The 115,343-nt window shown below is 63.2% G+C and carries 94 protein-coding genes, 3 pseudogenes and 1 riboswitch (2 of these 98 cut by a window edge); of the genes and pseudogenes, 40 read left to right on the top strand and 57 right to left on the bottom strand.

Going from position 1 to position 115,343, the window contains the following annotated elements; all coding sequences use genetic code 11:
- The 10 genes from X735_RS163945 to X735_RS163990 form a co-directional block, all read left to right on the top strand.
- On the top strand, window positions 1-922 hold the 3' portion of the coding sequence (locus X735_RS163945) for a PfkB family carbohydrate kinase (RefSeq protein WP_023808793.1). 29 nt of this gene lie to the left of the window's left edge; 922 of the gene's 951 nt are visible here — the last part of the coding sequence; its start codon lies off the left edge, out of view; its stop codon occupies window positions 920-922.
- Window positions 923-1,010: 88 nt separating this feature from the next.
- Complete coding sequence (locus X735_RS163950; protein ID WP_023808792.1) at window positions 1,011-2,156, top strand: ABC transporter ATP-binding protein; 1,146 nt, start codon at window positions 1,011-1,013, stop codon at window positions 2,154-2,156.
- Between the two features lie 1,462 nt (window positions 2,157-3,618).
- Window positions 3,619-4,515: a sugar ABC transporter permease gene (locus X735_RS163955; protein ID WP_023808791.1), complete on the top strand. Its 897-nt coding sequence runs from the start codon at window positions 3,619-3,621 to the stop codon at window positions 4,513-4,515.
- A gap of 5 nt (window positions 4,516-4,520) precedes the next feature.
- A complete protein-coding gene (locus X735_RS163960) occupies window positions 4,521-5,363 on the top strand; it encodes a carbohydrate ABC transporter permease (protein ID WP_023808790.1) in 843 nt (280 codons plus the stop codon).
- 63 nt (window positions 5,364-5,426) lie between these two features.
- Window positions 5,427-6,248 carry a sugar phosphate isomerase/epimerase gene (locus tag X735_RS163965; RefSeq protein ID WP_023808789.1) on the top strand — a complete coding sequence of 274 codons (822 nt, stop codon included), beginning with the start codon at window positions 5,427-5,429 and terminating at the stop codon, window positions 6,246-6,248.
- An 11-nt stretch (window positions 6,249-6,259) separates the two neighbouring features.
- Window positions 6,260-7,336 (top strand): Gfo/Idh/MocA family oxidoreductase, encoded by a 1,077-nt coding sequence (locus X735_RS163970; protein ID WP_023808788.1) that lies wholly within the window; start codon window positions 6,260-6,262, stop codon window positions 7,334-7,336.
- Window positions 7,336-8,154 carry a sugar phosphate isomerase/epimerase gene (locus tag X735_RS163975; protein WP_023808787.1) on the top strand — a complete coding sequence of 273 codons (819 nt, stop codon included), beginning with the start codon at window positions 7,336-7,338 and terminating at the stop codon, window positions 8,152-8,154. The genes X735_RS163970 and X735_RS163975 overlap by 1 nt, the downstream gene beginning before the upstream one ends.
- Window positions 8,154-8,987 (top strand): alpha/beta hydrolase, encoded by an 834-nt coding sequence (locus X735_RS163980; RefSeq protein ID WP_023808786.1) that lies wholly within the window; start codon window positions 8,154-8,156, stop codon window positions 8,985-8,987. The genes X735_RS163975 and X735_RS163980 overlap by 1 nt, the downstream gene beginning before the upstream one ends.
- Window positions 8,984-9,706: a ribulose-phosphate 3-epimerase gene (locus X735_RS163985; RefSeq protein ID WP_023808785.1), complete on the top strand. Its 723-nt coding sequence runs from the start codon at window positions 8,984-8,986 to the stop codon at window positions 9,704-9,706. Before X735_RS163980 ends, X735_RS163985 begins: the two co-directional genes overlap by 4 nt.
- Window positions 9,703-10,746 (top strand): ROK family protein, encoded by a 1,044-nt coding sequence (locus X735_RS163990; RefSeq protein WP_023808784.1) that lies wholly within the window; start codon window positions 9,703-9,705, stop codon window positions 10,744-10,746. The genes X735_RS163985 and X735_RS163990 overlap by 4 nt, the downstream gene beginning before the upstream one ends.
- A gap of 52 nt (window positions 10,747-10,798) precedes the next feature.
- Here X735_RS163990 and X735_RS163995 read toward each other — a convergent pair whose 3' ends face one another.
- Window positions 10,799-12,127 carry a dicarboxylate/amino acid:cation symporter gene (locus X735_RS163995; RefSeq protein ID WP_023808783.1) on the bottom strand — a complete coding sequence of 443 codons (1,329 nt, stop codon included), beginning with the start codon at window positions 12,125-12,127 and terminating at the stop codon, window positions 10,799-10,801.
- A 304-nt stretch (window positions 12,128-12,431) separates the two neighbouring features.
- Between X735_RS163995 and X735_RS164000 the strand changes: the two genes are divergently transcribed.
- The 3 genes from X735_RS164000 to X735_RS164010 are packed head-to-tail and all read left to right on the top strand — an operon-like array spanning window position 12,432 to window position 16,065.
- Window positions 12,432-14,252, top strand: coding sequence for a sensor histidine kinase (locus tag X735_RS164000; protein ID WP_031212271.1), 1,821 nt, complete (start codon window positions 12,432-12,434; stop codon window positions 14,250-14,252).
- Complete coding sequence (locus tag X735_RS164005; RefSeq protein ID WP_023808781.1) at window positions 14,249-15,640, top strand: sigma-54 dependent transcriptional regulator; 1,392 nt, start codon at window positions 14,249-14,251, stop codon at window positions 15,638-15,640. The genes X735_RS164000 and X735_RS164005 overlap by 4 nt, the downstream gene beginning before the upstream one ends.
- Entirely contained in the window at window positions 15,637-16,065 is a 429-nt protein-coding gene (locus X735_RS164010) for a GNAT family N-acetyltransferase (protein ID WP_023808780.1), read from the top strand. The genes X735_RS164005 and X735_RS164010 overlap by 4 nt, the downstream gene beginning before the upstream one ends.
- Window positions 16,066-16,123: 58 nt before the next feature.
- On the opposite strand, the gene X735_RS164015 is transcribed toward X735_RS164010, so the two are convergent.
- Window positions 16,124-17,239 carry an anhydro-N-acetylmuramic acid kinase gene (locus X735_RS164015; RefSeq protein ID WP_023808779.1) on the bottom strand — a complete coding sequence of 372 codons (1,116 nt, stop codon included), beginning with the start codon at window positions 17,237-17,239 and terminating at the stop codon, window positions 16,124-16,126.
- 371 nt (window positions 17,240-17,610) lie between these two features.
- On the opposite strand from X735_RS164015, the gene X735_RS164020 reads away from it, so the two are divergent.
- From X735_RS164020 to X735_RS164030, 5 genes and pseudogenes are all read left to right on the top strand, one after another.
- Window positions 17,611-18,303, top strand: coding sequence for an SDR family NAD(P)-dependent oxidoreductase (locus X735_RS164020; RefSeq protein ID WP_023808778.1), 693 nt, complete (start codon window positions 17,611-17,613; stop codon window positions 18,301-18,303).
- Window positions 18,304-18,489: 186 nt separating this feature from the next.
- On the top strand, window positions 18,490-19,329 hold the full coding sequence (locus X735_RS164025) for a transporter substrate-binding domain-containing protein (protein ID WP_031212267.1): 840 nt from the start codon (window positions 18,490-18,492) through the stop codon (window positions 19,327-19,329).
- Window position 19,330: 1 nt separating this feature from the next.
- Window positions 19,331-20,062, top strand: a pseudogene (locus X735_RS1000000169565) (cation:dicarboxylase symporter family transporter); the annotation flags it as partial.
- A gap of 82 nt (window positions 20,063-20,144) precedes the next feature.
- Window positions 20,145-20,768 carry a cation:dicarboxylase symporter family transporter gene (locus X735_RS1000000169560; protein WP_245273047.1) on the top strand — a complete coding sequence of 208 codons (624 nt, stop codon included), beginning with the start codon at window positions 20,145-20,147 and terminating at the stop codon, window positions 20,766-20,768.
- Window positions 20,765-21,562, top strand: a complete 798-nt coding sequence (locus X735_RS164030; protein WP_023808776.1) for an amino acid racemase — start codon at window positions 20,765-20,767, stop codon at window positions 21,560-21,562. Before X735_RS1000000169560 ends, X735_RS164030 begins: the two co-directional genes overlap by 4 nt.
- Before the next feature lie 36 nt (window positions 21,563-21,598).
- On the opposite strand, the gene fhuB is transcribed toward X735_RS164030, so the two are convergent.
- The 6 genes from fhuB to X735_RS164060 all read right to left on the bottom strand — a co-directional run bounded on the left by fhuB (window position 21,599) and on the right by X735_RS164060 (window position 30,123).
- On the bottom strand, window positions 21,599-23,605 hold the full coding sequence (gene fhuB / locus X735_RS164035) for a Fe(3+)-hydroxamate ABC transporter permease FhuB (protein WP_023808775.1): 2,007 nt from the start codon (window positions 23,603-23,605) through the stop codon (window positions 21,599-21,601).
- Window positions 23,598-24,473, bottom strand: a complete 876-nt coding sequence (locus X735_RS164040) for an ABC transporter substrate-binding protein (RefSeq protein ID WP_023808774.1) — start codon at window positions 24,471-24,473, stop codon at window positions 23,598-23,600. Before X735_RS164040 ends, fhuB begins: the two co-directional genes overlap by 8 nt.
- A 22-nt stretch (window positions 24,474-24,495) precedes the next feature.
- Entirely contained in the window at window positions 24,496-26,673 is a 2,178-nt protein-coding gene (locus X735_RS164045; RefSeq protein ID WP_023808773.1) for a TonB-dependent siderophore receptor, read from the bottom strand.
- A 135-nt stretch (window positions 26,674-26,808) separates the two neighbouring features.
- Window positions 26,809-27,693 carry an AraC family transcriptional regulator gene (locus X735_RS164050; RefSeq protein ID WP_023808772.1) on the bottom strand — a complete coding sequence of 295 codons (885 nt, stop codon included), beginning with the start codon at window positions 27,691-27,693 and terminating at the stop codon, window positions 26,809-26,811.
- A 128-nt stretch (window positions 27,694-27,821) separates the two neighbouring features.
- Window positions 27,822-29,177 carry a glutamine synthetase family protein gene (locus X735_RS164055; protein WP_023808771.1) on the bottom strand — a complete coding sequence of 452 codons (1,356 nt, stop codon included), beginning with the start codon at window positions 29,175-29,177 and terminating at the stop codon, window positions 27,822-27,824.
- Window positions 29,178-29,424: 247 nt separating this feature from the next.
- Window positions 29,425-30,123 (bottom strand): GntR family transcriptional regulator, encoded by a 699-nt coding sequence (locus X735_RS164060; RefSeq protein WP_023808770.1) that lies wholly within the window; start codon window positions 30,121-30,123, stop codon window positions 29,425-29,427.
- Window positions 30,124-30,509: 386 nt separating this feature from the next.
- Here X735_RS164060 and ftsZ point away from each other — a divergent pair, with 386 nt between their 5' ends.
- The 6 genes from ftsZ to X735_RS164090 all read left to right on the top strand — a co-directional run bounded on the left by ftsZ (window position 30,510) and on the right by X735_RS164090 (window position 39,232).
- The gene (ftsZ, locus tag X735_RS164065) at window positions 30,510-31,544 is read left to right on the top strand and encodes a cell division protein FtsZ (protein ID WP_023808769.1); all 1,035 of its coding nucleotides are present in this window, start codon (window positions 30,510-30,512) and stop codon (window positions 31,542-31,544) included.
- A 219-nt stretch (window positions 31,545-31,763) separates the two neighbouring features.
- On the top strand, window positions 31,764-33,149 hold the full coding sequence (locus X735_RS164070; RefSeq protein WP_245273044.1) for an SWIM zinc finger family protein: 1,386 nt from the start codon (window positions 31,764-31,766) through the stop codon (window positions 33,147-33,149).
- Window positions 33,146-34,573, top strand: coding sequence for a DUF5691 domain-containing protein (locus X735_RS164075; RefSeq protein WP_023808767.1), 1,428 nt, complete (start codon window positions 33,146-33,148; stop codon window positions 34,571-34,573). Before X735_RS164070 ends, X735_RS164075 begins: the two co-directional genes overlap by 4 nt.
- 106 nt (window positions 34,574-34,679) lie before the next feature.
- Complete coding sequence (locus tag X735_RS164080; RefSeq protein ID WP_023808766.1) at window positions 34,680-35,759, top strand: AAA family ATPase; 1,080 nt, start codon at window positions 34,680-34,682, stop codon at window positions 35,757-35,759.
- 4 nt (window positions 35,760-35,763) lie between these two features.
- The gene (locus X735_RS164085) at window positions 35,764-38,013 is read left to right on the top strand and encodes a DUF5682 family protein (protein ID WP_023808765.1); all 2,250 of its coding nucleotides are present in this window, start codon (window positions 35,764-35,766) and stop codon (window positions 38,011-38,013) included.
- On the top strand, window positions 38,006-39,232 hold the full coding sequence (locus X735_RS164090; protein WP_023808764.1) for a VWA domain-containing protein: 1,227 nt from the start codon (window positions 38,006-38,008) through the stop codon (window positions 39,230-39,232). Before X735_RS164085 ends, X735_RS164090 begins: the two co-directional genes overlap by 8 nt.
- 60 nt (window positions 39,233-39,292) lie before the next feature.
- Here the strand turns inward: X735_RS164090 and fba are convergent, their stop codons facing one another.
- From fba to X735_RS164105, 3 genes are all read right to left on the bottom strand, one after another.
- The gene (fba, locus tag X735_RS164095; RefSeq protein ID WP_023808763.1) at window positions 39,293-40,357 is read right to left on the bottom strand and encodes a class II fructose-bisphosphate aldolase; all 1,065 of its coding nucleotides are present in this window, start codon (window positions 40,355-40,357) and stop codon (window positions 39,293-39,295) included.
- A gap of 162 nt (window positions 40,358-40,519) precedes the next feature.
- On the bottom strand, window positions 40,520-40,993 hold the full coding sequence (locus X735_RS164100; protein WP_023808762.1) for a 6,7-dimethyl-8-ribityllumazine synthase: 474 nt from the start codon (window positions 40,991-40,993) through the stop codon (window positions 40,520-40,522).
- Between the two features lie 77 nt (window positions 40,994-41,070).
- Window positions 41,071-41,215, bottom strand: a riboswitch (FMN riboswitch).
- Window positions 41,216-41,280: 65 nt separating this feature from the next.
- Complete coding sequence (locus tag X735_RS164105; protein WP_023808761.1) at window positions 41,281-42,450, bottom strand: MFS transporter; 1,170 nt, start codon at window positions 42,448-42,450, stop codon at window positions 41,281-41,283.
- A gap of 49 nt (window positions 42,451-42,499) precedes the next feature.
- Between X735_RS164105 and X735_RS164110 the strand changes: the two genes are divergently transcribed.
- Window positions 42,500-43,039 (top strand): Lrp/AsnC family transcriptional regulator, encoded by a 540-nt coding sequence (locus X735_RS164110; RefSeq protein ID WP_023808760.1) that lies wholly within the window; start codon window positions 42,500-42,502, stop codon window positions 43,037-43,039.
- 8 nt (window positions 43,040-43,047) lie between these two features.
- Here X735_RS164110 and mtnA read toward each other — a convergent pair whose 3' ends face one another.
- A complete protein-coding gene (gene mtnA, locus X735_RS164115; protein WP_023808759.1) occupies window positions 43,048-44,142 on the bottom strand; it encodes an S-methyl-5-thioribose-1-phosphate isomerase in 1,095 nt (364 codons plus the stop codon).
- Complete coding sequence (mtnK, locus tag X735_RS164120) at window positions 44,139-45,413, bottom strand: S-methyl-5-thioribose kinase (protein ID WP_023808758.1); 1,275 nt, start codon at window positions 45,411-45,413, stop codon at window positions 44,139-44,141. Before mtnK ends, mtnA begins: the two co-directional genes overlap by 4 nt.
- A 135-nt stretch (window positions 45,414-45,548) precedes the next feature.
- On the opposite strand from mtnK, the gene X735_RS164125 reads away from it, so the two are divergent.
- The 3 genes from X735_RS164125 (at window position 45,549) to X735_RS164135 (ending at window position 49,239) form a co-directional block, all read left to right on the top strand.
- Complete coding sequence (locus tag X735_RS164125; protein WP_023808757.1) at window positions 45,549-47,060, top strand: sugar ABC transporter ATP-binding protein; 1,512 nt, start codon at window positions 45,549-45,551, stop codon at window positions 47,058-47,060.
- A gap of 79 nt (window positions 47,061-47,139) precedes the next feature.
- Window positions 47,140-48,135: an ABC transporter permease gene (locus X735_RS164130; RefSeq protein WP_023808756.1), complete on the top strand. Its 996-nt coding sequence runs from the start codon at window positions 47,140-47,142 to the stop codon at window positions 48,133-48,135.
- A gap of 51 nt (window positions 48,136-48,186) precedes the next feature.
- Window positions 48,187-49,239 (top strand): substrate-binding domain-containing protein, encoded by a 1,053-nt coding sequence (locus X735_RS164135; RefSeq protein WP_023808755.1) that lies wholly within the window; start codon window positions 48,187-48,189, stop codon window positions 49,237-49,239.
- A 70-nt stretch (window positions 49,240-49,309) separates the two neighbouring features.
- On the opposite strand, the pseudogene X735_RS164140 reads toward X735_RS164135, so the two are convergent.
- The 4 genes and pseudogenes from X735_RS164140 to X735_RS164155 form a co-directional block, all read right to left on the bottom strand.
- Window positions 49,310-49,576: pseudogene (locus X735_RS164140) on the bottom strand (type II toxin-antitoxin system RelE/ParE family toxin); the annotation flags it as partial.
- 13 nt (window positions 49,577-49,589) lie between these two features.
- Complete coding sequence (locus tag X735_RS164145; RefSeq protein ID WP_023808753.1) at window positions 49,590-49,850, bottom strand: type II toxin-antitoxin system ParD family antitoxin; 261 nt, start codon at window positions 49,848-49,850, stop codon at window positions 49,590-49,592.
- A 121-nt stretch (window positions 49,851-49,971) separates the two neighbouring features.
- The gene (locus X735_RS164150) at window positions 49,972-52,026 is read right to left on the bottom strand and encodes a bifunctional aldolase/short-chain dehydrogenase (RefSeq protein ID WP_023808752.1); all 2,055 of its coding nucleotides are present in this window, start codon (window positions 52,024-52,026) and stop codon (window positions 49,972-49,974) included.
- Between the two features lie 90 nt (window positions 52,027-52,116).
- Window positions 52,117-53,082, bottom strand: a complete 966-nt coding sequence (locus X735_RS164155; RefSeq protein ID WP_023808751.1) for a sugar-binding transcriptional regulator — start codon at window positions 53,080-53,082, stop codon at window positions 52,117-52,119.
- Window positions 53,083-53,273: 191 nt separating this feature from the next.
- On the opposite strand from X735_RS164155, the gene X735_RS164160 reads away from it, so the two are divergent.
- The 4 genes from X735_RS164160 (at window position 53,274) to X735_RS164175 (ending at window position 60,461) form a co-directional block, all read left to right on the top strand.
- Window positions 53,274-54,926 carry an acyl-CoA synthetase gene (locus X735_RS164160; protein WP_023808750.1) on the top strand — a complete coding sequence of 551 codons (1,653 nt, stop codon included), beginning with the start codon at window positions 53,274-53,276 and terminating at the stop codon, window positions 54,924-54,926.
- A gap of 375 nt (window positions 54,927-55,301) precedes the next feature.
- The gene (locus X735_RS164165) at window positions 55,302-55,907 is read left to right on the top strand and encodes a TetR family transcriptional regulator (protein ID WP_023808749.1); all 606 of its coding nucleotides are present in this window, start codon (window positions 55,302-55,304) and stop codon (window positions 55,905-55,907) included.
- Between the two features lie 55 nt (window positions 55,908-55,962).
- Window positions 55,963-57,114, top strand: a complete 1,152-nt coding sequence (locus X735_RS164170; protein ID WP_023808748.1) for an efflux RND transporter periplasmic adaptor subunit — start codon at window positions 55,963-55,965, stop codon at window positions 57,112-57,114.
- 200 nt (window positions 57,115-57,314) lie between these two features.
- Window positions 57,315-60,461, top strand: coding sequence for an efflux RND transporter permease subunit (locus X735_RS164175; RefSeq protein ID WP_023808747.1), 3,147 nt, complete (start codon window positions 57,315-57,317; stop codon window positions 60,459-60,461).
- A 68-nt stretch (window positions 60,462-60,529) separates the two neighbouring features.
- Here X735_RS164175 and X735_RS164180 read toward each other — a convergent pair whose 3' ends face one another.
- The 16 genes and pseudogenes from X735_RS164180 to X735_RS164250 all read right to left on the bottom strand — a co-directional run bounded on the left by X735_RS164180 (window position 60,530) and on the right by X735_RS164250 (window position 78,194).
- Complete coding sequence (locus X735_RS164180) at window positions 60,530-62,239, bottom strand: APC family permease (RefSeq protein ID WP_023808746.1); 1,710 nt, start codon at window positions 62,237-62,239, stop codon at window positions 60,530-60,532.
- A gap of 388 nt (window positions 62,240-62,627) precedes the next feature.
- A complete protein-coding gene (locus X735_RS164185) occupies window positions 62,628-64,997 on the bottom strand; it encodes an aminomethyltransferase family protein (protein WP_023808745.1) in 2,370 nt (789 codons plus the stop codon).
- Window positions 64,998-65,139: 142 nt separating this feature from the next.
- Window positions 65,140-65,769, bottom strand: a complete 630-nt coding sequence (locus X735_RS164190) for a sarcosine oxidase subunit gamma family protein (protein WP_023808744.1) — start codon at window positions 65,767-65,769, stop codon at window positions 65,140-65,142.
- Window positions 65,762-68,828, bottom strand: a pseudogene (locus X735_RS01000000165465) (sarcosine oxidase subunit alpha). Before X735_RS01000000165465 ends, X735_RS164190 begins: the two are co-directional and overlap by 8 nt.
- Window positions 68,828-69,103 carry a sarcosine oxidase subunit delta gene (locus X735_RS164195; protein ID WP_023808743.1) on the bottom strand — a complete coding sequence of 92 codons (276 nt, stop codon included), beginning with the start codon at window positions 69,101-69,103 and terminating at the stop codon, window positions 68,828-68,830. The pseudogene X735_RS01000000165465 and the gene X735_RS164195 overlap by 1 nt, the downstream one beginning before the upstream one ends.
- Before the next feature lie 17 nt (window positions 69,104-69,120).
- The gene (locus X735_RS164200) at window positions 69,121-70,374 is read right to left on the bottom strand and encodes a sarcosine oxidase subunit beta family protein (protein WP_023808742.1); all 1,254 of its coding nucleotides are present in this window, start codon (window positions 70,372-70,374) and stop codon (window positions 69,121-69,123) included.
- Window positions 70,375-70,410: 36 nt separating this feature from the next.
- Complete coding sequence (glnT, locus tag X735_RS164205; RefSeq protein ID WP_023808741.1) at window positions 70,411-71,718, bottom strand: type III glutamate--ammonia ligase; 1,308 nt, start codon at window positions 71,716-71,718, stop codon at window positions 70,411-70,413.
- Between the two features lie 63 nt (window positions 71,719-71,781).
- A complete protein-coding gene (locus tag X735_RS164210; protein WP_023808740.1) occupies window positions 71,782-73,110 on the bottom strand; it encodes an FMN-binding glutamate synthase family protein in 1,329 nt (442 codons plus the stop codon).
- A 6-nt stretch (window positions 73,111-73,116) separates the two neighbouring features.
- A complete protein-coding gene (locus tag X735_RS164215; RefSeq protein WP_023808739.1) occupies window positions 73,117-73,842 on the bottom strand; it encodes a GXGXG domain-containing protein in 726 nt (241 codons plus the stop codon).
- Window positions 73,843-73,846: 4 nt separating this feature from the next.
- A complete protein-coding gene (locus X735_RS164220) occupies window positions 73,847-74,743 on the bottom strand; it encodes a glutamine amidotransferase family protein (RefSeq protein WP_023808738.1) in 897 nt (298 codons plus the stop codon).
- Window positions 74,744-74,845: 102 nt separating this feature from the next.
- Window positions 74,846-75,169: a hypothetical protein gene (locus X735_RS164225; protein ID WP_023808737.1), complete on the bottom strand. Its 324-nt coding sequence runs from the start codon at window positions 75,167-75,169 to the stop codon at window positions 74,846-74,848.
- Window positions 75,166-75,855, bottom strand: a complete 690-nt coding sequence (locus X735_RS164230) for a hypothetical protein (RefSeq protein WP_023808736.1) — start codon at window positions 75,853-75,855, stop codon at window positions 75,166-75,168. Before X735_RS164230 ends, X735_RS164225 begins: the two co-directional genes overlap by 4 nt.
- Window positions 75,856-75,900: 45 nt before the next feature.
- Window positions 75,901-77,304, bottom strand: a complete 1,404-nt coding sequence (locus X735_RS164235; RefSeq protein WP_023808735.1) for an amino acid permease — start codon at window positions 77,302-77,304, stop codon at window positions 75,901-75,903.
- 14 nt (window positions 77,305-77,318) lie between these two features.
- The gene (locus tag X735_RS1000000167070; RefSeq protein WP_013532900.1) at window positions 77,319-77,480 is read right to left on the bottom strand and encodes a hypothetical protein; all 162 of its coding nucleotides are present in this window, start codon (window positions 77,478-77,480) and stop codon (window positions 77,319-77,321) included.
- Window positions 77,481-77,516: 36 nt separating this feature from the next.
- The gene (locus tag X735_RS164245; RefSeq protein ID WP_023808734.1) at window positions 77,517-77,894 is read right to left on the bottom strand and encodes a hypothetical protein; all 378 of its coding nucleotides are present in this window, start codon (window positions 77,892-77,894) and stop codon (window positions 77,517-77,519) included.
- A 12-nt stretch (window positions 77,895-77,906) separates the two neighbouring features.
- Window positions 77,907-78,194, bottom strand: coding sequence for a hypothetical protein (locus tag X735_RS164250; RefSeq protein WP_023808733.1), 288 nt, complete (start codon window positions 78,192-78,194; stop codon window positions 77,907-77,909).
- A 286-nt stretch (window positions 78,195-78,480) separates the two neighbouring features.
- Here X735_RS164250 and X735_RS164255 point away from each other — a divergent pair, with 286 nt between their 5' ends.
- From X735_RS164255 to X735_RS164270, 4 genes are read left to right on the top strand one after another with little or no spacing between them, the layout of a single operon-like run.
- On the top strand, window positions 78,481-79,614 hold the full coding sequence (locus X735_RS164255; RefSeq protein ID WP_023808732.1) for an aminomethyltransferase family protein: 1,134 nt from the start codon (window positions 78,481-78,483) through the stop codon (window positions 79,612-79,614).
- Between the two features lie 41 nt (window positions 79,615-79,655).
- The gene (locus X735_RS164260; protein WP_023808731.1) at window positions 79,656-80,252 is read left to right on the top strand and encodes a dimethylamine monooxygenase subunit DmmA family protein; all 597 of its coding nucleotides are present in this window, start codon (window positions 79,656-79,658) and stop codon (window positions 80,250-80,252) included.
- Window positions 80,249-81,214: a PDR/VanB family oxidoreductase gene (locus X735_RS164265; protein WP_023808730.1), complete on the top strand. Its 966-nt coding sequence runs from the start codon at window positions 80,249-80,251 to the stop codon at window positions 81,212-81,214. The genes X735_RS164260 and X735_RS164265 overlap by 4 nt, the downstream gene beginning before the upstream one ends.
- Before the next feature lie 9 nt (window positions 81,215-81,223).
- Window positions 81,224-82,264: a DUF3445 domain-containing protein gene (locus X735_RS164270; protein ID WP_023808729.1), complete on the top strand. Its 1,041-nt coding sequence runs from the start codon at window positions 81,224-81,226 to the stop codon at window positions 82,262-82,264.
- A gap of 313 nt (window positions 82,265-82,577) precedes the next feature.
- Here X735_RS164270 and X735_RS164275 read toward each other — a convergent pair whose 3' ends face one another.
- Window positions 82,578-83,294 (bottom strand): XRE family transcriptional regulator, encoded by a 717-nt coding sequence (locus X735_RS164275; protein WP_023808728.1) that lies wholly within the window; start codon window positions 83,292-83,294, stop codon window positions 82,578-82,580.
- A gap of 317 nt (window positions 83,295-83,611) precedes the next feature.
- Between X735_RS164275 and X735_RS164280 the strand changes: the two genes are divergently transcribed.
- On the top strand, window positions 83,612-84,970 hold the full coding sequence (locus X735_RS164280; protein WP_023808727.1) for an NAD(P)/FAD-dependent oxidoreductase: 1,359 nt from the start codon (window positions 83,612-83,614) through the stop codon (window positions 84,968-84,970).
- Window positions 84,971-84,981: 11 nt separating this feature from the next.
- Here the strand turns inward: X735_RS164280 and X735_RS164285 are convergent, their stop codons facing one another.
- The 6 genes from X735_RS164285 to X735_RS164305 all read right to left on the bottom strand — a co-directional run bounded on the left by X735_RS164285 (window position 84,982) and on the right by X735_RS164305 (window position 92,904).
- Window positions 84,982-86,964: an ABC transporter permease subunit gene (locus tag X735_RS164285; protein ID WP_023808726.1), complete on the bottom strand. Its 1,983-nt coding sequence runs from the start codon at window positions 86,962-86,964 to the stop codon at window positions 84,982-84,984.
- Window positions 86,961-88,046, bottom strand: coding sequence for a glycine betaine/L-proline ABC transporter ATP-binding protein (locus tag X735_RS164290; RefSeq protein ID WP_023808725.1), 1,086 nt, complete (start codon window positions 88,044-88,046; stop codon window positions 86,961-86,963). The genes X735_RS164285 and X735_RS164290 overlap by 4 nt, the downstream gene beginning before the upstream one ends.
- Before the next feature lie 76 nt (window positions 88,047-88,122).
- Complete coding sequence (locus tag X735_RS164295) at window positions 88,123-89,097, bottom strand: ABC transporter substrate-binding protein (RefSeq protein ID WP_023808724.1); 975 nt, start codon at window positions 89,095-89,097, stop codon at window positions 88,123-88,125.
- A gap of 420 nt (window positions 89,098-89,517) precedes the next feature.
- Complete coding sequence (locus tag X735_RS164300) at window positions 89,518-90,282, bottom strand: SDR family oxidoreductase (RefSeq protein WP_023808723.1); 765 nt, start codon at window positions 90,280-90,282, stop codon at window positions 89,518-89,520.
- Between the two features lie 79 nt (window positions 90,283-90,361).
- Complete coding sequence (locus tag X735_RS0133420) at window positions 90,362-91,252, bottom strand: DUF427 domain-containing protein (protein WP_164892819.1); 891 nt, start codon at window positions 91,250-91,252, stop codon at window positions 90,362-90,364.
- Window positions 91,249-92,904 (bottom strand): ABC transporter substrate-binding protein, encoded by a 1,656-nt coding sequence (locus X735_RS164305; RefSeq protein WP_023808721.1) that lies wholly within the window; start codon window positions 92,902-92,904, stop codon window positions 91,249-91,251. Before X735_RS164305 ends, X735_RS0133420 begins: the two co-directional genes overlap by 4 nt.
- A 113-nt stretch (window positions 92,905-93,017) precedes the next feature.
- On the opposite strand from X735_RS164305, the gene X735_RS164310 reads away from it, so the two are divergent.
- The gene (locus X735_RS164310) at window positions 93,018-93,920 is read left to right on the top strand and encodes a LysR family transcriptional regulator (protein WP_023808720.1); all 903 of its coding nucleotides are present in this window, start codon (window positions 93,018-93,020) and stop codon (window positions 93,918-93,920) included.
- 26 nt (window positions 93,921-93,946) lie between these two features.
- Here the strand turns inward: X735_RS164310 and X735_RS164315 are convergent, their stop codons facing one another.
- The 8 genes from X735_RS164315 to X735_RS164350 form a co-directional block, all read right to left on the bottom strand.
- The gene (locus X735_RS164315; RefSeq protein ID WP_023808719.1) at window positions 93,947-95,977 is read right to left on the bottom strand and encodes an ABC transporter ATP-binding protein; all 2,031 of its coding nucleotides are present in this window, start codon (window positions 95,975-95,977) and stop codon (window positions 93,947-93,949) included.
- Entirely contained in the window at window positions 95,970-96,848 is an 879-nt protein-coding gene (locus X735_RS164320; protein ID WP_023808718.1) for an ABC transporter permease, read from the bottom strand. Before X735_RS164320 ends, X735_RS164315 begins: the two co-directional genes overlap by 8 nt.
- Window positions 96,845-97,798 carry an ABC transporter permease gene (locus X735_RS164325; RefSeq protein WP_023808717.1) on the bottom strand — a complete coding sequence of 318 codons (954 nt, stop codon included), beginning with the start codon at window positions 97,796-97,798 and terminating at the stop codon, window positions 96,845-96,847. The genes X735_RS164320 and X735_RS164325 overlap by 4 nt, the downstream gene beginning before the upstream one ends.
- 71 nt (window positions 97,799-97,869) lie before the next feature.
- Window positions 97,870-99,534, bottom strand: a complete 1,665-nt coding sequence (locus X735_RS164330) for an ABC transporter substrate-binding protein (protein WP_023808716.1) — start codon at window positions 99,532-99,534, stop codon at window positions 97,870-97,872.
- A gap of 237 nt (window positions 99,535-99,771) precedes the next feature.
- The gene (locus X735_RS164335; RefSeq protein ID WP_023808715.1) at window positions 99,772-100,956 is read right to left on the bottom strand and encodes a mandelate racemase/muconate lactonizing enzyme family protein; all 1,185 of its coding nucleotides are present in this window, start codon (window positions 100,954-100,956) and stop codon (window positions 99,772-99,774) included.
- A gap of 1 nt (window position 100,957) precedes the next feature.
- Window positions 100,958-102,064, bottom strand: coding sequence for a mandelate racemase/muconate lactonizing enzyme family protein (locus X735_RS164340; RefSeq protein ID WP_023808714.1), 1,107 nt, complete (start codon window positions 102,062-102,064; stop codon window positions 100,958-100,960).
- A 35-nt stretch (window positions 102,065-102,099) separates the two neighbouring features.
- Window positions 102,100-102,792, bottom strand: a complete 693-nt coding sequence (locus X735_RS164345) for a GntR family transcriptional regulator (protein ID WP_023808713.1) — start codon at window positions 102,790-102,792, stop codon at window positions 102,100-102,102.
- 106 nt (window positions 102,793-102,898) lie between these two features.
- On the bottom strand, window positions 102,899-103,687 hold the full coding sequence (locus X735_RS164350; RefSeq protein WP_023808712.1) for a 2OG-Fe(II) oxygenase: 789 nt from the start codon (window positions 103,685-103,687) through the stop codon (window positions 102,899-102,901).
- A gap of 102 nt (window positions 103,688-103,789) precedes the next feature.
- Here X735_RS164350 and X735_RS1000000167065 point away from each other — a divergent pair, with 102 nt between their 5' ends.
- Window positions 103,790-104,932 (top strand): LysR substrate-binding domain-containing protein, encoded by a 1,143-nt coding sequence (locus X735_RS1000000167065; RefSeq protein ID WP_245273040.1) that lies wholly within the window; start codon window positions 103,790-103,792, stop codon window positions 104,930-104,932.
- Here the strand turns inward: X735_RS1000000167065 and X735_RS164355 are convergent.
- Genes X735_RS164355 through X735_RS164365 form a run of 3 tightly spaced genes read right to left on the bottom strand, consistent with a single transcriptional unit; the run spans window position 104,818 to window position 109,409 of the window.
- Window positions 104,818-105,969, bottom strand: a complete 1,152-nt coding sequence (locus tag X735_RS164355) for an efflux RND transporter periplasmic adaptor subunit (protein WP_023808710.1) — start codon at window positions 105,967-105,969, stop codon at window positions 104,818-104,820. The genes X735_RS1000000167065 and X735_RS164355 overlap by 115 nt on opposite strands.
- Before the next feature lie 15 nt (window positions 105,970-105,984).
- Window positions 105,985-109,161, bottom strand: coding sequence for a multidrug efflux RND transporter permease subunit (locus X735_RS164360; protein WP_023808709.1), 3,177 nt, complete (start codon window positions 109,159-109,161; stop codon window positions 105,985-105,987).
- Window positions 109,155-109,409 (bottom strand): hypothetical protein, encoded by a 255-nt coding sequence (locus X735_RS164365; RefSeq protein ID WP_023808708.1) that lies wholly within the window; start codon window positions 109,407-109,409, stop codon window positions 109,155-109,157. Before X735_RS164365 ends, X735_RS164360 begins: the two co-directional genes overlap by 7 nt.
- 242 nt (window positions 109,410-109,651) lie before the next feature.
- On the opposite strand from X735_RS164365, the gene X735_RS164370 reads away from it, so the two are divergent.
- Window positions 109,652-110,242: a TetR/AcrR family transcriptional regulator gene (locus tag X735_RS164370; RefSeq protein ID WP_023808707.1), complete on the top strand. Its 591-nt coding sequence runs from the start codon at window positions 109,652-109,654 to the stop codon at window positions 110,240-110,242.
- A 329-nt stretch (window positions 110,243-110,571) separates the two neighbouring features.
- On the opposite strand, the gene X735_RS164375 is transcribed toward X735_RS164370, so the two are convergent.
- The 6 genes from X735_RS164375 to X735_RS164395 form a co-directional block, all read right to left on the bottom strand.
- Window positions 110,572-111,594, bottom strand: a complete 1,023-nt coding sequence (locus X735_RS164375) for a LacI family DNA-binding transcriptional regulator (RefSeq protein WP_023808706.1) — start codon at window positions 111,592-111,594, stop codon at window positions 110,572-110,574.
- A gap of 151 nt (window positions 111,595-111,745) precedes the next feature.
- On the bottom strand, window positions 111,746-112,537 hold the full coding sequence (locus X735_RS164380; RefSeq protein ID WP_023808705.1) for an ATP-binding cassette domain-containing protein: 792 nt from the start codon (window positions 112,535-112,537) through the stop codon (window positions 111,746-111,748).
- A gap of 3 nt (window positions 112,538-112,540) precedes the next feature.
- Window positions 112,541-113,527: an ABC transporter permease gene (locus X735_RS164385; protein WP_023808704.1), complete on the bottom strand. Its 987-nt coding sequence runs from the start codon at window positions 113,525-113,527 to the stop codon at window positions 112,541-112,543.
- Between the two features lie 114 nt (window positions 113,528-113,641).
- The gene (locus X735_RS164390; RefSeq protein ID WP_023808703.1) at window positions 113,642-114,577 is read right to left on the bottom strand and encodes a substrate-binding domain-containing protein; all 936 of its coding nucleotides are present in this window, start codon (window positions 114,575-114,577) and stop codon (window positions 113,642-113,644) included.
- Complete coding sequence (locus tag X735_RS1000000168535) at window positions 114,571-114,837, bottom strand: hypothetical protein (protein WP_155930534.1); 267 nt, start codon at window positions 114,835-114,837, stop codon at window positions 114,571-114,573. Before X735_RS1000000168535 ends, X735_RS164390 begins: the two co-directional genes overlap by 7 nt.
- A 70-nt stretch (window positions 114,838-114,907) precedes the next feature.
- Window positions 114,908-115,343, bottom strand: the final stretch of a protein-coding gene (locus X735_RS164395; RefSeq protein ID WP_023808702.1) for a fumarylacetoacetate hydrolase family protein. Its footprint extends 722 nt past the window's final position; only the last 436 of its 1,158 coding nucleotides appear in the window; its start codon lies beyond the right edge, outside the window; the stop codon is at window positions 114,908-114,910.

The following is a 115,343-nucleotide window of genomic DNA, read 5'->3' as shown; positions in this document are numbered from 1 at the left end:
CGGAGCTATTGCGATCGACGACATCGTCTATGTCGATCAGCCGTTGTCGGCGGGCAAGGGGAAGGTTCTGCAAAGTGCCCGAGCTTTCGGAGGAAATGTCGCGACGGCACTTGCCGCCGTCGCGCGGCTCGGCGGAAGCGCCGGGTTCGTCGGATGGCTGGGCAATGCCGCCGACGACGCCGTGTTGTGCGATCTCGTTGCGAGCGGCGTTGAAACCGCGTTCGCGCCGCGCCACCCGCACGCGCGCCCGGTGCGCTCGCGGATCACCGTCGGTTCGGATGGCGAGCGATTCATCGCGTATGACGACGAAGCGATGCTGGGCACCGCGCCGGACTTTCCGGACGAGGTTCTCAGCCGCGCGACAGTCCTGATCGTCGACAGTTACGGGATCGGGTCGCTGGATGTCGTGGCCCGGGCTCGCGATCTCGGCCTTGCGATCCTCGGTGATGTCGAATGGAGCCACGGCCCGGCCACCGAGAGACTGATCGGGCTCTGCGACCATCTCATTCTTCCGCTCGGCTTTGCGCGGACCGCCACCGGCCGCCGGTCGCCGGCCGAGATACTCGACGCATTGTGGTTGCCGTCGCGGTCCGCCGTGGTTCTGACGGATGGCGGCAGGGGCGTCTTCTATCGCGGACGCGACCAGACAGGGCTCTGGCACCTGCCTCCGCACCGGGTTGCCGTCGTCGACTCGACCGGCGCCGGTGACTGCTTTCATGGCGCCTATGCCTTTGCATTAACGCGCGGGGCCGACACCGCAGGCCGGGTCGCATTCGCGGCTGCGGCGGCGGCCCTTTCGATAACGGGGCGGGGCGGACGCGAGGCGCTTCCGACCAACGACCAGGTCATGGAACTTCTGGCATCGACGAAAGCGCCGTCGGCAGTCGAACTGAAATATGCGCGGCTCGATACCGGAACTTAGTCCGAACTATCCGAGGAATATTTCGCAGGTGAACATAAGCCGAGGACAATCATAAAAATCAGTGGCTTAGACTTGTGGAGGGAGGAATATGGCAGAAGTCGTTCTTGAGAATATCTGCAAGACATACGGGAACAATTTTCACGCAATCGACCAATTGAACCTGTCGGTCAAGGACGGCGAGTTTTTGATTCTCGTCGGGCCGTCCGGCTGTGGCAAATCCACCGCGCTGCGGATGATCGCGGGATTGGAGGACGTCACCAGCGGCAGCCTTCGGATCGGCGGAGTCGACGTTGTCGACATGCCGCCCAAGGACCGCGACATCGCGATGGTCTTCCAGAGCTACGCCCTCTACCCGCATATGACGGTGTTCGAAAACATCGGCTTTTCGATGCGGCTGGCGGGCAAGCCGAAGGCCGAGCGCAAAAAGCGCGTGGACGAGATCGCCAAAACCCTTCAACTGACGTCTCTGCTGGACAGCAAGCCCGCGAACCTTTCAGGCGGACAGCGTCAAAGGGTTGCCATGGGCCGCGCCATGGTGCGCGAGCCGGCAGCCTTTCTCATGGACGAACCCCTTTCCAATCTGGACGCGAAACTGCGCGTTCAAATGCGCGCCGAAATCACCAGTTTGCAAAAGCAGCTCGGCGTAACGACCATATATGTGACCCACGACCAAACCGAAGCCATGACGATGGGCGACCGGGTCGCGGTGTTGAAAGGCGGCGTGCTGCAGCAGGTCGACACACCCAAGAGGCTCTATGAATCGCCGGTGAACGCCTTCGTTGCCGGCTTCATCGGGTCTCCTTCAATGAACCTTTTCGAGGCGACCCTGACGGGCGACGAACTGATGTCCGGCGCCTTAGCCATCCGGCTGCAGGATGCAGCCTTCGTCCGCAGGCCGGACTTGAGGTCGTATGCGGGGCGCAAGGTCGTGTTCGGGATACGACCGGAGGATCTCTATGACAGCAGCCTCGAATCCGGCCGCAAGTATCAGACGATACCGGCAAAGGTGACCTCGATCGAAGAACTTGGATCCGAACAAATCGTCCATCTCGACATCGACGCGGTCCGGGTGGACTCCGGCGACCCCGACGCGGTGCAGGATTTCGGCCTGGCGTCGAATGCGGTGGCGAAATTCGAACCGGTCAGCACAGTCCGCTCCGGCTCGGAAATCAGGTTGGCCCTGGATGATACCAAGCTCCATTTCTTCGATCCCGAGACGCATCTGGCAATCTGAATATCAGCGATAAGACCCGCGGGTGAGGGTGAGGCACCTGCATAAGAAGACTTGTGAATAACCAGACGATCGGCCGCATTGTGCGGTCGAATATAAAGAAGGAGGAGAAGATGACGTTTCGTATAAAACCCGCGATGCTGAAAATAGCCGCAGCCGCATGGTTGCTTGGCGCAACCGGCGCCATGGCGGATACGACGCTGGAATTCACCCAATGGTGGGAGCCCGAATTGCCGGCGGGATCGCTCAGGGCAATCATAGATCGGAAGAGCGTCGTGTAGGGAANGACCACGCGCGACCAGATCTCGGTTGGTGCTGCAACCGGAACGCTCAGCGACGTCGTCGGTCTCGACGGTGCCTGGGTGAACAATCTGAATGCGCAGAGCGCACTCGCCGACATGAATCCGATGATGGATGCGAGCGGTTTCGACAAGAGCCAGGTCGCGGACATCGTCAAGGTGGACGGCAAGGCGGTGATGTTTCCCGTGGCTTCTTTCGTCTATCCGGTCTTCGTGAATTTGGACCTCGCCGCCCAGGCAGGCGTGACCAAGCTGCCGTCGACCCGTGCGGAGTTTCTCGAAGCCGCCAAGAAGATGACGATCGCCGACAAGAACCAGTATGGCTGGGTGCTGCCCCTCTCGCTGCAAACGCCATCCGGCGTCCAGAACGACATGATGTCGTGGGTTTGGGCTTCGGGTCAGTCGATGATGGCGGACGGCAAGCCGGACCTTGAGGGCAAACCGGTGGTGGATATGCTCACCTTCGTCAAATCTCTCAACGACGCCGGAACCATCTCGCCCGGCATCGCCACCAAGACCGAGCAGGAAAAGGTCGAGGAGTTCGTCAACAACCGCGTCGGGATGATGATCGACTCGCTCGCGCATGTGAACCTCATCCGTAAGCGCAATCCCAAGCTGAACTTCGACCTCATCCCGGTCCCGGTCGTGGAAAACTATACCGGCAAGCGCGGCCTTCCCTATGCCTCCTGGGGCATCGGCATCTCTGCTGCCTCGAAACATCAGGAAGAGGCCTGGAAACTCGTCCAATATGTGATGAGTGAAAAGGTGAACGCCAAGCTCGTATCGCTTGCAAACGCCTTCCCGGGCAACGTCAACGCCCAGCCCGATTTCGTGACCTCGGACAAGGCTTTCGGCAAGGCTTTTGAAATCTTCAAGACCGGTTATCTCGCCAATGAGTTCACGGGCCTGCCGGTGGCAGAAGACCTGATGACCCAGTTCGACGTGCAAGCTCAAAAGATGCTCGCCGGCGAGCAATCTCCGGAACAAGCCGCAGCCGCCGCTCAGAAGGGCTGGATGGCGAAATTCTGATCGGCCTGTTCCCGTTTGCTATCTTTGACCGGGTGGCCTGACTTCGGGCAGGCCACCCGGCAACAACGGATCGGCAATTTGAGTGGACCTGTTTTTGAAGCTTACCTTCTCTTGAAGGCGTATCCCAAGGTTGGCACATGACCCGGCAAAAGCGCTCCCACCATAAGCTTAAACGAGCGGTCGCACCCTACCTCTATCTGTCGCCCTCGCTGCTCATAATCGGGCTTCTGATGCTGCTGCCGATGGTGACGGTGATTGGCTACTCGTTCCAGAACAGCGCGGTGCTGCGTCGTGACCCATCCTTTGCCGGACTGAAACACTACCAGGCGATCTTCGACGACCCCGTGTTCTGGGCTTCGCTGTGGCACACGCTCTACTTCACATGCATGAGTGTCATTTTCCACATGACCATTGGCATGGCCTTCGCGCTCATGCTGAACAGCGACCGCATCAATCCGACGCTGCGCAATATTCTGCGCGTGCTCTACATATTGCCCTGGCTGTTCACCGCGGTGATTATCGCCGTGATCTGGCGCCTGCTGCTTGAGCCGAACGGTGTCGTGAACAGCATACTCATGCAAATCGGCATCATCGGTTCCAAGGTCGAATGGTTTTCCTCGCCTGAGACCGCGCTGCACGCCGTCACCTTCGCCAATATCTGGGCGGGCTATCCGCTCTTCATGGTCAGCCTGCTCGCGGGTTTGCAGGGCATTCCCAAGGATTTCTACGAGGCCGCCGATATCGACGGGGCGAAAGCCTACCAGAAGCTGATCTTCATCACCATTCCGCAGCTGATGCCGATCATCATCAGCATCTCGCTGCTTGACTTCATCTGGACCATGCAGGTCTTCCCATTAATCTGGATAACGACGGGCGGTGGCCCGATCTACTCGACCGAGGTCCTCAGCACCTACACGTACAAGCTGGCGTTTTCGAGCTACAACCTGTCGCAGGCTTCGGCGAGCGCTGTGGTCATCTTGTTGATCTCTCTCGGCCTGACGCTGTTCTATATTCGCTATCAAAAGGCTCGGTAGTCATCATGAGGAAAAGGCATACGCCGAAAGACAGGCTGATCACCGTCGCGCTCCATGTAGCGCTTGCAGCGGGGCTCTTTTTCGCGGCATTTCCGATCTACTGGATGCTGAGCAGCTCGTTCAAATCGAATACCGAAATCTTTGCCCTGCCACCAACCATCCTGCCAAAGGCGTTTACGCTGGAAGCGTATGCAGCCATCCTTGGCGACCCGGTAAAGCTGCGCTTCTTCTTCAACAGCTATTTCGTGGCGGGAGCGGTGACTGTGCTGACGGTGCTGATCGCCCTGCTGGCGGCCTACGGGTTCAGCCGCTTCAACTTCCGCGGCAAGGGCAGCCTCAACACAATCATCATCAGCACGCAGACGATTCCGCCGATCACACTTTTGATCCCCTTCTTCGGGCTCGTCGTCTCATACGGCATCTTCGACACCTATGTCGCACTGATCCTGACTTATCTGGTGTTTACGCTGCCCTACGCGATCCTGCTAATGACGGGGTATCTGAACACCTTGCCCCGCGATCTCGATGAAGCTGTAGCCGTCGATGGCGGCACCAGTTGGACAGCGCTTTGGCGGGTGATAGTCCCGATTTCACTGCCTGGCATCGTGGCGACGTCAGTCTACACCTTCCTGTTGTGCTGGAACGAATTTCTCTTTGCGCTGACACTGACGAAGTCAACGTCCATGCGCACCGTCCCGATCGGCATCCAGCTGTTGATGGGGCAGCACGCCTTCGAATGGAACCAGATGATGGCAATGAGTGTGCTCGGCTCGCTACCGCTCTTGCTCATCTACCTCGTTGCCCAGAGGTACTTCCTCGCCGGCATGACCGCGGGCTCGGTCAAGTAGGACGTCCATCCGACGGCGACGCAGGGTGGCATCAAGCAATAGGCGATACCAAGGAATGAAAGGATGAACGTGAAAGACCTCAAAGTCGGCTGCCAGACCTTCACCTGGGAAATGCTGGGAGACCGGTTCACCGGCGGCCCCGACGATCTGCTGAAGGCGATCTCTGACGGTGGCTATGCCGGCATCGAGATCACCGACACCATGATCGGACATTATGGCGACAAGCCGGAGGAGTTCGCCGCCGCGCTGAAGGCGTCGGGGCTGACGCTGGTTTCCTTCGCCTTTGGCTCGAACAGTGGTTTTACGCTGAAGGAGGAGATCGGCGCCGATCTCGAGACCGCCAAACGCTGGATCGACTTCGCCGCCGCCTTCCCTGGCGCGCTCGTGTCGATGGGCTCTGCGACGGTGGTCTCCGACGGTCCGCGCGACGACAAATTCGCCATCGCCGCAGAGGTCTACAACGAGGCTGGCGAGCTTGGCCGCAAGACCGGCGTCCAGGTCGCGGTGCATCCAAGCTCGCACCACAACACGCTGCTGTTCGACCGGGCCGACTACGACACGATCTTTGCCTTGCTCGATCCCGATCTGGTCGGTTGGGTGCCGGATACCGGCCATATCCTGCGCGGCCACAAGGACATGGCCGACACGCTGCGCACCCACCGCGACCGCATCCGCTACATCCACCTCAAGGACGTCGATGCCAACGGTACCTGGGCCATGCTTGGCAAGGGCGTCTGCGACACGCCTGCGGTCATCGAGATCGCCGGCACCGCACCGCGCTTCAATGGCTGGCTGGTGCTGGAGGAAGAATCCGAAACGGCCGCCGCCGATCCCGCCGGCGCGGTCAAGACCAACCGCCAGACGATGCGCTCCTACGGCGCCTGAAGAACGAGACGATGATCAAGAAACAGGACAGACGCCTCAGGGTCGGCGTGCTCGGCTGCGGCCCCATCGCGCAGTTCGCGCATCTGGAATCCTGCGCCAAGGCCGGCAATGCCGACCTCTACGCCATCTGCGACGCGGCACCCGATCTGCTTGCGCGCATGGGCGCGACCTACGAGCCGCAGAAGATGTATTCCGACTATGAGGCAATGCTCGCCGATCCTGAGCTGGAAGCGGTGATCGTCGCCACATCGGACGCCTATCACGTGCCGATGTCGATCAGGGCGCTCAACGCCGGCAAGCATGTTCTCTGTGAAAAGCCGATCGGCACCTCGGTTGAGGAAGGCGAGGCGCTGGCCGAAGCGGTCAGGCGCTCGGGCAAGATCCTGCAGGTCGGGCACATGAAGCGCTTCGATCCGGCACTGGAGGCGGCGCGCGACTTCGTTCGAGACGAGATCGGCGAAGTGCTGGCGCTGAAGGCCTGGTACTGCGATTCCACCCATCGCTACACCAACACCGATGCCGTGCAGCCGCTGCCCGTCACCAGCAGGCTAGCCAGGAAGCCAGCGGGAAATCCCAAGGCTGATCTCAGGCAATATTTCATGCTGGCGCATGGCTCGCATCTCGTCGACACGGCGCGTTTCCTGTGTGGCGAAATCCTTGCGGTCCGCGCGCGCCTCAACGAGCGTTTCGGCGCCTATTGCTGGTTCGTCGAGACCGAGTTCGCCAGCGGCGCGCTCGGCCATCTCGACCTGACGGTTGCCGTGCGCATGGACTGGCACGAAGGTTTTCAGCTCTATGGCGAGAACGGCTCCGTTATCGCCAGGACATTCAACCCTTGGTATTTCCGCGCCAGCGAGGTCGACATTTTTCATGAGAAGGACGCGACATCGCGCCGGCCGCTCGGCGCCGATGGCCATTTCTTCCGCCGCCAGCTGGAAGGTCTTGCCGACACGGTGCTGAACGGCGCGCCGATGCGCGGCGCCAATGTCGAGGACGGCATCGGCTCGATCCGCGCCATGGTCGCCATCGCGCGTTCGGTGGTATCAGGCGAGCGAGTCGAACTCGCCTCGGTTTCGGGGGCGGTGTGATGCGTCTCGGCATTTTCGCCAAGACCTTTGCCGGCACCGACCCGGCCGCCGTGCTGGCTGCGGTGAAGCAGTCGGGATACGAGACGACGCAGCTCAATCTGGCCTGTGCCGGCCTGCCGTCGATGCCGGATGCTGTGCCGGCGGACGCCATCGCCTCCATCCGCACCGCAGCGCAATCGAGCGGTGTCTCACTTGCAGCACTTTCGGGCACCTACAACATGGCGCATCCCGACAAAGCCGTGCGCGACGATGGCCTTCGGCGTCTCGCCGTCGTCATCGAGGCTGCTGCTGCCCTCGACATCCCGCTGCTCACGCTCTGCACCGGCTCGCGCAACGCCGCCGATCAGTGGGCCTATCATCCCGACAATGCCGATCCGGCCGCCTGGTCCGACATGGCCGCCGAGATGGCGAAGGCGCTGGCGTTGGCCGAAGGTGCCAATGTCGATCTCGGCATCGAGCCTGAGCAGGCCAACATCGTCACCTCGGCCAGGGATGCGACCCGGCTGATCGCCGAGATGGGATCGAAGCATCTGAAGATCGTGCTCGATCCGGCAAACCTGTTCGAACACGCCACGCCCGGCGAGGCGCGCGCCATCGTTGCCGCCGCGATCGACGAGGCCGCCGGCCACATCGCCATGGCGCACGCCAAGGACCGCTATAGTGACGGCCGCTTTGCCCCATCAGGGCAAGGCATCGTCGATTTCCCGGATTTCGGCGCGCGGCTGAAGGCAGTCGGCTTCGAGGGATCGCTCGTCACCCACGGGCTGTCCGCCGACGAAGCCCCCGATGTCGCCGCCTTTCTACGAAGGCTCCTCTGATGGGCGCCGCCCCGACGATCCTGCTCCGCGACGATGCAGCGCTTCGTGTCTTCGACACGGGGCAGGGCAGACTTCCCGTCGTCTTCCAGCATGGCCTCGGCGGTGACGCAGCGCAGGTCGCGCAGAACTATCCCGACAGCCCGTCATACCGCCGGCTGACCGTCGAATGCCGCGCGCAGGGCGGTTCCGGCGCCGGTAGCAAGCGCCCGTTTTCGATCGCGATGTTCGCCGATGATGTGCTGGCCGCCGCAGATGCGGCCGGCCTCGACCGTTTCGTCGCCGGCGGCATTTCGATGGGTGCGGCCATTGCCTTGCAGCTTGCCGCCCGCCACCCGGACCGCGTCCTGGGTTTGGTGCTTGTTCGCCCTGCCTGGGCTTTCGACGCGGCACCGCAAAACATGCGCCCTTACGTGGAAGTGGCGGAGCTCATCCTCAGCCGTCCTTTATCGGAGGCGCGAGATATCTTCGCGGCGTCCGCGACGGCCGCCCGCTTTCGCACCGAAGCGCCGGACAATCTTGCTTCCCTGCTCGGCTTCTTCGCGCGCGAAAACGCACCCGTCTTCGCCGAGGTGATGCAGCCGATCGCAGAGGATGGACCTGGCGTGACGCGGGCAGCGGCCGCTAGCCTTGCGTTCCCTACGCTCGTCATCGGCAGCGGCATCGATCTCGTCCATCCGCTGGCCGCCGCCCGCAGCCTCGCCGACGCCATCCCCAATGCGACCTTTGCCGAGGTGACGCCGAAGGCCACCGACAAGGAGCGCCATTTCGCCGAGATCCGCGCCGCCATCGGCAGCTTCCTCAAAGATCGTTTCAACAACCAGGACCAGTCATGATCTCGAAACCTCTCTCAGGCCCGGCCGCCATCGCCGCATTGCCGCGCGACCGGATGATCGCCGAATTCTCGCTGTGGTCGGCCAACCTCGCCAATTTCGAAAACGACTTGAAGCGCATCGAGCCCTATGTCGATCTTCATCATATCGATGTGGCGGACGGCCACTTCGCCCCGTCCTTCCTGTTCTTTCCCGATCTTGTCGCCCGCATCGCCGGGCTGACGGCGAAACCCATCCACGTCCATCTGATGGTCGATGAAGCAATCGTCGAGGCGCAGACGCGCCAGTTCATCGAGGCCGGCGCCGACATGATCAGCGTCCATGCCGAGAATGGCGAGGCCGGATTGCGCGCCGTGCGGCTGGCGCGGGAGCTCGGCGCCGAGGCCGGCGTCGTACTCAGGCTGGAGACGCCTGTGGAAGCGGTGACGGCCTTTGCCCCGGAAGTCGCCTTCGTGACGCTTCTTGGAACCGCAATCGGCGTCAAGGGACAGAGCCTGTCGGACAAGGCCTGCGACAGGCTGGGCGCTGCCCGCGCCATCCTGAGAAAGGCCGGCCGTGAGGCACAGGTGGTTCTGGCGGCCGATGGCGGCATCCGCCACGAGACCGTGCCGTCGCTGCGTGCCGCCGGGGCTGAAACCGTGGTTCTCGGTTCGCTCGCCTTCGGTGACAAGGACCTCGCCGGCCGCATCGGCTGGCTGCACGGCTTGAAGGTCGCGGCATGACATCAGAAGCCGCCCTTGCGATCGATCTTGGCGGGACGGAGCTTCGTGTCGCCCTGGTCGACCGCGACGGCAAGATCCTGGCATTCGCGGCGGTGCCGACGCAGGCGCAGGCCGGTCCCGATGTGGTGATCGGCCAGATCGAGGCGTTGGCGGCGACAGTCCACGCCGAGGCGCCGGCACTCTCGATCGTCGGCGTCGGCGTCGGTGCGCCGGGACCGCTCGATCCGCTGGCCGGCATCGCCGTCGGCCCGCCGACACTCGCCGGCTGGCTGGACGTGCCGCTTGCCGACATCCTCGAGCGGCGGNTCGGCCTGCCGGTGCGGCTGGAGAACGACGCCAATGCCGCGGCGCTCGGCGAATGGCGTTTCGGTGCCGGCCATGGTGCGGGCTCGCTGGTCTTCGTCACGGTTTCCACCGGCATTGGCGGTGGTGTCGTCGTCGACGGCCGCATCCTGCATGGCCGCCGTGGCCTTGCCGCCGAGATCGGTCACATGACCATCACCAATGAAGGCGAGCGCTGCGTATGCGGTGTCGTTGGCTGCTTCGAGGCCATCGCCTCGGGAACGGCACTTGGCCGCCGCGCCAGCGCCGCCACGGCAGCCGGAGACGGCTCTACCTTGCGACGCTTGTCAGCGGACGCGGAGGTAACCGGCCGCCATGTCGTCGAGGCGGCACGGCTGCAGGACGCTCTTGCCTCGGCCTTGCTGGAGGAGGAAGCGCGCTGGCTGGGTGTTGGCTTCACCAATCTCCTGCATCTCTATTCGCCCGATGTGCTGGTCGTTGGCGGCGGCATCGCCAATGGGCTCGACCTGATGCTGCCGACCATCGAGGCGACCATCAGGCAACGGGCCATGCGCGCCTATCGCGACGTGCCGGTCGTTCAGGCCCAGCTCGGCCGCCATGCCGGGCTCGTCGGCGCCGCCAGCCTTGTGCTGTTCGACGACGGCGGCACTTTGGCAGCCCGCATGCCTGTTGGCCCAAGCACGTTTCCGGACACCGCTGAGCAAGACCGGCACGGTCTGACGTTGCGACCTGCATGACAAAGGCCAGAGGCAGCACGCCTCCGGCCTTTTACGCATTGACCGCGCGTCATTACTCGGCGGGAACAACGTCCGCCGGCAGGCTATCGTCGGCCGTGCCCGCCAGCGCCCTCGCCAGCTTGGCCTCGTCGAGTTCGCCTTCCCAGCGCGCCACCACCAGCGTGGCGACAGCATTGCCGACGAAGTTGGTCAACGCCCGGCATTCAGACATGAAGCGGTCGACGCCGAGGATCAGCGCCATGCCAGCGACCGGCACCGCCGGAACCACCGAAAGCGTCGCCGCAAGGGTGATGAAGCCGGCCCCGGTGATGCCGGCGGCACCCTTGGAGGAAAGCATGGCCACCAGCAGCAGCAGGATCTGGTCACCCATCGACAGGTGGATGTTGGTCGCCTGTGCGATGAACAGCGCCGCCAAGGTCATGTAGATGTTGGTGCCATCAAGGTTGAAGGAATAGCCGGTTGGGATGACCAGGCCGACGACCGAGCGCTTGGCGCCGGCCTTCTCCATCTTTTCCATCAGCGAGGGCAGGGCGGCCTCCGACGAGGAGGTGCCCAGCACCAAAAGCAGCTCTTCCTTGATGTAGCGGATCAGCGACAGGATGGAGAACCCGTTGTAGCGGCAGACCGCGCCAAGCACGACGAACACGAACAGGAACGACGTCACGTAGAAGGTGCCGACCAGCATGGCGAGGTTGATGACCGCGCCGATGCCGTATTTGCCGATGGTGAAGGCCATGGCGCCGAAGGCACCGATGGGGGCGGCCTTCATCAGCACGCTGACCAGCTTGAAGATCGGTGTCGTCAGCGCCTGCAGGAAATTGAGCACGGGCGTGCCCTTGTCGCCGACCAACGCCAGCGCGATGCCGAACAGCACCGAGAAGAACAGCACCTGCAGGATGTCGCCATCGGCGAAGGCGCCGACGATGGTCGACGGGATGATGTTCATCAGGAAGCCGGTGACCGACTGGTCGTGCGCCTTGGCGGCGTAAGTGCTGATGGTCGAGGCGTCGAGCGTCGCCGGGTCGATGTTGAAGCCGGCGCCCGGCTGCACGACATTGGCGACGACAAGGCCGATGATCAGAGCCAGCGTCGAAAAGGTGAGAAAATAGAGCATCGCCTTGCCGGCGACACGTCCGACCTTCTGCAGGTCGCTCATGCCGGCAATGCCCGTCGTCACGGTCAGGAAAATGACCGGGGCGATGATCATCTTGACCAGCTTGATGAAGGCGTCGCCGAGCGGCTTCATGCTCTCGCCGACCGACGGATAGAAATGGCCGAGCAGGATGCCGACGGTGATCGCGACGAGCACTTGCACGTAGAGTTGGGCATAGAAAGGCTTGCGCTGCGCGGCAAGCGCGCCTGATTGGTCTGCGATGTGCATCGAACTCTCCCTGGCCGGATGGGGCGGAGCGCCCTGCGTGACTTCTCCCATCGCGGCGCTCCGGTCGCACGCCGCTGCCAGGGAGTTTTGCAAGCGTTGTGCCAGTTCGCGGAAAGGCCGGAACCACGGGATTTCCGCCTTTGTCTGACGTCATGCGGGCAAAGCCTGTGCGGATTTCCGCACAGGCTTTGTTTGCCTGGGCGGGTTTTCGCATTACACTGGCCGAAAGCCGCGAGCAAAGGGGAGAGGGCAGACGCCGCAAGCAGGCACCGATAGCGGATTCCCTGGATTTGCCGGCCGTGAATTGCTGCGCGAGGCGGTGGCGCGGCTGCGCGATGGCCGCTGGGTTGCCGTGGTCGTCGCTCTTGCCTTTCTGGCCGGCGCGATCGCCATTGCCGGGCGCATCGCCTCCGGCCAGGCCGCCGATAATCTGCGCGAGACGGCACTCGCCGCACTGCCGCTGGCGGCGGGAACCCTGACCGGCGAAATCGAAAAGCAGCGCCTGGTTCCACTGGTGTTGGCCAGAGACGATGCGGTGCGCGGCGCTCTGCGCCGGGCCGGAAAAATGAAAGAAAAGGCCCTCAACGACAAGCTCAAGTCGATTGCCGGCGATGCCTCGGCATCCGCCATCTACATCATCGATACGGCAGGCATCGCCATATCAGCCAGCAATGCCGACGAACCGGCGAGCTTTGTCGGCATCGATTACAATTTTCGGCACTATTTCCAGGAAGCGATGAGCAAGGGTGCTGCCAGCCAATATGGCCTCGGCACAATCAGCGGCAGACCGGGGCTGTACCTTGCCAGCCGCGTCGACGATGGCGGCAAGCCGCTTGGCGTTGCGGTGCTGAAGGTCGAACTCGACGGCGTCGAAGCCAATTGGCGTTCCAGCGGTTTCCTTGTGTTCATCACTGATGAACGCGGCGTGGTGCTGGCTACCAGCCAGCCCGACTGGCGGTTCCGTGCGCTGGCACCACTGTCGGCCGAGGACACCGCCGCAGCCCACGAGCAGCTCCAGTTGGCCGATGCAGGCTTCGAGCCGCTGCCGATCCGGCGCGGCGCGGGTGACGGCCTGGCGACGATCGACAACGCGGGAAAACCGCGCCAGTTCGTCGAGGTGGTGCAGGATTTGCCTGGTGCTGTTCCTGGCTGGCGTCTCTGGCTGCTCACTCCCGCCGACGCTGCTCTTTCATCGGCCGCCAACACGGCGCGCCTGACCACGCTGCTTGGGCTTCTGCTGATGGGCTTGCTTGCCTACGTGCTGACCCGGCGCCGGCGAACGCGCAGGCTGAGGCAGGAGGCGCTGGCGCGTATGAATGCCGAGCTGGAGAGCCGAGTCAGCACGCGAACGGCCGAGCTGACCCGCTCCAACACCGCACTTGCCGGTGAAATCGCCGAGCGCGAGAATGCCGAAGCCAAGGTGCGCCGGCTGCGCGACGACCTCGCCCAGGCCAACCGGCTTTCCATCCTCGGCCAAATCGCCGCCGGCGTGGCGCACGAGATCAACCAGCCGGTCGCCGCTATCCGCACCTATGCCGAGAATGCGGGCCGCTTTCTCGAAACCGGCAAAACCGAACCGGCCAGCGGCAATCTGACGTCGATCGTCTCGATGACCGAGCGCATCGGCGCGATCACCGGCACCTTGCGCACTTTCGCCCGTCGACCCGGGGTTGCCGCTTCGCCGCTGCCGGTGCGCGAGGCAATTGATGGCGCGCTGTCGCTGCTGTCGGGCCGCATCCGTGATTCCGGCGTGACCATCGTCAAGCCGCGCGGCAATGCCTCGCCGGTGGTCCTGGCCAGCCGCATCCGGCTGGAGCAGATACTCGTCAACCTTTTGCAGAATGCGCTCGACGCGATGAAGGACCAGTCTGATCCCCGCATCGAGATCCAACTCGCCGAGCACGACGACAGGGTGCTGATTTCGGTGCGCGACAATGGCCCAGGTCTCGGCCCGGAAGCAGCCGGCAATCTGTTTATGCCGTTCCAGACCACCAAGGAGAAGGGGCTTGGTCTCGGGCTGGTGATCTCGCAGGAGATTGCCCAGGAATTGGGCGGCACGCTGCGGCTCGATCCCAGCAATGGCACCGGCGCATCTTTTACCGTCGACTTGAGGCGAATTGAATGATTGAGGGATCAGGGTTGGTGGCGCTCGTCGACGACGATGCGGACCTCCTTCACGCCACAACGCAATTGCTCGAGCTTGCCGGCTTCACTGTGGTCGCGCGCGACGCCGCCGAGGCAGCGCTTGCCGTTGTCGACAGGACCTTTGAAGGCGTGGTGGTCAGCGACATCCGCATGCCGGGCATGAACGGGCTGCAGCTGTTCGATCGCATCAAGGCGATCGACCCGGACATACCCGTGATCCTGGTCACCGGCCATGGCGACGTCGATCTCGCAGTGGCCGCGCTCAAGGATGGTGTCTACGATTTCATCCCGAAACCCTTTGCCGGCGACCGCCTTGTCGAGGCGCTGAAACGGGCATCGGAGAAGCGACGACTGGTGATGGAGAACCGGCGGCTGCGCGAAGCCGCGGCGCTCGCCACTGACGGCCTGCCGCTGATCGGCGAGGCTCCTGCCATCAAGCGGCTGCGCGAGACCTTGCGCCAGATCGCCGACATGGATGTCGACGTGCTGGTCGAGGGAGAAACGGGAACCGGCAAGGAAGTGGTGGCTGACCTGCTGCACAGGTGGGGGCGGCGGCGCTCAAAACCCTTCGTGGCACTGAACTGCGGCGCCCTACCGGAGACGGTCATCGAGAGCGAGTTGTTTGGCCATGAGGCGGGCGCGTTCACCGGCGCGCAGCGGCGGCGGATCGGCAGCATCGAGCATTCCAGCGGCGGTACGCTGTTTCTCGACGAGATCGAATCCATGCCCCCGGCGCTCCAGGTCAAGCTGCTGCGGGTGCTCGAAACGCGCAGCCTCACCCCGCTTGGCTCGAACGATATCAGGCGCATCGATCTGAGGGTCGTTGCGGCGACCAAGGTCGATCTCGGCCGGCCGGACCAGCGCGGCGATTTTCGCGAGGATCTGTATTTTCGCCTCAACGTGGTGACGCTGCGCATCCCGCCGCTGCGCGAACGGCGCGGCGACGTCCCGATGCTGTTCGGGCATTTTCTCGGCAAGGCGGCGGAACGGTTCGGCCGGCCGGTCGCCAAGATGAATGCAGCCGTCAGCGATCATCTCCAGTCGCATGACTGGCCGGGCAATGTCCGCGAGCTCGCCCATTTCGCCGATCGCGTCGCGCTCGGTCTCGGTCCGGACGATGAGGTGAGGACGGTCTCCGCGCACGCGCCGGAGCCTGCGGCAGCATTGCCCGAACGGGTCGGCCAATACGAAGCGCAGCTCATCCGTGACGCGCTGCGCGACCATGGCGGCGACGTGCGCGGCGCCATCGACGCCCTCGGCGTGCCGCGCAAGACCTTTTACGACAAGCTCAAGCGCCACGGCATTGCCGCATCCGAATTTCGCAATGGCGGCGATACCGATACGCAACCCATCTCGGAAAAGCGATGAATACGACCATTGAAACGACGGCAAATCCCTCGCCGGAAGAACTCGCCTTTCTCGGCGAAAGGTTGACGGCGTTCAACGACGGCGATGTCGGCGCATCCGAAAGGAAGGCGCTTGTGGTGTTTGTGCGCGACGAGGATGGCGCGGTCGTCGCCGGCATTTCCGGTTACACGGCCTGGGGCTGGCTCTATGTGCAATGGCTCTGGGTCGATGAGCGGCTGCGCGGCCAGCACATGGCCGGCACAATGCTGGACGCGGCCGAACAGGAAGCGGTGGCGCGCGGCTGCAACAATGCCTGGATCGATACCTTCAATCCGAACGCCGCCAAGGTCTATCAGCGCCAGGGCTATCGGCCCTTCGGCTCGCTGGCCGATTTCCCTGTCGGCCGCAGCCGCATCTTCCTGCAGAAGGAACTGGTTGGCGGTTGAGCAATTCCAGGAAAAGTGTGAAGCGGTTTTGCGTCCGGAATTGCGTCAAAGCAAGAGTCTAGCCGGCGAGTTTTCCGCCACGCATCGGCTGCGGCGCGCCGGTGGTGCTCGGGAAACTGATCGGCAAGCCGCGCAACACGCGAACCGCGAGGAAGGCAAAACACTCCGCCTCGACCGCATCGCCGCTCCAACCGAGGCTTTCCGCCAGCACCACCTCGACGCCGGCGCGGCTGGCCAGCATTGCCATCATGGTCGGGTTATGGCGACCACCGCCGCTGACCACCAGCTTTTTAGGCCGGCTTGGTAAGAGGTCGAGTGCCTTGCCGACGGCGCCGGCGGTGAAGGCGGTGAGCAAGGCGGCACCATCCTCGGCATCCAGGCCGTCCGCCATCGCGGCACCGAAGTCGAAACGGTCCAGCGATTTCGGGTAGGCTTTGCTCAGATAAGGGTGCTGCAACAGCTTGGCCAGCCGGGCCTCGTCCACCTTACCTGCACGGCCAAGCGCGCCGTCGCGGTCCATCTCGCCGAGCCCCTTCGACTTGATGAAATCGTTCAGCGGCGCGTTGGCGGGTCCGGTGTCGAAGGCGACGACATTGTCGGCGCCATCCCACCAGGTGATGTTGGCGACGCCGCCGAGATTGAGTACGGCGACCTCGCCATTGGCGCCGGCGCTGCGCATCAGCGCGGTGTGATAGACCGCGGCCAGCGGCGCGCCTTGCCCGCCGGCGCGTATGTCGGCCGAGCGGAAATCGTATGCGACCTTGGTGCCCAAGATGGCATGCATCAGCTCGCCATCGCCGAGCTGCCTTGTCTGGCCCAGCCGTCCAACCTGCGGCGCGCGATGCAGAACGGTCTGGCCGTGAAAACCGACGACGCCGATATCGGCCATCGTCATGCCATAGCCTTCGACCAATTCCTTGACGGCTGCCGACTGGGCACGCGTCAGGGCTTCCTCCGCGGTGCGGAAGATCGCCGGCTCCGGCCCGACAAAGTTCCACGCCCGCGCCTCCGTCAGCGTCTCTTCCAGCAGGGAGCGGATAGATGGGGGATAGGGCATCAGCCGATAGGTGCCGAAATCCTCGATCTGCTCGCCATCGGTCTTGATCAGCGCGACGTCGATGTTGCCGTCCAGCACCGTGCCGGTCATCAGGCCGACGGCCCAGATTGGTTCCATAATCGTTTCCTTATCGAACATGATCTTTTCCGAAAACGGTTTCCCACTTTTCGGGGCCATGCTCCAGTCCCCATTAATGAGGCCGCCGACCGCTTGACGAAGCAAAACGATTCCACTGTCGAAATGACGTGTCGGATGGATCCGGTTGGTGAGCAAGGTCCAAGCCTTGCCCCTGTCGAGGCGGGGGTCGCGGTGCCGAGGCGGACCTATCCTCGTAGCGCCACGGGCGACACTGGACTGCGCAACGCCGGTTCTGCGGTCGTTTGGGCTCAACACAGCGGCAATGCCACCTCTTGCCTATCATGCGCGAAGGCGCGACCTTGCTCGATCTGGCAAACGCTTCCGCCGAAATCCGCAAGGGAGAGAAAATCATGACATCATCCGATGTGGCCGTCATTGCAGGCGCGGGCGCTGGTGTGAGCGCCTCGCTTGCGCGCCTTCTCACCCGGGAAGGCTTTCGCGTGGTTCTGGCCGCCCGCAACGTCGAGAAGCTGGGCGCTCTGGTCGATGAGACCGGTGCGCTGGCCGTTGAGACGGATGTCGCCGACGCTGCGTCCGTCGCCAGGCTGTTCGACACCGCCGACAAGGCCGGCCCGCTGGCGCTCGTGGTGTTCAACGCCAGCGCACGCACACGCGGCCCGATCGCCGAGCTCGATGCGGAAGCGGTCAAACAGGCATTGCTGGTCGGCGCCTATGGCGGCTTCCTGGTCGGCCAGCAGGCGGCGCGCCGGCTGCTTGTCCGGGGATCCGGTTCGATCCTGTTCACCGGCGCCACCGCCAGTGTGAAGGGCTTTCCCGGCTCGGGCGGCTTTGCCATGCCGAAATTCGGCCTGCGCGGCCTGGCGCAGTCCATGGCCCGCGAACTCGCCCCGAAGAACATCCATGTCGCCCACTTCATCATCGACGGCCAGATCGAGCCGCCCGGACAGGCAGCCGATCCCGACCGGCCGGACCGCCGCCTGTCGCCGGATGCCATCGCCGAGGCCTATCTCACAACCCATCGCCAGCATCGCAGCGCCTGGAGCTCGGAGCTTGAGTTGCGGCCCTGGGTCGAGACGTTTTGACAATCCAGCTGACCGGCGGGCGGGAAGTAATGCGATCCTTCCGCCGTTCCTTGCATATTAGGCAATGCTGATATTTTGTGGCGCTAAGCTGCTTATCCAATACATAAAAAGACATAGGGTAATATATACGTTTGTTTAACGCCGGTTGTGCATGTTGCAGCTTTCCCGGGTTAATTGAGAACGCGCATGTCGGTTACACGTCGTACACTGCTTGCGGCCGGGAGCGGCGGGTTGCTGATTTCACAAGCCCGGGCAGCCAGCACTCTGGGACAGCAGGCGGAGAGCGCCCCTCAACCTATCGCGAGCGGCGATGCATTGCGCATCGCAATGCCGGCCTTCGCTTCCAATCCGTTCTTCCCGGCCGACGGATCGGGGGACGATGGTATAGACATGGAACTGGCCCACGGCATCGCCGCGGCGCTTGGCGTCGAGCCGGTGTTCGACCGATCCGCCGCAACGTTCGACGATATTGTGAAACAGGTCAGTTCCGGACAGGCCGACCTGGCGATTGGCAAGCTCAGCCGGACGCTTCAGCGCGGCCGGTCGATCATCTATTCGCGCCCCTACGCCATGCTGCGGCAAGGGCTGATCGCCAACCGCCTCAACCTGGCGCGTATCGCGCAAGGCAAGCCGCCCGAAGGGATCGTCCGTGATTTCTCAGGCGATCTTGGCGTGATCGAGGGCTCTTCATTCGCCACTTATGCGGCCACGACTTTCCCGCATGCGCAAATCCACCGCTTGGCAAGCTGGGATCTGATCATCGATGCGATCCGAAACGGGACGATCGACATGGCCTATCGCGATGATTTCGAGATCAAGAAGCTGATGGTCGACGATCCGTCGATGACGGTCGTAGCGCGCTCCATCACGCTGACCGACAAGGTCGATACGATCGCAGTCGGCGTGCGGCCGGACAATCCGCATCTCGCAGCCTTTGTCGATCTGTATCTCGATCTCGCGCGGGGTCAGCAGGTTCTCAGCACGGACGAGATCATCGCCCGCTATCGCCAGGGGAGCAAAGCCTGACATGGCAATCTCCGAGTTAGCCGGACCCCTGCCTTTCGATTGGCGCCTGATGGCCAGGCGCATACTGCGATCACCCGTGACGACGATCGCGATGATTGCTGCAGGGATCCTGTGCGGCCTCTACTATCCAGATTTTGCCCATGCGATCAGCCCTGTCGCACAGCTCTACCTGAATTTCCTCAAGATGGTCGTCCTGCCCTATTTGGTCTCGTCGGTCATCTTCTCCATCACGGCGATGGTCCAGGACCCGAAATCGGTCCGCTACCTCGGCAAGGTGGGTATGGCCGTGCTGGTCGTGTCGTTCCTGAGCGTGCTGGTGAGTGGCACCTTGTCGCTGATCCTGCAGCCGGGCCAGATCGAGAATCCCCAGTCGCGCATCGAGCTTGGCGAGTTCATCAATTCGCAAGGCAGCGTATCCACCGATCTCGCCTTCCCGTTCCAGCCGCCAGCCTCCAATGGGGATCCCAATGGCGGGCACTCGATCCTGCTCGACCTGGTGCCGAACAACGTCTTCAATGCCCTGGCCTCGGGCCAGACCATTCAGGTCCTGCTGTTCTGCCTGCTTTTCGGGCTCGCGATGGGGAAGATTCCCCAGCCCTCGTCCATGAGCCTGACCCAGGCGCTCAACGCGGTCTACCGGGCCTGCACGGTGCTCACCAACTGGTTCATCTGGGGGTTGCCCTTTGCAACCTTCATCCTGATCGCGGACCAGACAGCGTCGACCGGAACCAAGCCGCTCATGCTGATGGGCGGTTACCTGCTGGTGATGGGTCTTTCCTGCCTTACATTCGTTGCCGNCCGGAACCAAGCCGCTCATGCTGATGGGCGGTTACCTGCTGGTGATGGGTCTTTCCTGCCTTACATTCGTTGCCGGGGCATTTGCCATTATCGCGATCCGGTCGCGACGCAGCTACTGGACGACGATCAAGACCTGCCAGCCGCTTCTCATGGTGGCCATCACCACACGCTCCTCGGTCGCCTCGCTCCCATGGGTCATCAACCTGTTGGGCGAGCGCCTGCGGTTCAGCCTGGTGGTCGTCGAACTGCTCGTGCCGTTACAGGCGGCACTGCTGCGGACAGGCCCGGCACTGCTCTATACCTCGGGTGCGCTGTTCATCGCTCAGCTCTACGGCCACCAGCTTGCAGTCCCGGACCTCGTGCTCGTCGGTATCATCTCAGCGCTTCTCGCGCTCACCACCGGCGGCATGGGCAGCCTGCTCATCCTGTCGCAGATGTCCATCGTCTGCGGCTACCTGAAGCTTCCCTTCGAGGCGGCGTTCGTCCTGTTCGTCGCGGTGGATGCAGCCGTCGACACGTTCATTACGCTGGCCAGCGTCTGCACCGTCGCGGCGAGCACGGCAATGATCGCTCCCAGCCACAGGGAGGCGGCACAGCCTGAAACCGTCTCGGAACAGCTCGAAGCCGAGCCTGCCAGATGATCGACGACAGCATCCGTCCCCAGCTCGGCATTATCGGCGGTCTTGGGCCGCTTGCTTCGGCTGATTTCTACTTCAAGCTGACCCGGATGACCCAGGCGCTCAGAGACAACGAACATGTGCCTGCCGTGATCCTCAGTGTCCCGCAGCTGCCCGACAGGACCGAAGCGATCCTTGCCGGCCATGACGGGCCGCTGGCGCCTTTGAAAGCCGCGGTCGCGACGCTCAATGCGCTCGGCGTCGCCCGCATCGCGATGCCGTGCAACACCGCCCACCATTGGTACGGCCAACTGGCGGCGAATTCGCGCGCGGAAATCATCCATATCGGAGATGCTGTGGTGACGGAGACGCGTCGCAGCCTGGATCAGGGCCGGGTTGCTGTTCTCGCCACCCAAGGCACGCTGGTCTCCGGCTTCTACCAGGACAGGATGTCGGCAGCGGGATTTGAGCTCTGCCTTCCCGCGAACACCGAGTTTCAGGCCTGCGTCGACAGCGCGATCAGCCTCGTCAAGGCGGGTTCGATCGCGGATGCGGCGGTTGAAACCGAGCGCGCGCTCGACATCGCGCAAGCGGCCGGCGCCGATGCAGCCCTGCTCGGCTGCACCGAACTGTCGGTGGTGGCCGCCAGCCTCAACGATATCAATGGATTGGTCGTCATCGACAGCAATGCGGCCTTGGCGCGAGCCTGTCTGACACGATTGGGCTTCGGTGCCCAGGAAGCCCGCGGCCTGCCGACCGTATCGCGGCTGCCGGAACATGACCGATCGATGCGCGCCAGCTTGGCCGCACTGGTCTAGCCCTATGGATAGAACCTCATAGCATTTCGGAACCCGTCAGCCTTGGCGCGGCACGCCCTTGGCAAGCAGGTAGACGAGGTACGGCCCGCCAAGCAGCGAAGCGAACAGGCCGGCGGGCAGTTCGTAGGGAAAGGCCGCCATGCGCGACAGCCAGTCCGAGACGATCATCAGCAGGGCGCCCAGAAGCATCGCTCCGGCGAGATGGACGCGGGCGTGGGAAAAGCCCACCAGACGGGCAAGGTGTGGCGCGATCAGGCCGACGAAGCTCAATGGCCCGACGACCATGGCGGCCAGCGCAGTCAGCAGCGCGGCAACGATGATCAGCATCAGCCGTCCGCCGGCAACCGGCACGCCCAGCCCGCGTGCGCTGTCGGACCCGAGCGGCAGGATATCCAGCCAGCGGGCGGCAAGGAACAGCGGCAACGTCAGCGGCAACAGACAGGCGAGTGCTAGCCCTGCATCGAGCGCCGACGCCTGGCCGGTCGAGCCGCTCAGCCAGCGCAACAGAATGTAGGACTGCGCGTGGCCCATCGCGATCGTTGCGGTGATCGCAGCGCTGCACAGCGCGCTCATGGCGATACCGGCAAGCAGCAGCCGCTCGGCACCGAACTTTGCTTGTGCGGCAAGGGCCAGCATGGCAATCAAGGCCGCCAGTGAGCCCAGGGCTGAGCCGGCGAGCTGCCAGCCGAGACTGGCCGTGGCGCTGACCATCAGCACGGCTGTCAGGCCGGCACCGGCGCCGGTGCCGACTCCCAGCACTTCGGGGCTTGCCAGTGGGTTGCCGGTGACCCGCTGGATGACGACGCCGGCGGCCGCGAGCATGGCGCCGGCGGCGGCCGCCACGCCGATCCGCGGCGCACGCCACGCGGCGAGATCGGTTAACAGGTCTCCCCCAGCAATAGACCAGCCGTCCGGGCCACGCCCGACGACAAGCGCCACGATGGCAGCGACAAGCGCCAGCGCAAGCAGAAGCAGGATGATGAGCCAGGGCCGGCTGGCCTTGCGCGGTGCGGTACCATTCGAACCGAGATGCGGCCACTCGAAAAGGCGCAGCCGCGGCAACAGCCACAGCAGCAGCGGACCGCCGAGCAGGGCGGTGCCGGCACCGGTCGGAATGCGTTCGCCACCGGAACCGGCGGCCAGCTGTACCAGCCCGTCCGTCAGCCACAGCAGCACGGCGCCGATCAGCGGCGCGGCGATCAGTTTTTGGCGCAGTGTGCGGGCGCCCGAAAGCGTGGCCAGCGCCGGCGCTGCAAGACCGACGAACCCGATGACGCCAACCTCTGCCGCGACCGACGTCGCCATCCACACGGCAAGCGCGATGATGAGAAAGCGGCTTGAGTGACGGGCGACGCCCAGGCCGCGTGCCGAGGCATCGTCGAGACCAAGAATGGTCAGCGGCCGCAGCAGCATCAATGCGGCAACCACACCGGCCGCCAGCCTGATCGTCAGCGCGATGGTCGGCTCCCAGTCCTGCTGGACCAGCGATCCGCCGCCCCAGATGAACAGCGAAAACAGGTACTCGCCATTGGCGAGGATCAGTGCTGCGCTGACGGAACTGGCGGTCAGCGCCACCATCATCCCGGCGAGCACGATGGAGACCGGTTCCAGCCCGCGCCGCCAGGTCAATGCCAGCACCAGCAGCACCGCGGCGATGCCACCGGCGAAGGCGACCAGGCCCTGCGACCGCTCCATCAGCAGCGGTGCGTAAAGCGAGGCGATCGTCATGGCCAGTTGCGCGCCGGCCGAAATACCGAGCGTCGACGGTTCGGCCAGCGGGTTGCGCAGCACATGCTGCAACAGCAGGCCGGACAGGCCGAGCACCGCGCCGGCCAGCACCGCCACGGCGGCGCGCGGCAGCGTGCTGTAGACCAGGATGACGCTGTCGAGATCAATGCCGTCGCCCGGCGGTGCGGCCGGCCATTGCATGCCGACGCGCCATGCGAAGAGGAGGGCGGCCAGCGCCGCCAGGAAGCTCCACAGGGCGATTGGCGACAGCGCGGCACTCGTCGCGGTGCGATCGCTTATGGTGCGCTCAGCCATGGCTCTGCCCGGCAAGGGCGGCCGTCGCCAGACGCGCGAAGCGGCGTGCCGATGGCAGGCAACCGAAATGGTTGACCGGATCCAGCACAGCAACACGCCCCTGGCGGACAGCGGGTAGCGCGTTCCACAAGGCATTTGTAGGAAGCGAACGCCCGACATCTGCCGGCAGTGGCGAAACGATCAGGATCGACGCCTCGGGCACGCGCGCTAGCGCCTCCAGTCCGACGGGTGCCGCCGCGCTGTAGCTCGTCTCGTCGGTCCATGCATTGACCAGGCCGAGACGCGTCAGCACATCGCCGAATATGGAATCGCGGCCAAAGGCTCGAAAATGCCTGCTATCGCCGAGACTGATGACGAAGACCCGCGCGGGGGAGGGGGGCAAGGTGGCGCCAAGCTGCGTGATCTCGACCGCCGTCTCATCGACGTAGCGCTTCGCCTCGGTCTGCCGTCCCAGCTTTTCGCCCAGGGCCAGTGTCGCCGCCTCGGCGAGCGCATAAGGTGGCACGCCGGCCTCGTAGACCGTTTGCGCAAACACCGGCGCGATGCGTTCGAGCATCGGGCGCTGGTATTCGTAGAAATTGGAGATCACGATGAGATCAGGCGCGACGATGCGCAGCAGCTCGTAATTGGGCGCGCCGCGCAGCCCGAGATCGGTTGCCGATTGAGGAACCGCCGGCTCGACCGCGATCTTGCGGAACTGGATCAGTTCGGTCGCCGCCACCGGCTCGATGCCGAGCGCCAGCAACGTCTCCAGCATGCCCCAGTCGATCGCGGCAACGCGCATCGCCGCCGCCCTGGCGGCGACCGGTGGCAGCAATGCCGCGGCCGCCAGCGCAAGCACCTGCCGTCTGTTGGGCAGATGGATCATCACTGGCGGATTCGGCACATGGCTACCAAGTCGTATGCGCCTTCAGCTTGAATGAGCGGCCTTCGCCATAAGAACAGGCTTCGACAGTGGTGGTCTGACAACTCGAGACATAGGTTTTGTCGAACAGATTGGTGATGTTCAGATCGACACCCCAGGTCTCCTTGTCGTAGCCAAGCTTCAAGTCGGCCAGCGTGACAGCTGGAACCTTGTTGTTGTTTGCGTTGTCTGCCCATGAGGAGCCGACGTAGCGCAGGCCGCCGCCGATCGAGATGCCGTCGTACCAGCCGCCACGAAAAGTATAGTCGACTGAGGCGGAGGCCATCACCTCTGGCACGATGAACGGCGTCTTGCCAATCAGCGCCGGGTTGGCGTCCTTGGTGATATCGATGTCATAGGCGGTGAAAGCGCCGGTGAGCCGGAAATCCTCGGTGACGTTGACCTTGCCTTCCAGTTCTATACCGCGTGAGCGCACTTCGCCGGTTTGCAACTGCGTGAAGAAAGTAACGTTCGACGGTACATTCTGACGGGTCAGGTCAAAAAGCGACAGGGTGAACAGGCCATCGACAAAGGTCGGCACATATTTGACGCCGACTTCGTACTGCACGCCCTCTTCCGGCTTGAACAGATTACCGTTGGCGTCGGTGCCGATGAGCGGGTTGAAGAAGGTGGCAATGCTGGCATAGGGGGTTACGCCATTGGCAAACTCATAGGCGAGGCCCGCGCGACCGGAGAAGTCGCCGACAGTCTGGTTCTGCGTGCTGGAACTCGCCGAGTAATATGTCGGCCGATTGTCGGCGTCGAGCCAGCCACGGTCGTAACGGCCGTTCAGCGTCACCAGCCAGCCGTCGCCGAAGCGCAACTGGTCCTGCGCGTAGAAGCCGAGCTGCTTCTGGGTCAAGTCCTGATTGAGGTAGCTGACTCGTGGCGTCAGTGGCGCGCCGTAGATTGGGTCGAAAGCATCAATGGGAGGGGTTGTGCCGAAGAGCGCCGACGATTGCACCTGGTCGATGTTGTAATATTTGTAGTCGATGCCGGCCAGCAGCGTGTGTTCCACAGCGCCTGTCTCCACCTTGCCCTCGATCTGCAGGTCCGACAGGAATGTCGTGGCGTCGGTATCGTGACCGAAATTGATGCGATTGAGCTGCGTCGCGCTCGCCCACCCGTTGGCGTAGACGTTGACTTCATTAATCGAGGCCGCACTGAGGCGCATGTTGGAACGCACCGTCCATTGATTGTCGAAAGTGTGCTCGAACTCGTAGCCGATCGAACCTTGCTCGCCCTTGTAGAGATCGACACTCGGCTCGGTAAAATTGGCATCTGGGTCGATTCGACCGTAATTCACGCCGCCGATAATCCGATCCGTTACAGTGCCGATGTAAGGCAGGAAGCTGCCGCCATTGTGGTTCTCGTCGATGTGGCTGTAGTTGGCCAGTACCGTCAGCTTGGTCTGCTCGTCGGGCTGCCAGGTGATGCTGGGCGAAATGAAGCCGCGCCAGCCATTCTGCAAATCGCTGTAGGTGTCGCCGCCGGCGACTTTGCCCGTTACCCGGTAGCTGACAACACCATTGCCGTCGACGTCGCCGATGTCGAAGCCCAGATAGACATTGCCGGCATCGTTGACGCCGGTCTCGATATAGCGCTGCCTGCCATCCGGTCGCTTGCTGACATAGTTGACGAGGCCGCCGGGATTGCTGCCGCCATAGAGTACGGAGGCCGGCCCTTTCAGCACTTCGACTCGCTCGAGGCCGAAGCTGTCGACGTAGAAGCCGCCAAAGGCGTAGCTGAACAGTTGCAGCCCATCCATGTAGGTGCCATCAGCCGTGGCTTGGAAACCGCGGATGAACAGCCAGTTGGTGTCGCTGTCCGGGCCGAAGGGCTGTGCGAACACCCCGGCCGTGTAGCGCAAGGCCTCGTCGACTTTCTGTGCGCCCTGGTCGTCGATCTCTTGACGTCCGACCACCGACACGGATTGTGGGATATCCTTGATGTCGGTCGCCGTCTTGGAGCCGGTCCTGCTTTTTTTGGCGACGACGCCTTTAACCGGTCCGGTCGCGCCATCGCCGGCCTCGCCCTCGACCACCACCGGTTCAAGCTGGGTGCTGGTTTGCACCGACTGCGCCAACGCGGCCATTGGCGGGATCATCGCGGCTGCGGCGACGCTGGCCGCCAGAAGCGCCTTCATCCGGTAAGTTCTGCTCATCAGGAAGTCCCCGCCTGTCGATATTGAGATACTTGATCATTTATCTCAACTTATCTGCTGGTCATTGGACGGAATTGGGCGGTTTGTCCATTCTTGTCCAAACGAGGGACATCGCGGTGTGATGTTGCGGAAATGTCACTGGCGACTGGTGCTCCTCATCCAGGCGCCGGGTGTCACGCCGACAATCGACTTGAACACACGCGTCAGATGCGCCTGGTCGAAAAAACCCGTTGCCTCGGCGATGTCGCCAAGTGAAGCGGTGCCACGCGCCATCATGGCCTTGGCCCTGTCGACCCGCGCCTGCATCTGCCAACGATGCGGCGGCACGCCCGTCGCCGCCTTGAAGGCGTGACTCATAGCGGTTTCGGACAGGCCGGTCAGCGCGGCGAGGTCGGCAAGCCGGATCCTTTCCAGGCAATGCGCGTCGATGTAGTCGGTGACGAGGCGCAGCTTGCGGCGCGACAGCGGCGACCGCCGCCTAAGGGTATCAGGCCGGTCGATCTGGAACAGGCTTGCGAACAAGGCATTGAGCAGACCCTCGCCATAGAGATCATGCAGGGGCCGGTCGCTGCCGCATTCGGCGGCGATCAGGCCGGCAAGCATGGCGATCCGGTCGTCGCGAAACTGGAAGCGCGACATCCGCAAGGCCTCGTGGTCAAGGCTGCGGCCGAAGCGGCGCGTCAGCACTGCGGCGTCGAAATGCAGGTCGAGATGCCGGATCCGCCGCAGCCCCTCGACCCGGCCGCGGATCGGCACGCCGGCCGGTATGTAGGCCATGGAAAAAGCCTGGTCGTGGCGGCGCAATTCGCCCTTGGCGTCTTCGACGAAGAAAGCGCCATCGCCATCCACATCGAGCGCGACGAACAGCCGGGGGTCGGGAGAGACGTAATAGCCTTCGGCCTTGTCACCGCATGAGACATCCCAGAGGTCGGCGACCACGCCGTCCCAGACATGCCATTTCAGGTCGCCAATGACTGAAAAGCCCTCAATCCGGCTTTCCATGCGCGCAACGAAGGTCAAGTCCTGTGATCCCAGCCATAATACATGATAAAAACCATCATGTTTATGCCCGGTTAGCGACCCCACCGCAAGTGCTTTGCGGCTGCTCGAAAATCGGCCGGAACCAATGCCGCTGGGGCAATCGGGCCTCAAACACTTTCGAGGTATGTCTCGATCTCGAAATCGCTGACATTGAGCGCGAACGTGTTCAATTCCTGGCGTTTGCAGGCAACGAAGGAGTCGCGCAGGATGGCTGGAAAAATCTCCGCCACATGCGTCCCGCTCTCGAAGGCGGCGATCGCCGACGCCCAGTCCGGCGGCAGCTTTGCCGGCGGAAGTCCCTGGCCGTCGGTGCCGATCGGATCGCCTGGCGATATTTGTCTTTCAATGCCCGTCAGTGCGGCGCCCAATATGGCCGCTAGCACCAGATAGGGATTGGCGTCGGCTCCCGAAACGCGATGCTCGATGCGGCGCGCACCGGTTGGCCCGCCGGGAATGCGGATCGCGACCATACGGTTCTCATAACCCCAGGCGACTGCGGTCGGCGCATAGGATCTCGGGCGCAGCCTGCGGTAGGAGTTGAAGTGCGGCGCGAACACCAGCGTGCTTTCGGCCATTGCCGCAAGCAGGCCGCCGACCGCATGGCGCATGGTCTCAGAACCCTGGTCGGTGCCGTCATCGAAGACGTTGCGCCCTTCGCCGTCGACCAGGCTGAAATGAACGTGAAAGCCGTTGCCGGCCCGGTCGCCATAGGGCTTGGCCATGAAACAGGCGGCAAAGCCGTGCTTGCGGGCAATGCCCTTCACGGTGCGCTTGAACAGCACCGCATCGTCAGCCGCCCGCAAGGCGTCCGCGACATGGTTCAGATTGATTTCGAACTGGCCGACGCCGTTCTCGGCGATGGCCGTGTCGACGGGAATGCCTTGCGTCCGGCAGGCCTCGTAGACGTCATGGATGAAGGATTCGAAGTCGTCAATCTCGTCGATCGACAGCGCCGCGTCGGAATCGAGGCGGCGTCCGGTCACCGGCGAGACCGGTCCGACCGGCCGCTGCGACTGCGGATCGACGAGGTAGAATTCGAGTTCCGTTGCCGCGACCGGAGTCAGGCCCAAGGCCTTGTAGCGATCGAGGATGCGGGCCAGCGCCCGTCGCGGGTCGCCGAGATAAGGCGCGCCGCTTTCGTCGGCGAGCCAGAGGGGGACAAGCGCCGTCGGATGCGCCGTCCAGGCCACCGGCAGAATGCCGCGCCCCGTCCACTGGCACAGTCCGTCGGCATCGCCGGTCGAGAATACCAGTGTGTTGCCTTCGATGTCCTCGCCCCAGACATCGAGCCCGATCAGCGAAAAAGGCATGCGCAGCTTGCCTTCCAGCGCCTTTCTTGCCTGCTCGACGGGAATGCGCTTGCCGCGCATGATGCCGTTGAGGTCGCACACCGCGGCTCTCAGGCTCTGGATGTCGGTCCTGCTATCAAGCCAGTTCAAAACGTCCGCAATTGCATCGCTCAATTTATGACCTCTGGTTTTCGAAGGTGCCGCAACCTGACCGGCTGCACTGTCCCTGATAAAAATAGCTTGTGAGTTTTAGGAAAACAGACTTGGCTGTCGCCAAGCGCTTTTCCTTATTTTTTCAAGTCACTAGCCGGGATGTCGGGAGGCATTTCAAAACCAATTGCGCGATCTGCGATCGCAACATAGAGGCAAGAGGCCGGAAAGCCAAGTGGCGTCGCCCGAATCCGCACAAACGCGACGCGCATCAGTTTCTCGCCTTCGGAAATCTCGCCTGCTGCAGTATGTGCGAGGCCCCTTCGTCGATGTCGCGCACGATGGCAGCGCGGGCGCGCTCGCCATCCTGGGCCTCGATCGCAGCGACGACTTCCTCGTGAAAGTCGATGTCGAGGATGGAGGCGAGGTTATCCTCGAAACCCATGGCAAGGTTCCTGAGGAAAGGGCCGACCTGCATCCATACGGTTTCGATCAGGAAGATCATCTGCTCGTTGCCGCAATGGCGATAGATCGAGAATTTGAAGTCGTGGTTCTTGCGCAGGTAATCATCGATATCGCCTTTGCGGGCCGCCAAAGTCAGGTCGGTGGCGTGGCGTCGGATGGTGCGCAGATTGTTGCCATTGATGCGTTTTGTCGCCAGTTCGGTCGCCGAGCCTTCGAGGATAGTCCGCACCGCGGTCAATTGCGAAAACCGCTCGGCCGATATCGCCGGCACTTCGACGCTGCCGTTCGGCATCGGGCTGAGCGCCCGCAGCGCCTGCAGCCGCATGAAGGCGCTGCGCACCGGCATGTCGCTGGTGCCGAGTTCCCTTGCGAGTTTTCGCGACGTCAGCTTCTGGCCCGGCGTGAACTGGCCGGACATCAGCGCCCGCACAAGTTCCAGATAGACTTTTTCATGCAAGGGAACGGTGTCGACGGCGGTCAACCCGAATTGTGTTTTGTCGGCCATTGGCGGGGCGCTGCTTCATCGGTTCAGAAATCTGTGCGGCCGGCTGGTTTCGCCGCTGGGGATTCTGCGTGGCCGAGCCCGGCGAGAACGCCGAAGTCAGCGACTTATCAAGCACATGATAGACGCTTCGATCGTTGCGCGGCAAGCCGACGCGTCGCACCAAGGCCGACGGCTTGATTGTCAGGCATATGGCGTCTCTGCCACGCTGTGCAAAACGGTCATCACAAATCTTGACCTCGCATGCACTTGCACCTCTGGCCGCTGTCTGGCTTTTTGGGCTACCCATCGCAACGGAGTGATTCGCATCATGCCGCTCGATTGCAAGGTTTCAAGGCAGTCTGCGGGTGGGTCGTGAAGCGCGCGCAATTGGCGAAGGAGACACAGGCATGGCCGAGTTCAAGAAGCCCGAAATCTCCGAGATGAGACCCAAGATCACCGTGATCGGCGTTGGTGGCGGCGGTGGCAATGCCGTCAACAACATGATCGCGGAGCAGCTTCAGGGTACTGAATTCATCGCCGCCAACACGGACGCCCAGGCGCTGACCATGTCGAAGGCGTCCAGGCTGATCCAGCTTGGCGCCCACGTCACCGAAGGATTGGGCGCCGGATCGCTTCCCGAGATCGGCCGCGCCGCGGCCGAGGAATCGCTCGACGAGATCATGGACCATCTGGCCGGTACGCATATGTGTTTCGTCACCGCCGGAATGGGCGGCGGCACGGGAACCGGTGCGGCTCCAATCATCGCCCAGGCGGCACGCAAGGCCGGCATCCTGACGGTTGGTGTCGTCACCAAGCCGTTCGCCTTTGAAGGCCGGCGCCGCATGCAGATGGCCGAAGAGGGCATCGAGCGGCTCCGCGAGAGCGCCGACACGGTGATCGTCATCCCGAACCAGAACCTGTTTCGGATCGCCGATGCCAAGACCACCTTCGCCGATGCGTTCGTCATTGCCGATCGGGTGCTCTATGCCGGCGTCAGCTGCATCACCGACCTCATCGTCAAGGAAGGCCTGATCAATCTCGACTTCGCCGATGTCAAATCGGTGATGCGCGACATGGGCCGCGCCATGATGGGCACCGGTGAGGCCTCCGGCGAGGGTCGGGCGATGAAGGCGGCCGAAGCCGCGATCGCCAACCCGCTGCTCGACGAAGTGTCGATGAAAGGCGCCAAGGGCGTGCTGGTCTCGATATCGGGCGGCAGGGACATGACCCTGTTCGAGGTCGACGAGGCCGCCACCCGCATCCGCGAAGAGGTCTACGAGGATGCCGACATCATCGTTGGCGCCATCTTCGACAAGGGCATGGAAGGCCGCTTCAGGGTCTCGGTCGTGGCGACGGGCCTCGACCGTGCTTTTGGCGCCGAGGATGCCGAAGCCGGCATCGCACGCGACCACGCCGGTCAGCCGGCGCGGACGCTTCAATAAGTCATATCGCGCGTTTATCCTCGCCAAGAGATAATTTCTCGGGGGAGACATCGCTGAATAGCAATGGCATTGCCGACGGATCAGATTGACTGGCGCAACTATTGTGTTCAGCTGTATCGATCTCTGTACGGTTGCTGCTACAAGAATCCGTCATGGACGGCCATCTATACTGGCTACTCGTATCGTTCGAGCGACGAGAGGCGCGGCTTGGAATTCGACTTGAAAACCATCGAAGCGCTTGCGCCCGATCAGGCGTCGTTGAGCGCCGCTTCCAGGTTGACCAGGCAATCGAACTGGCCACGGCTCGAGAAGAGCGATCAGCTGGGGCTCCTCTGGGGGGAATGCCAGGGTTCCGGCTCCAATCCGTATCGTGTGGTCGTCGACACCGGCGACCATGGCTACAAATGCACCTGTCCGTCGCGGAAATTTCCCTGCAAGCACACTTTGGCGCTGATGTGGATTGCAGCCACCACGCCGGCCAGTTTTACCGCCGCAGGCTCGACCCCGGAATGGGTGAATGATTGGCTCGGCCGCCGCAGGAAGGCCTCGCCACAGCCGGCGGCGCCAGCGCCCGGTGCGGGAGGCAAGAGCATTGGCGAGGCCTCGCGCGACGACGAAAGCGCAGACATCGAGGACGCCGCTGCGGTCGAGCGCCGCGAGGCAGCGCAGCGCAAGCGGACGCTGGATACGCAATCCGCGGTGTCGGCGGCGTTGGATGAGCTGGATCAATGGATCGCTGACCAGTTGCGGCTTGGCCTGGCCGGTTTTGTCGACAACAGCAGTGATCGTTGCCGCCGGATTGCGGCACGGCTGGTCGACATGAAGGCGACAGCGCTTGCCGGCCGCATCGACGAGATTCCGTCACGGCTGATGGGGCTGCGCAGCGAGGAGCGCCCGGACGCGGCGCTCCGCGAACTCGGCAAGCTTGTGCTGGTGGTCAAGGCCTGGCGATCGACACCAGGAGACGCCGAACTGAGGCGGCTCGTATCGACGTCCGAAAGCCGTGAGCAGGTTCTGGCCAATCCCGATGCCAAACAGGTCGAAAGCGTCTGGGAGGTGCTTGGCGAGAAGATCGAGTCGCGCCGTGACGGTCTCGTCAGCCATTCGACCTGGCTCCTCGACCTGAAGAGCGCGAGCCCGCAATTTGCTCTCTTGCTCGACTATTTTCCGGCCTCGGCCGGTCGCCGGTCGAACGCCTTCACACCGGGCGACCGGTTCGATGCCAGGCTGGTCTTTTACCCGGCACGCCAGCCGCTGCGGGCCTTGGTGGCGGACCGCAAGGGCGACGTCCCGACAGGTGAGTGGCCCGATTTCGGCTTTCACACAGCCGATCCGCTCGCGGCGCATGCTGCTCACCAGAACGCAGCCCCTTGGCTCACCGATTGTCCTGTCATGCTGCCGCCCGGCGCGATCCTGCTGGACGATCGGGGCGCCGCCTGGTGGCAAGCCGCCGGCGATCCGCATGGTATCGCCTTGCCGATTGCCGACACCGTCAATCCAACGCTGCTTGGGCTGGACCTTATGGCAACGGCAGCACTTTGGAATGGCAGCCGGCTTGACCTGCTGGCGGCGCAAAGCGGTTTCGGTAGGCTTGACCTGTCGTGAACGAGATCGAGCAGACCGGCCTGGCGGCCATGCGCGACTGCTGGATCACCGGCGGGATCACCTTCGACCTGGCTCCGGGCGCGTGGAAGGAGATCGCCGGCGGTGCCAGCCCCGACGAGCGCGAACGCCGGCTGCTGGCGATCGCCGCACAAGCTCTCGACATCGCCTTGCGGCCAGCCGCGCCAAAGACGCTGAAACGCCGCCCGCAATTGCCCGAACTCGCCTTGCCGATGCTGCCGGAACGGCTGCGGCCGCTATTGCGAGCCGCGCTAAAGCATGCCGCCGACACAAGAAGCAAGTCGCGTGTGGTCACGCTCGTCTCCAGCCGCGGCTTCGTGCTGCATCCGATGGACTGGATGCCAGCCGCGTCGGATCAGAGCAGTCCGGACGTCTATGCACCCTGGATCGACTGGCAGGCAGGCGCGGACGGCGAAAAACCTGCAAGCCAGGAGCATCTGACGGTGGAAAACTGGGATGACTTCTATCCCGCCGCACGCCGCACCGCGCTCGCCGATATGCGCCGCACCGCACCGGCTTCGGCTAGGCAGCTGATCGAAACCAAGGCATCCGGCGAGCCGGCGGAAATCAGGATTGCACTCGTCGACCTGTTGCGCTTCGGCCTGGGCGCTGATGACGTGCCGTTCCTGAAGAGCCTCTCCGCCGATCGTTCCGGCAAGCTGCGCGAGCTCGCTGGCCGGTTGCTGGCAAGATTGGGAGAGCACGGCTCGCCAGGCGATGGCGGGCCGGAAGATCCGACGGCCGAACTCGCTGCCTTCATCGCTGAAGGCAAATCCGGCTTCATCCGCCGCCGCACCACCTACACGCCGGCAAAACTCAAATCGCCGGCGCAGGAAAGACGTCGCGCCGAACTGTTCGAGACCTGCAACCTGGTCGACCTCGCCACGCGCTTCGGCACCACCGAATCCGAGTTTATCGGGGCGTGGCAATTCGGCGCTGAGAACAATGCCGATATCCTTGTTGCCCGAATGGTCGCGGCGTCGGGCAGCGACGCCGCGGTGACGCACATGGCGGATATGCTTGTCGCCGAAGGTGGCAAGCCCGCACTCTTCGTCCTCCACCTCATGGCGCGTCTGGACAGCCGCAGGAAGCGCGTCCTGATCAAGTCGATCCTGAAGGACACGCAACATCTCGGCGCGCTCAATCTGGCCGAGGGCCTCGAAGCAAGCTGGCTGGAATGGGCCGACCTGACAAACGGCCAGACGCTCCCGGCGCTTCGCTCCGCTGTTGCAGGAAACGATGACGCTGTGAAGCGGGGCGTCGACCAGCTCCTGGAAACTATGGGCTTTCTCGCCACGGCGGCGACGGCGGAGAAATTGATCGGAGACGTCGTTGCGGGCGGTATGGCGCCGGCAGCGCCTTCACTCGGTCTTCTGCGCCTCAACGCAGCGCTGGCCGAGCCTTAACCGACACATGATCAATCCGGAGAACAGCTAATGAACGCAGCCATCCGTCTTCCGGTCGAGCAGGCCTATGCCNTAACCGACACATGATCAATCCGGAGAACAGCTAATGAACGCAGCCATCCGTCTTCCGGTCGAGCAGGCCTATGCCGCCGAATTGCAGGCGCTCTCGCGCAATGACGAGCGGCAAAGGCCTGCCGGATGGAGCCTTTCGCCAAAGGCGGTCCTTACCTACCTGCTCGGCGGAAAGGCTGACGACGGGACAGTGATAACGCCGAAATATGTCGGCCGGCGCCGGCTGATGGAAACCGCGGTGGCGACGCTCGCCACCGATCGCGCGCTGTTGCTGCTGGGTGTCCCCGGCACGGCCAAATCCTGGGTGTCGGAACATCTCGCCGCCGCCATCATGGGCGATTCGACCCTGATCGTGCAGTGCACGGCTGGTACCGACGAGAACCAGATCCGCTATGGCTGGAACTACGCACAGCTTCTGGCAAAGGGCCCAAGCCAGGACGCGCTGGTGCCGACGCCGCTCTACCGCGCCATGCAGGACGGCAAGCTTTGCCGCCTCGAGGAGCTGACGCGCATGGGCTCCGATGTCCAGGACACGCTGATCACCGTGCTGTCCGAAAAGATGATGCCGATCCCGGAACTCAACACCTCGATCTACGCGCAGCGCGGCTTCAACATCATCGCCACCGCCAACAACCGCGACAAGGGCGTCAACGAGCTGTCCTCGGCGTTGAAGCGCCGCTTTAACGTCGTCGTACTGCCCTTGCCCGAAGACATGGCGGAGGAAGTGGCGATTGTCTCCAAGCGGGTCGGCGAGATGGCCGGCGGTCTTGACCTGCCGGTGCCGAAGAATGTCGGTGAGGAGATCGCGCGCGTGCTGACCATTTTTCGCGAGTTGCGCTCCGGCGCTACAGCCGACGGCAAGGTGACGTTGAAGACGCCGTCCGGTTCGCTGTCCACGGCCGAAGCCATTGCCACCATGGTCGGCGGCCTCAGCCAGGCGGCCTGGTTCGACAGCGGCAAGCTCGGCGCCGAAGGTCTTGCCGCCAGCCTCGTCGGTGCGATCGTGAAGGATCCGGTGCAGGACAAACTGGTGCTGGAGGAGTATCTGGAAACCGTGCTCAAGAAGCGGCCAGACTATGCCGGCTACTACGCGGCCTTGAACGCGGCGATCTGACGCCATGGCGCTTAGCGACGTTTCCTATTTCGGCATACGCCATCACGGGCCAGGCTCCGCCGGCAGCCTGGTGCAGGCGTTGCAGGAGTTGAAACCGGTCGCCGTGCTGATCGAAGGACCGGCCGACGCCAGCCCGCTGCTGCCGTTGCTGGCCCACCCCGAAATGCAGCCGCCGGTGGCGCTGCTCTGCTATCCCGAAGACGATCCGGCCTCGACAAGCTTCTGGCCCTTCGCCGAATTCTCGCCGGAGTACCAGGCGACGCTCTGGGCCGTCACCAACAATGCGGCAGTGCGCTTCATCGATTTGCCGTCTTCAGCCCGCACTGCGCCGATTGAGGCCGTGGGGGAAACCGATAGCGATGGAACGGAAGCCAGCGTTGAGGCTGACTTGGCGCCGCATCTGCGGGACCCGATCGGAACGCTGGCACAAGCTGCCGGCTATGAAGATGGCGAAAGCTGGTGGGCTGATATCATCGAGCAGAACCCTGAGCCCGGCCCAATCTTCGCGGCAATAGCCGACGCGATGACGACGTTGCGCGAAGGCGAAGGTCCGCTTGCCGAATTCGAGGCAAAGCGCGAAGCGCATATGCGACTTGAAATCGCCGCCGCGCGAAAGGAATTCGATGGGCCGATCGCTATCGTTTGCGGTGCCTTCCATGTGCCGGCACTGCAGGCGACGCGACCGCTGAAGGAGGACCAGGCGCTACTCAAGGGGCTCGCCCGCCGCAAAAGCATGATGACCTGGGCGCCGTGGACGGGGCCGCGCCTGGCGCTGGGCTTCGGTTATGGCGCCGGCGTTGTCGCGCCCGGCTGGTGCAAGCATCTGTGGCAGACGCGCGGGCAAGGGGACTCCTCGGTCCTGTGGCTGGCGAAGATCGCGGCGGTCCTGAGGGCCAAGGGGCACATGGTCTCGACCGCCTCGCTGATCGAAGCCGAACGGCTGGCCCGCACGCTGGCTGTGATCCGTGAACGGCCAAAGCCCGGGTTCGAGGAATTGCGTGACGCCGCGATCGCCGCCCTGTTCAACGGGGAAGCGCTGCTGTGGGCGCTGGTCGAAGCCGAATTGCTGCTGGGCGCCGATGTCGGTGAAATTCCGCCGGACACGCCGCTGGCGCCGCTGATCGAGGACCTGCAGCGCAGCCAGAAGGCGGCGCGGCTGAAGCCCGAAGCGCTGGAGCGTGAATTGTCGGTCGACCTGCGCAGCGAAAGCGGGCTGTTTCGATCGACCTTGCTGCACCGGCTGTCCGTGCTTGGCGTGCATTGGGGCAAGCTGACCGACAGCGGCCGCAGCCGCGGCACCTTTCGCGAGCGCTGGATGCTGTCGTGGGAACCTGAATATGCCGTTCGACTGGTCGAGAACCTGGTCTACGGACCAACCATCGAAAAGGCGGCCAATGGCCGGCTGATCCAGATGATCGGCGCGGCGACGTCTCTTGATGCGATGGCCGCACTGGTCCAGGGCGCCATCACGGCAAACCTGTCGGAAGCGTCGGCGGCCGGTCTCGCGGCATTGGAGGAACGGGCGGCGCGCAGCAGCGAATGCCTGGAAATCCTGACATCGGTGCCGCCGCTCGCCGACATCATCCGCTACGGCGAGGCTCGCAAGACGGAAACCGCCCGTCTGTCCGGCCTCCTGGAGCGGCTGATCGTCGAAGGCGGGATCGCACTTGCCTATGCCGCCCGCGACCTCGATGCCCAGGCATCCACGACGCTGGTCGGCGCCATGCGCAAGGCCGACGAAGCGATCAGTCTGGTCGAGCCTGAACAGGACGTGCTGGACATCTGGCGCAATGGACTGGCTGCGGTGCTCGATGGATCGCGCTCGACGGCGCTGGTGGCAGGCTGTGCCGCGCATCTGCTCTACGAAGCCGGCCATTTGTCAGCCGACGCGGCAACCGGTCTGATCGCACGACGTCTGTCTCCAGGAACGCCGGTCACCGAGGCTGCAGGGTTCTTCGAGGGTTTCTTCAGCACTGCCGGCCAACGGCTGATCTACGACGAGGGCCTGCGCGGTGCGGTGGATGCCTGGCTCGCATCCCTCGACGAAGAGGCCTTCATTGCCCATCTGCCGTTGCTGCGCCGGGTCTTTTCGCATCTGGACTCGATGGAGCGGCGACGGTTGATCGAAGCGGTGCTCGGCCGCACCGCACGGCTGCCTGCCGGACTGACGCCGACTCCGGATGGCGGCGAAGCGTGGCGCCGGCACCTGGAACGGCTTGGACCCCTGCTGATGAGCGAGGCCGGCAATGGATGACGAGGCCGAAATCAGCGAGCCAATCCAAGCCGGCGACGGACGCGAGCGCCGCTGGCGCATGGCGATCGGTGCCGATGAGGAAACCTCGTCAGCGCTGTCCGACACCGACAAGCGGCTTTCCGCGGCGCTCGATGCGCTTTACGGCGATGGTGCCGGCGATGCGGCTGCCGATCCGCGCAAGCGGCGCGGCGGCCTCGGCCGATCGGCGCCAAGGGTGGCACAGTGGATGGGCGATATCAGGTCGTTCTTTCCCGCACAGGTCGTCGAGATCGTCCAGAAGGATGCCTTCGAACGGCTCAACCTGAAGCAGATGCTGATGGAGCCGGAATTCCTCAAAGCGATCGAGGCCGACGTCAATCTCGTCGCCGACCTGATTTCGCTCCGCTCGGTCATGCCGGCCAAGACCAAGGACATTGCGCGCACGATCATCGCCGATATCGTTGCCAAGCTGATGCAGCGGCTGGAACAGAAGACAGCCGAGGCGATACGCGGCGCGGTCGACCGATCGCAGCGCACCAACCGCCCACGCCAGCGCGACATCGACTGGCCGCGTACGATCTCAGCCAACCTTCGCCATTACCAGCCCGAGCACAAGACCATCGTGCCGGAGAAGCTGGTCGGCTTCATGCGCAAACAGCGAAGGCTGGTCGACCTGGATGAGGTGGTGCTGTGCGTCGACCAGTCGGGCTCTATGGCAAGCTCGGTAATCTACGCCTCGATATTCGCGGCGGTGATGGCCTCCCTGCCGGTGGTGCGGACCAAGCTTGTCTGCTTCGACACGGCAATCGTCGATCTGACCGAGGAGCTTAGCGATCCTGTCGAAGTCCTGTTCGGCGTGCAGCTGGGCGGCGGCACCGACATCAACCAGGCCGTGGCCTATTGCGCGGACCGCATCGAACGGCCGACCAAGTCGCATATGGTGCTGATCACCGACCTTTATGAGGGCGGCAACGGGCAGGAATTGCTGCAGCGGCTTGCTGCACTCGTTCGCTCCGGCGTCAACGTCGTGGTGCTCCTGGCGCTGACCGACCAGGGCAGGCCGGGTTATGACCCGAAGATGGCAGGCTCGGTGGCCGCCCTCGGCATTCCGGTTTTTGCCTGCACGCCGGATCTGTTTCCAGACATGATGGCGGCGGCATTGCGTCGGGAAGATATCGGCGCATGGGCGGCTGGCGCAGATATCAAGCTGGTTCGTGCCGAGGCCGAGACTCCGGAGTAAAACAGCCGTCGCCAGAGCTGCCAGGATGCTTCTGGCAGCTCTGGGATAAATCGCTGGAGCTCAGCCGAACTTCGGGTCGAGGCTGCCCGACTTATAGCGCTTGGCCATTTCGGCGACCGGCAGCGGCTTGATCTTCTGCGCGTTGCCGGCGGTGCCGAACTGTTCGAAGCGCTCTTTGCAGAGCTTGCGCATGGCGGCCATGGCCGGTGTCAAATATTTGCGCGGATCGAACTCGCTTGGATTCTCGGTCAGCACCTTGCGGATCGCGCCGGTCAGCGCCATGCGGTTGTCGGTGTCGATGTTGATCTTGCGCACGCCGTGCTTGATGCCGCGCTGGATTTCCTCGACCGGCACGCCCCAGGTCGGCTTCATCTGGCCGCCATATTTGTTGATGATTTCCTGCAGGTCCTCGGGCACCGAGGACGAGCCGTGCATGACCAGATGCATGTTCGGCAGCCGGCGGTGGATCTCCTCGATGACGTTCATGGCCAGCACTGCGCCGTCAGGCTTGCGCGAGAATTTGTAGGCGCCGTGGCTGGTGCCCATGGCAACCGCCAGCGCATCGACATGGGTGTCCTTGACGAACTCGACCGCTTGTTCGGGATCGGTCAAAAGCTGGTCGTGGCTGATCGCGCCTTCGACGCCGTGGCCGTCTTCCTGCTCGCCGCCGCCGCTCTCCAGCGAGCCGAGCACGCCGATCTCGCCTTCCACGGACACGCCGCCCCAATGCGCCATGTCGACGACGCGCTTGGTGATGCCGGAATTGTAGGCGTAGTCGGCCGGCGTCTTGCCGTCTTCCTTCAGCGACCCGTCCATCATGACCGAGGTGAAGCCGTACTGGATAGCGGTGACGCAGGTGGCTTCGTTATTGCCATGGTCGAGATGCATGCAGACCGGAATGTCGGGGTGGATTTCGACCAGCGCGTCGATCAGCTTGGCCAGCACCACGTCATTGGCATAGGCGCGGGCGCCGCGGCTTGCCTGTAGGATGACCGGTGACTGGGTCTCCTCGGCGGCCTCCATGATGGCAAGGCCCTGTTCCATGTTGTTCATGTTGAAAGCGGGCACGCCGTAGCCGTATTCGGCGGCGTGGTCGAGCAATTGTCTCAGTGTTATGCGAGCCACCCAATAGTCTCCCGTATCTGGTTTCAAGCGCAACGTCGCGGGCCGGCCGGTTGCCGGTCGGCCCTTGATGCTTCTGGCGGGATTTCAACGGAACCGCAACCTTCAGAGCTCTTCTCGATCGCAATTCTTGTTGCAGGGTTGAAATCCGGCCGTTTTGGTGACTTAAGCCGCGATCAACTCCCGCGCCGCCAGGAGTTGCACGCAGGCGTTCGCCGCTTCCTTGCCCTTGACCGTGAAGTGCTCGAAGAAGAAGCGGTGGTGCTCGGCGCTGTCGTGGTAGTTGTGTGGGGTGAGCACCGCCGACAGCACCGGCACGCCAGTCGACAGCTGCACGTTCATCATGCCGTCGATCACCGCGCTGGCGACGAACTCATGCCGGTAGATGCCGCCATTGACGACGAAGTCGGTACCGAGGATCGCGGCATAGCGGCCGGTTCCGGCCAGGGTCTTGGCATGCAGCGGAATCTCATAGGCGCCCGGCACGTCGAAGACATCGACGGTGAAGCGCTCGCCTCCGATGTTAGGCAGTTCCGCCTCGAAGGCCTGTACGCACTGGTCGACGATATCGGCATGCCAGCGAGCCCTGATAACGGCGATGCGGGTCGTTTCATAGTTTTTGTGGGAATGCTGATTCATGGGTCCATCCTTCCGTTTCGAACCAGAATCAGGACGCACGATACGCAATCCGGCCCGCCGGGGCGGTCCGTTTTACGTTTCGTTCTCTTCCATCCGGACTGTAACCGTCGGCTCCGGAATCACACCGGATCTGCTGACCCCTCCGACCATCGGAGGGCGCTCGCGGGCTTGGGTAAAACCCTTACCGCCGGTGGGGACTTTCACCCCGCCCTGAGAACATTAACGGCTTTGTATGAAAGGGCAGGGCGCTGCTGTCAACCGTGGGAAGGTTGGGCCAAGCACGTCGACTACCGCGTGCGCCACGCCGCTGCCGAAGCGGCAACCAGCATCAGCAATGCCGCGACCATTGCGCAGGTGGCAAAACCAAAGCTGGAGTAGAGCGGCCCGAAGCTGGTGGTGCCGACGAAGACCGCGAGATAAGTCACCGCGCTGTTCAGGCCCATGATCGTGCCGCGCCGCGACGGATCGAGCGCCGACAGGCGCATCACCAGGACATTCAGGCCGAAATGATTGGCCAGTCCCCAGATCGCCACCATGGTCAAGGTCAGCCCGAAACTGCCGCTCGTCGTGGCCATCGCGACGTAGACGACGGCAACCAGAAGATAGGCGAATGGCATGACGCGCCGCGCACCCAGTCTGTCGATGACGCCGTCGAGCAGAGCAGCGGTGCCGAAGCCTATGCCGTAGGCAAGCGCCGCCAGGCCATTGGCGCTCACCGGCTGTCCAAGCCCGACATGAAGATGGTCGCCGAGATAGCCATAGACGCCGTAGAACGAAGTCATGAAGGCCGCGCACGCGACCAGCAGCGGCAGGATTCCGGGAATGCCGAGCGCTTCCAGCGGGGCGGGCGCCGGTCCGGCCTTCCTGATGTCGCTAAGCGACGTCACTGTCAGCCCCATCCATGCAATGGCCGCAAGCACCGCGACCGCTGCGAAAACGGCGCGCCAATGCACAAGATCGGCAAGCACGGCCGAAAGCGAAACGCCGGCGACCATGCTGAGCGTCCATCCGGTCAGCACGACGCCGATCGTGCCGCTCTCCCTGCCCGGTGGGGCGATGGCCGCGGCGCTGGCATAGATCGCGGGCATGGCGATCCCGGCAGCGATGCCGGCCAGCAGCTGTGCGGAGACCAGCATGATCACCGTGGGTGCGGCGGCACTCGCCACCAGCGCTAGTGCCAGCAGCAACAGTGCGCCCTGCAGCATCCGGCGTGCGCCGAGCCGGTCGATGTAGCGGGCCAGGAACAGGGCGCTGGCCGAGGTGCCGAGGCCGAACGCGGCCGCCGCAATCATCACGGCCGGCACGCTGGTTCCGAACGACGAGGCGACAGCCGGTGCGATCGGACCCAGCACTAGCGAGTTCGAGCCGATGACGGCGATGCAGCCCGTCAAGAGATAGGCAAGCGCCGGGATCGGGGCTCGGGCAGTCAATGGCGCAACTTGATCAATGTTCGACATATCAGCATAATGGCCGTATTCTATTCAGTGGAGAACCAGGAATTTCGCCATGGATGAAGAAACAGATGGTATTCCGCAGAACAAGGCTACTGCCCGCGACCTCGACGCGATTGACCGAAGAATATTAGGCGTCCTGGTCGATGACGCCACGATCAGCTACGCCGAACTCGGCGATCGCGTCGGCTTGTCGCCACCCGCAGCGCATGAGCGGGTCAAACGGCTCCGTCGCAGCGGCGCCATCCGCAACACGGTCGCCATCATCGATCCCCGGGCGGTGAAAAAGCCTTTGCTTGCCTTTGTCCATATCGACACCAGGGGCTGGGGAAAGACGCCGGAACTGATGGCGGTCTCGCAATATCCCGAGGTCGAGGAAATCCATACCGTCGCCGGCGATACCTGCATGCTGCTGAAGGTCCGCACGGAAGACACCAGAGCACTCGAAGGCCTTCTGGCGCGCCTGTACGAAACGCCGGGCGTCACCTCGACGCGCAGCTATGTGGTTTTATCGACCTATCTGGAGCGGCCGGTGCAGCCGGGCATTACCGAGACATGGCCGACGCCGAAGCATATGGCCGAGCCTCTGTACTAGGGACGTGGCTACGCCCGCTCGGGGAACATCGCCTTCAATCCCTCGCGCGATGCCTTGGCAACGCCGCGCTCGGTGATCAGGCCGGTGACCAGCCGCGCCGGCGTCACGTCGAAGGCCGGGTTGGCCGCAGGCGTCGTCTCCGGCGAAATGCGCACCTGGGCAATCTCGCCGGCAGCGGTCTTGCCCCAGACCAGCGAGACCTCGTCGGCCGAGCGCTGCTCGATCGGGATCTCGGCCAGTCCGTCATGCACCGTCCAGTCGATGGTCGGCGACGGCAGCGCGACATAGAACGGCACATCATTGTCGGCGGCGGCGAGTGCCTTCAGATAGGTGCCGATCTTGTTGCAGACATCGCCGTCGGCCGTGGTGCGGTCGGTGCCGACGATGACCATGTCGATCTCGCCGCGCTGCATCAGATGGCCGCCGGCATTGTCGACGATCAGCGTGTGCGGCACGCCGTGGCCGGCCATCTCCCAGGCGGTCAGCTGGGCGCCCTGGTTGCGCGGCCGTGTCTCGTCGACATAGACGTGGACCGGAATGCCGGCTTCCGTGGCCAGGTAGATCGGCGCCGTGGCGGTGCCGTAGTCGACGGTGGCCAGCCAGCCGGCATTGCAGTGGGTCAGGATGTTGACCGGCTCGCCCTTCTGCTTGCGCGCAGCGATCGCCTTGATGATGGCGAGACCGTTCTCGCCGATGGCACGGTTGAGGCCGACATCCTCGTCGGCGATCTCACTGGCCCGCCGATAGGCGGCTGCCGCGCGTTGTTCGGGAGGCAAAGGCCGCAGGAAGTGCCGCATCTCGTCCAGCGCCCAGCGCAGATTGATCGCCGTCGGCCGTGTCTCGTGCAGGGTCTCCCACACGGCGTCGAGCGCTGCATCCGACGGATCGTCGGCCATCTGCATGGCGACGCCGTAGGCAGCGGTGACGCCGATCAGCGGCGCGCCGCGTACCCACATGTCGCGGATGGCGGTGGCGATGCCGTCGACCGTGCCGATCGTTTCGATGCGGAAATCATGCGGCAGCCAGCGCTGGTCGATGATATCGACCGAACGGCCGTCGTCGCTCAGCCAGATGGTGCGATAGTGGCGGTCGCCGACGTTCAAAGGCTGCTCTCCTGTTCGATCAGCGCGGCCAGTTGGTTGACCTCGTCGATGCTGTGGATCTGGCGCCGGTTGACGGCGAGGTGACGGCCGAATTTCAGCGCCTTTGCCTCACAACTGGCGCGCAAATCCTCATCGGCAATGGTCTCGAAATCGGCATTGTGGGCGAGGCCGAGGATGCGCCTGTGCACCTCGATGCCGGCAAAGCCGAGCAAATCGGTCCACATCTGGTGCAGAACATGGTCGAGCGCCTGCTCGGCACCGAGCCTGTCGCCCTGATCCTCGAACAGGCTCCTCTGGTAGAGCATGCCGGTGCGTTCGGTCCGCCATAGATGCGAGAACTCGGCGCGGAACACCGCCCAGGTCTCGGTCGTCACCCCGAGCAGATAGGCGCGCATGGCGTCGCGCTTTCCCTCCTGCTCGTGGCCGCGCTGCGAGAAGAAGGACATCCAGAAATTGGCGAGCAGCATGCCGACATCGAAGGCCATCGGGCCGTAGAAGGCAAACTCCGGATCGATCATCCGGGTTTCGGTGTCGGTGACCATGATCGAGCCGGAATGCAGATCGCCATGCAGCAGCGTTTCGGCATTGGCGGCGAAGATGTGCTTCAGCCGCTGCGCCTCGACCTTCAGGTCACGGTCGGCGCGCAGTTCGGCGACCAGGCTGTCGAGCTGCGGCGAGGTGTGCCGGTTCATCTTGGCGTCGAAATAGGGGTCGGAAAACACCAGGCTTTCGGTGATGTCGCAGAGCTCGACATTGTCGGCGAACAGCGCCAGATCGGCCTTGCGGTCCTTGGCGGCCATGTGCAGGTCGGAGCCGCGAAACAGCGTGCGGGCCATGAACAGGCCGATGTCCCGGGCAATGTTCGGCAGCTGGCGGCCGTCGATCAGGGCGCGGCGCAGGATGATGTGCGGCGGCGCAAGATATTCCATGATGATCAGCGCCTGGCCTTCATCGAAATAATGGATCGCCGGCACCGAGCCTGGCGCGCGCGCCTCTTGCCTGGTCAGCGCGTGATATTCGAAGAAGGAGCGCTTCAACGGCAGCGGCCAGCTGTCGCCGACCAGGCGAACATAGGGCAGGGCCTGCTTGACGACGGCTGCACCATTGGCGCCCTCGGCGATGAACACCAGGTTGAGATTACCGTCGCCGACCTCGCGGACCTTCCAGGCGCCAGTGTCCTTGCCGATCTTCGCGCACAGCGCCTCGTTGCCGCCAAGGCGTGCAGCCAGGGTTTCGACCGATAGTGCTTCGAACCGCAATTTTTCAGTCATCGTCATCCTCCCGCTTATGCGCTCCGAACATAACGGACGCATGGCGGCTGGGCCAAGCTAGGAAGCGATCTGGCAATTGTCAATCGTGTTGACAATTGCCGATGCAGCCCATAGCGTCATGTCAGGGAGGAACGCATGGTCGGTAATGCCGTGTTCCGCGTAGAGGGACTGAGGAAATCCTTTGGCCATAACGAGGTGCTAGGCGGCGTCTCGGTCGAATTGCATGCCGGCGAAGTCACCGTGCTGATGGGCGCCAACGGCGCCGGCAAATCCACCCTCGTCAAGATCATCTCCGGTGTCTACGAACGCGGCGGCGGCACGATGGCGCTCGCCGACCAGGATTTCGCACCGAAAACCCCTGCCGAAGCGATCCGCGCCGGCGTCGTCACCGTGCACCAGAATATCAACGACGGTGTCGTCGCCGATCTCGACGTCGCCACCAACCTGACCCTCGACCGACTGAGCGGCAGCGGTGCGCCGACCCTGTTCAATCCAATGCGCGTGCGGCGGGAGGCCAAGGCGGTTGCCGAGCGCATGGGGCTGACCATCGATTTGAAGGCGCGGGTGAGCGATCTTTCGCTGGCCGATCGTCAGATGGTGGCGATTGCCCGCGCCCTGGCGCACCAGCCGAAAGTGCTGATCCTCGATGAGCCGACCTCATCGCTCTCCAGCGCCGAGGCTGATCGGCTGTTTGCGCTGATCGACAGGCTGCGCGAGCAGGGCGTGGCGATCCTCTACATCTCGCATCGCATGTCGGACATCAGGCGGTTGGCTGATCGCATCATCTCGATGCGAGACGGGATCATCTCGGGCATTTTCGACAAGAAACCGCTCGACTATGAGGGCGCGGTCAATGCCATGCTCGGCCGCAAGATCCATCTCGACCAGATCGTCGTCAGGAATTCGGCCAAGGCCGTCCTCAAGATAGAAGGTCTGCGCATTGCACACGGCGCTCGGCCGATTTCGCTGACGCTCGGCGACGGCGAGGTCGTTGCCATCACCGGCCTCGTCGGCGTCGGCAAGACGGCGCTTGCCGAGACGCTGTTTGGCGTGCGCCAGCCGCTCGCCGGTACAATGACGCTGAACGGCAGGCCTTATGCGCCTGAAACAGCCGGCGAGGCGATCGCCGCCGGCGTGTTCCTCGTCGCCAAGGACCGCGGCGAGAACGGCATCGTCCAAAGCTTCAACATCCAGGAAAATATCAGCCTGCCGTTTCACAAGCGCATGTCGCGCTTCGGCATCCTGAGGCGCCGCCTCGAACGCGCCACGGCACGCCGGCAGATCGAGGAGCTGAGCATCGTCTGCCGTTCCGAGAAGGACGAGATGTCGGAGCTGTCCGGCGGCAACCAGCAGAAGGTGATGGTCGCCCGCTGGATGGCGCAGGAGGCAAGACTGTTCATTCTGGATGAGCCGTTTCAGGGCGTCGATATCTCGGCCCGGCGCGACATTGCCGCCAAGCTCAGGGCCAGTGCAAACGGACGCGCCACGCTGCTGTTCGTCACCGAACTCGACGAGGCGCTGGAGACCGCCGATCGCATCCTGGTCATGTCGGAACAGACCATCGTCGGCGAACACCGCAATGCCGATGTCGATCTCGATCGCCTGTTGGCCGAGGTCGCCGGCGGACCGCTGCACAGTGCCGCCTGAGCGCGGGCGATAGGAATTGGAATGGAGAGAGCATGGGTTCGGATTGGGTAAAGACGGCAGCAGCGCGCGGGAGCGCCGGATGACATTGCGCGACCACGCCATCCGCTACGGGTTCATCGTGCTCTTGTTCGGGCTCGTCGCCTATTTCTCGATCGCCGCCGACGGTTTCGTTTCGCCGCAAAGTGCCGTTTTCATCTTCCAGTCGGTCGCCATCACCGGCGTGCTGGCGCTCGGCGTCACCGCCACGCTGGTCGTCGGCGGCTTTGATCTGTCGATCGGCTCGGTCGCCACCTCAGCCATGATGGCGGCGGCCTATGTCATGGTGGTGCTGGAGCAGAACGCCCTTGTCGCGGTCGTCGTCTGCCTGCTCATCGGCGCCATTGTCGGCCTGATCAATGGCTGGTTGATCGTCTACATGCGCGTGCCCGATCTGCTGGCGACGCTCGGCATGATGTTCCTGCTGGTCGGCCTGCAGCGCATTCCGACAGAAGGCCGCTCGATCGCCACCGGCATGACCATGCCGGACGGTTCGGTCGCCAACGGCAAATTCTCCGACGCCTTCCTGGCGCTCGGCCGCCACCGCTTCGACTTCTTCATCCCGAACCTCATTCCGGTGTCGGTAGTCGTGCTGCTCGTGCTCGCCGTGCTGATCTGGTTCTTTCTCGAATACACCCGCTTCGGGCGCATGATGTATGCCGTAGGCAGCAATGAGCGCGCCGCCGAACTGGCCGGTGCGCCTGTCAAGGCATACAAGATCTGGGCCTACGTTATTTCAGGAGTTTTTGCCTCGATCGGCGGTATTTTGCTCGCTGCCCGGCTTGGACGCGGCGACATCGCCTCGGGTAATAATCTGCTGCTCGATGCGGTCGCCGCGGCGCTGATCGGCTACGCGGTGCTAGGTGCCGCCAAGCCGAACGCCTTCGGCACTGCCATCGGTGCGCTGTTCGTCGGTATCTTGCTGCAAGGCCTGACGATGATGAACGCGCCTTACTACACGCAGGATTTCGTCAAGGGCGTGGTTCTGGTCGTCGCCCTTGTCTTCACCTTTGCGCTTTCGGGCAGAGGCAGGAGGTAGCTTTCGACCGGAACAGGTTTTTCGAGTTCAACAAGAGTGGAGGAAAACAAAGTGAGCATTACAAGAAGACTTCTGGGGAAGGTGGCGCTCGGATTGGCCGGCGCAACCATGCTGATGCAGGTCCCGGCTTTTGCCGCGGACAAGCCGGCGCCTTTCGACAAGCCCGGCGTCAAGATCGCGCTGGTGCGTTATCTCTCGACCGGTGACTTCTTCCAGGCCTATCTCTCGGGCGTCGAGGCACAGTCGAAGGCGCTCGGCATCGATCTGCGCGTCCTCGACAGCCGCCAGGATGCTGCCCTTCAGTCCGACATGGTCGATCAGGCCATCGCGCTCGGCGTGCAGGGCATCATCATCCAGCACGGCCTGACGGAATCGATGAAGGACGCTGCCCAGCGTGCGGTCGACGCCGGCATCAAGGTGGTGGCGTTCGACGTCAATGTCGAAAATCCCAAGATCCCGCAGATCGAACAGTCCGACCGCGACTTGGCGCGCCTCGCGCTCGAGCAGGCGGTCAAGGACAATGGCGAGAGCTGGAATGCCGGCTATGTCTATGTCGCCGGCATTGCGCCGCTCGATCGTCGCAACGAGACCTGGGTCGACGTCAAGAAGAAGTATGCCGGCATCAAGGAAGTCGCGATGTTCGGCACGCTCGACAATCCGATTGCCAACTCCGTCGCCAACCAGGCGCGTTCGGTGCTGACGGCGCATCCCGACATCAAGGTGATGTTCGCTCCCTATGACGAATTCGCCAAGGGCGTGAAGATCGCTGTCGACGAAGCGGGCTTGAACAAGGGCATCAAGATCTATTCGGCCGATATCTCAACCTCCGATATTGCTGCGATGCGTGAGCCCGACAGCGCCTGGGCCGCGACCGCCGCGACCAATCCGGCCGTCGTCGGCCAGGTCTCGGTGCGTGCGCTGGCGCAGCTGCTGGCCGGTGAAGACCCCGGCCACAACGTCGTCGTGCCGCCGACGCTGATCACCCAGAAGGACCTCATCGACAAGGACATCAAGAACATGGAGGACCTGTCGGCCAAGCTGCCGCAGTTCGCCCACGCCGATGTCGCGATGCCGGCCTGGATGCCGAACCCCAACGCCAAGTAAGTTGGACCTCTGACAAAGAAAGGGCGGCGCTCGTGCCGCTCTTTCCATGTGAATGCTCAACCTCTCCCGATTACAGCCAGTGTTCCGGGTCGCGCATTCCGTGGACAATCGCGACGACCAGGACGCCATCCGATTGCGGCTCGTAAATGACGATATAGCGGCCTTCGATGAGCACGCGGGCCGTCACGCTCAATTCCGGTCGGGCCGTGCCCATCTTGGGGTGCTGGGTCGCCAGTTCCAGCTTGTCAAAAATGCGCATGAGCAGCTTGTCCGCCGCTTTTTCATTGTCGATTGCTATGGTGCGCCAGATGTCTCGCAAATCCTGCGAGGCGCGTGGTGTGAGCCGATATCTAGCTACGAGCGCGGCGTTCTGCCTTCAGGCCGCGTATAAACTCGGCGGGTTCGACTTCCACCGGCTTGCCGCTGGCCATGCCATCGGCATAGGCCCGTTTCAAATGTTCGAGTTCCAAGGCTCGCAATTCTTCGCGCTGCTCCCACAGACGAAGGGCGTCACGAACAATCTCGCTGTTGGAGGCGTATCCGCCGCCTTCGACGGCGCTTTGCAGGCGAGCAACCTGCTGAGGGGTCAGGGATATGGTAAGGGTACGCATTGGTTCAGGTTTCATTGCCAGCCTGTACCACACCTAACAAGAGTTAACAATTATTGTTAGGAGTCAACGTCGCGCCTTGCCCCCGCTGCCTGGCGGCAGCAGGGTGATCAAGGCAGGATTCCTACCGCAGCGCTGCCGCGATATTGCCACCATCGACCGTCGTCACATCGGCGGTGGTGCGGTCGGCCAGCGCGTGATGCAGGAAGGCCTGCGCCACGTCTTGCGCCGTCACTTCCTGGCCGAGCAGGTTGCCGGACATGTAGTCCTTCTCCGACACGCCGCGCGCGCCCGAACGGCTGGCGATCATGGCGTCGGTCAGAAGCCCCGAGCGGATGCGGTCGGCGTTGACGGCGTTGGAGCGGATGCCATGCGCGCCATAGTCGAGCGCGTATTGCCGGGACAGGAACAGCGTCGCTGCTTTCGGCACGCCATAGGCGCCGAACTTCGGACCCGGATTGACCGCCTGCTTGGAGGTGTTGAACAAAAGCACGCCGCCTGTGCCCTGCTCGAGCATGATGCGCACGGCATTCTGCGCCACCGACTGATGGGCGAAGAAATTGAGTTCGAAACTCTTGCGCAGGAGTGCGTCGTCGAGCTCACCGATGCGGCCTTCCCAGGCCGCGCCGGCATTGGAAACCATGATGTCGACACCGCCGAACACGGCGACGGCTCTGTCGAAGGCGGCACGCACCTGCGCCGGGTCGGTGATGTCGGCTGCGACGCCGATCGAGTTGTTGCCGGCCTTCTTCGCCGCGTCGGCAGCCTTTTCGGCGTCGAGATCGACGACGACGGCATGGGCGCCATTGTCGGCGAACAATTTGGCTGTCGCTGCGCCGATCGCGCCGGCGCCGCCGGTGATCAGCACCACCTGGCCAGTCAGTGGCTTCGGCTTGTTGGACGCGAGCTTGGCCTGTTCCAGCGACCAGTATTCCAGCGGGAACAGATCGGCCTTGGAGAGCGGGTGGAAACGGCCGACCGCCTCGGCGCCGCGCACCGCCTCGATCCACATCTCGCCGACATCCGAGGCGATCTTCGCGTCCTTCAGCGTGCGGCCGTGGCCGAACATGCCGAGGCCGGGCACCAGCGTCAGCCGCGGCATCTGGTCGAGCATGGTGCGCTTGACGTCGTCGAGCGAATCATTGGTTTCGAAATAGGCGCGATAATCATTGGCGAACGCGTCGACATGGCTCTTGATCACCGCCTTGTAGTCGCCGGCCTTGTCCGCATCGGGCGCCGGCAGCGCCATCGGCCCGGTCTTGATGCGGATCGACAGATCGGGTGTCGACACGCCGCGTCCGGCATAATCGGCAATCTCGGATGAATTGATGAAATCGACGATTGCCGGCGAAGTGCGGAAGTCAGAGATCATGCGGTCGAAGCGGCCTTCGCCGCGCGCTACCGCCACCGCTCCGCGCAGCATCGGCGCAATGGACGCCGGTGTCGCGAGCTTTGCCGGCAAGACTGCCTTTGCCGCCTTCGGCTTGCCGCTTGCGGCAATGAAGTCCTCGGCGACATTCACATAGTGGATCATCCGGTCGTAGGCCTGTTTGGCGTCGTCGCCGAAGGTGAAGATGCCGTGCTTGTCGAGGATCAACCCTTCGACATCAGGGTCGGCATCGAAGATGTCGGCCGCCGCCTTGGCGAGGTCGAAGCCGGGCATGATATAAGGCACGTAACCCATCTTGCTGCCGAAAACCGTCTTCACCAGCGGCTTGGAGTCCTCCTGGTCGACGATGGCGAGGATGGCGGTCGAGTGCGTGTGGTCGACGAATTTGTGCGGCAGGAAGGCATGCAGCAGCGTCTCGACCGACGGGTTGGGCGAGGACGGATCGATGAGGTTGACGCGTTGCAGGGCAACCATGTCCTCGTCGGCCAGCCTGTTCAGCGCGCGCGCCTTGAGCAGCGGCTTGAGCTTGACCGCCGGCAGGCCCTGCGGCTCGATGACGCCCATGTCCCAGCCGCTGCCCTTGACGCACAGCACGTCCCACTGGTCGCCGACGAGGTCGGTTGCCGTCGTCTTGCACGAGGTGTTGCCGCCGCCATGCAGGACCAGCCGTGGTTCGCCGCCGAGCAGCCGGGTCGTGTAGACGCGCAGCGCCAGGTCGCGGCCGACACCCTTTTTTGCGTAGTCGGCGACGAGTTTTTCGGCTGCTTCGTCATTCCACAAATTCTTCATGTTCGCTTCGTCCGGTTGCTGTCTTTGTTGGTGAAACAGGATTGCCGCGACGCTTTGATGACAATGCGCCGGCAGCGGAGAGGGGGGGTTCTAGGAGGCCTTTTCTATGGTGGCAGCCGCATGGTCCAGGAGCCGCTGCGCCATGTGCGCGCCGACCACCAGATGCGTGCAAAGGCCGCCGGCGATCGCCGCGAGCAGCGGTTCGAACTTGCTGTCCTCCTGCACCACCACCAACCGCCTGGCGATGGCGCGCAGCGAGGCAAGCTCGGCGGAGATCACCCGCCTGTTATAACTGCAGTCGAGCACCTTGCCCTCGGCGTCTATGATCTGCCCGGCAATCACGCCGGCAGCGCCTTGGCTGCGCAGATCCGCCATTTCACTGGGCGTCAGCGCGCCGCATTTGACCAGATGGCTGTCGGCGTCGACCGCGCCGACCGAGTATAATGCCAGGTCGCATTCGCTGACACCCGACAATTGTTCCCGGATCACCGGCTCGGCACGCAGCGCCCGCGCCAGCTCTTCCGTCGACAGCACCAGGGGCGCGTAGAAGTTGAGGCCCTTGGCATTCAGCCGCCGCGCGATTTCCATGGTGCATTGGTCGGGCCGATAGGAATAGGGCGCGCCGAGATTGCCGCAGAGCTGCACCACCGTGACATCCTGCAGATCGGCATAGGACATGACGTCGGCGATCATATAGACGGTGCGGCCCCAGGCTACGCCGATGCGGTCGCCCTTCTTGACCAGTTCGAGGAAGACGCTCGCCGCCAGCACGGCGATTTCCGTCGACGGGTCGGCAATATGATCATTCTCCGGTGCGATCCAGACGGCGTCGAGGCTCAACACATCCTCGAGCTTGCGCGCCAGCACGTCGTCGGTGAAAAGCTGGGTCGAAGTCGAGATGTTGACGATGCCGGTCTCGCGTGCCTTGCGCAGGTACATGGCGACTGAGGCACGGGAAATGTTAAGCTGGCTCGCCACCTGGTCCTGCCGCAGGCCATGGGCATAGTAGAGCCAGGCGGCCTTGTGGATGAGTTGTTCTGCCGGTCGGATCGCCATGCCGTCTCCTCGGCTGACATTATTCACGGCTCTCGACAAAAGTCAAACTGGGCAGAGGTATGCGATGCTCCCGCTTACGCCGAATCTGGTTCATCATTGCGCCGAATGCGCTCTGTCGTGGCATCGTTTGTGGTGACGCGGCCCGAGCCTGTGATTAGAACGTCTGAAAGAAAACCGCGGGGGAGCATGGGATGGGCAGTCCTTACGAACAGGATCTCGACAAGAACGCGGCCAACCATCAGCCGTTGACGCCGCTCACCTATCTGGAGCGCGCGGCCAAGACCTATCCCGACAATATCGCCATCATCCATGGCCGCCAGCGCATCGACTATCGCACCTTCTGGCAGCGGTCGCTGAAGCTTGCCTCGGCGCTCGACAGGCGCGGCATCGGCAAGGGCGACACCGTCACCGTCATGCTGTCAAACACGCCGCCGATGCTGGAGGCGCATTTCGGTGTGCCGATGACCAAGGCGGTGCTGCATTCGCTCAACACCCGCCTCGATGCCGCGGTCGTCGCCTTCCAGCTCGATCATGCCGAGACCAAGGTGCTGATCGTCGACCGCGAATTCTCCGGCGTCGTCAGACAGGCCCTGGAACTGGCCAAGGTCAAGCCGCTGGTCATCGACTATGACGATCCCGAATACGCCGCCGACGCGCCGTATCCGAAGGGTGAGCGCATCGGTTCGCTCGACTATGAGGACTTCATCGCCGGGGGCGACGCGGACTTCGCCTGGTCGATGCCCGACGATGAGTGGGACGCGATCTCGCTGAACTATACCTCCGGCACTACAGGCAATCCGAAGGGCGTCGTCTACCACCATCGCGGTGCTGCCCTGATGGCCTACACCAACACCATTCATGCCGGCATGGCCAAGCACGCCGTCTATCTCTGGACGCTGCCGATGTTCCACTGCAATGGCTGGTGCTTTCCGTGGACGCTCGCAGTCCAGGCCGGCACCCATGTCTGCCTGCGCTGGGTGCGGCCGAAGCCGGTCTACGATGCGATCGCCGATCAGGGCGTCACCCATCTGTGCGGCGCGCCGGTCGTCATGTCGGTGCTGATCAATGCCAGGGACGAGGACAAGCGCGTATTTCCGCAGACGGTCACTTTCAACACCGCCGCAGCACCCCCGCCGGAAGCGGTGCTATCGGGGATGGCGGATGCCGGATTTGCCGTCACCCATCTCTACGGCCTGACCGAGACCTATGGCCCGGCGGTCGTCAACGAATGGCATGGCGCCTGGGATGATCTCGAAAAGGGCGAGCGCAGCGCCAGGAAGGCGCGGCAGGGCGTGCGCTATGCAGCGCTCGAAGGCCTGACAGTCATGGACCCCGAGACGATGCGGACGACACCGGCCGATGGCGAGACCATCGGCGAGGTCATGTTCCGCGGCAACATCGTCATGAAGGGCTACCTGAAAAACCGCAAGGCGAGCGACGAAGCCTTCGCCGGCGGCTGGTTCCATTCCGGCGATCTCGGCGTCATGCACCCCGATGGCTACATCCAGCTCAAGGACCGCTCCAAGGACATCATCATCTCCGGTGGCGAGAACATTTCCTCTATCGAGGTCGAGGACGCGCTCTACAAGCACCCGTCGGTTGCCTCTTGCGGCGTCGTCGCCAGGCCCGACGACAAATGGGGCGAGGTGCCTGTCGCCTATGTCGAGCTGAAGCCCGGCAAGATCGCGACCGAAGCCGAGATCATCGATCACTGCCGCGCGCTGCTTGCCCGGTTCAAGGTGCCGAAGGCGGTCATCTTCGCCGAAATCCCGAAGACCTCGACCGGCAAGATCCAGAAATTCCGGTTGCGCGAGATGGCAAAGGACCTGACTTCGTCATCCTAGGGTGGCGCAGTCGCGAAGCGACGTCGCGGAAACCCTAGGATCCATGCCGTGACCTCTCAGCCATGCTCCAACGTCGAGGATGACAGGGCGCGCTTACCAGCGTAACTTCTTGATCCGCCACACTCTTCAGCAGACGTCGCGGCATGGATCCTAGGGTCTGCGCCGCGTCGCTTCGCTCCTTGCTTCGCCCTAGGATGACGAATTCATCAGGGCCAGCCGCTAATAGCGATCGTCGATTCCACCTTCTCACTGTCACCATCTGTCACCATCTGTCACAATTCGTACGCGTACATCGAATCCGCGTTGACAGGCCGCTCTTTTCAATTTACGAGTGACGAAAATCGAAATTCGTCACTCGTAAATTGACAGAGGATCATGTCCGAAGCCGCCACCATAGTCGCCGAAGCCGCCCGACAGGAAAATGTAACGCGCATTCTCGATTGCGCCGAGCGCTTGTTCCGGCACTATGGCTACGGCAAGACCAATGTCGCCGACATCGCGCGTGAGCTCGGCATGTCGCCGGCCAACATCTATCGTTTCTTCGCCTCCAAGGTCGAAATCCACCAGGCCGTCTGCGGCCGGATGCTCGGTGCCAGCTACAAGATGGCCTACGAGATTTCGCGCCTGCCGATCAGCGCCGAGGAGCGGCTCCGGCGTTACGTGCATGCGCAATACAAGATGACGATGGAGGTCATGCTCGACGACCAAAAGGTCCACGAGATGGTCATCGTCGCCCTCGAACGGGATTGGGGTGTGATCGACAAGCATGTCGACAGCATTCACGACCTGTTTGCGGAAATCATTCGTGACGGCATCGAGGCCGGTGAGTTCAGAAAACAGGATCCGGTGATCGCGTCTCGCTGTTTCGGCGCCGCGACCGTCATCCTGTGTCATCCGCAGATGGTGGCGCAATGCCTTGCCAAGACCAACCGGGCAATGCCTGACGACCTCATCGATTATGCAATCAAGGCTTTGAAGTAGCTGCCGCCCGCCGGGCGCCGGTTCAACGATTCATCTCCATTTCGGGAGTACGCGCGTGTCTTCGTTCAGTTCAATCATCAGCAGGCTGCCGGCTGTGGGCCCGGTGCTGCTTGTCACCGCCACTCTCGGGCTTGCCGGCTGCAGCCAGGAAAAAGCCGAAGTCAAGGATATCATCCGTCCGGTCAAGGTTGTCGAGATCGCGAAGGTGCATGACACCCGCATGCTCTCCTATTCCGGGTCGGTGCGGGCCCGCACCGAGAGCGCTCTGGCGTTCCGCGTCAATGGCAAGATCACCGAGCGCCTCGTCGATATCGGCCAGCATGTGGCCTCGGGCGATGTGCTCGCCCGCATCGATCCCATTGACTACGACCTCTCGGTCAAGAGCGCGCAGGCAGCGCTCGATGCCGCCGAGCGGCAGGTCGAGACCGTGGAGCTTGCCCGCAAGCGTGCCGAGCAGCTTTTTGCCAAGAATTTTGCCCCGAAATCACAACTCGAACAGGCGACCTTGACCTATGACCAAGCGGTCGCCACGCGTGATTCCGCCCTTTCGACACTTGCTCAGGCGAAGAACCAGGTCGGTTATACCGATCTCAAGGCCGACAGGGATGGCATCGTCACCACGGTCAGCGCCGACGTCGGCCAGGTGGTCGGTTCCGGCACGCCGGTTGTTACTGTCGCTGTCGACGGCGAAAAGGAAGTGCTGATCGCCGTTCCCGAAATGGAAATCGCCGAATTCAAGCCGGGCAAGGCCGTCAAGGCGGGCTTCTGGTCCGACGATGCGCTGGCGCTCGATGGCAAGGTCCGCGAAGTCGCCGGCAGCGCCGATCCGCAGTCACGCACCTTTGCCGTCCGCGTCAGCCTGCCCAACGATCCGCGTGTGCTGCTCGGCATGACCGCCAGCATCGAAGCCTCGGCGGCCAATGAGCGGCAGCTGGTCTCGATCCCGCTGAGCGCACTGGCCGAGCAAGGCACGCAATCGATCGTCTGGACCGTCAATCGTGGCGCCGACACCGTTCATGCCCGTCCGATCAAGGTCGCCGAATTCGCCGCCGATGGGGTGCGTGTCGCAGAGGGTTTGAACCCCGGCGATGTCGTGGTCGCCGCCGGCACGCAATTCATGACCGAAAACCTGAAGGTGAAGCTCGCCGGTGAGACGGCGCTGCAATCGGCATCCGCGGCAGACGGCGACGCCAAGCAGGTGCGCTGACGACAGACAACCGGCTGCGCGTTCCCGCAGTCGCTGGTTTCCGGGCGGCAGGCGCCCCGACCGAGACGCTCGATTGATGTAACCCCCACATCGATTTCGCGTCCCACCGCGATGAGCGTTTCTCCTCTCGGAGAGCCTTGCCGCCCGGAAGCCACTACGAACCCTCGATTTTGTTGCGCTAGATAGATGGACCAGCGTCGATGACCAATTCCACGGAAGAGAAGCGGCCCTTCAACCTGTCGCGCTGGGCAATCGGCCATCCCGCCGTTGCGCGGTTCCTGTTCGGCCTGATCATCATTTCCGGCGCGCTCGGCCTGATGCGTATGGGCCAGAAGGAAGATCCCGATTTCACCTTCCGGATCATGGTCGTCCAGGCGATCTGGCCGGGCTCCTCGATCAAGGAGATGGAAGACCAGGTCGTCAACAAGATCGAACGCAAGCTGCAGGAAACGCCGCATCTCGATTTCGTGCGCTCCTTCACCCGCGCCGGCAGCGCCATCATCACTGTGCAGATCAAGGGCGACACCAACACCGCCGAGGTGACGGACGCTTTCTACCAGGTGCGCAAGAAGGTCGGTGACATTGCCGGTGACTTGCCGCAAGGTCTGCTCGGCCCCTATTTCAACGACGAGTTCGGCGACACCTTCATCACGCTGCATTCGATCAGCGGCGATGGCTTCAGCTATCCCGAGCTGAAGAAGTTCGCCATCCAGGCGCGTGACATGCTTTTGACGACGCCCGGCGTCGAGAAGGCCGTCATCATCGGCGACCAGCCGGAAAAGCTCTATATCGACGTCTCGTCCAAGGCCCTGGCCGAACGCGGCCTGACGCTGACCGATCTGCAGAATGCGATCAAGGGACAGAACAATGTCGACCCGGCCGGCTCCGTCGATACCGGCACCAACTCGGTACGCATCTCCGTCGAGGGCGATGTCGGCAAGGTCGAGGATATCCGGAACCTGCGCCTGCGCGCCGGCGGACAGGTCACAAGGCTGGGCGACATCGCCACGGTGACCTCGGGGCTGGAAGATCCGTTCCAGCGCAAATACCGCTTCAACGGTCACGACAGCGTGCAGTTGGGCGTCGTCATGGCCAAGGGCTTCAAGGTTACCGACGTCGGCAAGGATGTCGAGGCCACCTACAAGCGCTTCGAAGAGGCGCTGCCCTACGGCGTTGCGGTCGACCAGATCTCCGACCAGCCCGGCGTCGTCACCGATGCGGTGGCCGAGTTCATGCATGCGCTTGGCGAAGCGCTGCTGATCGTGCTCGTCGTCTCGTTCCTGTCGATAGGCTGGCGTTCCGGCCTGGTCATCGCCATCGCCATCCCGCTGGTGCTGGCTGCGACCTTCGCCATCATGTACGAACTCGGCATCGACCTGCAGCGCATCTCGCTCGGCGCGCTGATCATCGCGCTCGGTCTTCTGGTCGACGACGCGATGATCGTCGTCGAGATGATGGAGCGCAAACTGGAGGAGGGGATGGTCAAGGTCGAGGCGGCGAGCTTCGCCTATTCCTCGACCGCCTTCCCGATGCTGACCGGCACGCTGATCACCACAGCCGGCTTCATTCCGGTCGGCTTCGCGGCCTCGACCGCCGGCGAATATGTCCGCACCCTGTTCTATGTCGTCGGCATCGCGCTGATCGTCTCCTGGTTCGTCGCGGTCTATTTCACGCCATGGCTCGGCAACATGATCCTCAAGCAGCGCAAGCATGCCGGCAGCCATCACGATGTCTTCGACACACGTTTCTACCGCCGGCTTCGTGCTACCGTCAGCTGGGCCGTGCGCCATCGCATCATCGTCCTGGTGATGACGCTGGTCACCTTCGGCACCAGCCTGTGGGCTTTCCAGTTCATTCCGCAGAACTTCTTCCCGCAATCGTCGCGGCCGGAAATCCTTGTCGACCTTTGGCTGCCGGAAGGCACCAGCATCAAGGAAGTCGAGGCGCAGGCCAAGGCGCTCGAAACCAAGATGATGGACGACAAGGACAAGCGTTTCATCGCCACCTATATCGGCGAAGGCGCGCCGCGCTTCTTCCTGCCGCTCGACCAGCAACTGAGCAATCCCAACTTCGCCCAGCTGCTCGTCATGGCCAATGACGAACCGGCCCGCGAACGGCTGATCGTCAAGTTGCGCACCGTCCTGGCGCAAGACTTCCCATCCATCCGTGCCAAAGTCGATCGTCTGTTCCTCGGCCCGCCGACCGGCTGGCCGGTGCAGATGCGCGTCATGGGGCCGGATCGCCAGGAGGTGCGCCGCATCGCCGACCAGGTGAAGGCGAAGTTCCGTGAGGATCCGCTGCTTGGCGCCGTGCATGATGACTGGCTGGAGCCGGTTCCGGCGATGAAGCTGGTCATCGACCAGGATCGTGCCCGCGCACTCGGCGTCACCTCGCAGCGCATCCGCCAGATGCTGCAGGCGGCGATGTCCGGCGCGCCGCTCGACGACTTCCGCGACGGCGAGGAGACGGTGTCCATCGTCGCCCGCGAGCCGGATGCCAGCCGCAGCCTCCTGTCCTCCGTCGACTCGGTCTATATCCCGACCGACTTCGGTGGCTTCGTGCCGCTGTCGCAGGTTGCCAAGGTGGTGCCTGTACTGGAGCAAGGCATCGAGTGGCGCCGCGACCGTCTGCCGACCATCAGTGTGCGGGCAACGCTGCCCGACGGCGTGCAGTCCAATGACGTCGTCACCAAACTGTACAAGGATATGCAGGGCCTGCGTGACGGATTGGCGCCCGGCTACAAGGTCGAGATCCAGGGCGGTGCGGAGGATTCGGCGGAAAGCCAGGCTTCGATCGCCGCCAAGGCGCCGATCATGCTGGCCGTCATCGTCGTGCTTTTGATGATCCAGCTGCAGAACTTCGGCAAGGCGATGCTGGTGCTGGCGACCGGTCCGCTTGGCATTATCGGTGCTGCCGCGGCACTCTTGATCAGCGGCGCGCCGTTCGGCTTCGTCGCCATTCTCGGCGTCATCGCGCTGCTCGGCATCATCATGCGCAACTCGATCATCCTGGTCGACCAGATCGACCAGGACATCGCTGCGGGCATGGACCGCTACGAGGCGATCATCGGTTCGGCCGTTCGCCGTTTCCGGCCGATCACGCTGACGGCGCTGACGGCGGTGCTGGCGCTGATCCCGATCTCGCGCGGCGTCTTCTGGGGTCCGCTCGCCTACGCCATGATGGGCGGCATCCTCGTTGCCACGGTGCTGACCATCCTGGTCCTGCCGGCCGGTTACGCCCTGTTCTTCGGCCGGGAGCCGAAGAAGCGCGGGGCGGAGGGGCGGACGGACGATCTGGAACTGAGCCAGGAAGCCGAAAAGCCGCAACTGGCGCTGGCCGCCGAATAGATCGATCACGCCAGTCGAAAAGGATCGGGCGCGCCGAAGCGCGCCCGATCCTTTTCACTTTTACGAGATCAGATGACGAAGAACCAGTTGGCGAGCAGCATCACCACCACGCCGGCGACCAGGGTCAGATAGGGCAGTATGCCCGCCTTTTTGACCGAGAGGTCGGCCCCCGTCATGCCGAGATCGGCCAGCATATGGTCGGGGAATTTGCCCTTGTCCTGGATATAGTGGCGGAAGCAGAACACCGGGATGATCAGGGCCGCCGTGATCAGGCCGGCCCACAGCGCCATCGGGTTCCACACCTTGGCGCCCGCGCCCATGAAGATCATGTTGACATAGGCGAAGATCGCGCCGACGCCGAGCAACCAGCTCGGCGCCTTCCAAGGCCGGGCGATATGGCCGTTGTCGATGCGGTGGATCCAGCCGGCGTTGAGGTTGAGGAAGTTGAAGATGATATAGCCGCAGTTCGACACGGCGAGGATGAAGAAGAAGCTCGTCGCGTCGGCAGAGGCGATGGCCAGCACGATCAGGTTGAAGACGAGATCGGTCCACATTGCCCGCGTCGGCGCGCCATGTTCGTTGACATGGCTGAGATAGCGCGGCAGCCAGCCATCGACCGAGCCCTGGTAGAGCGTGCGCGAAGAGCCTGCCATGGCGGTCATGATGCACAGAACCAGAGCCAGGATCATCAGCATCACCAAGAGGCTGTGGATCAATGCGCCACCCCCGACCATGCCGGCCAGTGCATCGGCGACACCCGAGCCGTCGACGATCGGCGTCGCCAGCATGCCGTTGAGGCCCAGCACGCCCTGGAAGGTGAAGGGCACCAGGATGAACAGAAGCATGCAGAGCAGGCCGGAATAGAAGATCGCCTTGAACGTGTCGGTGCCCGGGTTCTTGAACTCCGAGGTGTAGCAGACGGCGGTCTCGAAACCGTAGGTCGACCAGGCGGCGATGAACATGCCGCCAAGCACCAGCGTCCAGCCGGCAATGTTCCAGGCGCCGGGTTCGGGCGCATAGGCGGCCGCCAGCGGCACCAGCGGCGAAAAATTCGCCCAGTTGATCTGGCCGGTGACGATCGGCACCACGCCGACGATCAGCATCGGGATGATGACCAGCAGGCCGATATATTTCTGCACGTTGGCAGTGCCGAGGATGCCGCGATGCTGGATGGCGAAGATGATCAGCATCAGCACCGCACCGATGAAGAAGGTCGCGTTGAGGGTGAACGAGACCGGCCCCAGCGTGTGGCTGTAGAGCGTCCAGTTGCGGATCACCGGCGTTGCCGCGGCGGTCACCGCCGTGATGGCGTCGGCGGCACTCGTCCCGGCATGCGCGGCGATATAGGCGACGACTTCGGGCGAGGCATCGGTGAACAGCGGCACCGGCGCCAACGCGTTGAGGATATAGGCGGCGGCGATCGAGCAGCCGAGCGATAGCACCGGCGACCAGGCGAACCAGTTGCACCACACCGACAGCGGCGCGATGAACTTGGAATAGCGCAGCCATGCGGTGGCGCCGTAGATCGACGCGCCGCCCGACTTGTTCGGAAACAGGCCGGCGATTTCGGCATAGGTGAAGGATTGCAGGAAGCCCATGATCATGGAGAAGATCCAGATCGCGAAGGCCAGCGTGCCGGTCGTGCCGGCAATGCCGCCGATCGAGAACAGGACGAGGGCAGGCACACCGCTCGCCACCCAGAAGGCGCCGCGCCAGTCGATATTTCGGTGCAACTTGCCTTCGGCAAGCGGCTCCAGGACAGTCACTATCGTGCTCATATGTCTTTGTTCCCCATTTTGATGTTCCCCGTTCGTGACCGCCGCGGCTTCGCGAGGCTTCACCATCGACGCATGCATTGTTCGACTGCCGGTGTTTCCACTCAGTCGTATTTTTTTCTTAACAGTGAAGATTGATCCGGCGCGCTTTCAGGTCAAGCGAATTGTCGCGCCGTGCACATCCCGCTTGCGAAACATGTCAGCTTCACACTGGCGGGCAGGATTGTTCGGAAAAGGACCAGCAGTCTGGAAACGAAAAACCCGCCGGAGGCGGGTCGCGGCGCAAATCAGCACCATGGACGAATATGTAGCATAGCTGCCCTCAGCAGGTCAAGAAAAAATTCCTATCACGAACTGCCAGCACGGCCTCACTGTCTTGGGAGGAAGGCCGTCAGTAGCGTGGTTTGGTCTTTTGCGGATCGTAGTGGGCGAAGGCGACGACGCGCGCCGGCAGCCGCTTGGCATGGCCGTCGAGCTTGCCGATCTCGACCTCGGTACCGACAGCTGAATGGGTGACGTCGAGCCTGGCCAGCGCGATGGTCTTGTTCAGCATCGGAGAACGCATGCCCGACGTGACCACGCCGATCTGGGCGCGGCCGACATGCACGCAATCGCCATGGCCGACGTCGACATTGGCCTCGATGTCGAGGCCGACCAGCTTCGTCTGCGGGTGCTCCTTGCGGCGGGTCAGCGCTTCGCGGCCGATGAAATCGTCGGTCTTGCTCTTCAGCGGCACGGTGAAGCCGATGCCGGCCTCGAACGGGTCGGTCTGGTCGGAGAATTCGTAGCCGGCGAAGATCAGCCCGGCCTCGATGCGCACCATGTCCAGCGCCTGCAGCCCCATCGGCTTCAGTCCATGCGGCTGGCCGGCTTCCCAGATGGCGTCGAACACTTTTTCGGCGTCGCGCGGATGGCACCAGATCTCGTAGCCGAGCTCGCCGGTATAGCCGGTGCGCGAGACCACGACCGGAATGCCGTTGCCGCCACCAATGCGTGCGACGGCGAAGCGGAACCATTCGAGTTCGTCGATCGATGGCTGCAATGGCGAAGTCCAGATCACTTCTCGCAGGATGTCGCGGCTCTTCGGACCCTGCACGGCGACATTGTGCATCTGGTCGGTCGACGAGCGCACCAGCACGTTGAGACCCAGCTTGGCGGCCGTCTTGCGCAGCCATTCGCCGGACAGATCGTCGCCGCCGACCCAGCGAAAATTGTCCTTGCCGAGCCGCAGCAGGGTGCCGTCGTCGATCATGCCGCCATGCTCGTAGCACATCGCCGAATAGACCACTTGGCCGACGCCAAGCTTCTTGACGTCGCGGGTCAGCGTGTATTGCAGCAGCGCCTCGGAATCCGGGCCGGTGACCTCGAACTTGCGAAGCGGCGACAGGTCCATGATGACCGCGTCCTGCCGACAGGCCCAGTATTCGGCGATCGGCCCGTCCTTGGCGAAGGAATTGGCAAGCCAATAGCCCTTGTACTCGACGAAGTTGCGGGTGTGCTTGGCAAAGCTCGAATGAAAAGCTGTCTCGCGGGTCATTTTCGGTTCCGAATCGGGCGTCATGCGTCTGGCGATCGCTCGCGAGAATTTGTGCTGGCCGGAATAGGTCCGCACATGGATGTCGGTCGGGTTCCAGCCATTGGCCGGCGTCGTGTCGTCGGGGCAGGCGGAGGAGACGCAGACAATGTCGGTGAGCGCGCGCAGCAGCACATAGTCGCCCGCCCGCGACCACGGCTCGTCGGACACCATGACGCCATGCGCGTCGATCGCCGTGTTGAAGAAGAAGTTGATCGCCATCCAGCCCGCGCGGGGATTGACGCCCTTGCCGGCCAGAGCGCCGTTGAAATTCTCAGAGCAGTTGGTGTGGCCGGGATAGCCGATGTCGTCGTAATATTTGGCGGCGCAGGCGAGCGCGAAGGCGTCGTGCCGGCCGCATGTGTCCTGGATAACCTCGACCAGCGGCTCCATGTCCTGGTCATAGTATTTGGAATGCAGGCCGGGCATCGGGTAGCTCGCGCCCATCAGCGTGCGCGTTGTCGTCACGTCGAGCGGATGATCCAGTCCCCTGTCCAGCTTGCGCGCCGAAAAGCACTGGAAGTCGGTGCACTGGCGGCCGTTGACATCGATGATCTGTAGATAGTCACCGGCCTTGACGAAATAGGATTCCGCCGTCGCCGAATGGACACGCAAATCGAGCACCGGGTCGGCCAGCGGGTCCGCCAACAGCGATTTCGCCGCCGGGCGGATCGTGGCGCGGCGAACGATGGCGGTCAGCGGCGTCGCCGTGTCGTGACCGTCGACCAGCATCGGCCCGCCGGGGGCCGCAATCAGCATCGAGCCGTCACGCGTGACCGTGAATGTTTGTTCTGTACCGGCAGGCGTAGTGGCGCCGAACACCCGCACCGCCTTGGCATGGTCAAGCTGCACCTGCCGGCGCGCGAGCCCGCTCCGTAGCGATGCGAGGCTGTCGTCGTCCTCTATGAGCAGCGCCTTGATGCCGGCAGCGTTGCTGTCCGATGCTTCACCGAAAATGCCGGGATCGGTCGCGCCGGTCCTGTCCCAGGCCAGCAACTCGCAGGCCTGGCCACCCTCGACATTGCGCACGGTGATCGTGTCGCCGGCCATGATATCGATGAGCACCGCGCCATTGCCATGGATCGTATAACGCTCCATGCCCGGCGGCAGCGCGATCTGGCCGGGCCTCAGGATGAGGCTCGGCCGCGGCGGTCCGGCGGCAATTGCGGGGTAGGGCGACTGGCTCATCTCAGCCTTGCGGTTCGAGAAACAAGTTTGCCTGTGTGTGAAATTATTTTAGCGGTAAGAATAGCAGTGCGCGTGCGTTTGGCAAGGCGAAGCGCACTTCTTCCCTTCTCCCCCAAGGGAGAAGGTGGGGCGCGCGCAAACGCTATTCGAAATCCTCGGAATGGCTGACCGTAACGCCGTACTCCGCAGCCGAGTCGAGCATCGTATGCCAAAGGCTTTCGGCAAAGGTCGCGAACACCAGGAGGTTGAACACCGCCAGGCCATCCGGCCGATCATTCCCGCGCCAGAGCGTGACGCTGGTGTGGTCCATCGACGTCGCAGCAGCGGCACCAATCGGAAACGAGGCGGCATGCAGGTCGATCGACGACAGCTTGGCGAGCATGGCGCGCGCCTGGATTCCGGAAACGCTGATCAACGCGCGTGCATGCGACTGGTCCGATAGCGAAGCGGGACCGGTGAATGCCGGCGCCAGCGTCCACATCGTGTGCTTGCCACTTTTCGACAGGATCAAGAACTGATCCGGCCCCGACCAGATCAGCGTGGCATCCGGAGTTTGTACCGCCTTCGGCGCATCCGGTGCCGCGATGCCGAAGCGGGTCCTAGTCGCCTTTGCCAGTTCGGCTCCTTTGCCGCGCCGCGCCATCACCTGGATCGGATCAAAATTGCGAACCTCGGTCAGCGAGACGCCAGCCTCGATACCGCGTGCACCATGCGCACCGGTGACAAGCGCTTTTTCAAGCGGACTGCGGGGAGTCCAGGAAAAATCAACCACGCTGACGCCCTCCATCCGGATCGTAGAAGACGGGATTGCAGAGTTCGACATCGTAGTCTTCGCCGCGCAATGGATCATGCGCGTGGACGATCTCGCCGATGCGCTCGCGGCCGCGTTCGACAAGCGCGAGCCCGATCCACTGATCCAACGTCGGCGAGAAGCAGACCGAGGTGACATAGCCCTGGTCGTTGCCGGGGCCGGGCGTCTGACCCTTCGGGATGATGTGCGCGCCAGAGCGCAAGCGGCGGCCCTTGTCGGTCGGCTTGATGCCGACCACGACCTGGCGATCCGGGGCGATCAGTGCCTCGCGTCCGGCCATCACGCGGCCGATGAAATCCTTCTTGGTCGACATCATTTTGCCGAGGCCAAGATCGGCGGCTGTCGTCGTGCCGCTCAGTTCCGGTCCGGCGACGTGACCCTTTTCAACGCGCATGACACCGAGCGCCTCGGTGCCGTAAGGCGTCACGCCGAATGGCGCTCCGGCCAGCATCAAATTGCGCGCCATGGCATCGCCAAAGCGCGCCGGCACCGAAATCTCGAAAGCCATCTCGCCTGAGAACGAGATGCGGAACAGCCTTGCCCTCAGGCCCCCGCGAAGTGCTACTTCGCGCGCGCCCATGAATGGAAAGCCTTCGTTGGAAAGGTCCTCGGTCGGATCGACGATTTCCCTCAGCAGGTCGCGTGTCTTCGGCCCGGCGATCGAGAATTGCGCCCACTGGTCGGAGACGGAAGTGAGCTGCACGTCGAGCTCCGGGAACAGCACCTGGCGGCAGAATTCGAGATGCTGCATCACCAGCCCGGCCTTGGCCGTGGTGGTGGTCAGGAAATAATGGTCCTCGGCCAGCCGCGATGTCGTGCCATCGTCATAGACGATGCCGTCCTCGCGCAGCATCAGCCCATAGCGCGCCTTGCCAACTGCGAGGCTGGAGAAGGTGTTGATGTAGACGCGATCCAGGAAGGCGCCGGCATCGGGGCCGTGCACGTCGATCTTGCCGAGCGTCGAGACATCGCAGAAGCCGACGCCACCGCGCACCGCCTTGACCTCGCGGGTCACCGATTCCAGCCAGTCCTTCTCGCCGGCGCGCGGGTACCATTGCGCGCGTTTCCACAGGCCGGTGTCGACGAAGACAGCACCTTGTTCCACGGCCCAGTGGTGCGACGGCGTCAGCCGCGTCGCATGGAACGTCTCGTCGCGGTGATGGCCGGCGAAGGCGCCGATGGCGACCGGCACGTAAGGCGGCCGGTAGATCGTCGTGCCGGTCTCGGGGATCGAACGGCCGCTGACCGCGGCCATGATGGCAAGGCCGGCGACATTCGAGGTCTTGCCCTGGTCGGTNCGTGCCGGTCTCGGGGATCGAACGGCCGCTGACCGCGGCCATGATGGCAAGGCCGGCGACATTCGAGGTCTTGCCCTGGTCGGTGGCCATGCCGAGCGTCGTGTAGCGCTTCAGGTGTTCGACGGATTCAAAGCCTTCGCGTTGCGCCAGTTCGATGTCAGAGGCGGTGACGTCGTGCTGGTAATCGACAAAAGCCTTGCCCTTGCCGGCGACGTGCCAGAGCGGCGTCAGCGAGAATGCCTCGTCGTCGGCGGAAGGCGCGGTACCCACTGTGCCGCCATGTCCCGTGTCACGCGCCGCTGCCGCGCCGGCGGCAAATCCCTGGCTCAGGCAGGCGCCGAGGCCGAAATCGCCATTGGCGGCGCCGGCGGCGACCATGCCGGGAGGCGCGCCGTCGGGCACGAAGGCGGAGATGTCGTCACGCCACGCTGGCCGACCGCGATGGAAGGAGGTCAGCCCGACCGCCGGGTTCCAGCCGCCGGAAACGGCGAGCCCGTCCGCTTCGACCTCGGCGCGCGCGCCGCCGGTGAGCGACACCGCGATTTTCCTGACGCCATCCTTGCCGCCATCGACGCCACTGACGGAACCATGCAGCACCGGGAAGCCGCCCTTGGAGGCCAGCGAACGATGCGCCGGCGACACTTCGGACCGTGCATCGATGACCGCCGCGATCTGTAGGCCGGCACCGAGTGCAGTCTCGACCGTGCGCCAGCCATCCTCATTGTTGGTGAACAGCGCGATGCGTTTGGCCGGTGTCGCCGCATAGCGCGCGACATAGGTGCGCATGGCGGACGCCATCATCACACCGGGCGTGTCGTTGCCGGCAAACACGATCGGCCGTTCGATGGCGCCGGCCGCGACAACGCAGCGCTTGGCCACGATCCGCCACAGCCGCTGGCGCATCTGATGCTGAGGCGGCGAGGGCAGGTGGTCGTTGACCCGCTCGATCGCGCCATAGGTACCGCCATCGTAGACGCCGAATAGTGCCGTGCGGGTCATGATGCGGACGTCCGGCATATCAGCCAGTTCAGTCAGCGTCCGCGACAGCCATTCGGCTGCCGGCACACCATCGATCGTGCCGCCATCCGACAGCAGGCGGCCGCCGGGGACAAAATCCTCTTCGCACAGGATGACGCGGGCACCAGCGCGGCCGGCTGCCAATGCCGCGGCCAGACCGGCCGGGCCGGAGCCGGCGATCAGCACATCGCAATGCGCCCATGCCTTGTCGTAGTGGTCCGGATCGGCGACGCCTGCGGCGCGGCCAAGGCCGGCGGCGCGACGGATCGCCGGCTCGTAGATCGCTTCCCAGAATTTCGCCGGCCACATGAAGGTCTTGTAGTAGAAGCCGGCAACGAAGATCGGCGCGAACAGCTGGTTCACCGACATCACATCGTGGCGCAGCGATGGCCAGCGGTTCTGGCTGGCGGCTTCCAGCCCTTCATAGAGTTCGGCTGTCGTCGCCTTGGTGTTCGGCTCGCGCCGTGCGCCGGTGCGCAGCTCGACCAGCGCGTTGGGTTCTTCCGAACCGGCGGTGAGAATGCCGCGCGGGCGATGGTATTTGAACGAGCGGCCGACCAGCTTGACGCCATTGGCGATCAGCGCCGAGGCGAGCGTATCGCCCTGGAAGCCGGAGAAAGCCTTGCCGTCGAAGCGGAAGTTCAGCGGCGCCGACCGGTCGATGAGACCGCCATTGCCGAGCCGGTGTGTCTGCGCGCCGGCCATCACGCACCGACTTTCGCGGCGCCGGCACCCGCCGCCGGCTCAACGGCGGAAATCTCGTGCGTCAGCGTGTTGCGGGTGACCTTCAGCCAGGCCCGGCAACCACCGCCATGGTACCAGTGTTCGCTGGTCTGTCCGGCGACATTGTCGCGCAGATAGACATAGTCGAAGACCTCGTCTTCCGAGGTGCCGGCTTCGGGCCGCACAGGCTTGGCGTCGCCGAGATAGGTGAACTCGCCGAGTTCGCGTTCGCCGCAGAAGGGACAGATAATGCGCATTTTCTTCTAAACCGCCTTCAATGCAGGTTCGGTTGGGCGCCCTGGCCCTTTTCGTCGATCATGGCGCCAGTCCGGAACCGGTCGAGGCGGAACCGTGCGGCCTCTTCGTGCGATTCATCGCGGGCCAGAAGGTGGGCAAAGACAAAGCCGGAGCCTGGTGTCGCCTTGAAGCCGCCATAGCACCAGCCGGCGTTGAGATAGAGCCCGTCGACCGGCGTCTTGTCGATGATCGGCGAACCGTCCATCGACATGTCCATAATGCCGCCCCACTGGCGCAGCAGACGCAGGCGGCCGATCATCGGCATCAGCGCCATGCCGCCCTCGCAGACGTCCTCCATGACAGGCATGTTGCCGCGCTGGGCATAGGAATTGTAGCCGTCTATGTCGCCGCCGAACACCAGCCCGCCCTTGTCGGACTGGCTGACGTAGAAATGGCCGGCGCCGAAGGTCATGACACCAGAGATGAGCGGCTTGATCGCCTCGGAGACGAAGGCCTGCAGCACATGGCTTTCGATCGGCAGGCGCAGGCCGGCCATCGCCGCGACGCGCGATGAACTTCCGGCAACAGCCATACCGACCTTGCCGGCGCCGATCTTGCCGCGCGACGTCTCGACGCCGGTCACCTTGCCATTGGCGTCCCTGACGAAGCCGGTGACTTCGCAATTCTGGATGATGTCGACGCCGAGTTCGCTCGCCGCATGCGCATAGCCCCAGACAACAGCATCGTGCCGCGCCGTGCCGCCGCGTCGCTGCAACAGCCCGCCTTGCACGGGAAAGCGCGCATTGTCGAAGTTCAGGAACGGTATCATCTTCTTGACGGCAGCGAGGTCGAGCAGTTCGGCGTCGATGCCGTTGATGCGCATGGTGTTGCCGCGCCGCGCATAAGCGTCGCGTTGCGCGTCGGAGTGGTAGAGGTTGATGACGCCGCGCTGGCTGACCATTGCATTGTAGTTGAGGTCCTGCTCCATCCGCTCCCACAGCTTCATCGACAATTCGTAAAAGCCGGTATTGCCTGGCAGGCCGTAATTGGAGCGGATGATGGTGGTGTTGCGGCCGGCATTGCCGGAGCCGATCCAGCCTTTTTCGAGCACGGCAACATTCTTGATGCCGTACTCGCTGGCGAGAAACCAGGCGGTGGCAAGGCCATGGCCGCCACCGCCGATGATCACCACATCGTAGCGATCCTTCGGCGTGGCGTCACGCCAGGTGCGTTGCCAGTTCTTGTGGCCGGAGAGGGCAGCACGGGCGAGCGAGAAGATCGAATATTTCATCAGTTCATTCCGAGGTCGCTCGCACCGCGCTGGTGGTCAGATATCCAGCGTGTGGTCGCGCTCCCATTGCGTGAAGTGCGAAGCATAGGAATTCCATTCCTGGTGCTTCAGCTTTAGGTAGGCCGACGAGAATTCCTCACCCAGCGCCGCCTTGAGCGATTTGTCCTTGTCGAACTCGCGCAGCGCGTCGAGCAGATTGAGCGGCAGTTTTGGCGCGCCCTTCACCGTGTGCCCATGCTGGTACATGTCGATGTCGTAGCGCTTGCCGGGATCTGCCTTCGAGCGGATGCCGTCGAGGCCGGCGGCGATGATAACCGCCTGCAGCAGATAAGGGTTGGCAGCACCATCCGGCAGCCGCAGTTCGAAGCGGCCGGGGCCGGGCACGCGCACCATGTGGGTGCGGTTGTTGCCGGTCCAGGTCACCGTGTTCGGCGCCCAGGTGGCGCCCGAAATGGTGCGCGGCGCATTGATGCGCTTGTAGGAATTGACCGTCGGGTTGGTGATCGCGGCAAGCGCGGAAGCATGCTTCATGATGCCGCCGAGGAAATTCCGGCCCTTGGCCGACAGGCCAAGCTCCATCGCATTGTCGGCGAAGACGTTGGTCTTGCCCGATTTGTCCCAGACCGAGATATGGGCATGGCAGCCATTGCCGGTCAGGCCCTGGAAGGGTTTGGGCATGAAGGTCGCGCGCAGGCCGTGCTTCTCGGCGATCGACTTGACCATGAATTTGAAGAACGAGTGCTTGTCGGCGGTCGCCAGCGCGTCGTCGAAGGCCCAGTTCATCTCGAATTGGCCGTTGGCATCCTCGTGGTCGTTCTGGTAGGCGCCCCAGCCGAGCGCCAGCATGTGGTCGCAGATCTCGGCGATGACGTCGTAGCGGCGCATCACCGCTTGCTGGTCGTAGCAGGGCTTCGAGGCCGTGTCGTATTCGTCGGAAATCGTCTTGCCGTCCGGCGAGATCAGGAAGAACTCGGCCTCGACGCCGGTCTTGACGTGCATGCCGTCGCTGGCGGCTTCCGCGATCAGCCGATTCAGCGTGTTGCGCGGCGCCTGGTCGACCTCCTTGTCGTCCATGATGCAGTTGGCGGCGACCCAGGCGACCTCCGGCTTCCACGGCAGCTGGATCACCGAGTCCGGGTCCGGCACCGCCAGCATGTCGGGATGCGCCGGCGTCAGATCAAGCCAGGTGGCGAAACCGGCAAAGCCGGCGCCATCCTTCTGCATGTCGGCGATGGCTTGCGCCGGCACCAGCTTGGCACGCTGGCCACTGAACAGGTCAGTGTAGGAAATCATGAAATATTTGACGTTTTTCGCCCTTGCGAATTCAGCAAGATCAACTGTCACGGAAGTTCCCCATTTTTTTGTCGATTGTGGCCCCAGAGCGTGTGGGCTTCGGCCCTTCATTGATTAGAAGCCGTTCTTCCCCGGTATCCAGTTGGTGCCGGCCAGCGGTACGCCGGCCATGGCGGCTGCCTCGATCGTCAGCGCGACGAGGTCCTCGGGTTCCAGATTGTGCAGGCTGTTCTTGCCGCAGGCACGGGCGATGGTCTGCGCTTCCAGCGTCATCACCTTGAGGTAGTTCGCCAGCCGGCGTCCGGCGGCCACCGGGTCGACCCGCTTCATCAGTTCGGGGTCCTGCGTGGTGATGCCTGCGGGGTCGCGCCCCTCGTGCCAGTCGTCATAGGCGCCGGCCGTGGTGCCGAGCTCGTTATACTCCGCCTCCCAGCGGGGATCGTTGTCGCCGAGCGCGACAAGGGCGGCCGTGCCGATCGAGACCGCGTCGACGCCGAGCGCCAGCGCCTTGGCGACATCGGCGCCGTTGCGGATGCCGCCGGAGACGATCAGCTGCACCTTGCGGTGCATGCCGAGATCCTGCAGCGCCTGCACCGCCGGCCTGATGCAGGCAAGCGTCGGCATGCCGACATTTTCGATGAACACTTCCTGGGTGGCTGCGGTGCCGCCCTGCATGCCGTCGACGACGACGACATCGGCGCCGGCCTTCACCGCAAGCGCGGTATCGTAATAGGGCCGGGCACCGCCGACCTTGACGTAGATCGGCTTTTCCCAGTCTGTGATTTCGCGCAATTCGAGGATCTTGATCTCGAGATCGTCGGGACCCGTCCAGTCCGGATGGCGCGAGGCCGAGCGCTGGTCGATGCCCTTCGGCAGCGTGCGCATTTCGGCGACGCGGTCGGAAATCTTCTGGCCAAGCAGCATGCCGCCGCCACCCGGCTTGGCGCCCTGGCCGACGACGACTTCGATCGCATCGGCACGGCGCAGATCGCGCAGGTTCATGCCATAGCGCGACGGCAGGTATTGATAGACCAGCTGCTTGGAATGGCCGCGCTCTTCCTCGGTCATGCCGCCATCGCCGGTGGTGGTCGAGGTGCCCGACAGTGTGGCGCCGCGCCCGAGCGCTTCCTTGGCGGGCCCCGACAGCGAGCCGAAGCTCATGCCGGCGATGGTGATCGGGATCTTCAGCTCGATCGGCTTCTTGGCATGGCGTGAACCGAGCACGACTGATGTGTCGCAGCGCTCGCGGTAGCCTTCGAGCGGATAGCGCGAGATCGAGGCGCCGAGGAACAGGAGGTCGTCGAAATGCGGCAGCTTGCGCTTGGCGCCGGCGCCACGGATATCATAGATGCCGGTCGCCGCGGCGCGGCGGATCTCGGAAAGCGTGTAGTCGTCGAAGGTCGCGGATTTGCGCGGCGTCGTCGGCGGGTTGCGATAGGTCATGCTGCCTCAATACGCGTCGGCGTTGTCGATATTGAAATTGTAGAGGGTACGCGCCGAGCCGTAGCGCTTGAACTCCGACGGCTTGACGCCGGTGACGCCGGCACGGTCGAGCAGGCCTTGCAGCAATTCCAGATGCTCGGCCCGCATCTCCTTGGCGATACAGTCGGCACCCAGGCTGTCGACCTTGCCGCGCACGAAGAGACGCGCCTCGTAGATGGAATCGCCCAGCGCGTCGCCGGCATCGCCCAGCACCACCAGATTGCCCGACTGCGCCATGAAGGCCGACATGTGGCCGATATTGCCGTGCACGACGATGTCGATGCCCTTCATCGAAATGCCGCAGCGCGACGACGCATTGCCTTCGATGACCAGCAGGCCGCCCTTGCCGGTGGCGCCGGCATACTGGCTGGCGTCGCCTTTGATGGTGATCGAGCCCGACATCATGTTCTCGCCGACGCCGGGACCCGCCGAGCCGTGCACGGTGATGGTGCTGCCGGAATTCATGCCGCCGCAATAATAGCCGACGCTGCCGCGCACATCGATGGCAACAGGCTGGTCGACGCCGACGGCGACCGAATGGCTGCCTTTCGGGTTCAGCACTTCCCATGCCGTTTCGTTCGAGCCGGGAGCCAGATTGTGCAGCGCCTGGTTGAGTTCACGCAGCGACAATTGGTCGAGATCGAAGACCCGAGGGTCGTGTGCTGCCGTCTTTGAAAGCGTGGTTGCCGGCATGAATTCAATGCTCCCAGAAATAGACGGTTGCGGGTTCGGGTTCCCAGACCCTCGCATTGTCTATGCCAGGCAGTTTGGTCAGCGCGCGATATTCCGAGCCGAAGGCGACATACTGGTCGGTTTCCGCCATCACGGCGGGCTTGCAGGCGATCGGGTCGCGCACCACGCCAAAACCGTTCTTGGTGCCGACGACAAAGGTGAAGAAGCCGTCGAGGTCGGAGAGCGTGCCTTCCAGCGCCTCACCGAGATTCTTGCCATGCGCCATCTGCGACGAGAGATAGGCGGCGGCCACTTCAGTGTCGTTCTCGGTTTCGAATTTCATGCCTTCGCGGATCAACTCGCGGCGGACATTGTTGTGGTTCGACAGCGAGCCATTGTGCACAAGGCACTGGTCGGCGCCGGTCGAGAACGGATGCGCGCCCATTGTCGTCACAGCCGATTCCGTCGCCATCCGGGTATGACCAATGCCATGCGTGCCGGTCATCTTGCGGACATCGAAGCGATCGACGACCGCCTCGGGCAGGCCGACTTCCTTGTAGATCTCGACAACGTCGCCGGCGCCCATGATGCGGATGTCGGGGCGCAGCGTCTGGATGGTTTCGCGCGCTTCATCGATCTTGGCGGGCGTGGTCCTGACGACCGCATGGGTGGATTTCACCGCGATCGTCACCGGCGTGCCGATGGCCTTGGCGAGCTCCGCCTCGAGGCCGCGGAAATCGCGGTCCGGCTTGGCCGACTGGATGGTGATCTTGGCCTCATTTTTGGAAGGCGCGCCATAGATGGCAATGCCGGCGCTGTCGGGACCGCGATCGCTGAGCGAGATCAGCATCTGCGACAGCATCGCGCCAAGCTGGGGCTCCAGCGACTTGTCCTTCAAAAACAGTCCGACAATTCCACACATGTCAGCCTCCGATGTTTGTAGCTAAGAGATCGTTTGTAGCTAAGAGACGATGTATCGAATGAGCTGCACTAATTCAATCATATGAAAAAAATATTCCTCTAGTTACCTATGCGGCTCAATGCCGCTCTGCGCACTGTCGCCGTCTCGCCGGGCAGTGTGAACCCATTTCGCGGTGCGGATGCGAGCGATCTTGTAGGCGTCGAGAATCGACAAGGCATAGATCAGGAAGCCGCCGGCGTGACGGCCGACAAAGCTGGCATCCGACGGTGCGATCTTGGCCGTCACCCATGCCAGGATCACCATGAAGAAAAGGAACTGCAGGCCGCGCACCGGCACGCCGAGAATGACATGCCCGCTTCCCGGCAACACGATTGCGGCGCCGAGAACCAGATAGGGGTTGGTGGGTGCAGTGGTGGGAATGGTCATGCGGCCTGCCGTTCGCTTTTGTTGATGGCGTCGCGAAGCGCCGACACCGACACCAGCAGTCTTTCGATCAGCGCGGGATCGAGTGTGGCGTCGCCGAATTCGGCCTGCCGAAAGACGCCATAACGCGCCCGTTCGGCTTCGGCCAGCAGCCACACGATGCGTACCCCTTTCGGGGTGATCAGCAGTTCCTTGGCGCGCCCTTCGGAAAAAATCCCGAGGTGGCCGGCGATGGTCTCCAGTGGGAAGTGGACGCCCCTGCGATCGGTCCGCAACACGGCCTCAGCCGGAAATGCTGAGCTCTTCGGCAGCGTGTGCTCGAGATGATCGAAATTGGAGAAGGTCGTCGGCGATCCCGGCCGCATCATCATGTCGAACGTCGCCGGCACCGCGACCTCTTCGGTGATCGAAACACTGAGCCAGCGCGCCGGCAGTTTTCGCGTCGCCAGCGTATCGACGATGGTGCGCACCTGGACACGTTTGCCGTTCCAGGATCCTTCCCAGGTGATGACGCCGGCGGTGCCATCCGAAACATTGGCAGCGTCGGCGATGACTGTGCGGATGCGGCCCTGCTCGACGGCGAGCGCCATCGACGCCCTGCTGTGGCTGGCACGCGCCTGCCAGGCAAGGTGGAGGACGACAGCTAGGACAATGGCCCCGGCCAGCAGTGCTGATGTCACCTCGGACATTTTCTCATGCCAGGCCCGCCCGGGATCCGGACGGGCCTACTCCCATCAATAACCCTGCGGCTTTGGCCACGGCATGGTGAATTGGTCGCCGCGCCGCACGAATTTGTAGCGATAGAAATGGAACCACAGCGAGATCAGGAAATAGAAGGCGACCATGGCGATCAGCTGCGAGCCGAAGCCGAGGAAGATGGCGAAGAAGGTCACCACGCACAGGCAAAACAGCACGATGGCCGGGATCGGGTGGAAGGGGTGCGTGTAGCCGCGCCGGATCGAGCCCAGCGGCCACTTCTTGCGGAACATGATGATGTTGATGCTCATGAAGGTATATTGCAGCACGCCCGACAGGATCGAGAAGGTGATCGCCTGGTTGAGGTCGGCGATGAAGGCGAAGGCCAGCGCGATCGGCAGCAGGAACAGGATCGAACGATAGGGCGTGCGATATCTCGGATGCACGGCCGAGAACCATGTCGGCAGATAGCGGTCGCGGCCGAGCGAGAACCAGGCGCGCGCCGCATCGTTGATGCAGCCATTGGCGGAGGCCATTGCAGCAAGCAGCGTGGCGACGAACAACAGGTTCTCGAGCAGCGGGCTGCCAGTCAGTTTGCCGGCGTCCCACAGCGGATAATAGGTGATGCCGAGATATTCCCATGGCATCATCGAGGCGCAGACATACCAGGTCATGGCGGCTGCGATCAAAAGCGTGATCATGCCGGCCATGGTGCCGTAAGGCAGCGAGCGGGCCGGCGAGCGCACTTCCTCGGCGGCCTGTGTGGTGCCCTCGATGCCGAGATAGTACCAGATGCCGAACTGGAAGGCGGCGATGACGCCGATCCAGCCATAGGGGAGCGCATTGCCGGGAGTGACCAACTCGTTCAGCTTCAGCACGGCGCCTTGCGTCCACGGGCTGACCGAAAAGAACAGGATGACAATCGAGATATAGGCGACTGCTGTGATGACGAAGTTGACGTTGAGCGTCATCAGCACGCCGCGATAGTTCAGCCACGCCAGCACGACGATGGTCGCGGCGATGAAGGAATTGTGGGTGAGCCCTTCGACGCCGGCCTTGGCGACGATGGTGTCGCCGAGCAGGATGGCGTCGGACACTTCGAGCATGGTGTAGGCAAAGACCAGGAACAGCGCGACGTTGAACGCCATCAGCGGTCCGACGATGTGCTTTGCCTGCGCATACTGGCCGCCGGCGGCGGCCACGGTCGATGTCACCTCGGAATCGATCATGGCGACCGAGGTGTAGAGCAATCCCACGACCCAGCAGACGATCAGCGCGGCCAGTGCGCCACCCTTGTCGGCCGAGAAATTCCAGCCGGTGAATTCGCCGACCAGGACGATGCCGACGCCGAGCGCCCAGACATGGGCCGGTCCGAGCACGCGCAGGAGTGAAACTCTGTCCCCTTGGGCAGCCGGGGCAGCCGGTTCAAGTGCGATCGTCATTGTTCAATCCTCACTCAGATCCGGTGTTTTTCGGAAGTGGCTTCCAGTTCGCCTTCGCGCGAGGAGGTCAGCACCTCTTCGGAGAAGGTCGTGTCGACCTTGAACCAGTCGTAGAGCATCCACAAAGCGAGCACGATCGAGATGCCCCAGCATGCGTAAGAGAGTGCCACCCACATGATCGTGTCCCCCGAATTAGATCGTCCTCAGAACTCTTACTTGTCGTCGAATTTTTCGTTGATGACGTCGCGGTATTCGCGGTCTGATGCACGAAACAGGAAGATGAAATAACCGATCAGCACCGCCGCCATGATGATCAGCGTCGGCCAGTCGATGACATAGTGGAAGCGGTTCTGGATGATGTCGTGCGCGGTCTCGGGCGTATAGCCGAGCTTTTCCCAGATAGACGCCATGGTCGGGTTCTGGCCTAGCGCTTCCCAGGTCTTGGCGTCGAGCGCGTCGATGGATTTCGCCGCGCCGGCGAGGCCCAGCTTGAGCGGTAGCCACAGTGCCACGAAAATGGCGACGACGACGACGGCGATGTCGAAAACCTGCCCGGCCTTGCTTTGCTCCGGCGGCGTGTAGCGGGACATCTCTTCTACCCCTCAGGACTTGCGGTTGCTGAACGCGTCGGCGTTCTTGATGTCGAGCCCGTAAATGAATTCCTTGTCTTCCTTGTAGTGCTTGACCATCGCCAGGATGGCCGCGGTGTTGAAGATCAGCACGGCGGCGGCGGCGATCGCGACGACGGCCTTGATGCCGCTGTGCGGGATGTAGGGCCATGTCATGAGGAGGACGAAGAGGATCGTCGCCCACAGGCAGACGATCAGGAGCGCGGCTCCGCGCAGGTCGGAACGGTACAGCGCTTCGATGCGCTGCTGCATGTCTGACATCGGTTTCTCCCCTTTTCCGCCGTCCGGTTCCGAATCTCCCGTCCGCCGTCCTCTTTCAACAGAGTGAAATTTTTTTCATAAGTTCTGTCTGAATCCCGCAATTGTCAAGCGCGATTTACGCGGGGTTAACCGTTTGCTTGGCGCAACGGATTTTGCCTGAGAATGAAATTAATTGCTTATGGGTATTGCGGCGCCCGGAGGTTTGCGATCAATATTCGGCCAAAGCTCCCGCCGCTGCGCAGGGGGCAGGGAACAGCAGAGCATTATCGAAACGGAGGACGAGCGGATGACGGCATCCTGGAGATTTTCGACCCTGGCGGATCGCCATCGCGCGCTCGGTTCGAAGCTCGAAGACTGGAGCGGCATGGGAACCGCCTGGACCTACGACAAGGATGCCGACGAGGAGTACATCGCCATCCGCACCAAGGCTGGTCTGATGGATGTCTCCGGCCTCAAGAAAGTCCATATCACCGGGCCGCATGCCTCACACCTGATCGACCTGGCGACGACGCGCGATGTCGAAAAGATCTATCCCGGCAAGTCGGCCTATGCCTGCATGCTGAACGAGGCGGGGAAATTCACCGACGATTGCATCCTCTACCGCACCGGCCCCAATGCATGGATGGTCGTGCATGGTTCGGGCACCGGCCATGAGGAGTTGCAGCGTGCTTCGGTAGGACGCGACGTCTCGCTGCGCTTCGACGACAATCTGCACGATCTGTCGCTGCAGGGTCCGACAGCGGTCGACTATCTGGCCAAGCACGTGCCGGGTATTCGCGACCTCAACTATTTCCATCACATGCAGACGCAGCTGTTCGGTCTTCCGGTGATGATCTCGCGCACCGGCTATACCGGCGAGCGCGGCTACGAGATCTTCTGCCGCGGCCAGGATGCCGGCACGATCTGGGACAGGATCCTCGACGAGGGCAAGAGCGCCGGCATCATTCCGTGCCGCTTCACCACGCTCGACATGCTGCGCGTCGAAAGTTATCTGCTCTTCTACCCCTATGACAACTCCCAAAAATATCCGTTTGAGAACGAAGGCCCAGGCGACACGCTTTGGGAACTCGGCCTCGACTTCACCGTCAGCCCTGGCAAGACCGGCTTTCGCGGTGCCGAGGAGCACTATCGTCTGAAGGGCAAGGAGCGCTTCAAGATCTATGGCGTCCTGCTCGACGGTAAGGAGCCGGCCGATGAAGGCGCGCCGGTCTATCGCGACGGCAAAAAGGTCGGCGTGGTGACCTGCGCCATGTATTCGCCGCTGGTCGAGAAATCGATGGGCATCGCCCGACTCGACGTCGACTGCGCGGTCAAGGACACCAAGCTCGAAATCCGCAACAAGAGCGGTGCCATCAAGGCGACGGCGCAGCCACTGCCATTCGACGATCCCAAGAAGACCAAGCGCACCGCGAAAGGTTGAGGCATAGTCAACGGCGAGGGGTTCGAGGCACGAAGGCATAAATGGCAGCCAAAAGCATCATCAGCCGGCCGGTTTACGGAACTTTGTCTCCGCAACCCGGCAAGCATCATCTTTTCATCGCGGACGCGGAAGGGGCGCTGGCAATAGCGGAGATGGCCGGGAGGGCGCCCCCCAGGTTTTTCGACGACGCCGAAGTCGTCTTCATTCCTGGGCCGGACGGCAAACACACCGTCGCGCTCGAAGCGTTGAAGCCGGCACAGTTCCACCAGGCGCCGTCCTTTGCCAGCCTGTTGCCACGGCTCCGGCAGACACTGGCCAACGCGCATATGGGCCTGCGCCTCTATCTCTCGGGCACCGAGGGCCTGATCGGCCAGGCGATGCAGGTGGCGCTTGAAGCCGGCATCGACCACACCTCGATCCAGACCGAGCACCGCGGCTCGCTGGCGCGGCGCATGCAATGCGTCCACTGCAAGGGCATCACCGAGAATGTCACGACGCAGCCGGCGACCTGCGCGCATTGCGGCCTGCTGCTTCTGGTGCGCGACCATTATTCCAGGCGCATCGCAGCCTTCCAGGGCGTCTGCATCAATGCGGAAGATCGCAGCGAAATTCCTCCGATGGAGGAGATTTTCCGATGAGCACCGGCACCACTAAGCTAGACGTCGTTGTCAGCGATGTCGTCCCGGTCAACGACCTGGTCAGCCGCTTCCATTTCCGCCGGCGCGACGGCAACCTGTTGCCGACATTTTCCGGCGGCGCGCACGTTGTCGTTGAAATGCGCGATGGCGAACGGACCCGGCTCAATCCCTATTCGCTGATGGGCTCGCCACTCGATACGCGCGAATACACGATCTCGGTGCGCCGTGACGATGTCGGGCGCGGCGGCTCGCTGTTCATGCACCGGAGCGTCAAGCCCGGCATGGAGATGGTGGTCAGCTATCCGGTCAACCTGTTCTCGCTCGACCTGCGCGCCAAAAAGCATCTGATGCTGGCCGGCGGCATCGGCATCACGCCGTTCATGGCGCAGACCGCGCAGCTGGCGGCGGAGGGCGGCAATTTCGAACTGCATTACACCGTCCGCACCGCATCGCTCGGCACCTATGCGGATGTGCTGCGCGCGCGCTACGACCGCAGGGTCAGGCTCTATCATGATGACCTCGACGAGCGCATCGGACTCGACCGGTTGCTGTCGACGCAGCCGCTCGGCACGCATCTCTATGTCTGCGGCCCGGCCGGCATGATCAACTGGGTGCGCGATCGGGCTGCTGCCTTGGGCTGGCCGCCGGAGACCGTGCATTTCGAGCATTTCGCGGCACCCCAGCCCGGGCTGCCGTTCGACGTGACGCTTGCCGTCAGCGGCAAGGCGATCCGCGTCGACGAACAGCAGAGCCTCTTGGAAGCGATCGAGGCGGCCGGCGTCGATCCGCCTTACCTCTGCCGCGGCGGCGTCTGCGGCCAGTGCGAAACCAACGTCATCTCTTGCGACGGCAAGTTCATCCACAACGACCACTGGCTAAGCGAGGAAGAGCACCGTTCGGGCAAGAAGATCATGCCGTGCGTGTCGCGCTTCGAAGGCCGGTCGCTGGTCCTGGAACGGTAGGAGAAAATCATGGGCATTACCTTTCGCAAGGAAACGTTCCGCGACGACTTCACCTTCAAGAACAGCCCCGAGCACATAAGGCGGTTTCCGTTCCCGTTCCACGAAGACGCCTACATGTATGCGGTCAACATCGAGCCGCATGTCGTCGGACCCAGGGGCAGCGTGCTGGAAAACCTGATCGACGTCGACGAGCACTATGTCGCCGAGATGCAGGACCGCGCGCTGGTCCTGGCTGAGGATCCGCTGCGCTGCCAGTCGCTGCCGCACATGACGCTGGCCGGCTGGGACCTGCTCGAATTGCTGATGGAGCAGCAGGCGCTGGGCTATCCCGAGCATTTCACGCTGACCCGCGACGGCGATCGCTGGCGCTGGATCAACCGGCCGCTCGGTATCGACGACACCTTCACTTTCGGCGACACCTCGACGTTGCCTTACGGCCCGATGGAATACATCACCCGGCAGAGCCAGGGCGATTTCTGCATCCTCGACCAGCGCGACGGCAATCTGTGGATGGATGCCGGCATGGTCACCACCCAGGCCGACTGGTCGCTCGATTTCGACATCGGCATGAACTTCTTCGAATGGCATGCGCCGGTGCCGCTGGCGCATGAGAAGGGGATTTTCGTCAGGGCGCTGAAATTCCTCACCAACATCCAGCAGGGCAAGCCGGCGCGGCGCCTGAATTGGACGATGACCATCAATCCGCGCCTCGACACCAGTCCGGAAAACTACCACAAATGGGGTCCGGACCGGGCGACGGTGACGCCGGAGAATGTCGGCGACAAGGTGCATCTGCGTGTCGAACTGCAGAGTTTCTGGCGCCTGCCGCGCTCCAACGGCATCGTCTTCCCGATCCGCTGCTATCTGATCAAGATGGACGAATTGGTGACGCAGCCCAAATGGGCACGGCGCCTGCACCGCGTCATCCGCGACCTGCCCGACGAACTCGCCAACTACAAGGGCCTGACGCGCTATCGTCCGGCGTTGGTCGAGTGGCTGTCGAAGCTGGATGATGGGAGTGCGACAAGTTCGGGCTTTGGGCCGGATTAGAGCCTGCTGGGAGAGAAAGAAAGGAGCCCGGCGGGACGGTTTCGCTCCCTTCCTCTACCCCGTCGATCGGGGGAGAGGTGTCGAGCGAAGCTCGACGGAGTGGGGGTCGACCTGATTCGGCGGTTGTGAGTTCGCGCCCAGGCGATGCTTCCGATTGTTCAGCTGCCTGCCGAGATTTCAGGCCCGCTCGGTCGTGCCACTTGTCGGCGGCTTCGCGTTTGAGGACCGCCTTCCCCCACTCCGTCGCTGCTTCGCAGCGCCACCTCTCCCCCCTCCGGAGGGAGAGGAAGAGAGTTTTGCGGGACAGCTAACCTCACCCCGCGCTCTGCGGATAGCAAATGATCGACAAATAGCGCATCGGCAGCTTCGTCAACTGTTCCGGCCCGTGCGGTGCGTCGGCATCGAAGAACAGGCTGTCGCCGGGCTTCATCGGGTAGAGGTTGCTGCCGTGCCGGTAAACGACCTCGCCCTCGAGCATGTAGAGGAACTCCATGCCCTCGTGCTGGAAGGTGGGGAACACATCGGAATCCTCGGTCAGCGTGATCAGATAGGGTTCGACGACGACGCCGCTGGTGTTGGAGCCGATATGGCCGAGCAGATTGTACTGGTGGCCGGCGCGGGTGCCGCGGCGCTCGACATCGAGACCTTGGCCGGCCTTGACGAAGACGGCGCTGCGCTCTTCCTCGAAGCGGCGGAAGAAGGCGGTGACGGGAACGCCGAGCGCCCGCGACAAAGCCTGCAAGGTGGTCAGCGACGGCGAGGTGATGCCGTTCTCGATCTTCGACAGCATGCCCAGCGAAATGTCGGTCGCGACCGCCAGATCGGCGACGGTGATGCCGAGCTTCTTGCGGAAGGCCCGCACCTCGCGGCCGATCGCCACCTCCAGCACCTTTTCGCGGGTGTCGCGAATGGCGTGCGGGTTCTGCGTCAATGGCGCGCGGATGGTTTTCCCGTCGGCCGAGACCTTTGGCAGCGGCTTGGCCTTTGCACCGGCGGAACCAGCCTTGGAATCGGAAACTGTCTTCGCCATGTCGCCCCCGGCAATCTGCGGATTTATTTCACTCTAGGTGAACATGTCTGGTGCCGATACATCAGCGCAAGTGCGACGGCAAGTCGCCTGAAGGCGCATGCGCATGATCCGGCGTTTGGCCGCGTCCGATTTTTTTCAGCAAATCCACTGCGGCGGAACGTCGTTTCGGCCCAGGGCTGTTGACAGCACGAAAGGGCCAATTACTGTCCCTGTGAGTGAAATTTGTTTCGTAAGAGCAATTCCAGGAAAAGTGTGAAACGGTTTTCCGTCCGGGATTGCGTCAACACAAAAGTCCAATTCAGATCGGGAGGCCTGCCATGAAAAGTCGTGTTGCCGTCATTGGGGCCGGACCGTCCGGCCTGGCACAGCTCAGGGCTTTCAAGTCGGCGGCCGACAAGGGCGCCGACATTCCCGAGATCGTCTGCTTCGAAAAGCAGTCGGACTGGGGCGGCCTGTGGAATTACACCTGGCGCACCGGCCTCGACGAGCATGGCGATCCCGTGCACGGCTCGATGTACCGCTACCTCTGGTCGAACGGCCCGAAGGAATGCCTGGAATTCGCCGACTACACCTTCGAGGAGCATTTCGGCCGGCCGATTGGCTCCTATCCCCCGCGCGCCGTGCTGTGGGACTACATCAAGGGCCGTGTCGAGAAATCAGGCTTGCGCAAATGGGTGCGCTTCAACAGCCCGGTGCGCATGGTGACCTTTTCGGACGCGACGAAGAAATTCACCGTCACCGCCCATGACCGCACCAATGACGTCACCTATTCGGAAGAGTTCGACAATGTCGTCGTCGCGTCCGGGCATTTCTCGGTGCCCAATGTGCCGTATTTCGAAGGCTTCTCCACCTTCAACGGCCGCATCCTGCACAGCCATGATTTTCGCGACGCGATGGAGTTCAAGGGCAAGGATATCCTGATCATCGGCCGCTCCTATTCAGCCGAGGACATCGGTTCGCAATGTTACAAGTACGGCGCCAAATCGATCACCTCCAGCTACCGCTCGAAGCCGATGGGCTTCAAATGGCCGGAGAATTGGAAAGAGGTGCCGCTCTTACAGAAGGTCGTCGGCAAAACCGCGCATTTCAAGGATGGCACCACGAAAGACGTTGATGCCATCATCCTGTGCACCGGCTATCTCCATTCTTTCCCCTTCCTCACCGACGATCTGAAGCTCAAGACCGCCAACCGCATGTGGCCGCTCGACCTCTATGAAGGCGTCGTCTGGGAGAAGAACCCGCAGTTCTCCTATATCGGCATGCAGGACCAGTTCTACACCTTCAACATGTTCGACGCGCAGGCCTGGTTCGCCCGCGACGTTATCATGGGCCGCATCAAACTGCCGTCGGCCGAGGCAATGGCCGAGCACGGCGCGAAGTGGCGCGCGCGTGAGGAAACGCTCGAAGACGCCGAGCAGATGATCTGGTTCCAGGGCGACTACACCAAGGAATTGATGGACCAGACCGACTATCCCGGTTTCGACGTGGAGGCGGTCAACCAGACCTTCATGGAGTGGGAGCATCACAAGGGCGAAGACATTATGAGCTTCCGCGACCACGCCTACCGCTCGCTGATGACCGGCACCATGGCGCCGCTGCATCATACGCCGTGGCTGCAGGCGCTGGACGATTCGATGGAGAGCTATCTCGAGATGAAGGGCGTCGCGGCGGAGTAGGGCGGCGCCTGCTATCCCAGCCTCGCCCTGGCCTTCGCCGTCCAGGCGCCGAACAGTCGGTCGGCGACGATGCCGATGAAAGCGATTGCCAAGCCCGCGACGATGCCGCGGCCGGAATCGGCCTTGGACAGCGCGATGAACACTTCCTGGCCGAGATCGCGGGTGCCGACCATGGCGCAAATGATGATCATCGCCAGCGCCATCAGGATCGTCTGGTTGACGCCAAGCATGATCTCCGGCAGCGCCAGCGGCAGTTGCACGCGAAAGAAGGTCTGGCGTGGCGTGCACCCGGAAACCTTGGCTGCCTCGATCAGCGCCGGCGGCACCTGCCTGATGCCGTGATTGGTGTAGCGGATCGCCGGTACCACGGCGAAGGCTATCGTTGCGATCATCGCGGTGACGTCGCCGACCCGAAACAGCATCACCACCGGGATGATGAAGCAGAAGGATGGAAGCACCTGCAGCGTATCGATGACCGGTGTGACGATCTTCTCGAAACGATCGCTGCGTGAAGCCATCAGGCCGATGGGAATGCCGATCAGGCAGGCGATGAAGGCAGAGATACCGCAGAGATAGACCGTCGCCATGGTCTTTTCCCACAGGCCGGTGATGGCGCAGAAGGCAGTCAATGCGGCGACCAATACAGCGAGGCGGAAGCCGCTGAGTTGATAGCCGGCGAGGCCGAGCAGGAATACCGCGCCCAGCCAGGGAAAGCCCTCGCAAAAGGCGCGCAGCGGGTTCAGCAGATTGAGGATGAGCGCCACGCGAAACGCTTCGATCATGTCGAAGAAATTGATCGTCACCCAGTTCACCGCCGCCTTCCACAGCGGTGCGGTGGTGAAGGTGATCGCTTTTGGCACCGCCGCGAAGGCGGGCACGAACAGGCCAAGCAGCGTCGTCACGACGAGAATGGCGATCGCCAGCGTCAGGTTGGGGTAGCGCCGCCAGAGGCTCGGGCTGATCGCCTGATGGACATGGCCCTTTGCTTGGCTGTGCGCGATGGCCTGGCTCAGCCGGTCGAGCGCAATGGCCAGTGCCACGATGGCAAGGCCGGCTTCCATCGCCTCGCCAACCTTCAGTGCGCGCAGCGCCAGGAGCACGTCGTAGCCGAGGCCGCCGGCGCCGATCATCGAGGCGATGATCACCATGTTCAACGCCAGCATGATGACCTGGTTGACGCCGATCATCAGTGTCGGCCGCGCCGACGGCAAAAGCACCCGCCACAGTTTCTGCCGCGCCGTGCAGCCAGCCATTTCGCTGAAATCGTCGATCTCTGACGGCACCCGCGATAGGCCCAGCATCGTCGCCCGCACCATCGGCGGGGTGGCGAAGATGGCGGTCGCGATCATCGCCGAGACCGGGCTGTTGCCGAACAGCAGTAGCATCGGGATCAGATAGGCGAAAGTCGGGATCGTCTGCATCAGGTCAAGGGCAGGGGAGACGACAAGCCTTTCCGCCCATGGCTTGCGCCACGCCCAGATGCCGGCGAACAGGCCGGTGACGATGCAGAACGGCACCGCGATGGAAATCAGCGCCAGCGTCAGCATGGCACTGGTCCATTGGCCGAACAGGGCGATGTAGAGGAAGCAGCCGCCTACCAGCAGGCTGAGTTTTCTGCCGCCAACGGCATGACCGGCGAGGAAGGCGGCGGCGCAGACGCCGACCCAGGACAGGCGCGGCAGGATATAGGCGTCAGCGCCGTGGCCGATCTTGAAATTCTTGGCCAACAGATTGAGCGCGAAATCGAGGGGAACGCCGAGCACAGCGGTGATCGAGCGGGTCAACCAGGACAGGTTCGACTTGATCCAGCGCATCAGCGCGCTGACCCAATCGGCGACCGGCACAACGGCGCTTGCCGGATAGTTGACGGCCCAGGGCAGGCGGTCCTGCAGCAGGAACACGACAAGCACGGCGGCAAGCGCGAACACCCAGACCAGCAGCCAGACCTGAATCGGTCGCGACCGCGTCTCGCTGGCGCTTGCTGTCACCGTCATGCGCCGGCCTTTGAGCGATCGACGCCGGCCAGCAAATCGATCACCGCTTGCGGCGTCACCTCGCCGATCGGCTTGCCGGTGCCGTTGACCACCGCGAACGGCTTGTTGGCGGCAACGATGCCGGCCGAGAAGCTGGCGATCTTGGCATCCGGGGCAACGGTGCCGCCATGTTCCGAGCCGTCGCAGGCGCGCATCAGGCTGCGTGCTGAAATAACCTTGGCGCGGTCGACGTCCCGGGTGAACTCGGCGACATAGTCGGTCGCCGGATTGACCACCAGTTCCTCCGGCGTGCCAATCTGGATGACCTCGCCGTCCTTCATGATGGCGATGCGATCGGCCAGCCGGATGGCCTCGTCGAAATCATGGGTGATGAAGACGATGGTCTTGTGCAGCATGGTCTGCAGCCGCATCAGCTCGTCCTGCATCTCGCGGCGGATCAGCGGATCGAGCGCCGAGAACGGTTCGTCGAGGAACCAGATTTCCGGCTTTGTCGCGAGACTCCGTGCGATGCCGACGCGCTGCTGTTGGCCGCCGGACAGCTCGCGCGGATAGAAATGCTCGCGGCCACGCAGGCCGACAAGTTCGATGACCTCGCGCGCCCGCGCTTCGCGTGTCGCCCGGTCCTGACCCTGGATGCCGAGCGGGAAGGCGATGTTCTCCAGCACGTTGAGATGCGGCAGCAGGGCAAAGTTCTGGAACACCATGCCCATGCGGTGCCGCCGCAATTCGATGAGTGCTGCATCGGAGATTTTCAGGAGGTCATTGCCTTCGAATTCGACCTTGCCATGGGTCGGCTCGACCAGCCGCGACATGCAGCGGACCAGCGTCGACTTGCCGGAGCCCGACAGGCCCATGATGATGAAAATCTCGCCCTGGCGGATTTCGAGGTCGACGGCGCGCACCGCGCCGACCAGCCCGGCAGCAGTGACGTCTGCCATGCTGGCCTTGCCGTCGCGTTCGCGGATGAAGTTGGCCGCATTCGATCCGAACAATTTCCAGACATTGCGGCAGGCAAGCTTTATCGGACGGATATCTTTTGGCGCGCCCGCCGCGTTTGGCTCCCGATCAGTCTTGTCCGTCATTCAAACGTCCTTCTGGGACATCAAGAACCGAGGACCGACTGCTCAAGCAGCCGGTCTCATTTTCCAGTCGGAACGATCACTGCGCCCAGGCTTTCCAGTCGGCCTCGTGGGCGGCGATCCAGGCGGCGGCGACGTCTTCCGGCGTCTTGCCGCCGAGATCGATCTCGCCGCTCATCTTGTTGAGTTCGTCGGTGTCGACCGTGTAGGCCTTCGCCACCTTGTAGGCGACCGGCCATTTGTCCTTCATGCCGGCCCAGGAGTACTTCCAGATCTCGCCATGCGGCTTGCCGCAATCATATTTGGCATCGGGGTTCACGCCCCATTTCGGGTCGTTGTAGCACTCGGGCGTGTATTCGGGGAATTCAACCCATTCGCCCTTGTACTTGGCCGGCGCCCAGTGCGGCGAATAGATCCACAGCATGATCGGCGCCTTGCGCTGATAGGCGGAATCGAGTTCGGCGAACATCGCCGCGTCGGTGCCGGCATGGATGACGGTGAACGGCAGTTTCAGCGCCTCGACGCGCTCGTCGTCAAAGCCTTCCCATGTCACCGGGCCACCGAGGTAGCGCCCCTTCGGTGCGGTCTCCGCCGTCGAGAAGGCCTCGGCACACTTCGGGTCTTTCAGCGCTTCCCAGTTGGGCAGGCCCGGGCACTTCTCCTTCATGTATTCGGGAAACCACCACTCTTCCTTGGCCTTGGGTCCGAGCTTGCCGAGCCGTTCGGTCTGTCCGGTCGCATCGGAGGCTTTCATGGCTTCGCCGGCGGTCGTGTCCCAGAATTCCAGGCCGACATCGAGATCGCCATTGGTGAGGCCGGTGGTCAGGCTGGAGAGGTAGTCGGCGGTCGGATATTCGACGGTATAACCGAGCTTTTCCAGGATGCCGCCGAGGATCTTGGCGTTGAGATTGACGCTGGTCCAGTCGAACAGCGCGATCTTGATCGGGTCGTTCGATTCCGGCGCGGCTGCGTAAGCCGGTGATGTAAGCGCACTTGCGGCGGCAAGCGCGAAGGCTCCCATTGTTAAGTTCGAAATCACACTGCGAAGTGACATGCTTGTTCTCCTTCAAGCTGTGAAAATTATCGTTCGTTCCCTTCTTGCGGCTTTTCTTGATTGTGTTGGAAAGGCTGGTCTTTGCGCAAGGCCGTCGGCGCCAAATTGTTGCCCCGGCTTTGGCCAGCGCAGGCAAGATGGTGCTCAATTCTGGTGATGATGGGACAGGATTGGAGTGTCGGCGTCATGGCTGCCGACGGATCGCTGCGGGAGCGGTCATCTGCGGATCGATTGCCAGTCCTGCGGCGCCCCTGCAAGGTGCGAGCCATCAAGGTCCTATGATCTCGGCTACCCGCCTGGTAAGCCCCATCTCGCCAAGGCCGTTTCATAGGATGAAATTATATATACCAAGGTTCATGTCGCGCAACGACTAACGCTTCGCGAGACGTACAAATTCAGACTGCAGGCGAAGCTGAGCTCTTACCAGCAGACGTAGCCGCCATCGACAATCAGGTCGAGGCCGGTGACGAAGCTCGCTGCGCGGCTGGCGAGGAACACCGTCGGCCCGACCATATCCTCCGGCGCCGCCATGCGCCCCATCGGCGTGTCGCGCTTGAAGATCTTCACTTCTTTCGCCACCTCCGGCCGCTTGTTCATCGGCGTCAGCGTGTAGCCCGGACTGACGACATTGACGCGCAGGCCGCGATCGGCCCACTCCATGGCGAAGCTCTTCGACATGTGGATGACGGCGGCCTTCGAAGAGTTGTAGTGCGCCTGCGTCAGGCCGCGGTTGACGATGGTGCCCGACATCGAGGCGATGTTGATGATCGAGCCCTTGCCTCGCACCAACATCTTGCGCGCTTCGGCCTGACAGGACAGGAACACGCCGGCGACATTGACGTCGTGAACCTTCTGCCATGTCTCCAGCGGCATCGTCTCGGCGGGTTCGGAGCCGGCTATGCCGGCATTGTTGACGGCGACGGTGAGCGCACCGAGTTCGCTCTCAACGCGATCGATCGCAGCCGCGAGATCGCTCTGCGATGTCACTGTACCGGTCAGCACCAGCGCTTTGCGGCCGAGTGCCGCGATTCGGTGCGCGGTCTCGTCCAGCCCACCCTTCGATGTATGGCCGAAACAGGCGACGTCGGCACCTGCCTCGGCGAGCCCGATCGCGATTGCCTGGCCGATGCCGCTACCGGCGCCGGTGACCAGCGCGACATCGCCATCCAGCTTGAAAAGATCCATCGAGTGCCCTCCCTGCCTCGGAGAGGGTATGGCTGAGCCGTGTTTCGATCAAGCGCCCGCGCGCAGGCGGCGTCGATGCTCAGAAATAACCGCTCGACGCGGCCGTGGCTTCCTTCGGGATTTCGACGCCGTCGACCAGGATCTTGTCGACCAGTTCGTGGTGGAAGCAGACCAGCCCCTTGATGCGCTCTGCCTCGTGCACCGGTTCCGGATAATACCAGACGAGGTTCTCGTGACGTTTGGCCTTCGTCGTCACGTGATAATAGCTGGAGATGCCCTTGTAAGGACAACGCGAGATGTAGCGGCTGGGCGCGAACATATCGAGCCGCGTGTCGGCGATCGGCAGATAGTGGCGCACCGGATGGCCGGTCTCGAACAGGAACACGCCGCGGCGTGAATCGGCGACCTGTTCGCCGTCGAGGATGACCTGCACGCGCCGCGACGACGGCAGGCAGTCGATCCGGCGGAACGGATCGCGGGCGTGGACGAAGATCTCCTCGTCCTCCTCGAACCAGTGGCCCATCTTGCTCCAGGTGAACGACATGTAGTCCGATATCGGCGGACAGCCCTTGACCGGATCGAGATAGCGCCAGGCCGCATCCTCGACCAGCGTGATGCCGGTGTTGAGCGAATAGTGGGTGGCTGTGCCCTTGAACGGATCCTCTGTCGTGGTCTTGCTCGGCAGCAGGAATTCCTCGCGAACGTCGCCGATCGGGAAATAGTAGACCGGCAGGTGATCGGATTCGTAGAACACCAAGGCATTGGTCGTATCGGCCACGGTCATCGACCCCACCTGCACACGCAGTCGCTTCTGCGTCGGCATGGTGAAGGCTATGTAGCCCGGCTCGAATTCATACTGCACGAGGGTGTCCAGCAAGGGAAAATGCGGCCCACGGCCGCGCAAATGAGGCTTGCGAATGGTAGTCTCCCGTTTTGTTTCTTTTGTCATCGGGCGTTGGGGCACGATCAGCTCAACGACACGCGGTCGAGCAGCAGGCCGGCCGCGATCGGCGGCAGGCCGCTGACATTCTTGCGCACCGGCACCAGCAGATCGGGGAAATAGCTGAAGATGACAGGCGTCTCGTCGAGCAGCAGTTTCTGGATGTCGGAGGCGGCGGCGCGCTGCGCGCCGACATCGAGCGCCTTGAGATAGCTGGTGACCATGCCGTCATAGGCCGGGCTCTTGAAATGCGCCGCGTTCCACGGGCCGTCGCTGACCAGCGGGCTCTTGAGAAACACGTTCGGCACGCTGCGATGCGCGTAGTCGGTAATGCCGAGCGGGCTGTCCAGCCAGTCCGACTGGCCGAACACCGCCTTGCCGTAATATTTGTCCTGGTCCTCGATGTTGAGCGAGATGCGGGCACCGATTTCCTTGGCGAAATTCTGGAACAATTGCGCATAGCCCGGAATGTCGGAATAGCGCAGCGTGGTCAGCGTGATGTCGAAGCCTTCGGCGAGACCCGCCGCCTCGAGCAACTGCTTGGCCTTGGCGATCTCCTGGACGCGTTGCGGCACCGACTTGTCGGTCGCAGGGAAGGCCGGCGCGAACGGGCTGTCATTCCCGGTCGCCGCCATGCCGCGGCACAAGCCGTCGACCAGCTTGGAGCGGTCGATGCACAGCGCCAGCGCCTGGCGTACGCGCTTGTCGGTGAACGGGCCGGTGTCGCAGCGCATGTGAAGCTGGCGGTGCGCGGTCGAAGCGACACGCAACACGGTGATATCAGGACTGTTCAGCACGACCTGGCTGACATCGAGCGGAACAGCATCGAGAATGTCGACCTCGCCCGCCTGCAGCGCCAGGATGCGCGGTTGCACGTCACCGTAGAACTTGAACTCGAGCCGGTCGGGCAGCGCTTTCTCACCCCAATAGTCTGGGTTGCGGATGAAGGTCGCGCCGACCTTCGGCGTGTAGGTCTCCAGCCGGAACGGCCCGGTGCCTTCAAACGTCTTTTCGTAGTCGCCCTTGTAGCTCGCCGGCAGGATGACGGCGTTATAGTTGTCGATCGACACCGAATAGGGAAAGCTGCCATTCGGCGCATCGAGATGGAAGGCGACGGTGTGGTCGTCGACCTTCCGGGTGCCGCCCTTCGACAGCAGCCCCTTGAACACCGACAGCGCGTTGGAGGCACCGTTGGGGTCGGCCAGCCGATCGAAGGTTGCGACGACGTCGTCGGCCTTGAAGTCCTCGCCATTGTGGAATTTCACGCCCTTGCGCAGCTTGAAGGTCCAGATGCTGCCGTCCTCGTTCGGCGCCCAGCTTTCCGCCAGCACCGGCTTCAAGGTGAGGTCCGGCTGCGTGATGCAGAGAAACTCGGCGGTCTGGAAAACCAGCTGATAGCTGCCGCTGTCATAGTAGGTGACGGGATCGATGGCGCCGCCCGGCGTCGCCACGCCGGCGCGCACCGTGCCGCCCGGCTTGCCCTCGGCGCGTGCCTGCTGTGTACCGAAGCCAACTGCTGCGACAAGGCTGCCCAGGAACGGCAGGGAGAGGCCAAGCACGCTGCCATGGCGCAGGAAGTCGCGCCGGCCCATCCTGCCGGCCAGCAATTCGTCGACAGCGGAATTTTCGATTGCAGTGAGCGTTCTGCGAGCGTTGTCGATCATCCGGAAATGCTTGGGCATGGCTGGATTCCTCGCTTGTCTTGGGATTCAGTCATCTAGTTCATTGTTGACTGCCGCCGGAAAGCGATATTTTTTGATAGGGGTCATCGAAATTTTCGATGCAAGAGGTGGGTATGGACACTGAGAATCTGCGCAGCTTTCTCGAAGTCGCCACCCATGGCAGCTTTACCGTCGCGGCCAGCCGGCTCAACCTCGCCCAGTCCACGGTCAGTGCGCGGATCAGGGGACTGGAGGATCAGTTGGGACGCCGGCTGTTCGTGCGCGACCGCGATGGCGTCACGCTGACGCCGGCCGGCCGGCAATTCCTGCCGCACGCATCGTCCATCACCCGCACCTGGGAGCAATCACGGCAGGATATCGCCGTTCCCGATGGCTACGAAACCTTGCTGCGGCTGACCGCGCCGGCCTATCTCTGGGACCGCATCACCTCGCCCTGGGTCGAGTGGATGCGCGCCAGGCGGCCGAACGTGGCGCTGCGGCTTGAAGGCAGTTTCCCGGATCTGGCGATCGACCAGCTGGCAGAAGGCCTGCTCGACATCTGCATCCTCTATCTTCCGCGACCGCATCCCGGCATTGTCTACGAGACGCTGGCCGTCGATCAGGTCGTGCTCGTCCAGCACGCCGCACAGACCAAGCCATGGACCGAAAACTATATCCTGATGGACTGGGGACTGGAATTCCGCATCGAGCACGACCGCGCCTTTGCCGGCATGGTCAAGCCGGCCATATCGGCCGGGCTGGTCTTCATCGGCCTCCAGCATGTCCTGTCGCAGCAAGCCGCCGCCTATCTGCCGCTCAGCGCCGTCAGCGGCCATATCGAGCGCGGTGAGATGCGGCGCATCGACAACACACCGGTATTCCAGCGGCCAATCTACCTCGCCTATCCCTCGAATCCCGTGTCTTCGGATGTCCTGGATGTCGCGCTCACCGGGCTGCGCACGCTGGCCAGGGACTGGGCTGAAGTTCAGGGCTTTTCGGAAGGTGACCGTTCCCTCGGCATGGCCGGGCAGATCTGACCGGCCAAGCCACGCGAGCGACAGCGCTATGCCGGCTCGGTTGCGACCGCCCTCTGCAGCCTAGCCAGTTCGGCGTAAGGAATGTGGCAGCGGATCGAATGGCCGGGCTGGGCTTCGCTGAGTGGCGGCTCCTGCTGTTCGCAGATCGGGCCGATCTTGCGCGGGCAACGCGTGTGGAACACGCAGCCCGACGGCGGGTTGGTGGCGCTGGGGATTTCGCCATCGAGACGAATACGCGCCGTCTCGGTCTGGTCGAGTTTGGGCACGGCCGACAGCAGCGCTTCGGTATAGGGATGATGCGGGCCGGAAAAGACGTCTTCCGACGGTCCTAGTTCCATGATGCGGCCGAGATAAAGTACGGCGATCTTGTCGGAGAGGTAACGCACCACGGCAAGGTCGTGCGAGATGAAGATGTAGCTGACGTCTTCCTTGGATTGCAGGTCGGCGAGCAGATTGAGGATCGCTGCCTGTACCGACACGTCGAGCGCCGAGGTCGGCTCGTCGCAGACGACGATGCGCGGATCGCCAGCGAAGGCGCGCGCGATGGCAACGCGCTGCTTCAGGCCGCCCGAAAGCTGGCGTGGCTTGACGGCAAGATGCCGGTCTGTGAGCCGCACCGAGCGGACGAGGTCGTTGAGACGAGCCTCCAGCGCCTTGCCGGAGAGGCCCGCCAGCCGCTTCAGCGCGCGGCCGATCAGGTGGCGGATCGAATGCGAGCGGTTGAGTGCGGAATCCGGATTCTGGAAGACGATCTGCATCGCCTTGATCTGGTCGTCGCTGCGGTTCTCCAGCCGTGGCGCCAGCGCCTTGCCTTCCAGCTCGATGGTGCCGCCGTCGTCGGGCGGCACCAGGCCGAGCAGCAGCCTGGCGAAGGTCGTCTTGCCGCTGCCGGACTCGCCGACCAGCCCGAGCGTTTCGCCGGGTCGCAAATCGAGCGACACGTCCTTGACGGCGCGCAGTGCATGGCCATGGCTGGCATAGGTCTTGTTCAGTCCGGCGACGCGCAGCACCGGTGCGGCTGCCGCCTTTGGTGCGGGCGCCACATCGCTCGGTGTCGCGCGCGGCAGCGCCTGCGCCTTGTCGTGATGGAAGCAGCGCGACAGCCGGCCGCCCAGATCGTAGAGCGGCGGCAATTCGTTGCGGCAGCGGTTGTCGGCGAGCGCGCAGCGATCGGCGAAGGCGCAGCCCTTGATGTCGGCACCAATGCCGGGCAGGAAACCCGGAATGGTGTCGAGCCGGCCCTGATCCTTGCGTTGGCCACCGCGCGGCAGGCAGCGCAGCAAGGCTACGGTGTAGGGATGGCGCGGATCGTTGAAGACGACCTCCGTCGGCCCTTCCTCGACCAGCATGCCGGCATAGAGCACGCCGACCCGGTCGCACATGTTGGAGACGACGGCGAGGTTGTGGCTGATGAACAGGATCGAGGCCGACAGTTCCTGCCTGAGCTGTGCGATCAGGTCGAGCACTTCGGCTTCCACCGTCGCATCGAGGCCGGTCGTCGGCTCGTCGAGGATCAGCATCGAGGGATCGTTAGCCAGCGCCATGGCAATCGCCACGCGTTGCTGCATGCCGCCGGAAAGCTGATGCGGGTAGCGCTGCATGACGCTGACGGGATCGGAGATGCGCACGCGGTTCAGCATCGCAATCGCCCGGTCGGTGGCCGCTTGTCCCGAGATGCCGCCGAGTTCAAAAATCTCGGTCAGCTGACGGCCGACGCGGATCGATGGGTTCAGCGCCTTGCCCGGGTCCTGATAGACCATGGAGACGCTTTCCGCGCGCGCCCGCCTGAGCGCCTCGGCGTCCAGCTTCATCACATTCTGGCCATCGAGGGAGATGGCGCCGCCGGTGATCGAACCGTTTCTAGGAAGATAACGCACGACAGTGAGCGCCACTGTCGACTTGCCGCAACCGGATTCGCCGACCAGACCGTAGGCTTCGCCCTGGCCGATGCTGAGGCTGAGGTTGCGCAGCACGGCGCGATTGCGGCCGGCGACGCGGTAGGCAACCGAAAGATCGGTGAGTTCGAGTGCGTTTCCGGCCTTGGCGGAGTTAGTCATTGAGCGCTCCGTGAACGCCGTCGGCCGCCAGATTGACGCCGATCACCAGCGAAGCGATGGCGAGCGCATCGAACAGCACCGTCCACCAGAAGCCGCCGCCGATCATGCCGTAATTGTTGGAGATCGACAGCCCCCAGTCGGGCGAGGGCGGCTGGATGCCAAAGCCCATGAAGGAGAGCGTGGCGACGGCGAAAATGGCATAGCCGAGCCGCACGGTGGTTTCGACCAGGATCGGCGGGATGACGTTGGGCAGGATCTCGACGAACATCGTATGCAGCGCACTTTCATGCCGAAGCTGTGCGGCGGCGACATAGTCGAGTTCGCGCTCGGCCAGCACCGCCGAGCGCACGGTGCGCGCGATGATCGGCGCGAAGCTCAGGCCGATGACGACGATGACGGTCGTCTTCGAGGTGCCGAGCGCAACGATGGCCAGCAGCGCGACGATGACCACCGGGATCGCCATGAAGGCTTCCAGGATGCGGCTGACGACATCGTCGACGAGACCGCGAAAATAGCCGGTAAGGAGGCCGAGCGCCGTGCCGGCCACTGTCGCCAGCAAGGTTGCCAGCGGTGCGACGGTCAGGATGTCGCGCGAACCGACGATGACGCGCGAGAAGACGTCGCGGCCGATCTGGTCGGTGCCGAACCAGTGTTCGGAAGAGGGCGGCGCCAGCGCGTTGATGATGTCGTCCGCAAGTGGATCATAAGGTGCGAAATGCTCGCCGAACAGCGCACAGGCAACCCAGAACAGCACGATGGCGAAACCGACAAGGAAGGTTCGCGAGCGCAGCAGGGAGTAAAAGACCTCCGCCAGGGGGCCGTGCCGGCGCATGTCGCCGGGGTTGGGGGAGGTGGTCTGGACGGCGCTCATTGATCTGACCCCAGCCGGATGCGCGGATTGAGCACGGAATAGAGGAAGTCGGCGACAAGGGTGGCCACAGCATAGACGATGCCGATGGTGAGAATGCCGGATTCCAGCGTCGGGAAATCCTTGCCGCGCGCGGCGGTGAAGATCAGCGAGCCGATGCCCTGGTAGCGAAACAGCGTTTCGATGACGACCAAGCCGCCGATGAGATAGCCGGTCTGTGTCGCGATGACGGTGATGGTCGGCAACAGCGCGTTGCGCAGCACATGCCGCCAGATCACCGTGCGCCAGGGCAGGCCTTTCAGCACGGCCGTTCGCGTGTAGTCGGAATCGAGCGCCTCGATCATGCCGGAGCGTGCCATGCGGGCGATGTAGCCGAACAGCACCAGGAACAGCGGCAGCGAGGGCAGGATCAGGTAATAGAGCTGCGTGAAGAAGCCGGCATCGCGCGGCCATGCGGCCGAGATCGGCAGCCAGCGCAGCCACACGCCGAAGATCAGGATCAGGATGATGCCGGTGACGAATTCCGGCAGCACCGTCACCGACAGGCCGCCAAGGCTGATGATGCGATCGAGCGGCCGGTTGAGGTTGAGCGCGGCAACGACGCCGCCGAGGATGCCGATCGGCACCACCAGAACGAAGGCGACCGCCGCCAGCTTCATCGAATTGCCGAGCGCATCGATGACGAAAGGCGCGACCGGCGAGCGGAAGATGTAGGACGTGCCCATGTCGCCCTGGACGAAATTGGAGATCCAGCTCCAATACTGCGTCAGCAGCGGACGATCGACACCGAGCGTGTGATTGAGCGTGTCGACCGCGCGCTGGTCTGCGAACGGACCCAATATTGCGCGCCCGACATTACCGGGCAGCACCTGGCCGCCCAGGAACACCATGATGCTGAGCAGGAACAGCGTGACGAGCGACAGCGAGACACGCCGGACAAGGAAGGAGAGAATGGCTAGGACTCCTTGTGGAGCCAGCCCCCATGCGGGAGCTGGCTGTTAGAGGATTGGCTTTTCCTTTCCGCTCAGGCCTTCGATGCCTTATCGAGGAACAGCTGCGACATGGCGGTCGGCTGTACGCCGGCCACGCCCTTCGCCGTCGCCGTCAGATAGTCGTAGAAATAGCCGAAGATGACAGGCGTTTCCTCGAGCAGCAGCTTCTGGATCTTGCCGGCGTCGGCCTTCTGCGCCTCGAGATCGAGGGCCGCGATGTAGCTGGTCGCCAGCGCGTCATAGTCCTTGTTCTTGAAGTGTGCCGCGTTCCAGGTGCCTTCACTCTTCAGCGGTGCCGCGAGATAGACATTCGGCACGCCGCGGTGACCATAGTCGGTGATGCCCATCACCGAATCCAGCCAGTTCGACTTGCCGAACACCGCGTCTCCGTAATAGCCGCTCTGGTCGAGGATATTGAGGTCGAGTTGAACACCGATCTCCTTGACCCAGTTCTGGATGAGCTGGGCGTATTCAGGGATTTCTAGGTAGCGTTCGGTGGTCAGGGTTATCTTGAAGCCCTGGCCAAGGCCGGCTGCTTCCATGAGCTGCTTGGCCTGGGCGATATCCTGCTTGCGTTGCGGCACGCTCGTATCGGTCGAAGGATAGACGGCGGCGAATGGGCTGTCATTGCCCAGAGCGGAGCGTCCCTTCATGAGGCCGGCGGCCAGCTTGTCGCGATCGAGGCAGAGCGCAATGGCACGGCGCACGCGCGCATCCTTCAACGGGCCCTCGTCGCAGCGCATGTGCAGTTGCTGATGGGCTGACGACTTCAAGCTGATGATGTCGACGTTCGGATCGTTGAGCAGAGCGACGCCGGCCAGCACCGGCATCTGGTTGATGATGTCGACCTGGCCGCCCTGCAGCGCCAGGATCTGCGGCTGCATGTCGGTGAAGAAGGTGAACTCGGTGCGTTCCGGCAGCGCCTTCGGCCCCCAATAGTCCTCGTTGCGGACGAAGGACGCACCGACCTTTGCCGTGTATTTCTCTATTCTGAACGGCCCGGTGCCGTCGAAGCTCTTTTCATAGTCGCCCTTGTAGCTCGCCGGGATGATGACGGCGTTATAGTTGTCGGACGACAGCATGTAGGGGAAGTTGCCGTTCGGCGCATCGAGGTGGAATTCCACCGTGTAGTCGTCGACCTTCTTCGAGGCGCCCTTCTGCAGGATGCCGGTGAACACCGACAGCGCATTGGACGAATTGGCCGGATCGGCAAGGCGGTCGATGCTGGCCACGACATCGTCGGCTTTCATCTCGCCGCCGCTGTGGAATTTTACGCCTTTGCGCAGCTTGAAGGTCCAAACGGTGCCATTGTCGTTCGGCTTCCAGCTTTCGGCCAAGGCCGGCTGAAGAACGAGGTCAGGGCCGTCGACGCAAAGGAATTCGGCAACCTGCTGCATGACCAGCAGGCCGCCTGCGTCAGCGATGGTGACCGGGTCGATTGTCGCTGCCGGCACGCTGCTGGCGACGCGGATGGTGGCGCCGGGCGCGCCTTGGGCGCGCGCCAGCGACGGCATGCCGCTGAGGCCGGCTGCCATGCCGATACGGCCCAGCAGCGGCAGCGACAGGCCGAGCAGGCTGCCGTGACGGACGAAGTCGCGGCGGCTGACACGACCGTCGACAAGGCCGTCGATCAGGTGATTTTCAAGCGGCGTGCGATTGCGCCGGATCAGGTCGAGAATGGTGTAGTTCTTGCTCATGGGTTTTTACCCTTTCCCCTATTTCTTATGGTTGACGAAATTTCGTGGATTGCTCCATTTCGGATCGCCAGAGAGGCCTGTCGATCGGAATCTTAGCATGCGGTTTTGCCCGGTATCTAGTCGTGGCACGGACGCGCCGGATTGCTGGCTGCACTGCTTCCATCGTCTTTGTCCAACCTTCCCGGCCGAAGTCGCGGTGGTTGGCTTCTCGTGCCTGGCCGTCGGTCTTGCCGTCATCTAGTTCAGCGGCAAACGGCGATAGGTTCCGGGCTTTGCCGGGTCATGATACTTGTTGCACGGTCCTTTCTCGGTAAAGTCTCTGTGACAGGCAGCGAGGTTTTCGCGCGATAAGGTGACGCCGAGACCGGGACCTTCCGGAACGCGCACGAAATTGTTTCTCGGCGAAAACGGCCCTTCCTCGGTGACATCCATCGGCAGCATGCGAAACAGCGACTGGTTAGGCTCCCTGATCCAGCCTAGTGCCGCGCACAGGTGCAGATAGGCGGCACTGCCGATGCCGCTGTCACCGCTGTAGCACCAGAAATCGATGCCGGCATGCTCGCAGGCGCCGACGAAGCGCAACAGCCGGCCTATGCCGCCATGCGTCGTCGGGTTGCCGACGAAGGCGTCCGGCACCTTGGTTTCCATGGCGCGCGCAATGTCGATGTTGTGGGTCGAAAACGGGATCGAGCAATGGCGCCGCAATTCGCGCATCTCCTCGATCGTCGCCACCGGATCCTCCCAGTTGCGCACGCCGAGGTCTTCCAGCGGCCGCGCTAGGCGACGCGCGGTGCTGAGCGAATAGGCCTGGTTGGAATCGATGCGGATCATCGCATCGTCGCCGAGTTTCTTGCGGATCAGCTCGACCATCCTGAGCGAGATTTTCGGATCTTCGGTCGAGAACTTGCCTTCGAAGAAGGTCGTTCCATGCGTCTCGTGCAATTCGACGCAATAGTCGGCGACTTCCTCCGGCGTCGTCTCGCCCTTCACCTTTGGCCCGTCACCGCGCAGCGAAAAATAGTCGGTGAACGGGATGTCCTTGCGCACGGCGCCGCCGAGCAACTGGTAGAGCGGCTGGTTCCACGCCTTCCCGCGCAGGTCCCACAAAGCCATCTCGATGGCGCCGAAAGCCATGATGCGGGTGCGGTCGTTGATCGACTGCACGCCGGTCCAGAAGGGCAGGCAGACATGCTCGGCGCCGGCGATGTCGAAGGCATCGCGCCCGACCAGCCATGGCGCCAGGACATCGTTGATGATCGCGGCCGCCGCCGGCGTCGGCGCTTCGCCGAGGCCAATCAAGCCATCCTCCGTCTCGACTTCGACGATGGTCGGCGAAAATCCGTCGAGTTCGCCGAACACCCAGGCATAGGGCGCCTCGAGGCGCAAATTGATCGGCGTGGCTTTGATCCCGCGGATTTTCATCTCAGCGGCCGACCACGAAGAAAGGCTTCCCGAGCAAATCGGGAACGACATCGATGCCAAGGCCGGGGCCATCTGGAACGCCCATGCGGCTGCCGGTGACCGGCGGCATGTTCGACGCCGTGCGCACCGTCACCCATTCATGGAAGGCGATCGCATGCAGCCGCCGCTCTTCCGGCGTCGACAGCGATAGATGCGCCATCGCCGCCGTGTCGATCTCGGCGCCGCCCGTGTCCTCGACCGTGATCATGAAGCCGAGGTCGACGGCAACGTCGCGGATCTGGCGCGTCTTCGTCACGCCGCCAAGGCGCGAGATCTTCAGGGTCAGCCCGTCGGCCGCACCCAGGCGATGGATTTCCAGCATCGCCTCGAGCGAGGTGACGGATTCGTCGAGCACCATCGGTTTGTCGAGCATGCGGCGCACCGACATGTTCTCCTCGATTGTCGTGCAGGGCTGCTCGAACGTGTAGTCGATGCTGCGCGTCGCGTCGGCAAACTGGCGCGCCTGGTAGGGGGTCCAGCCGGCGTTGGCATCGCAGAAGATGACCGTGCCTTTCGGCACCGAGGCGGCGACCGCGGCGACGCGTTCGATGTCGTCATGGACATTGCCGCCGACCTTGACCTGCAGCCGGTGGAAACCATCCTTGACGATGCGCTTGGCCAGCGCGGCCATGGCGTCGACGCTGCCGTGCGTGACGACCTTGTAGAGTTCGGCCGTCTCGCTCTCCTTGCCGCCCAGCAGCGTTACCAGCGGCACGTCGGCGGCTCGTGCCGCCAGATCCCAGCAGGCCATGTCGAGCGCCGACTTGATGTAGGAATGGCCCTTGAACACCGTATCCATCAGCCGCCCGATGCTTGCCAGCCCGCGCGGATCGTGGCCGATAAGGTGCGGCGCGATTTCGGGCACGCCGGCGCGGGTGCCGGCCGGGAAGGCTGCCGAATAGAAATTGCCGAGCGGCGCCATCTCGCCCCAGCCGGTAAGGCCGCTGTCGGAGGTGATCGACACGATCACCGCGTCGAAAGCGTTGGCCTCGCGCCCCTTCGACATGCGGTATGGCCCGTCCACGAAGGGCTGCACGACATGGTAGGCCTTGATGGTTTCGATCTGCACGTGTCTTGTCCGCTGTCTGTGATGTTGGGAACGGGTCAGGCGCCCCTCGACGGGCGTTGTTCGAGGCCGCGCGCGTAGGCAAGCAACTCCTCGAAATCGAGATCGATGTGCTCCCTGGCATGGCGCTGGGCGGCACGCATGTCCTTGCCCTTCAGCAACCGCACATAGGTTTCGTGAACGTCTTCGGCCGGAACCGGCTCATTGCGGGCATGTTGGTGGAGCGCAAAATACATCTGCAGCCGGCTGGTCAGCCGTTGCCAGGTTTCCAGCAGCACCGAATTGTCGGCCCATTCGTAGATCAGGCCATGCAGTTGCAGCGCGGTTTCGATTTGGCGTGTCGTGTCCAACGCACGGGTCGCCTGCTTCACGGCTTCGTGGCGCCGGTCGAGCTCGTCGAAGAAGCGCTGGTCGCGCAGCGGCCACGCCCGCTCGATGGCCAGCTCGTCCATCACCTTGTTGAACGAATAGGCATCGTCGATGTCCTTGGCTGTGACCTCGATGACAAAGGTGCCGGCATAGGGAATGCTGGTCAGGATGCCTTCCTGCACCAGCTCGCGCATTGCCTCGCGCAACGGCGCGCGGCTGACCCGCATTTGTTCGGAAATCCGCAGCTCGTTGAGCTTCTGGCCGGGTGCGAGCTGCCCGGTCAGGATCGCGCGCCGCAACAGCGCGACGATCTCGGCGCGTCGCGTCGTGTCCGCAATCGGACTGAAATCCGCTTTCGCCATTCGGCCGCTCCCAGGGAAATCGAAAGCAAGACAAGCAGATTGTCGACAATCTAACAAGAGGTCATCTTCGGATTCTTGGGGCCGCTGGCATATTGCCTCTTCGGTCTCAGGCGGCGCGGCCGTAGAAGCCGACGCGCTCCTCGGCGCTAAACATCACGCCGGGCTTCTCATAGTAGGAAAACACCGCGATCATGCGCTCTCGCTCGCCTTCGACGGTGGTGACGCGATGCGCGGTGTTCTTGCCGCGGAAGACATTGAGTGTGCCCGGTTTCATGCACAGGATCTTGGAATCGGGGTCGCGCCCTTCCAGCAGCCTTGCGACGCCGTCATAGTTGGGATTGTCGTCCGACCTCAGATCGGTGCGGTATTCGAGGTCGCCGCCACGCTCCGCTGCCTGCAACAACAGCGTCGTCGTGAATTCGGAACGATCGAAATGCCAGTTCAAAGCCTCGCCGGCGCGATAGGCCATGACGTTGGTACGGGCCAGGGGATCCTGCATGACATGCAATCTGGGCTTGCCCATCGTCGCTGCCAGGAAGCGCAGTAGCGGTTCGTATTCGTAGATGGCGAGCACGACACTGCCAGGAATCTGGTCGGCACAGACGGTGTGACTGATGGTCTCCACCTTGCGCAGCGCCGGATGGTCGGGTGCAAGCTCGGGAATGTCAGGCTTGAAGTAGATGTTGTGCATGCGCTTGTGCGCATGCGAGCGCGCGGCCATCACCGGCTGGATTTCGCGCACGGCTTGTTCCGCCACGCCGGGGCGCAAAAACCCTTCCAGATTGAACATGCCGTCGGCTTCGAGCGCGGCGACGGATTGTTCGACAAGGCGCTGCCATTCGGCGCTGCCTTCGCGGTCGAGCGGATAGCGGTTGAGATCGAGGATGTCTTTCATCGTCATGGCTCCGAAGGTTGTGAGCTTATGAGACGGCAAAAAAATCTTTCTCTCAACGTCGAAAATAGTTAGGATTGGCTAAGAAAAACTTACGGACTCGATGTGGAACGGTTGCCGCCGCTGAATGCGATCAAGGCTTTCGAGGTTGCGGCGCGTGCCGGCAGCTTCACTTTGGCCGCCTCTGAACTCGGCGTATCGTCGGCGGCGGTCAGCCAGCAGATCCGCAACCTCGAGAGCTGGTTCGGCAAGCAGCTGTTTGTGCGTAGCGGCAATCGCATCGCGCTCACCGACGCCGGCCACGCCATCTATCCGCAGACAGCGAAAGCTTTGGGAGACATCGCCACCATAGGCCAGCGCATGCTGGAGGGCGGGGTGCGGACGCGTCTGGTCGTCAGTGTGCCATTCTCGTTGGCCGAACTGTGGCTGGCGCCGAGGCTGGCGGTACTTCTCGATGCCTTTCCGCAGATGGCGATCGACGTTCGGGTCGAGGACGATCCGGTCGACCTGATGCGCCAGAACATCGATCTGCGCATCAGCTATGGCGACTATCACTATCCCGGGCTGAAACTTGTTCGTCTCGTCCATGACGATGTCCTGCCGGTCTGTGCACCGGAATTCTGGCACCGGCACGGCAATGGCGATCCCAGTCTGGCGGATTTGCACGAGAGCCAGTTCATCCACACCAATTGGGGGCCGAACTATGCCTCGCACCCGACCTGGGCGGACTGGTTCGCGGCATCCGGCGGCAGTCGCTCGCCCGACCCGTCGCACGGGCGGCGCGTCGGCCTGTCCAGCCTGGCGATCGCCTCGGCAAGACTGGGTCTGGGCATCGCCCTTGGCCAGCGGGTCATGGCGCGCGCCGATCTGGAGGCCGGTCGGCTGATTGCGCTCTCCTCCGTCTCGGTGCGCCTCGGGCATCCCTACTGTGCGTTTATGCCGCCGGCCAAGGCCGACCGCGCCGATGTTGCCGGTCTGGTGGAACTGCTCAGTCGAGCGGCGCCCGCGACCTGTGGGAAGGTCGGGNGACCGCGCCGATGTTGCCGGTCTTGTGGAACTGCTCAGTCGAGCGGCGCCCGCGACCTGTGGGAAGGTCGGGGCGCCGCGCTGAAGCCGGGTCCTGACGGGGGTGTTCAGGTGGCCGGCTTTTCCGGTATCGGCGATACAGGCGCTCCGGGTCCGATCTTCTGCAGATTGCCCGTGATCACCTGGTCGCCCTCGGCGACGCCGCTGAGGATGGCGACCTGATCGCCGCTCGTCGGTCCTAGCGAAACCAGCCGCTGGTCGACGGTGTTGCCCTTGCCGACGACATAGAGATATTTGCCGAGCTGGCTCGAGCCCAGCGCCGTCTGCGGCACCATCAGCGCGTCGGCCTGCTCTCTCACATGCAGCCGGACACGAACATATTGGCCCGGCAGCAGCGTGAACTTGCCATTGCCGATCGTCGCGCGCGCGGTGATGGTGCCGGTCGAGCGGTCGATCGAATTGTCGATGAAGGTAAGCTCACCCTTTTGGCTGGCCTCGGTCTGGCCGGGGAGCAGGACCTCCACTTCGATCGGGCCGTTCGCACGGGCTTGCTCGATCTCGGCCAGATCCGTCTCGCTCGGGTTGAAGGTGACGTAGATCGGATCGAGTTGCACCAGCGTGTTCAGCACGGTGCCGGCAACGCTGACCAGCGTTCCGACCGAAGCTTGGTTGCGGCCGAGACGCCCGGCAAACGGCGCCCGGATTTCAGCGTAGCTCAGATTGAGCTCCGCCGTGCGGACCGCCGCTTGGTTGACCGCCAGCGACGCCTGCGCTTCGCGCAAGGTGCTGGTGCGCTGGTCGAAGCCGTCCTTGGCGAGGTAGCCGCTCTTGGCGAGCTCGGTGCCGCGACCGAGATTGGACCGGGCATAGTCGAGCGTCGCCGTGTCGCGCTGCACTTGCGCCTTGGCCTGGTCGAGAGCCGCCTGGAAGTCGTCAGGCGAGATCTTGTAGAGAAGGTCGCCTTGCCGGACGTCGACGCCGTCGGCTGCGGTCTGCTCCTGCAGATAGCCCGGAATCCTGGCCTGCAAGGTGATGCTGCGGATCGGTTCCGTCCGCGCGGCATAGTCCAGGTAGATCGGGATCGTCTTCTTGACGACACTGACCACCGGCACAGGCATGACGAATGCCGCCGGAGCAGGCGTCGCCGCGGCCGTGCCGGCATTGAGGCTGAGATTGCCCATGTCGAGCAGATGGACGCTAGCCACCGAGATCGCTCCCAGTGCGACAGCCGTTCCCAACGCGATTTTCCATTTACGCATGATCAGTCTCCAATCTTATTCGGCCGCTTCCGCCAGGGGCGGGATAGCGTGCTCAGTCGTTGGTTCATTGTCTTGAGAGGCGAGCTCGTCACTGCCGCGGCGTTCGCGCAGCTGTTCGATGACCGCGTAGAACACCGGCACGAACACCAGCGACAGGATGGTCGCCGCGACCATGCCGCCGAACACGGTGGTGCCGATCGACTGCCGGCTTGCCGCACCGGCGCCGGTCGCAAACATCAGCGGCAGCACGCCGAGGATGAAGGCGAAGGCCGTCATCAGGATCGGCCGCAGCCTGAGCCGTGCCGCCTCCATCGCCGCGTCGACGATGCTGAGGCCTTCCTCGCGCCGTCGCCTTGCGAATTCGACGATCAGGATCGCGTTCTTGGCCGCCAGGCCGATCAGCATGACGAAGCCGATCTGCGAGTAGACGTCGATCTGCATACCGCGCAGCAACAAGGCCACGAAGGCGCCGAACAGGGCCAGTGGCACCGCCAACAGCACCATGAACGGCATCGCCCAGCTCTCATACTGCATCGCCAGGATCAGGAAGACGAAGACGATGGCGAGGCCGAAGACGACGGACGCGATCGATCCTGCCTTGAGCTCCTGGAAGGTGATGCCGGTCCATTCGAAACCGAAATCCCTTGGCAGCGCAATGGCAGCGGCCCGTTCCATCGCGGCAACCGCCTGGCCTGAGGAAAAGCCGGGTGCGGCACCGCCATTGATCGAGGCCGAGGCATTGTTGTTGTAATGCGGGACGGTCTCCGGGCCGACGAAGGGCACGAGTTTGCCCAGCGTCGAGAGCGGCACCATGCCGCCGGAGGCATTGCGCACATAGAGCCGCGAAATGTCGGCGGCACCCGCACGTGCATCCTTGTCGGCCTGGATGGTCACCCGGAAGGTGCGGCCGAACAGGTTGAAGTCGTTGACGTAGAGCGAGCCGAGATAGATCTGCAGCGTGTTGAAGACATCGGGCAGGTTGAGGCCGAGCAGTTTGGCCTTGCTGCGGTCGAGGTCGTAGTTGAACTGCGGCGTCGAGGTCGAGAACGGCGAGAACAGCTGCTGCGGGTTGATTTCCGGCTGCTTGCGCGCCTCGGCAATCACGGCTTGCGTCGCATCGTTGAGGGCTGAACTGCCGCGGCCGGTCAGATCCTCGACGACGAATTCGAAGCCGCCTGTGGTGCCGATACCCGGGATAGACGGCGGATCGAAGCTCAGCGCGAAAGCTTCCGGGATCTGCATCAGCTTGCCGCGCACATCGGCGACGAGCTTCGACGCGCTCTGGTCGGGGCCGCGCTCCTCCCAGGGCTTCAGGATGGCGAATTCGACCGCCGAATTCGACTGCGCCGCACTGGTCAGGAAATTCAGGCCGCTGATCGAGCCGACAATCTCGACGCCGGGCGTCGCCTGCAGGATGTCGCGCGCCTTCTGCGCCACCGCGTCGGTGCGTTCCAGCGACGCGCCGTCGGGCAACTGGATGACGACGAAGAAATAGCCCTGGTCCTCGACCGGAAGGAAGGTCGAGGGCAGCCGCTGCCAGACGAAGTAGGTGGCGACCAGGCCGGCCGCGAACAGGCCGAGCATGATCCAGCGCAAGCGGATGAGAATGCGTACGCCATTGGCGTAGGCGTGCGATAGCCTGTCGAAGCCGGCGTTGAACCAGCGGAACGGGGCGAACTGCGTCTCGCCGCGATGGCGCAGGAAGGCCGCACTGAGCGCGGGACTGAGCGTCAGTGAGTTGAAGGCGGAGATGCCGACGGAGATCGCCACGGTCAGCGCGAACTGGTTGTAGAGCTTGCCGGAGACGCCGGGAATGAAGGCGACCGGCACGAACACCGCCATCAGCACCGCGGTGGTGGCGATGATCGGTCCGGTGACCTCGCGCATTGCGGCCTTGGTCGCCGCAAGCGGCTTGAGCCCGGCCTCCAGCTGTCGTTCGACATTCTCAACCACGACGATGGCGTCGTCGACGACGAGGCCGATCGCCAGCACCATGCCGAGCAGGGAGAGCATGTTGAGCGAGAAGCCGAGCATCTCCATGACGACCAGCGTCGCCACCAGCGACACCGGAATGGCGATGGTCGGGATGATCGTCGTGCGCCAGCTTTGCAGGAAGAGGAACACCACGGCGACGACCAGCACCAGCGCTTCGCCGAGCGTGATCAGCACGTCATGCATCGATGCCGAGACGAAGCGCGTCGTGTCGTAGTGCATTGCATAGGACACGCCCTTCGGGAAGCGGCCCGACAGCTCCTGCATCTTGTCCTTGACGCGCTGCTGCAGATCGAGCGCGTTGGAGCCGGGCATCTGGTAGACGGCAAGCACCACCGTCGGGTCCTTGCCGAAGAAGGCCGACGACGAATATTGCAGCGCGCCGAGCTCGATGCGGGCGACGTCGCGCAGCCTGACCAGCGAGCCGGTGTCGGTATTGGCGCGCACGACGATGTCGCCGAATTCCTTTGGATCGCTCAACCGGCCAACGGCGTTGACCTGCATCTCGAAGGCGGTGCCGGCGGGTGCCGGCGATTGGCCAATCTTGCCGGCCGCCACCTGGACATTCTGCTCGGCGATGGCGTTCTGCACATCGACGGCGGTGATGCCGAGATTGGCGAGCTTGTCGGGATCGAGCCAGACGCGCATCGAATAGCGCCGCTCGCCGAAGATCTGCACATCGCCGACGCCGGGCAGGCGCTTCAGCGGATCGACCACCTGCAGATAGGCAAGATTGCTCAGCGCCACCGGATCGACTGAACTGTCGGGCGAAGTCAGGTTGACGATGAGGACGAAGTTCGGGTTCTGCTTCTTGATCGTCACGCCGCCCTGGTTGACGATCGCCGGCAGCGACGAGGCGGCCTGCGAGACGCGGTTCTGCACGTCGACGGCGGCGGTGCTCAGCGAATAGCCGACATCGAAGGTGATGGTGATGGTCGAGGAGCCGTCATTGGAGCTCGTCGACGACATGTAGGTCATGCCCTGCACGCCGTTGATCTGCTGCTCCAGCGGCGTCGTCACCGTGTCGGCCACCACTTGTGCGCTGGCGCCTGGATAGTGGGCGCTGACCACGACCTGCGGCGGCGTGATGTCGGGAAACTGCGAGACGGGCAGCAGGAAATAACAAATCGACCCGGCGAGCACCATGATGATGGCGATCGCGGAGGCGAAGATCGGACGGTGGATGAAAAAGTTTACCACGAGACGCAAGCCTCCCCGGCTGCTCTTGCCCGCCCGAAGGCGCTGGCGACGCTGGACAGTCTTTGACCGCGCTTGTCACCGAGGTCGTCCCGCGAATGCAGCAACGGCACCTCGTTGCGCTGCGCATCGGCAAGCGAGCGCAGCATCGTCTCGAAGGCGCGCGGGTCGACGCCATCGGCTTTCATGACCAGCCGGATCATCGGATCCCGGACGGCCTCATCTATGGTAAGATCGCGGCGCTGTGGCATTGGCCGGCTCCTTGTCTGTCGATTCGCAGCACATGCTCGCGAACCGTTTTCATCTTTTCACCGGCCGAGGCCGCATGATTGGCAGTTTCTCGCCCCTCTCGTCTGGCAGGGCCGTTCACGGCCTTGTTATTGACGGTGGACGATATAGGTGTTACCAGTAAGTAACATTCTGGAAGTTACAGACCGGTAACACCCTAGTCAAGAGGTGGCCGAGGGTTTTTTGGAAACGAAAGGAGATCATGATGACAGACGGCATCGTGGAGCGCTCTCGTCCCCGGGATCGGATCCTGGAGACAGCACGCGACATGTTCCACAAGCATGGCATCAAGGGCGTCGGCGTCGACGCCATCACCGAAGCTGCCGGCACGAACAAGATGACGCTCTATCGTCACTTCGAATCCAAGGACGAACTGATCGTCGAATGCCTGCGCGCCAATGCGGCCAAGGCCGGCGCTATGTGGGATGCGTTCGATGCCGAATTTCCTGGTGACAAGCTTGCCCAGCTGCATGCCTGGGTTCGCAAGGCGGCTGCCATGCTCAATGCGGACGGGCGCGGCTGCGACATGGCCAACGCCGCCGCTGAACTGACCGAGCCGGACCATCCGGCCAGGCTGGTGATCAAGGAACTCAAAGAAGCCCAGCGCGAGCGCCTTGTGACGCTATGTCGGGACGCGGGCATCGGCCAGGCTGAACTGCTCGCCGATACGCTGTCGCTTCTGCTCGAGGGTGCGCGGGTTAGTGTACAGACCGTGGGTTCGGAAGGTCCGAGCACGCAGTTCGTGCGCATGGCTGAAGGATTGATCGCTTCTTTCCGGGGCGCCGCCGCCGGTTGACGGGACCCGTGGCCTGTCAACGTGCGTCATTCCATCTGCGATGACTGGGCGTGCTTTGGTGTCGCTGTACCGCCATTCCTGCCGGCCAAACGAAAAAAGCCCGCTGCCGGGAGGAGATGGCAGCGGGCTCGATTTTCGAATGTGGCGCGGGAGGAGGTGCACCCCATTCAGCGTCGGCATCGCATCTGGGAGGAGTAGATGGCCGACAACCAGAACCTACGAGTTGCCCAACGATTCGGCAACAAAGAAACTTGCATAGCTGCTGTGCAGATTTGCCGTGCCAATTATCGTACAAATCCGGAAACCCGGTTTAGCCAAGCCATTTCGCATTACTGCACGGGGACGTTTTCCCTGAAGATCAAGCGCGGTTCGATGAACTTGCGCGTCAGATAGGGTGCCGAGGAGGCAATCGAGCCGAGCAGGCGAATGACCGACTGTTCCGCGATCAGCCTGGCATTCTGGTCGATGACGACATCGAGCAGGTCGTCGACGAGATGACCACGCGTGTCCTTGGTCAAGTCGTGGCAGATGAACACCGGCTTGCGGTTCGGCCTGGCCTCGCGGATCGCCTTTGCAACGCCCGAATGCCCAGCTCCGACGCAATAGATGCCGAGCATCTCCGGCTCGTCGTGCAGCGCCTTCATGGTCTCGGTGTAGCTGGCATCGGGCTCGTCGTTGACCTCGACGGCGCTGCTGACGGTCAGATTGGGAAACTCCTCACTGAGCACCGAGCGGAAACCCATTTCGCGTTCCTCGTGGCCGCGATAGGAACGTGAGCCGACGACCATCGCCAGATGACCGATTCGGCCGCCAAGGAAGCGTCCCATCAGCAGCGCCGCCGTTCGTCCCGCCACCCGGTTGTCGATGCCGACATAGGCCGCGCGCGGTGCCGCCGGAACATCGGACACCAGCGTCACCAGGCGCATGCCGGCATCGACGATGTCGTGCAGGATGTTGCGCGTACGCGGATGATCGACGGCGATGACACCGACGCCATTGGCCCTGAGCGAAAGGTTTTCGACAGCGCTCTGCAGCGCGTTCGGCGAGATACCGGCGAGGTTATGGATCCGGCACGAGGCAACAAGCGGCAGGCGCGCGGCGTAGTCCTCGATGTGCCCGGCGAGATCGCGCATGAAGGCATTGCTGCCGATCGGCAGCAGGAATTCAAGGTGGGCGGGCCGCGAGGGTAGCGTCACCTGATCGGCGACCGGCAGATAGCCGACTTGCTTGGCCGCCTCCATGACGCGCTGGCGGTTGGCCGCACTCGCACCCGGCCGGTTGTTGAGCACCCGGTCGACCGTTGCGGTCGATAGCCCGCAGCTACGAGCGATATCGGAGACAGTGGCTTTCATGCCGTAACCCACAGCCCGCAGCTACGAGCGATATCGGAGACAGTGGCTTTCATGCCGTAACCCACATGCTGCAATCCTGTTCGCCATGCGATGGCGCGTCAGACAAGCGATGCGATCTGAGGTGACGGGTGATTGCCGCCCATCACCATTCTCAGTGCGATGGCTTGCCATCGGCGATGGCATCGCGGATCTCCTTGTCCGACATGCCGGTAATGATCCGTTCGACCTCCGCCACGCTGGTCTTCTTGGGGTCTATGTCGTCAGCAACCACCTTGCCCCGGCGCATGACGACGATGCGGTCGACCACCTGGAAGACATGGTGGATGTTGTGGGCGATGAAAATGCAGGAATGGCCGGAATCGCGGGCGCTGCGCACGAAGCTCAGCACACCCTGTGTTTCGGCGACGCCGAGATTGTTGGTCGGCTCGTCGAGAATGATCAGGTCGCTGTCGAAATGCATGGCGCGCGCGATCGCCACCGCCTGGCGCTCGCCGCCGGAGAGCGAGCCGATCGGCGTCGTCGGCGGGATGTTCTTCGAGATGCCGACCTGCTTGAGCAAGTCGCGGGCAACCGTGTTCATCGCGTCCTGGTCCATCCGGTTGAGAAAGCGCGGCGACTTGATCGGCTCGCGTCCGAGGAACAGATTGCGGGCGATCGACAGTTGCGTGACCAGCGCCGAGTCCTGGTAGATGGTCTCGATGCCGTGGGCGATGGCGTCGCTGGTGCTGCGCAGGCTCACCTTGTTGCCGCGGATGAAGATGTCGCCGCTGGTCAGCGGAACGGCACCCGAGAGCACCTTGATCAGCGTCGACTTGCCGGCGCCATTGTCGCCGAGCAAGCCGACGATCTCCCGTTCATTGACGTGGAAATTGGCATCCTCCAGCGCCTGCACGCGGCCGTAGGACTTGCGGATGTTCGTCATGCGGATCAGTGGCTCGGCCATGGTTCAAGTCCCTGCCTGATGCCGGCGTTCCAGCCATGAATGCAGCGCCATCATGCCAAGGATGATGGCGCCGATGAAGATGTTGTAGGCAAGACCGGGCACGCCGATCAGCACGATGCCGTTGCGCATCACGCGCAGGATCAGGATGCCGAGCACGGTGCCGATGATCGTGCCGCGCCCGCCGGTCAGCGCGGTACCGCCGATCACCACCATGGCGATGACTTCCAGTTCATAGCCGGTGCCGCTGTTGGGGTTGGCCGCCGAGGTGCGCAGCGACGAGATGACGCCGGCAAGCGAAGCCATGACCGACGACAGCACTAACAGGCCGATCTTGACGCCGCTGACATTGACGCCGCGCGCCCTTGCAGCACTCGGGTTGCCGCCGGCCGCCTGGATCCAGTTGCCGGTGCGGCTTTGCGTCAGCACATAGCCGAGCGCGATCGCCGCGGCGATGAACCAGAACAGCGACATGTAGATGCGGAACGGTCCGATGAAGAAATCGCCGACCAGCGCTTCGGCCAGCCAGCTGCCCTCCGCACTCCAGGTGCGCTGCGGAAAACCGTCGGTGACGAAAAGGGCGGTGCCGCGCACCACAAGCAGCATGCCGAGCGTCACCAGGAAGGATGGGATCTTGAGCTGCGTCACGAACCAGCCATTGACCAGCCCGATGATGGCGGCGACCAGCAGCGCGGCGACAAAGCCGACCTCAAGGGAGGTCAGGCCGCTGTTGAACAGGGTCCACATCAAGACCGGCGAGAAGCCGAACAGGGAACCGACCGAGAGGTCGAACTCGCCCGACGTCATCAACAGCGTCATCGCCAGCGCGATCAGGCCGAGCTCGACCGTGAAGGCCAGCGTGTTGGAGATGTTCTGCGGCGACAGGAAGTCGTGGTTGAAACTCCAAAAAACGGCGATCTCGACGACGAGCAGCACGAAAGGGCCGAATTCCGGCCGTGCGATCAGGCGTTGGACGAGCGAATGATTTTCCACAGGCAATCCGCGACATGAGTGGAAGGCTGAGCGTTGCACATCGCGTGCGAAGGGCTCGGCGAAATGGAGAGTCAGTCGCGACCGTTGGGCGGCCGCGACTGTTGAGATTGGATGTTACTTGCCGGACAGGATGTCGTCGTAGATCTGCGCGGTGTCTTTTTCGTAGAGCGCGCCGGTGATGACGTTGAAGCCCGGAGGAATGCCGCCGGCGGCCATATTGGCCAGCGAAAGCGCGACATAGCTGGTCGCCTGCGGGTCCTGCCACTGGCCGGCATTGACATAGCCGTTAAGCACTTCCTGGGTGGTGTCGAGCGAGTTGCCCCAGCCGACAACCGGGATTTCGCCCGGCTTGATGCCGACCTGGTCGAACACCCGCTTGATCGAGCCGGTGACGAGATCGCCTAGGCCGATGATCGCCTTGACCTTGGCCTTGTTGGCAGTGAGGTAGTCGACCATGCGGTTGATCACTTCAGCCTGGTCGAGCGTCGCTTCGGTGATTTCATAGGTGATGCCGAGCGGCTCGAAGACGCTCTTGATGCCTTCTTCTTCCTGCACGCCATAGGTGGCGCCGGGGATTTCGACCGGCATCCAGACGAAGTCGCCTTTCTTCACCAGGCCCTTGTCGACCAGGTATTGCGCCCAGTGCTTGCCGAAGGTGACATTGTCGCCGCCGACATAGGCGTTGAAGTCGGCTTTCGGATCAGGCGTGTTGAAATTGATGATCGGCACTTTCGCCGCACGCGCTTCCTTGACGATCTCGATCAGGCTGCCCGGATCAGGGCTCGTCGTGACGATACCATCGGCCTTGGCGGAGAGGGCGGCGCGAACCGCTTCTTGCTGCGAGGCCACATCGCCATTGTGGAACGAGGTGTTGACCGTGTTGCCGGTGTCCTTGGCCCACTGCTTGGCGCCGGCCAGGAAGTAAGTCCAGACCGGATCGGCTGGGCCGCCATGCGAAATCCAATAGAACGTCTTGGCCTGTGCCGCTGCTGGTATCACCATCAGCGCCACCAACAGGCCGTATAGAACAAGTCTTAGCCGTGTCAGCATTTGATTTCCTCCCGTTTGTAGATGGTCAGTTCAAAATCCGTCCCTTGTTCAGCGTCTTTTTGCCAGCGCCGGTTGAATGCGTCAGAGCATCCCCTTTTTCGACGGATGGCAAGCCTCCATCTGCAGGTGTAGTGGGCGCCTGACGGGTCGTCATCAGCGGTCCCATCAGATTGCATCAGTTGAGGTGATTTTCCGACTGTCGGATAATTGGTGTGATTGTTTCGGGTCGCGCGAACGCGGCCTGCGTCGACAAGGGTCACGCCGGCGATCATCCTACGCCCACGGGACCAGGTCCGTAGCGCCCTGGCAGGGCGTCGACGATACCAGTTGCTAGATCAGATCGGCTCTGGCTAGCTCCCGCATCAGATGGCTGGCGCCATAGGTCCAGTGCGGGCAGTCGGGCGAAAGCCGCACCCGGTTGACCAGCGCACCGAATTTCTCCGACGAGATGGTGACGATGTCGCCGACCTTGTGAGTAAACCCCTTGCCCTTCTCGCCTCGATCCTTGGACGGAACGAACATGGTGCCGAGATAAAGCGCCAGCCCGTCCGGATACTGGTGGTGCGGCCCCATGGCCGCGGCGACCAGTTCCTCCGGCGAGCGGCTGATCTCGGCCATCGAGCTTGCGCCCTCCAACGAGAACCCGTCCTCGCCCTCGACTTTCAGGCGCACGACGGCGCGCTTGACGTCATCGATGGAGAATTTGTCGTCGAACAGGCGGATGAAGGGACCGAGCGAGGCCGAGGCATTGTTGTCCTTGGCCTTG

The sequence above is a fragment of the Mesorhizobium sp. L2C084A000 genome (assembly GCF_000502875.1).
In the GTDB taxonomy this organism is placed as follows: domain Bacteria; phylum Pseudomonadota; class Alphaproteobacteria; order Rhizobiales; family Rhizobiaceae; genus Mesorhizobium.
Note: the sequence above shows the minus strand (reverse complement) of the source record. Positions and strands in the feature narration are given on the sequence as shown.

Excerpts from the sequence above, each read along its gene's own strand:
- X735_RS163950 (WP_023808792.1), top strand. The coding sequence starts at position 1,011 with ATGGCAGAAGTCGTTCTTGAGAATATCTGCAAGACATACGGGAACAAT.
- X735_RS163955 (WP_023808791.1), top strand. The coding sequence starts at position 3,619 with ATGACCCGGCAAAAGCGCTCCCACCATAAGCTTAAACGAGCGGTCGCA.
- X735_RS163960 (WP_023808790.1), top strand. The coding sequence starts at position 4,521 with ATGAGGAAAAGGCATACGCCGAAAGACAGGCTGATCACCGTCGCGCTC.
- X735_RS163965 (WP_023808789.1), top strand. The coding sequence starts at position 5,427 with ATGAACGTGAAAGACCTCAAAGTCGGCTGCCAGACCTTCACCTGGGAA.
- X735_RS163970 (WP_023808788.1), top strand. The coding sequence starts at position 6,260 with ATGATCAAGAAACAGGACAGACGCCTCAGGGTCGGCGTGCTCGGCTGC.
- X735_RS163975 (WP_023808787.1), top strand. The coding sequence starts at position 7,336 with ATGCGTCTCGGCATTTTCGCCAAGACCTTTGCCGGCACCGACCCGGCC.
- X735_RS163980 (WP_023808786.1), top strand. The coding sequence starts at position 8,154 with ATGGGCGCCGCCCCGACGATCCTGCTCCGCGACGATGCAGCGCTTCGT.
- X735_RS163985 (WP_023808785.1), top strand. The coding sequence starts at position 8,984 with ATGATCTCGAAACCTCTCTCAGGCCCGGCCGCCATCGCCGCATTGCCG.
- X735_RS163995 (WP_023808783.1), bottom strand. The coding sequence starts at position 12,127 with ATGCACATCGCAGACCAATCAGGCGCGCTTGCCGCGCAGCGCAAGCCT.
- X735_RS164005 (WP_023808781.1), top strand. The coding sequence starts at position 14,249 with ATGATTGAGGGATCAGGGTTGGTGGCGCTCGTCGACGACGATGCGGAC.
- X735_RS164010 (WP_023808780.1), top strand. The coding sequence starts at position 15,637 with ATGAATACGACCATTGAAACGACGGCAAATCCCTCGCCGGAAGAACTC.
- X735_RS164015 (WP_023808779.1), bottom strand. The coding sequence starts at position 17,239 with ATGGAACCAATCTGGGCCGTCGGCCTGATGACCGGCACGGTGCTGGAC.
- X735_RS164020 (WP_023808778.1), top strand. The coding sequence starts at position 17,611 with ATGACATCATCCGATGTGGCCGTCATTGCAGGCGCGGGCGCTGGTGTG.
- X735_RS164025 (WP_031212267.1), top strand. The coding sequence starts at position 18,490 with ATGTCGGTTACACGTCGTACACTGCTTGCGGCCGGGAGCGGCGGGTTG.
- X735_RS1000000169560 (WP_245273047.1), top strand. The coding sequence starts at position 20,145 with ATGCTGATGGGCGGTTACCTGCTGGTGATGGGTCTTTCCTGCCTTACA.
- X735_RS164030 (WP_023808776.1), top strand. The coding sequence starts at position 20,765 with ATGATCGACGACAGCATCCGTCCCCAGCTCGGCATTATCGGCGGTCTT.
- fhuB (WP_023808775.1), bottom strand. The coding sequence starts at position 23,605 with ATGGCTGAGCGCACCATAAGCGATCGCACCGCGACGAGTGCCGCGCTG.
- X735_RS164040 (WP_023808774.1), bottom strand. The coding sequence starts at position 24,473 with ATGATCCATCTGCCCAACAGACGGCAGGTGCTTGCGCTGGCGGCCGCG.
- X735_RS164045 (WP_023808773.1), bottom strand. The coding sequence starts at position 26,673 with ATGAGCAGAACTTACCGGATGAAGGCGCTTCTGGCGGCCAGCGTCGCC.
- X735_RS164060 (WP_023808770.1), bottom strand. The coding sequence starts at position 30,123 with ATGGCCGACAAAACACAATTCGGGTTGACCGCCGTCGACACCGTTCCC.
- ftsZ (WP_023808769.1), top strand. The coding sequence starts at position 30,510 with ATGGCCGAGTTCAAGAAGCCCGAAATCTCCGAGATGAGACCCAAGATC.
- X735_RS164080 (WP_023808766.1), top strand. The coding sequence starts at position 34,680 with ATGAACGCAGCCATCCGTCTTCCGGTCGAGCAGGCCTATGCCGCCGAA.
- X735_RS164085 (WP_023808765.1), top strand. The coding sequence starts at position 35,764 with ATGGCGCTTAGCGACGTTTCCTATTTCGGCATACGCCATCACGGGCCA.
- X735_RS164090 (WP_023808764.1), top strand. The coding sequence starts at position 38,006 with ATGGATGACGAGGCCGAAATCAGCGAGCCAATCCAAGCCGGCGACGGA.
- X735_RS164100 (WP_023808762.1), bottom strand. The coding sequence starts at position 40,993 with ATGAATCAGCATTCCCACAAAAACTATGAAACGACCCGCATCGCCGTT.
- X735_RS164105 (WP_023808761.1), bottom strand. The coding sequence starts at position 42,450 with ATGTCGAACATTGATCAAGTTGCGCCATTGACTGCCCGAGCCCCGATC.
- X735_RS164110 (WP_023808760.1), top strand. The coding sequence starts at position 42,500 with ATGGATGAAGAAACAGATGGTATTCCGCAGAACAAGGCTACTGCCCGC.
- mtnK (WP_023808758.1), bottom strand. The coding sequence starts at position 45,413 with ATGACTGAAAAATTGCGGTTCGAAGCACTATCGGTCGAAACCCTGGCT.
- X735_RS164125 (WP_023808757.1), top strand. The coding sequence starts at position 45,549 with ATGGTCGGTAATGCCGTGTTCCGCGTAGAGGGACTGAGGAAATCCTTT.
- X735_RS164130 (WP_023808756.1), top strand. The coding sequence starts at position 47,140 with ATGACATTGCGCGACCACGCCATCCGCTACGGGTTCATCGTGCTCTTG.
- X735_RS164145 (WP_023808753.1), bottom strand. The coding sequence starts at position 49,850 with ATGCGTACCCTTACCATATCCCTGACCCCTCAGCAGGTTGCTCGCCTG.
- X735_RS164150 (WP_023808752.1), bottom strand. The coding sequence starts at position 52,026 with ATGAAGAATTTGTGGAATGACGAAGCAGCCGAAAAACTCGTCGCCGAC.
- X735_RS164155 (WP_023808751.1), bottom strand. The coding sequence starts at position 53,082 with ATGGCGATCCGACCGGCAGAACAACTCATCCACAAGGCCGCCTGGCTC.
- X735_RS164160 (WP_023808750.1), top strand. The coding sequence starts at position 53,274 with ATGGGCAGTCCTTACGAACAGGATCTCGACAAGAACGCGGCCAACCAT.
- X735_RS164165 (WP_023808749.1), top strand. The coding sequence starts at position 55,302 with ATGTCCGAAGCCGCCACCATAGTCGCCGAAGCCGCCCGACAGGAAAAT.
- X735_RS164175 (WP_023808747.1), top strand. The coding sequence starts at position 57,315 with ATGACCAATTCCACGGAAGAGAAGCGGCCCTTCAACCTGTCGCGCTGG.
- X735_RS164180 (WP_023808746.1), bottom strand. The coding sequence starts at position 62,239 with ATGAGCACGATAGTGACTGTCCTGGAGCCGCTTGCCGAAGGCAAGTTG.
- X735_RS164185 (WP_023808745.1), bottom strand. The coding sequence starts at position 64,997 with ATGAGCCAGTCGCCCTACCCCGCAATTGCCGCCGGACCGCCGCGGCCG.
- X735_RS164195 (WP_023808743.1), bottom strand. The coding sequence starts at position 69,103 with ATGCGCATTATCTGTCCCTTCTGCGGCGAACGCGAACTCGGCGAGTTC.
- X735_RS164200 (WP_023808742.1), bottom strand. The coding sequence starts at position 70,374 with ATGAAATATTCGATCTTCTCGCTCGCCCGTGCTGCCCTCTCCGGCCAC.
- X735_RS164210 (WP_023808740.1), bottom strand. The coding sequence starts at position 73,110 with ATGACCTATCGCAACCCGCCGACGACGCCGCGCAAATCCGCGACCTTC.
- X735_RS164215 (WP_023808739.1), bottom strand. The coding sequence starts at position 73,842 with ATGCCGGCAACCACGCTTTCAAAGACGGCAGCACACGACCCTCGGGTC.
- X735_RS164220 (WP_023808738.1), bottom strand. The coding sequence starts at position 74,743 with ATGTGTGGAATTGTCGGACTGTTTTTGAAGGACAAGTCGCTGGAGCCC.
- X735_RS164225 (WP_023808737.1), bottom strand. The coding sequence starts at position 75,169 with ATGACCATTCCCACCACTGCACCCACCAACCCCTATCTGGTTCTCGGC.
- X735_RS164230 (WP_023808736.1), bottom strand. The coding sequence starts at position 75,855 with ATGTCCGAGGTGACATCAGCACTGCTGGCCGGGGCCATTGTCCTAGCT.
- X735_RS164235 (WP_023808735.1), bottom strand. The coding sequence starts at position 77,304 with ATGACGATCGCACTTGAACCGGCTGCCCCGGCTGCCCAAGGGGACAGA.
- X735_RS1000000167070 (WP_013532900.1), bottom strand. The coding sequence starts at position 77,480 with ATGTGGGTGGCACTCTCTTACGCATGCTGGGGCATCTCGATCGTGCTC.
- X735_RS164245 (WP_023808734.1), bottom strand. The coding sequence starts at position 77,894 with ATGTCCCGCTACACGCCGCCGGAGCAAAGCAAGGCCGGGCAGGTTTTC.
- X735_RS164250 (WP_023808733.1), bottom strand. The coding sequence starts at position 78,194 with ATGTCAGACATGCAGCAGCGCATCGAAGCGCTGTACCGTTCCGACCTG.
- X735_RS164255 (WP_023808732.1), top strand. The coding sequence starts at position 78,481 with ATGACGGCATCCTGGAGATTTTCGACCCTGGCGGATCGCCATCGCGCG.
- X735_RS164260 (WP_023808731.1), top strand. The coding sequence starts at position 79,656 with ATGGCAGCCAAAAGCATCATCAGCCGGCCGGTTTACGGAACTTTGTCT.
- X735_RS164265 (WP_023808730.1), top strand. The coding sequence starts at position 80,249 with ATGAGCACCGGCACCACTAAGCTAGACGTCGTTGTCAGCGATGTCGTC.
- X735_RS164270 (WP_023808729.1), top strand. The coding sequence starts at position 81,224 with ATGGGCATTACCTTTCGCAAGGAAACGTTCCGCGACGACTTCACCTTC.
- X735_RS164275 (WP_023808728.1), bottom strand. The coding sequence starts at position 83,294 with ATGGCGAAGACAGTTTCCGATTCCAAGGCTGGTTCCGCCGGTGCAAAG.
- X735_RS164280 (WP_023808727.1), top strand. The coding sequence starts at position 83,612 with ATGAAAAGTCGTGTTGCCGTCATTGGGGCCGGACCGTCCGGCCTGGCA.
- X735_RS164285 (WP_023808726.1), bottom strand. The coding sequence starts at position 86,964 with ATGACGGTGACAGCAAGCGCCAGCGAGACGCGGTCGCGACCGATTCAG.
- X735_RS164290 (WP_023808725.1), bottom strand. The coding sequence starts at position 88,046 with ATGACGGACAAGACTGATCGGGAGCCAAACGCGGCGGGCGCGCCAAAA.
- X735_RS164295 (WP_023808724.1), bottom strand. The coding sequence starts at position 89,097 with ATGTCACTTCGCAGTGTGATTTCGAACTTAACAATGGGAGCCTTCGCG.
- X735_RS164300 (WP_023808723.1), bottom strand. The coding sequence starts at position 90,282 with ATGGATCTTTTCAAGCTGGATGGCGATGTCGCGCTGGTCACCGGCGCC.
- X735_RS164305 (WP_023808721.1), bottom strand. The coding sequence starts at position 92,904 with ATGCCCAAGCATTTCCGGATGATCGACAACGCTCGCAGAACGCTCACT.
- X735_RS164310 (WP_023808720.1), top strand. The coding sequence starts at position 93,018 with ATGGACACTGAGAATCTGCGCAGCTTTCTCGAAGTCGCCACCCATGGC.
- X735_RS164315 (WP_023808719.1), bottom strand. The coding sequence starts at position 95,977 with ATGACTAACTCCGCCAAGGCCGGAAACGCACTCGAACTCACCGATCTT.
- X735_RS164320 (WP_023808718.1), bottom strand. The coding sequence starts at position 96,848 with ATGAGCGCCGTCCAGACCACCTCCCCCAACCCCGGCGACATGCGCCGG.
- X735_RS164330 (WP_023808716.1), bottom strand. The coding sequence starts at position 99,534 with ATGAGCAAGAACTACACCATTCTCGACCTGATCCGGCGCAATCGCACG.
- X735_RS164335 (WP_023808715.1), bottom strand. The coding sequence starts at position 100,956 with ATGAAAATCCGCGGGATCAAAGCCACGCCGATCAATTTGCGCCTCGAG.
- X735_RS164345 (WP_023808713.1), bottom strand. The coding sequence starts at position 102,792 with ATGGCGAAAGCGGATTTCAGTCCGATTGCGGACACGACGCGACGCGCC.
- X735_RS164350 (WP_023808712.1), bottom strand. The coding sequence starts at position 103,687 with ATGAAAGACATCCTCGATCTCAACCGCTATCCGCTCGACCGCGAAGGC.
- X735_RS164355 (WP_023808710.1), bottom strand. The coding sequence starts at position 105,969 with ATGCGTAAATGGAAAATCGCGTTGGGAACGGCTGTCGCACTGGGAGCG.
- X735_RS164365 (WP_023808708.1), bottom strand. The coding sequence starts at position 109,409 with ATGCCACAGCGCCGCGATCTTACCATAGATGAGGCCGTCCGGGATCCG.
- X735_RS164370 (WP_023808707.1), top strand. The coding sequence starts at position 109,652 with ATGACAGACGGCATCGTGGAGCGCTCTCGTCCCCGGGATCGGATCCTG.
- X735_RS164375 (WP_023808706.1), bottom strand. The coding sequence starts at position 111,594 with ATGAAAGCCACTGTCTCCGATATCGCTCGTAGCTGCGGGCTATCGACC.
- X735_RS164380 (WP_023808705.1), bottom strand. The coding sequence starts at position 112,537 with ATGGCCGAGCCACTGATCCGCATGACGAACATCCGCAAGTCCTACGGC.
- X735_RS164390 (WP_023808703.1), bottom strand. The coding sequence starts at position 114,577 with ATGCTGACACGGCTAAGACTTGTTCTATACGGCCTGTTGGTGGCGCTG.